This window comes from Pseudomonas sp. GW823-FHT02F05, assembly GCF_058797315.1.
Genome location: NZ_JBXAJM010000004.1, coordinates 87915 through 203257 on the forward strand (window position 1 = coordinate 87915; position 115343 = coordinate 203257).

102 protein-coding genes and 2 tRNA genes (1 of these 104 only partly in view) are annotated in these 115343 nt (G+C 60.2%); 39 read left to right on the forward strand and 65 right to left on the reverse strand.

What is annotated here, in order from left to right; translation table 11 throughout:
- The first annotated feature begins 204 nt into the window (after nt 1-204).
- The 3 genes from AC1RAC_RS07135 to AC1RAC_RS07145 all read left to right on the forward strand — a co-directional run bounded on the left by AC1RAC_RS07135 (nt 205) and on the right by AC1RAC_RS07145 (nt 4484).
- A tRNA-Met gene (locus tag AC1RAC_RS07135) sits at nt 205-281 on the forward strand.
- Between the two features lie 280 nt (nt 282-561).
- A complete protein-coding gene (gene mprF, locus AC1RAC_RS07140) occupies nt 562-3204 on the forward strand; it encodes a bifunctional lysylphosphatidylglycerol flippase/synthetase MprF (protein WP_014719775.1) in 2643 nt (880 codons plus the stop codon).
- Nucleotides 3204-4484 (forward strand): virulence factor family protein, encoded by a 1281-nt coding sequence (locus AC1RAC_RS07145; RefSeq protein WP_034128631.1) that lies wholly within the window; start codon nt 3204-3206, stop codon nt 4482-4484. Before mprF ends, AC1RAC_RS07145 begins: the two co-directional genes overlap by 1 nt.
- A gap of 135 nt (nt 4485-4619) precedes the next feature.
- Here the strand turns inward: AC1RAC_RS07145 and recJ are convergent, their stop codons facing one another.
- Together recJ and AC1RAC_RS07155 are read right to left on the reverse strand one after the other, a co-directional pair.
- Nucleotides 4620-6329, reverse strand: a complete 1710-nt coding sequence (recJ, locus tag AC1RAC_RS07150) for a single-stranded-DNA-specific exonuclease RecJ (RefSeq protein WP_054897673.1) — start codon at nt 6327-6329, stop codon at nt 4620-4622.
- Nucleotides 6330-6485: 156 nt separating this feature from the next.
- Nucleotides 6486-7028, reverse strand: coding sequence for a YaeQ family protein (locus AC1RAC_RS07155; protein ID WP_003193952.1), 543 nt, complete (start codon nt 7026-7028; stop codon nt 6486-6488).
- 137 nt (nt 7029-7165) lie between these two features.
- On the opposite strand from AC1RAC_RS07155, the gene AC1RAC_RS07160 reads away from it, so the two are divergent.
- Nucleotides 7166-8365: a CaiB/BaiF CoA transferase family protein gene (locus tag AC1RAC_RS07160; RefSeq protein WP_492616460.1), complete on the forward strand. Its 1200-nt coding sequence runs from the start codon at nt 7166-7168 to the stop codon at nt 8363-8365.
- 172 nt (nt 8366-8537) lie between these two features.
- On the opposite strand, the gene AC1RAC_RS07165 is transcribed toward AC1RAC_RS07160, so the two are convergent.
- Complete coding sequence (locus AC1RAC_RS07165; RefSeq protein WP_020301357.1) at nt 8538-8822, reverse strand: DUF3509 domain-containing protein; 285 nt, start codon at nt 8820-8822, stop codon at nt 8538-8540.
- 207 nt (nt 8823-9029) lie between these two features.
- Here AC1RAC_RS07165 and AC1RAC_RS07170 point away from each other — a divergent pair, with 207 nt between their 5' ends.
- Complete coding sequence (locus tag AC1RAC_RS07170; RefSeq protein ID WP_034128635.1) at nt 9030-9692, forward strand: response regulator; 663 nt, start codon at nt 9030-9032, stop codon at nt 9690-9692.
- Here the strand turns inward: AC1RAC_RS07170 and AC1RAC_RS07175 are convergent.
- The 6 genes from AC1RAC_RS07175 to xerD form a co-directional block, all read right to left on the reverse strand.
- Nucleotides 9661-10905 (reverse strand): EAL domain-containing response regulator, encoded by a 1245-nt coding sequence (locus AC1RAC_RS07175; RefSeq protein ID WP_054897674.1) that lies wholly within the window; start codon nt 10903-10905, stop codon nt 9661-9663. The two genes, AC1RAC_RS07170 and AC1RAC_RS07175, sit on opposite strands and share 32 nt — an antisense overlap.
- 268 nt (nt 10906-11173) lie before the next feature.
- Complete coding sequence (locus tag AC1RAC_RS07180) at nt 11174-14746, reverse strand: transporter substrate-binding domain-containing protein (RefSeq protein WP_492616484.1); 3573 nt, start codon at nt 14744-14746, stop codon at nt 11174-11176.
- Nucleotides 14747-15011: 265 nt separating this feature from the next.
- On the reverse strand, nt 15012-16421 hold the full coding sequence (gene thrC, locus AC1RAC_RS07185; RefSeq protein WP_072447188.1) for a threonine synthase: 1410 nt from the start codon (nt 16419-16421) through the stop codon (nt 15012-15014).
- A gap of 67 nt (nt 16422-16488) precedes the next feature.
- The gene (locus AC1RAC_RS07190; protein ID WP_003193959.1) at nt 16489-17793 is read right to left on the reverse strand and encodes a homoserine dehydrogenase; all 1305 of its coding nucleotides are present in this window, start codon (nt 17791-17793) and stop codon (nt 16489-16491) included.
- 128 nt (nt 17794-17921) lie between these two features.
- A complete protein-coding gene (locus AC1RAC_RS07195; RefSeq protein WP_005791088.1) occupies nt 17922-18653 on the reverse strand; it encodes a thioredoxin fold domain-containing protein in 732 nt (243 codons plus the stop codon).
- A gap of 148 nt (nt 18654-18801) precedes the next feature.
- Nucleotides 18802-19698, reverse strand: coding sequence for a site-specific tyrosine recombinase XerD (gene xerD, locus AC1RAC_RS07200; protein ID WP_020301360.1), 897 nt, complete (start codon nt 19696-19698; stop codon nt 18802-18804).
- A 107-nt stretch (nt 19699-19805) separates the two neighbouring features.
- Here xerD and AC1RAC_RS07205 point away from each other — a divergent pair, with 107 nt between their 5' ends.
- Nucleotides 19806-21614: a cation:proton antiporter gene (locus tag AC1RAC_RS07205; protein ID WP_014719784.1), complete on the forward strand. Its 1809-nt coding sequence runs from the start codon at nt 19806-19808 to the stop codon at nt 21612-21614.
- Here the strand turns inward: AC1RAC_RS07205 and AC1RAC_RS07210 are convergent, their stop codons facing one another.
- The 6 genes from AC1RAC_RS07210 to ffh all read right to left on the reverse strand — a co-directional run bounded on the left by AC1RAC_RS07210 (nt 21615) and on the right by ffh (nt 25683).
- Nucleotides 21615-22028, reverse strand: coding sequence for an acyl-CoA thioesterase (locus AC1RAC_RS07210; RefSeq protein WP_003193963.1), 414 nt, complete (start codon nt 22026-22028; stop codon nt 21615-21617).
- A gap of 82 nt (nt 22029-22110) precedes the next feature.
- Nucleotides 22111-22461 carry a 50S ribosomal protein L19 gene (rplS, locus tag AC1RAC_RS07215; protein WP_003175895.1) on the reverse strand — a complete coding sequence of 117 codons (351 nt, stop codon included), beginning with the start codon at nt 22459-22461 and terminating at the stop codon, nt 22111-22113.
- A 45-nt stretch (nt 22462-22506) separates the two neighbouring features.
- Nucleotides 22507-23280, reverse strand: coding sequence for a tRNA (guanosine(37)-N1)-methyltransferase TrmD (trmD, locus tag AC1RAC_RS07220; RefSeq protein ID WP_153475158.1), 774 nt, complete (start codon nt 23278-23280; stop codon nt 22507-22509).
- Nucleotides 23262-23798 carry a ribosome maturation factor RimM gene (gene rimM, locus AC1RAC_RS07225; protein ID WP_003175898.1) on the reverse strand — a complete coding sequence of 179 codons (537 nt, stop codon included), beginning with the start codon at nt 23796-23798 and terminating at the stop codon, nt 23262-23264. The genes trmD and rimM overlap by 19 nt, the downstream gene beginning before the upstream one ends.
- Nucleotides 23799-23803: 5 nt before the next feature.
- On the reverse strand, nt 23804-24055 hold the full coding sequence (gene rpsP, locus AC1RAC_RS07230) for a 30S ribosomal protein S16 (RefSeq protein ID WP_003175899.1): 252 nt from the start codon (nt 24053-24055) through the stop codon (nt 23804-23806).
- A 251-nt stretch (nt 24056-24306) separates the two neighbouring features.
- On the reverse strand, nt 24307-25683 hold the full coding sequence (gene ffh, locus AC1RAC_RS07235; protein WP_003193965.1) for a signal recognition particle protein: 1377 nt from the start codon (nt 25681-25683) through the stop codon (nt 24307-24309).
- 232 nt (nt 25684-25915) lie between these two features.
- Between ffh and AC1RAC_RS07240 the strand changes: the two genes are divergently transcribed.
- The 3 genes from AC1RAC_RS07240 (at nt 25916) to AC1RAC_RS07250 (ending at nt 29655) form a co-directional block, all read left to right on the forward strand.
- On the forward strand, nt 25916-26728 hold the full coding sequence (locus AC1RAC_RS07240) for a cytochrome C assembly family protein (protein ID WP_034115853.1): 813 nt from the start codon (nt 25916-25918) through the stop codon (nt 26726-26728).
- Between the two features lie 12 nt (nt 26729-26740).
- Nucleotides 26741-27979, forward strand: coding sequence for a transporter associated domain-containing protein (locus AC1RAC_RS07245; protein WP_089042376.1), 1239 nt, complete (start codon nt 26741-26743; stop codon nt 27977-27979).
- Between the two features lie 365 nt (nt 27980-28344).
- The gene (locus tag AC1RAC_RS07250) at nt 28345-29655 is read left to right on the forward strand and encodes an MFS transporter (RefSeq protein ID WP_003193968.1); all 1311 of its coding nucleotides are present in this window, start codon (nt 28345-28347) and stop codon (nt 29653-29655) included.
- A gap of 121 nt (nt 29656-29776) precedes the next feature.
- Here the strand turns inward: AC1RAC_RS07250 and purT are convergent, their stop codons facing one another.
- The 5 genes from purT to AC1RAC_RS07275 form a co-directional block, all read right to left on the reverse strand.
- Complete coding sequence (gene purT, locus AC1RAC_RS07255) at nt 29777-30958, reverse strand: formate-dependent phosphoribosylglycinamide formyltransferase (RefSeq protein WP_259284659.1); 1182 nt, start codon at nt 30956-30958, stop codon at nt 29777-29779.
- A gap of 70 nt (nt 30959-31028) precedes the next feature.
- The gene (locus tag AC1RAC_RS07260; RefSeq protein WP_003193971.1) at nt 31029-31496 is read right to left on the reverse strand and encodes a preQ0 transporter; all 468 of its coding nucleotides are present in this window, start codon (nt 31494-31496) and stop codon (nt 31029-31031) included.
- Nucleotides 31497-31644: 148 nt separating this feature from the next.
- Complete coding sequence (locus AC1RAC_RS07265; RefSeq protein WP_072447199.1) at nt 31645-31860, reverse strand: DUF1289 domain-containing protein; 216 nt, start codon at nt 31858-31860, stop codon at nt 31645-31647.
- Nucleotides 31857-32381: a gamma carbonic anhydrase family protein gene (locus tag AC1RAC_RS07270; protein WP_034115859.1), complete on the reverse strand. Its 525-nt coding sequence runs from the start codon at nt 32379-32381 to the stop codon at nt 31857-31859. The genes AC1RAC_RS07265 and AC1RAC_RS07270 overlap by 4 nt, the downstream gene beginning before the upstream one ends.
- 35 nt (nt 32382-32416) lie before the next feature.
- Nucleotides 32417-33019: a CoA pyrophosphatase gene (locus AC1RAC_RS07275; RefSeq protein ID WP_492616461.1), complete on the reverse strand. Its 603-nt coding sequence runs from the start codon at nt 33017-33019 to the stop codon at nt 32417-32419.
- A gap of 147 nt (nt 33020-33166) precedes the next feature.
- On the opposite strand from AC1RAC_RS07275, the gene AC1RAC_RS07280 reads away from it, so the two are divergent.
- The 7 genes from AC1RAC_RS07280 to nagE all read left to right on the forward strand — a co-directional run bounded on the left by AC1RAC_RS07280 (nt 33167) and on the right by nagE (nt 41664).
- Nucleotides 33167-33715 carry an NUDIX hydrolase gene (locus tag AC1RAC_RS07280; RefSeq protein ID WP_034128643.1) on the forward strand — a complete coding sequence of 183 codons (549 nt, stop codon included), beginning with the start codon at nt 33167-33169 and terminating at the stop codon, nt 33713-33715.
- A gap of 36 nt (nt 33716-33751) precedes the next feature.
- Nucleotides 33752-34255: a L,D-transpeptidase family protein gene (locus AC1RAC_RS07285; RefSeq protein WP_014719790.1), complete on the forward strand. Its 504-nt coding sequence runs from the start codon at nt 33752-33754 to the stop codon at nt 34253-34255.
- A gap of 262 nt (nt 34256-34517) precedes the next feature.
- The gene (locus AC1RAC_RS07290) at nt 34518-35264 is read left to right on the forward strand and encodes a GntR family transcriptional regulator (RefSeq protein ID WP_034128644.1); all 747 of its coding nucleotides are present in this window, start codon (nt 34518-34520) and stop codon (nt 35262-35264) included.
- 22 nt (nt 35265-35286) lie between these two features.
- Nucleotides 35287-36393 (forward strand): N-acetylglucosamine-6-phosphate deacetylase, encoded by a 1107-nt coding sequence (gene nagA, locus AC1RAC_RS07295; RefSeq protein WP_181123962.1) that lies wholly within the window; start codon nt 35287-35289, stop codon nt 36391-36393.
- Nucleotides 36374-37396, forward strand: coding sequence for an SIS domain-containing protein (locus AC1RAC_RS07300; protein ID WP_087149524.1), 1023 nt, complete (start codon nt 36374-36376; stop codon nt 37394-37396). Before nagA ends, AC1RAC_RS07300 begins: the two co-directional genes overlap by 20 nt.
- 30 nt (nt 37397-37426) lie before the next feature.
- Nucleotides 37427-39940 (forward strand): phosphoenolpyruvate--protein phosphotransferase, encoded by a 2514-nt coding sequence (ptsP, locus tag AC1RAC_RS07305; protein ID WP_492616485.1) that lies wholly within the window; start codon nt 37427-37429, stop codon nt 39938-39940.
- A gap of 26 nt (nt 39941-39966) precedes the next feature.
- Nucleotides 39967-41664, forward strand: coding sequence for an N-acetylglucosamine-specific PTS transporter subunit IIBC (gene nagE, locus AC1RAC_RS07310; protein WP_259037996.1), 1698 nt, complete (start codon nt 39967-39969; stop codon nt 41662-41664).
- A gap of 305 nt (nt 41665-41969) precedes the next feature.
- Here the strand turns inward: nagE and AC1RAC_RS07315 are convergent, their stop codons facing one another.
- The 3 genes from AC1RAC_RS07315 to purL all read right to left on the reverse strand — a co-directional run bounded on the left by AC1RAC_RS07315 (nt 41970) and on the right by purL (nt 46785).
- On the reverse strand, nt 41970-42263 hold the full coding sequence (locus tag AC1RAC_RS07315; protein WP_229999976.1) for a DUF6124 family protein: 294 nt from the start codon (nt 42261-42263) through the stop codon (nt 41970-41972).
- 309 nt (nt 42264-42572) lie between these two features.
- On the reverse strand, nt 42573-42884 hold the full coding sequence (locus AC1RAC_RS07320; RefSeq protein ID WP_492616462.1) for an NGG1p interacting factor NIF3: 312 nt from the start codon (nt 42882-42884) through the stop codon (nt 42573-42575).
- 4 nt (nt 42885-42888) lie between these two features.
- Nucleotides 42889-46785 (reverse strand): phosphoribosylformylglycinamidine synthase, encoded by a 3897-nt coding sequence (gene purL / locus AC1RAC_RS07325; RefSeq protein WP_054897796.1) that lies wholly within the window; start codon nt 46783-46785, stop codon nt 42889-42891.
- 286 nt (nt 46786-47071) lie between these two features.
- Here purL and mltF point away from each other — a divergent pair, with 286 nt between their 5' ends.
- Nucleotides 47072-48532: a membrane-bound lytic murein transglycosylase MltF gene (mltF, locus tag AC1RAC_RS07330; protein WP_054897797.1), complete on the forward strand. Its 1461-nt coding sequence runs from the start codon at nt 47072-47074 to the stop codon at nt 48530-48532.
- A 136-nt stretch (nt 48533-48668) separates the two neighbouring features.
- On the opposite strand, the gene AC1RAC_RS07335 is transcribed toward mltF, so the two are convergent.
- From AC1RAC_RS07335 to treP, 5 genes are all read right to left on the reverse strand, one after another.
- Nucleotides 48669-48947 (reverse strand): PTS sugar transporter subunit IIB, encoded by a 279-nt coding sequence (locus tag AC1RAC_RS07335; protein ID WP_089042370.1) that lies wholly within the window; start codon nt 48945-48947, stop codon nt 48669-48671.
- 2 nt (nt 48948-48949) lie between these two features.
- Nucleotides 48950-51484 (reverse strand): phosphoenolpyruvate--protein phosphotransferase, encoded by a 2535-nt coding sequence (gene ptsP / locus AC1RAC_RS07340; protein ID WP_492616463.1) that lies wholly within the window; start codon nt 51482-51484, stop codon nt 48950-48952.
- 209 nt (nt 51485-51693) lie between these two features.
- Entirely contained in the window at nt 51694-52914 is a 1221-nt protein-coding gene (locus tag AC1RAC_RS07345) for a maltoporin (protein WP_054897800.1), read from the reverse strand.
- Nucleotides 52915-53080: 166 nt separating this feature from the next.
- The gene (gene treC / locus AC1RAC_RS07350; protein WP_054897801.1) at nt 53081-54727 is read right to left on the reverse strand and encodes an alpha,alpha-phosphotrehalase; all 1647 of its coding nucleotides are present in this window, start codon (nt 54725-54727) and stop codon (nt 53081-53083) included.
- Nucleotides 54728-54849: 122 nt separating this feature from the next.
- Entirely contained in the window at nt 54850-56292 is a 1443-nt protein-coding gene (gene treP / locus AC1RAC_RS07355) for a PTS system trehalose-specific EIIBC component (RefSeq protein WP_034128010.1), read from the reverse strand.
- Nucleotides 56293-56546: 254 nt separating this feature from the next.
- Between treP and treR the strand changes: the two genes are divergently transcribed.
- The 3 genes from treR (at nt 56547) to AC1RAC_RS07370 (ending at nt 60436) form a co-directional block, all read left to right on the forward strand.
- The gene (treR, locus tag AC1RAC_RS07360; protein WP_034128011.1) at nt 56547-57251 is read left to right on the forward strand and encodes a trehalose operon repressor; all 705 of its coding nucleotides are present in this window, start codon (nt 56547-56549) and stop codon (nt 57249-57251) included.
- 14 nt (nt 57252-57265) lie between these two features.
- Nucleotides 57266-58036 (forward strand): APH(3')-II family aminoglycoside O-phosphotransferase, encoded by a 771-nt coding sequence (locus AC1RAC_RS07365; RefSeq protein WP_089042367.1) that lies wholly within the window; start codon nt 57266-57268, stop codon nt 58034-58036.
- A 327-nt stretch (nt 58037-58363) separates the two neighbouring features.
- Nucleotides 58364-60436: a TerD family protein gene (locus AC1RAC_RS07370; protein WP_313042855.1), complete on the forward strand. Its 2073-nt coding sequence runs from the start codon at nt 58364-58366 to the stop codon at nt 60434-60436.
- A 101-nt stretch (nt 60437-60537) separates the two neighbouring features.
- Here AC1RAC_RS07370 and guaA read toward each other — a convergent pair whose 3' ends face one another.
- The 4 genes from guaA to AC1RAC_RS07390 form a co-directional block, all read right to left on the reverse strand.
- Nucleotides 60538-62115 carry a glutamine-hydrolyzing GMP synthase gene (gene guaA / locus AC1RAC_RS07375; RefSeq protein ID WP_014719806.1) on the reverse strand — a complete coding sequence of 526 codons (1578 nt, stop codon included), beginning with the start codon at nt 62113-62115 and terminating at the stop codon, nt 60538-60540.
- A gap of 80 nt (nt 62116-62195) precedes the next feature.
- Nucleotides 62196-63665 (reverse strand): IMP dehydrogenase, encoded by a 1470-nt coding sequence (gene guaB, locus AC1RAC_RS07380; protein WP_034128014.1) that lies wholly within the window; start codon nt 63663-63665, stop codon nt 62196-62198.
- 271 nt (nt 63666-63936) lie between these two features.
- Nucleotides 63937-64485, reverse strand: a complete 549-nt coding sequence (locus tag AC1RAC_RS07385) for a hypothetical protein (protein WP_005791157.1) — start codon at nt 64483-64485, stop codon at nt 63937-63939.
- Nucleotides 64486-64622: 137 nt separating this feature from the next.
- Complete coding sequence (locus tag AC1RAC_RS07390; protein WP_054897804.1) at nt 64623-65390, reverse strand: sulfite exporter TauE/SafE family protein; 768 nt, start codon at nt 65388-65390, stop codon at nt 64623-64625.
- A gap of 100 nt (nt 65391-65490) precedes the next feature.
- Between AC1RAC_RS07390 and AC1RAC_RS07395 the strand changes: the two genes are divergently transcribed.
- The 4 genes from AC1RAC_RS07395 (at nt 65491) to AC1RAC_RS07410 (ending at nt 72940) form a co-directional block, all read left to right on the forward strand.
- Nucleotides 65491-66381 (forward strand): LysR family transcriptional regulator, encoded by an 891-nt coding sequence (locus AC1RAC_RS07395; protein WP_200584141.1) that lies wholly within the window; start codon nt 65491-65493, stop codon nt 66379-66381.
- A gap of 10 nt (nt 66382-66391) precedes the next feature.
- A complete protein-coding gene (gene xseA / locus AC1RAC_RS07400) occupies nt 66392-67771 on the forward strand; it encodes an exodeoxyribonuclease VII large subunit (protein ID WP_236280323.1) in 1380 nt (459 codons plus the stop codon).
- 3 nt (nt 67772-67774) lie between these two features.
- Nucleotides 67775-68596, forward strand: coding sequence for a M23 family metallopeptidase (locus AC1RAC_RS07405; protein ID WP_089042364.1), 822 nt, complete (start codon nt 67775-67777; stop codon nt 68594-68596).
- Between the two features lie 330 nt (nt 68597-68926).
- Nucleotides 68927-72940 carry a dermonecrotic toxin domain-containing protein gene (locus tag AC1RAC_RS07410; RefSeq protein WP_492616464.1) on the forward strand — a complete coding sequence of 1338 codons (4014 nt, stop codon included), beginning with the start codon at nt 68927-68929 and terminating at the stop codon, nt 72938-72940.
- Nucleotides 72941-73073: 133 nt separating this feature from the next.
- Here the strand turns inward: AC1RAC_RS07410 and AC1RAC_RS07415 are convergent, their stop codons facing one another.
- Nucleotides 73074-73295, reverse strand: coding sequence for a hypothetical protein (locus tag AC1RAC_RS07415; RefSeq protein ID WP_325168307.1), 222 nt, complete (start codon nt 73293-73295; stop codon nt 73074-73076).
- A gap of 43 nt (nt 73296-73338) precedes the next feature.
- Here AC1RAC_RS07415 and leuA point away from each other — a divergent pair, with 43 nt between their 5' ends.
- Nucleotides 73339-75018, forward strand: a complete 1680-nt coding sequence (gene leuA / locus AC1RAC_RS07420) for a 2-isopropylmalate synthase (protein ID WP_014719812.1) — start codon at nt 73339-73341, stop codon at nt 75016-75018.
- A gap of 168 nt (nt 75019-75186) precedes the next feature.
- On the opposite strand, the gene AC1RAC_RS07425 is transcribed toward leuA, so the two are convergent.
- The 21 genes from AC1RAC_RS07425 to trmJ all read right to left on the reverse strand — a co-directional run bounded on the left by AC1RAC_RS07425 (nt 75187) and on the right by trmJ (nt 94133).
- Entirely contained in the window at nt 75187-75978 is a 792-nt protein-coding gene (locus AC1RAC_RS07425; protein ID WP_054897810.1) for an amidohydrolase, read from the reverse strand.
- Nucleotides 75966-77114 carry a pyridoxal phosphate-dependent aminotransferase gene (locus tag AC1RAC_RS07430; protein WP_492616465.1) on the reverse strand — a complete coding sequence of 383 codons (1149 nt, stop codon included), beginning with the start codon at nt 77112-77114 and terminating at the stop codon, nt 75966-75968. Before AC1RAC_RS07430 ends, AC1RAC_RS07425 begins: the two co-directional genes overlap by 13 nt.
- 135 nt (nt 77115-77249) lie before the next feature.
- Nucleotides 77250-78719, reverse strand: coding sequence for a ribosome biogenesis GTPase Der (gene der / locus AC1RAC_RS07435; RefSeq protein WP_016977675.1), 1470 nt, complete (start codon nt 78717-78719; stop codon nt 77250-77252).
- Between the two features lie 264 nt (nt 78720-78983).
- On the reverse strand, nt 78984-80135 hold the full coding sequence (gene bamB / locus AC1RAC_RS07440) for an outer membrane protein assembly factor BamB (protein WP_032903676.1): 1152 nt from the start codon (nt 80133-80135) through the stop codon (nt 78984-78986).
- Nucleotides 80128-80769 (reverse strand): YfgM family protein, encoded by a 642-nt coding sequence (locus AC1RAC_RS07445; RefSeq protein WP_003194010.1) that lies wholly within the window; start codon nt 80767-80769, stop codon nt 80128-80130. Before AC1RAC_RS07445 ends, bamB begins: the two co-directional genes overlap by 8 nt.
- Before the next feature lie 41 nt (nt 80770-80810).
- Nucleotides 80811-82100 carry a histidine--tRNA ligase gene (gene hisS / locus AC1RAC_RS07450; RefSeq protein ID WP_034128022.1) on the reverse strand — a complete coding sequence of 430 codons (1290 nt, stop codon included), beginning with the start codon at nt 82098-82100 and terminating at the stop codon, nt 80811-80813.
- A 23-nt stretch (nt 82101-82123) separates the two neighbouring features.
- Entirely contained in the window at nt 82124-83233 is a 1110-nt protein-coding gene (ispG, locus tag AC1RAC_RS07455) for a flavodoxin-dependent (E)-4-hydroxy-3-methylbut-2-enyl-diphosphate synthase (RefSeq protein ID WP_003175952.1), read from the reverse strand.
- A 2-nt stretch (nt 83234-83235) separates the two neighbouring features.
- Nucleotides 83236-84222 carry a RodZ domain-containing protein gene (locus tag AC1RAC_RS07460; RefSeq protein ID WP_198791541.1) on the reverse strand — a complete coding sequence of 329 codons (987 nt, stop codon included), beginning with the start codon at nt 84220-84222 and terminating at the stop codon, nt 83236-83238.
- Complete coding sequence (gene pilW / locus AC1RAC_RS07465) at nt 84222-84980, reverse strand: type IV pilus biogenesis/stability protein PilW (RefSeq protein WP_034128024.1); 759 nt, start codon at nt 84978-84980, stop codon at nt 84222-84224. Before pilW ends, AC1RAC_RS07460 begins: the two co-directional genes overlap by 1 nt.
- A gap of 12 nt (nt 84981-84992) precedes the next feature.
- On the reverse strand, nt 84993-86141 hold the full coding sequence (rlmN, locus tag AC1RAC_RS07470; RefSeq protein ID WP_003194014.1) for a dual-specificity RNA methyltransferase RlmN: 1149 nt from the start codon (nt 86139-86141) through the stop codon (nt 84993-84995).
- Between the two features lie 29 nt (nt 86142-86170).
- Nucleotides 86171-86596: a nucleoside-diphosphate kinase gene (ndk, locus tag AC1RAC_RS07475; protein ID WP_003175956.1), complete on the reverse strand. Its 426-nt coding sequence runs from the start codon at nt 86594-86596 to the stop codon at nt 86171-86173.
- 92 nt (nt 86597-86688) lie between these two features.
- Complete coding sequence (iscX, locus tag AC1RAC_RS07480; protein WP_034128025.1) at nt 86689-86889, reverse strand: Fe-S cluster assembly protein IscX; 201 nt, start codon at nt 86887-86889, stop codon at nt 86689-86691.
- A gap of 14 nt (nt 86890-86903) precedes the next feature.
- Complete coding sequence (gene fdx, locus AC1RAC_RS07485) at nt 86904-87245, reverse strand: ISC system 2Fe-2S type ferredoxin (RefSeq protein WP_200584136.1); 342 nt, start codon at nt 87243-87245, stop codon at nt 86904-86906.
- Nucleotides 87246-87248: 3 nt separating this feature from the next.
- On the reverse strand, nt 87249-89111 hold the full coding sequence (gene hscA / locus AC1RAC_RS07490) for a Fe-S protein assembly chaperone HscA (protein ID WP_492616466.1): 1863 nt from the start codon (nt 89109-89111) through the stop codon (nt 87249-87251).
- A 51-nt stretch (nt 89112-89162) separates the two neighbouring features.
- On the reverse strand, nt 89163-89684 hold the full coding sequence (gene hscB / locus AC1RAC_RS07495) for a co-chaperone HscB (protein ID WP_034128027.1): 522 nt from the start codon (nt 89682-89684) through the stop codon (nt 89163-89165).
- 8 nt (nt 89685-89692) lie between these two features.
- On the reverse strand, nt 89693-90016 hold the full coding sequence (gene iscA / locus AC1RAC_RS07500; RefSeq protein WP_003209680.1) for an iron-sulfur cluster assembly protein IscA: 324 nt from the start codon (nt 90014-90016) through the stop codon (nt 89693-89695).
- Between the two features lie 28 nt (nt 90017-90044).
- Nucleotides 90045-90431 (reverse strand): Fe-S cluster assembly scaffold IscU, encoded by a 387-nt coding sequence (gene iscU / locus AC1RAC_RS07505; protein ID WP_003175965.1) that lies wholly within the window; start codon nt 90429-90431, stop codon nt 90045-90047.
- Between the two features lie 99 nt (nt 90432-90530).
- Complete coding sequence (locus AC1RAC_RS07510) at nt 90531-91745, reverse strand: IscS subfamily cysteine desulfurase (RefSeq protein ID WP_003194019.1); 1215 nt, start codon at nt 91743-91745, stop codon at nt 90531-90533.
- Nucleotides 91746-91795: 50 nt separating this feature from the next.
- Nucleotides 91796-92287, reverse strand: coding sequence for a Fe-S cluster assembly transcriptional regulator IscR (gene iscR, locus AC1RAC_RS07515; RefSeq protein WP_003194020.1), 492 nt, complete (start codon nt 92285-92287; stop codon nt 91796-91798).
- A 287-nt stretch (nt 92288-92574) separates the two neighbouring features.
- A complete protein-coding gene (gene cysE / locus AC1RAC_RS07520) occupies nt 92575-93360 on the reverse strand; it encodes a serine O-acetyltransferase (RefSeq protein ID WP_034128028.1) in 786 nt (261 codons plus the stop codon).
- A 2-nt stretch (nt 93361-93362) separates the two neighbouring features.
- On the reverse strand, nt 93363-94133 hold the full coding sequence (gene trmJ / locus AC1RAC_RS07525) for a tRNA (cytosine(32)/uridine(32)-2'-O)-methyltransferase TrmJ (protein ID WP_034128029.1): 771 nt from the start codon (nt 94131-94133) through the stop codon (nt 93363-93365).
- A gap of 145 nt (nt 94134-94278) precedes the next feature.
- Here trmJ and suhB point away from each other — a divergent pair, with 145 nt between their 5' ends.
- Nucleotides 94279-95094 carry a type III secretion system regulator SuhB gene (suhB, locus tag AC1RAC_RS07530; RefSeq protein ID WP_005791195.1) on the forward strand — a complete coding sequence of 272 codons (816 nt, stop codon included), beginning with the start codon at nt 94279-94281 and terminating at the stop codon, nt 95092-95094.
- A gap of 207 nt (nt 95095-95301) precedes the next feature.
- Here suhB and AC1RAC_RS07535 read toward each other — a convergent pair whose 3' ends face one another.
- From AC1RAC_RS07535 to queA, 6 genes are all read right to left on the reverse strand, one after another.
- Nucleotides 95302-95844 carry a glycine zipper 2TM domain-containing protein gene (locus tag AC1RAC_RS07535; RefSeq protein WP_003194023.1) on the reverse strand — a complete coding sequence of 181 codons (543 nt, stop codon included), beginning with the start codon at nt 95842-95844 and terminating at the stop codon, nt 95302-95304.
- 123 nt (nt 95845-95967) lie between these two features.
- Complete coding sequence (gene secF, locus AC1RAC_RS07540) at nt 95968-96882, reverse strand: protein translocase subunit SecF (RefSeq protein WP_003194024.1); 915 nt, start codon at nt 96880-96882, stop codon at nt 95968-95970.
- Between the two features lie 9 nt (nt 96883-96891).
- Nucleotides 96892-98760 carry a protein translocase subunit SecD gene (secD, locus tag AC1RAC_RS07545; protein ID WP_003194025.1) on the reverse strand — a complete coding sequence of 623 codons (1869 nt, stop codon included), beginning with the start codon at nt 98758-98760 and terminating at the stop codon, nt 96892-96894.
- Between the two features lie 62 nt (nt 98761-98822).
- A complete protein-coding gene (gene yajC / locus AC1RAC_RS07550) occupies nt 98823-99161 on the reverse strand; it encodes a preprotein translocase subunit YajC (protein ID WP_003175975.1) in 339 nt (112 codons plus the stop codon).
- 43 nt (nt 99162-99204) lie between these two features.
- Nucleotides 99205-100320, reverse strand: a complete 1116-nt coding sequence (tgt, locus tag AC1RAC_RS07555; protein WP_032803964.1) for a tRNA guanosine(34) transglycosylase Tgt — start codon at nt 100318-100320, stop codon at nt 99205-99207.
- Nucleotides 100321-100325: 5 nt separating this feature from the next.
- Nucleotides 100326-101375 carry a tRNA preQ1(34) S-adenosylmethionine ribosyltransferase-isomerase QueA gene (gene queA, locus AC1RAC_RS07560; RefSeq protein ID WP_034128030.1) on the reverse strand — a complete coding sequence of 350 codons (1050 nt, stop codon included), beginning with the start codon at nt 101373-101375 and terminating at the stop codon, nt 100326-100328.
- 108 nt (nt 101376-101483) lie between these two features.
- On the opposite strand from queA, the gene AC1RAC_RS07565 reads away from it, so the two are divergent.
- A tRNA-Leu gene (locus AC1RAC_RS07565) sits at nt 101484-101568 on the forward strand.
- Nucleotides 101569-101651: 83 nt separating this feature from the next.
- Nucleotides 101652-101981: a hypothetical protein gene (locus tag AC1RAC_RS07570; protein ID WP_054897815.1), complete on the forward strand. Its 330-nt coding sequence runs from the start codon at nt 101652-101654 to the stop codon at nt 101979-101981.
- Nucleotides 101982-101988: 7 nt separating this feature from the next.
- Here AC1RAC_RS07570 and AC1RAC_RS07575 read toward each other — a convergent pair whose 3' ends face one another.
- Complete coding sequence (locus tag AC1RAC_RS07575; RefSeq protein WP_054897816.1) at nt 101989-102624, reverse strand: LysE family translocator; 636 nt, start codon at nt 102622-102624, stop codon at nt 101989-101991.
- 156 nt (nt 102625-102780) lie between these two features.
- On the opposite strand from AC1RAC_RS07575, the gene AC1RAC_RS07580 reads away from it, so the two are divergent.
- Nucleotides 102781-103152 (forward strand): PH domain-containing protein, encoded by a 372-nt coding sequence (locus AC1RAC_RS07580; protein ID WP_014719840.1) that lies wholly within the window; start codon nt 102781-102783, stop codon nt 103150-103152.
- Nucleotides 103153-103232: 80 nt separating this feature from the next.
- Here AC1RAC_RS07580 and AC1RAC_RS07585 read toward each other — a convergent pair whose 3' ends face one another.
- Both AC1RAC_RS07585 and AC1RAC_RS07590 read right to left on the reverse strand, forming a co-directional pair.
- Nucleotides 103233-103808 (reverse strand): PIN domain-containing protein, encoded by a 576-nt coding sequence (locus AC1RAC_RS07585; RefSeq protein WP_054922014.1) that lies wholly within the window; start codon nt 103806-103808, stop codon nt 103233-103235.
- Nucleotides 103805-104275: a helix-turn-helix domain-containing protein gene (locus AC1RAC_RS07590; RefSeq protein WP_054922011.1), complete on the reverse strand. Its 471-nt coding sequence runs from the start codon at nt 104273-104275 to the stop codon at nt 103805-103807. Before AC1RAC_RS07590 ends, AC1RAC_RS07585 begins: the two co-directional genes overlap by 4 nt.
- A gap of 193 nt (nt 104276-104468) precedes the next feature.
- Here AC1RAC_RS07590 and AC1RAC_RS07595 point away from each other — a divergent pair, with 193 nt between their 5' ends.
- From AC1RAC_RS07595 to AC1RAC_RS07605, 3 genes are read left to right on the forward strand one after another with little or no spacing between them, the layout of a single operon-like run.
- The gene (locus AC1RAC_RS07595) at nt 104469-105623 is read left to right on the forward strand and encodes an S-type pyocin domain-containing protein (protein ID WP_072447235.1); all 1155 of its coding nucleotides are present in this window, start codon (nt 104469-104471) and stop codon (nt 105621-105623) included.
- Between the two features lie 7 nt (nt 105624-105630).
- On the forward strand, nt 105631-105888 hold the full coding sequence (locus AC1RAC_RS07600; protein ID WP_082430498.1) for a colicin E3-like toxin immunity protein: 258 nt from the start codon (nt 105631-105633) through the stop codon (nt 105886-105888).
- A 55-nt stretch (nt 105889-105943) separates the two neighbouring features.
- The gene (locus AC1RAC_RS07605) at nt 105944-106351 is read left to right on the forward strand and encodes a barstar family protein (protein WP_345769710.1); all 408 of its coding nucleotides are present in this window, start codon (nt 105944-105946) and stop codon (nt 106349-106351) included.
- A gap of 20 nt (nt 106352-106371) precedes the next feature.
- Here the strand turns inward: AC1RAC_RS07605 and AC1RAC_RS07610 are convergent, their stop codons facing one another.
- Nucleotides 106372-106746 (reverse strand): c-type cytochrome, encoded by a 375-nt coding sequence (locus AC1RAC_RS07610; protein ID WP_034128041.1) that lies wholly within the window; start codon nt 106744-106746, stop codon nt 106372-106374.
- 30 nt (nt 106747-106776) lie between these two features.
- Entirely contained in the window at nt 106777-107208 is a 432-nt protein-coding gene (locus AC1RAC_RS07615) for a bleomycin resistance protein (protein WP_072435022.1), read from the reverse strand.
- 162 nt (nt 107209-107370) lie between these two features.
- On the opposite strand from AC1RAC_RS07615, the gene AC1RAC_RS07620 reads away from it, so the two are divergent.
- The 7 genes from AC1RAC_RS07620 to AC1RAC_RS07650 form a co-directional block, all read left to right on the forward strand.
- Complete coding sequence (locus AC1RAC_RS07620) at nt 107371-107733, forward strand: response regulator (RefSeq protein WP_003194033.1); 363 nt, start codon at nt 107371-107373, stop codon at nt 107731-107733.
- A 212-nt stretch (nt 107734-107945) separates the two neighbouring features.
- Nucleotides 107946-108560 (forward strand): biliverdin-producing heme oxygenase, encoded by a 615-nt coding sequence (locus AC1RAC_RS07625; protein ID WP_054922006.1) that lies wholly within the window; start codon nt 107946-107948, stop codon nt 108558-108560.
- A complete protein-coding gene (locus tag AC1RAC_RS07630) occupies nt 108557-110800 on the forward strand; it encodes an ATP-binding protein (RefSeq protein ID WP_057975057.1) in 2244 nt (747 codons plus the stop codon). Before AC1RAC_RS07625 ends, AC1RAC_RS07630 begins: the two co-directional genes overlap by 4 nt.
- Nucleotides 110801-111067: 267 nt before the next feature.
- The gene (locus AC1RAC_RS07635) at nt 111068-111289 is read left to right on the forward strand and encodes a hypothetical protein (RefSeq protein ID WP_492616467.1); all 222 of its coding nucleotides are present in this window, start codon (nt 111068-111070) and stop codon (nt 111287-111289) included.
- Between the two features lie 157 nt (nt 111290-111446).
- Entirely contained in the window at nt 111447-113345 is a 1899-nt protein-coding gene (locus tag AC1RAC_RS07640; protein WP_492616468.1) for an alkaline phosphatase D family protein, read from the forward strand.
- Between the two features lie 137 nt (nt 113346-113482).
- Complete coding sequence (locus tag AC1RAC_RS07645) at nt 113483-114496, forward strand: sensor domain-containing diguanylate cyclase (protein ID WP_054922000.1); 1014 nt, start codon at nt 113483-113485, stop codon at nt 114494-114496.
- Nucleotides 114497-114605: 109 nt separating this feature from the next.
- Nucleotides 114606-115343, forward strand: partial view of a 2-aminoadipate transaminase gene (locus tag AC1RAC_RS07650; RefSeq protein ID WP_200584113.1) — the 5' portion only. The gene runs 516 nt beyond the window's last position; only the first 738 of its 1254 coding nucleotides appear in the window; the start codon lies at nt 114606-114608; its stop codon lies beyond the right edge, outside the window.

Here is a 115343-nt window from a genome sequence, read left to right on the forward strand (position 1 = left end):
CCCGAAGGTCGTCGGTTCAAATCCGGCTCCCGCAACCAAACATCAAAAAAGGCTACTCGAAAGAGTGGCCTTTTTTGTGCGCGCTTGTTTTCCCTTGCAGAATGCGCCCAACACCTTGATTTCAGAATAATTAGCGCTTATTTCAGTGATCGGCTCATTAACGGTTGACACCCCGCCATTGGGCTGTAGAATGCCGCCCACAGACGCGGGATGGAGCAGTCTGGTAGCTCGTCGGGCTCATAACCCGAAGGTCGTCGGTTCAAATCCGGCTCCCGCAACCAAACATCAAAAAAGGCTACTCGAAAGAGTGGCCTTTTTTGTATCTGGCGAAAAAGTTCTTCTGAAACAATGGCATGGCATCTTTCATGAAACCGTAGACGGTTTGCAGAGTCCATCTCATTGCACGCTATGCTCAATGCTCAAGCGCTACCCCTCTACGACCAATGGCCGCAGTCGCCGCGCCCGGTGATCCGCGTTAATATTTGTAATTATTTTGTCCATAGGGATTGGTAACTTGGCTGGATACCTCCATCCTGTCGCGCACAATCCACGAGGTGATTGATGCGCGCCAACTCGTCTGAACCACAAGACACCGTCACAGCAGAACAACCGATCACTCCCACCCGTTTGCGGTGGCTGGACCTGTTGAGCAAGTACCGCCAGCCCATCGGCCTGGCCGTGACGCTCCTGCTGTTTGCAATCGCCCTGATCGCCTGCCGGCACCTGCTGCTAGAGCTGGACCTCTACGCCCTGCACGATTCGATCTTGGAAGTGCCCAAGCCTGCCCTATTGGGGGCCTTTGCGGCGGCAGTCGCCGGTTTTGTGATCCTGCTCGGCTATGAATTCTCCGGCGCGCGTTATGCCGGCGTGCAATTGCCCGCCAAGACCCTGGCCCTGGGTGGCTTCACCGCCTTTGCTATCGGCAACGCCATTGGTTTGTCGATGCTCTCGGGCGGTTCGGTGCGTTACCGTTTATATGCACGCCATGGCATCGGCGCCTCGGAAGTGGCGCACATGACCGTGTTCGCCAGCCTGGCCCTGGGCTGTGCGCTGCCGCCGCTGGCCGCGCTGGCCACGTTGAGCAACTTGCCAGCCGCCTCCACTTACCTGCATTTATCGCAAAGCCTGCTCGGCGGCATTGCCGGCGCCGTGCTGCTGTTGTCGGCCCTGCTGTGCATCGGCATCTATCGCCGCCGCCTGCCGGAACAGCCCTACCCCGACAACCTGCTGGTCAAGGCCGGGCGCCGCACCCTGCGCCTGCCTGGCCGACGCCTGACTTTCCTGCAACTGATCATCACCGCACTGGACGTCGCCGCAGCCGCTACCGTGCTGTATCTGCTGTTGCCCGAAGCGCCGCCCTTCGGCCCGTTCCTGTTGGTGTACCTGCTGGCCCTGGCCGCCGGTGTGCTCAGCCATGTGCCGGGCGGCGTGGGCGTATTCGAAGCGATCCTGCTGGCGGCCTTTGCCGACAAACTCGGTGCCGCGCCCCTGGCTGCTGCCTTGCTGCTGTACCGCATGATCTACGTGGTGCTGCCACTGTTGATCGCTTGTGTATTCCTGCTGGTCAACGAGGCCCAGCGCCTGTTCCAGACCCAGCAAAGCCTGCGGGTAGCATCGGGGCTGGCAGCGCCAGTATTGGCCGTCCTGGTTTTTTTGTCCGGCGTGGTCCTGCTGTTTTCCGGCGCCACGCCAGAGATCGACTCACGCCTGGAAAACATCGGCTTCCTGATTCCCCATCGTCTGATTGACGCGTCGCACTTCGGTGCCAGCCTGATCGGTGTGTTGTGCCTGTTGCTCGCCCAGGGCCTGCGCCGGCGGTTGTCGGCCGCCTGGATGCTGACCATGGTGTTGCTGCTGGTTGGCGCCCTGCTCTCGCTGCTTAAAGGCTTCGACTGGGAAGAAGCCAGCCTGATGACCATGACCGCAGTGCTGCTGGCCATCTTCCGGCGCTCGTTCTACCGCGCCAGTCGCCTGACCGAGTTGCCGTTTTCGCCGCTGTACCTGGTGGCCAGTGTCTGTGTGCTCGGCGCCTCGATCTGGCTGCTGCTGTTTGCCTATCAGGACGTGCCCTACAGTCACCAACTCTGGTGGCAGTTCACCCTCGACGCCAACGCCCCGCGTGGTTTGCGTTCGCTGCTCGGCGCCGCCGTGTTGCTGGTGATCGTGTCGCTGACCTGGCTGCTGCGCACGGCACGCCCGGTCATCCACCTGCCGACCCCGGAAGAACTGGAGCGCGCCAGCAAGATCCTGATGGCCTCGTCCCAACCTGACGGCGGCCTGGCGCTCACCGGCGACAAGGCACTGCTGTTTCACCCCAACGATGAAGCCTTCCTGATGTATGCCCGTCGCGGGCGTAGCCTGGTGGCTTTGTACGACCCGATCGGCCCGACCCAACCCCGCGCCGAGATGATCTGGCAGTTCCGCGACCTGTGCGACATCCACCACGCCCGTCCGGTGTTTTACCAGGTACGCGCCGAGAACCTGCCGTATTACATGGACATCGGCCTCACCGCGATCAAACTGGGTGAAGAAGCCCGCGTCGACCTGAAACGCTTTGACCTGGAAGCCAAGGGCAAAGAAATGAAGGATTTGCGCTACACCTGGAACCGTGGCACCCGGGACGGCCTGTCCCTGGAAATCTGCGAACCGGGCAAGGCGCCGATGGATGAATTAAAAGTCATCTCCGATGCCTGGCTTACAGGTAAGAATGTGCGGGAAAAGGGCTTCTCCCTGGGCCGTTTCAGCGATGACTACCTCAAGCACTTTCGTATCGCGATCATTCGCTTCGAAGGGCGCCCGGTGGCCTTCGCCAATCTGCTCGAAACCTACAATCATGACCTGGCCAGCCTCGACCTGATGCGTGCCCACCCGGACGCGCCCAAGCTGACCATGGAATTCATGATGGTGGGCCTGATTCAACACTATAAGAGCCACGACTACGCGCGCTTCAGCCTAGGCATGGTGCCGTTGTCGGGCTTGCAACCGCGCCGTGGCGCACCGCTGACCCAGCGCCTGGGCTCGATGGTGTTCCGCCGTGGCGAGCAACTGTATAACTTCCAAGGTTTGCGCCGCTTCAAAGACAAGTTCCAGCCCGACTGGGAACCCCGTTACATGGCCGTGCCCGCAGGACTGGATCCGCTGGTGGCATTGGCCGATACCGCCGCCCTGATCGCGGGCGGCTTGACTGGATTGGTGAAACGCTGATGATTCGACGCTCCTGGCGGTATGTATTGGCTTTAGTGGTGCTGCTTGCGCTGATCGCGGCGGGTGGCTTCTGGTACTGGAACCGCCCTGCTCCGCAACCGACCCTGGAGCACTTGCCCCAGGCCGACGGTTCGGTAATGACCCGCGTAACCCCGGCCAGCAACGCAAAAGCCCGCGTGGCCGTGGCGGTGATGGCCGACGAAACCCTGACCGACAGCCAACTGATTGCCCTGAGCCAGGGCGGTTCAGCGCAACTGGTTCAGGTGGTGCTGCCAAAAGATGACTGCGCACTGCAGGAAAAAGCCCTGCAAGGCGCCCTGGCCCAGCTGAAAGGCCCGGCAACCTTGGTCAGCGGCATTGGCCCTGGCGCCGCACTCGCCTGGCGCTGGCTGGCCACCCAGAACGACGACAAGGCCAACGCCATCTCCGTGGGCTTCGCCCTGAAACAGGAAGGCTGCAACGACCCGCTGCCGAAAACCGCCGCCCATGGCAGCTGGCTGGTGGCGTGGAACGATAACCCCGACGATGAAAGCGCCAGTTTCGTACGCGACACACCGCGCGCCACCACCAGCATCAGCGACTACGACATTCATTACCCACAGGTGCTGAATAACGAACTGCGCAAGCAACTGGTCGGTTCGGACAACGGCGGCCTGGCGATTCCGGTAGTGGAAGTACCCGCCGGCCAAGCCAAGGACACCGTGACCCTGTTCCTCTCCGGTGACGGCGGCTGGCGCGACCTGGACCGCGACGTGGCGGGCGAGATGGCCAAGATCGGCTACCCGGTGGTGGGCATCGACACCCTGCGCTACTACTGGCAGCACAAGACGCCAGAGCAAAGTGCCAAGGACCTCACCGAGCTGATGCAACACTACCGGCAAAAGTGGGGCACCAAGCGCTTCGTGCTGACCGGTTACTCGTTCGGCGCCGACGTATTGCCGGCGATCTACAACCGTATGCCAGAGAACGAACAGCAACGGGTGGACGCGATCATCCTGCTGGCCTTCGCCCGCACCGGCAGCTTTGAAATCGAAGTGGAAGGCTGGCTGGGCAACGCCGGCAAAGAAGCCGCCACCGGCCCGGAAATGGCCAAGCTGCCGCCTGAGAAAGTCGTGTGCATCTACGGCGCCGAAGAAGTCGACGAGAGTGGCTGCACCGACAAGACCGCCGTGGGCGAAGCCATGAAGCTGCCGGGCGGGCATCACTTCGATGAGAACTACCCGGCGCTGGCCAAGCGGTTGGTGGATATTATCGTCAAGCATCAGGCCAAAGCCGAATAATTCCAGCTTAATCCAAGACCCAATGTGGGAGCGGGCTTGCCCGCGATAGCGGTGGCTCAGTCACAGTAGCGTTGACTGACACTCCGTCATCGCGGGCAAGCCCGCTCCCACAGTGGTACGTGGTGTTGATGAAAACTAGCGCGGTTCGATGTGCGCAATCATCAGTTGCACCGTCTCATTGCCACGAAATTCATTCACATCCAGCTTGTAGGCCAATTCCACCCAACGCACCGTCGGGTTTGGCCACACTTCGCGGTCCACACCAAAGGCGATGCCATCGAGCTTCACCGACCCGCATTCGCTCTTGAGCACCACTTTCAAATGCCGCTCACCCACCACCCGCTGCTCCACCAACTGGAATACCCCGTGAAACAACGGCTCGGGAAAGTGCTGCCCCCACGGGCCGGCATGGCGCAGGGCGCGGGCCAGTTCCAGGTGAAACTCTTCCACCGCCAGGGTGCCGTCTGAAAGCAGGCGACCGGTGAGGTCTTCTTCGCGCAGTTGCCGGCGCACTTCGGCATCGAAGGCTTGCGCAAACAACGGGAAGTTGGCCTCGGGCAAGGTCAGCCCCGCCGCCATAGCGTGGCCGCCGTACTTGGTGATCAGGTTGGGATGCTGGCTGGCGACGACCGCCAGCGCATCGCGGATATGAAAGCCTTGCACCGAGCGTCCAGAGCCCTTGAGCAGGCCATCACCGGCATCGGCGAAGGCGATGGTCGGGCGGAAATAACGCTCCTTCATACGTGACGCGAGGATCCCGATCACCCCTTGGTGCCACTCCGGATCAAACAGGCACAAGCCGTACGGCATCGACTCCACCGGCAGGTCCTTGAGCTGGGCCAGGGCCTCGCGCTGCATGCCTTGCTCGATGGACTTACGGTCCTGGTTCATGCCGTCCAGTTGCGCGGCCATTTCTCGTGCGGCGGCGAAGTCTGTGGTAAGCAGGCATTCAATGCCCAGGCTCATATCATCCAGGCGTCCGGCAGCATTCAGGCGCGGGCCGAGGATAAAACCCAGGTCGGTGGAGGTGATACGCGCATGATCACGCTTGGCCACTTCCAGGATCGCCTTGATCCCCGGCCGCGCCCGACCGGCCCGAATACGCTCCAGCCCCTGATGCACGAGGATGCGGTTGTTGGCGTCCAGCGGCACCACGTCAGCGACGCTGCCCAGAGCCACGAGGTCGAGCAGTTCACCGATGTTCGGCTGGGGCTTGCTGTCATACCAACCCAGGCTGCGCAAGCGCGCGCGCAGGGCCATCAGCACGTAAAAGATCACGCCGACACCGGCCAGGGCCTTGCTGGGAAACCCGCAGCCCGGCTGGTTCGGATTGACGATGGCGTCGGCGGCCGGCAGTTCATCGCCGGGCAAGTGATGGTCGGTGACCAGCACTTGCAACCCTGCCGCTTTCGCCGCCGCCACGCCTTCGACGCTGGAGATACCGTTGTCCACGGTGATCAGCAACTGCGGCTCTCGCTGCAGCGCCACCGCGACGATTTCCGGGGTCAGGCCGTAGCCGTATTCGAAGCGGTTGGGCACCAGGTAGTCGACATGGGCCGCCCCGAGCAAACGCAGGCCCAGGGTGCCTACGGTGCTCGCTGTGGCGCCATCGGCGTCGAAGTCACCGACGATCAGGATGCGCTGACGCTGCTCCAAGGCCGTCACCAGCAAGTCCACAGCGGCGTCGATGCCCTTGAGCTGCTGATAGGGAATCAACCGCGCCAGGCTCTTGTCCAGCTCGGCCTCCGACTGCACCCCGCGTGCGGCGTAAAGGCGGGTCAACAGCGGTGGCAGTTCACCGAGAAAAGGCAGGACGGCGGGCAATGGGCGGGGATCGATACGCATGGGGTGACGGGAGCTTCTCTTCTAATACATCGGTTAAACACAGATAGTGAACGCAACAAGATCAAATGTGGGCGCTGGCTTGCCTGCGATACATACGACTCGGTACATCAGGCACGCCGAGTGGATGCCATCGCAGGCAAGCCAGCTCCCACCTTTTCAACCGCGTTCGCCGACCAGCCATTGCAGTTGCACTTCATGCTGGCCACGGTCATCGGTCACAAAGATCGTGCCTTCGCTGATCATCACGTCCCACTTGATCACCCGCGGCATGTCCTTGGCCAGGGTCTCCAGCACTTCCTGGGGCACGGCAGCGATATGCACGTTTTTCAGGTTGTTGGCCACCGGCACCACCTTGCCTTCCCACACGCGCAGGCTGCCATAGGCCAGCAGGCTGGTGCGCTCGGTGCGGCGCGAGCACCAGGTGAGGCGGTCGGCATCCGGCTGGCCGACTTCGATCCAGTGCAAAACACGATCATCCAGGCTTTTTTCCCACAGGGCCGGTTCGTCTACATCCGACAGGCCACGCCCGAACGCCAATTGCTCGTTGTACCAAAGGGCGTAGGCCAGCAGGCGCACGGTCATGCGCTCTTCGGTTTCCGAAGGGTGGCGGGCGATGGTCTGTTTGACGCTCTCGTACACCGAGCGGTCGAGGTCGGTGAGGTTGAGTTCGAATTTGTAGGTCGTGGACGGCTGGGCCATGAACGGGCTTCTAAAGACAAGGAAAGGCGGCCAGTCTAACCGATGGCGAGGGCATTGAACGAATACTGCGCTGCATCCGCGCGGCTCGCCTATGTTAAAAAGCAGTACATCATCGTCCCGCGCTTGTAAGGATCCCCATGTCGCTCACTGCCAAACCACTTGCCGGCCTGAAAGTCATCGAACTGGGCACCTTGATCGCCGGCCCGTTTGCCTCGCGCATCTGCGCCGAATTCGGCGCCGAGGTGATCAAGGTCGAATCCCCGGACGGCGGCGACCCGCTGCGCAAATGGCGCAAGCTGTATGAAGGCACTTCGCTGTGGTGGTTCGTGCAGGCGCGCAACAAGCAGTCGCTGACCCTCAACCTCAAGCACCCTGAGGGGCTGGCGATCCTCAAGCAACTGTTGGCCGACGCCGACATCCTGATCGAAAACTTCCGCCCAGGCGTGCTGGAGAAACTCGGCCTGAGCTGGGAAACCCTGCACGCCCTCAACCCCAAGTTGGTGATGGTGCGCCTCTCGGGCTTCGGCCAGACGGGCCCGATGAAGGACCAGCCGGGGTTTGGCGCGGTGGGCGAGTCCATGGGCGGCTTGCGCTATATCACCGGCTTCGAGGACCGCCCGCCCGTGCGCACCGGTATCTCCATCGGCGACTCGATTGCCGCGTTGTGGGCAGTGATCGGCGCGCTGATGGCGCTGCGTCACCGCGAAGTCAACGGCGGCCTGGGCCAAGTGGTGGATGTGGCGCTGTATGAAGCCATCTTCGCCATGATGGAAAGCATGATCCCCGAGTTCGATGTGTTCGGGTTTATCCGTGAGCGCACCGGCAACATCATGCCTGGCATCACCCCGTCCTCGATCCACACCACCGCAGACGGCAAGCATGTGCAGATCGGCGCCAATGGCGATGCGATCTTCAAGCGCTTCATGCGGGTGATCGGCCGTGACGACCTGGCGAACGACCCTGCACTGGCGAGCAATGACGGGCGTGACACTCGCCGCGACGAGCTGTACGGCGTGATTGATCGCTGGGTCAATTCGCTGTCGCTCGACCTGGTGATTGAACATCTGAATAAAGCCGAGGTACCCGCCAGTCGCATCTACAGCGCCGAAGACATGCTGGGCGACCCGCAATTCCTGGCCCGGGAAATGTTCCTCAAGGCGCAGTTGCCGGGCGGCAAGGATTTCAAGATGCCCGGCATCGTGCCCAAGCTCTCGGACACACCGGGCAGTTGCGAATGGGTCGGCCCGCAACTGGGTGAACACAACAGCCAGGTGCTCAATGCCCTGGGCTACGACGCGGCGGCTATCACTCGCCTGCGCGAGGATGGCGCGATCTGACAAATCCCAGGCAAAAAGAAACCCCGAGCAGTGGGGAGACAACTCGGGGTTAAACGTGGTCTACAAAAAGACCCGCACAGCAAGCGACAAACACCGGAGCACAATGCCTGCTCTTGCTGTTACAAACTCTGACTGACCACCTTGTAGGAAGGTTCCGAAGAAAAATAATGTTTCATGCCAGTGCGCCGCCACGGGTTTGGGAGGCGTTGCGCAAGGCAGCGATGACTGAAGGTTCCAGGCGCCCTTCGGCGATTTTCAGGTCGCGGAGCAGGCAATCCACCACATCCACCAGCGCGCGCTTGTCGCTCAATTGCGCACGATCGACTTCACGTTCAACCACGATGGCGCCACCGGGGTTCTTCACGGTTACCAGGCAGTCGTCGCGCATACCGGCAGAGGTCAGCGTAACCTGATAAGGGCTCAGTGCTTGGCTGAGCAATAGGTTGATACTTTCCATCTCGATCACCACTCAATCATTCGAAAAAGGTTCGAAAAACAAAAATGTCACGAAGAGGCTGACATTCAAGTGACCCGTGCTCAAAGCAGAAAGTTCTACCTTTTGTGTAATCCACTGCTTGAGGAAAACGAGCATGCACGGAAAAGATGACAGAGAAAAAACAACGGCGCACAGGCTAGAATCCCTGGATTGTCCCGGGAGCCTGCCTTGAGAGCTGCGTCTGAACCGCCCTTGCGTATCGTGATTGCCGACGATCACCCGATTTTCCTGATTGGCCTGCGCGCCGTGCTCGAACGTGACCCGCACATCAGCATCGTCGGCGAGGCCAATTCCCCCCAGGCCCTCAGTGCGTTGTTGCAACACTGTGCCTGCGATGTGGTGGTGACCGACTTCATGATGCCCGTCGAGCCCCAGGCCGACGGGCTGCGCTTGATCGAGCAACTGCGCCGGCACTATCCGCACCTGCCCATTGTGGTGGTGACCATGCTCAACAATGCCGGGTTGTTTCATTCCATCCTGGCATTGGGTGTGATGGGCCTGCTGAGCAAGGCCAGCCTGGCCGATGAGCTGCCCCAGGCGATCCGCCAGGTGCGCCAACAACGCACCTATGTGGCCCAGACCATCCGCCAGGCGCTGAGCCTGGCCGGGGAAGTCGGCGCTGATCGCCTGCATTCCCAGGAGCACCTGTCACCCCGGGAACTGGAGGTGATTCGCCTGTTGGCCAGTGGCATGACGGTGGGCGAGATCGCCGCGCACCTGCATCGCAGCAAGCAAACCGTCAGCGCGCAAAAAGTCAGCGCCATGCGCAAGCTGGGGCTGGCCAACGATGCAGCCCTGTTTATTTACGTGCAGGAACACGGGCTGGCCTAGCCTGGAACGCGATCCATTGCTTGAGCGCCGCGGCGTCCATCGGCCGGGCGATAAAGCAGCCTTGCAGCCACGCCGCGCCCAGTTCGCCCACAGCGTGATAGTCGGCGGCGGTTTCCACGCCGGTGACCACCACGGCAACGTCCAGGCGCGCTGCCATGCTCATGGCGCCCGCCACCACAGCGGCCTTGCGGTCATCATTGGCCATCCCGCAGGCAAACGCCGGGGGAATTTTCAGCTCGGTAAAAGGCAGTTCCAGCAAATGCTGCAGGCTGGTGCCGCCCGTGCCGAAGTCGCCGATGGACAACTGGCAACCCAACATGCGCAAGCGCAGCAAGCCGGTGACATGGGCGCTGTCGGTTTTCAAGGTCGAGGTTTCCACCAGCTCCAGCGTCAGGCTATGGGCGGGTACACCGTGCAACTGCAGCAGACCTTGCAGCACCTGGGGAAAGTGCTCGCGCTCCAGCATGCGCCCGGGGATGTTCACGGCCACTGGCAGCACCTGGCCGCTTTCGCCCATCACCTGGTTCGCCAGGCCAAGCGCCTGCTCCAGCACGTGCCAGGTAAACGCCTCTTCCATGCCGGCAAACTCCAGTACCGGCAGAAACTCGTCAGGCAGCAACAGCTCACCGTCCGGCAACTGCCAACGCGCCAGCGCCTCCACCCCTTGCAACACACCGGCCTGACTGACGATGGGCTGGTACCAGACCCTGCCACAGGCTGCGATAGTCGCCTGACTGACGTCCGCCGAGGGCGGCAGTTGTTCTCGCTCGCTCAAGCCCAACAGTTGGCGCACGCGCTCCCAGGACAGCACCGGTGGCCCCGGGCGAAAATGAACCTGGCAATCGCTCAGTAGTTGCCCGATCAACTTGGCCGAAGCCGGCTTGGGCAAACACGCCAAGACCTTGAGCCCCAATTGGCAGGCCATGTTCGCCACACCTTCTAGCACGTCGGGCTCGGCGTTGCTGAGCAGAATCAATACTTGGGCCAGGCGGCGTTCCGCCAACTCGCGGATCAATTCCAGGCCATCGCCCTGCTCCAGGTACAAATCGCAGATGGCGATATCCACCGGGCCTTTGCTGTCCAGAGACTGGCGGGCGGTTTCAACCGTTTCCGCGGCCCGTACATTGAACACGCCGTTGGCATTGAGCATCTGGTGCAGAGCCATCAGTTGAAACGGGTTGTCTTCGAGGATCAGGACGTTCAGGGATCGCATGGGTAGGGATGTCGGTACAGGGAAAGTGCTGCACAGTAGCCACATGCTGTGGTGTACCCCATAGGACGTGTCCTAAAAGCTTGCTTAAATGTGGGAGGGGCAAGCCTTGTCGGTCAAGCGCAGATCTCCTGTGGGGCTTGCCTGCGAAGGCGGTGTGTCAGTCACTACATCTGTTACTGCACTACCGCTATCGCAGGCAAGCCAGCTCCCACATTTGATCGTCGTTGCCTTGAGCATTGCGTTCGCTTAGCTGATCGGCATTAAGGTGTCAGGCATCCAGATAGGGTTGCAGGTCGCGACGAAACGCCTTGAGCACCTCGGACAAGCGCAACCAGGGTTCTTCAAGCTCGGCGCCGCGCTGCTCTCGGGCGCATTGCTCAAGGGCGACACAGGCCTTGGCCAGTGGCAGTGCGTCCACCAGCGAGCAAATGCCCTTGAGCCGGTGCAGCGATGCATTCAAGCGTGCCACGTCGCGCTCGGCCAGGGCTCCCGCCAATACCTCGTGTTCGTGGTCCAGGCTCTTGGCCAGTTCCTGCAACATGCTTTGCAGCACCGGGCCATCGGCCTGGGTCATGGTGCGCAGGGCCTGGATATCGAACGAACGCTGGGGCGCCACGCGGGCCAGCACTTGGGTCCAGTGTTCCAGGGTCACCGGCTTGACCAGCAGCTCATCCATACCGGCGTCCTCGCAGCGGCGTTGTTCATCTTTCATGGCGTTCGCGGTGCAACCCACCAGCGCGCTACGAGGCCGTTGCTCCTCGGCTTCGAGGCGCCGTATCGCCGCACTCAAGGCATAACCGGACATGCCGGGCATCTGGCAATCGGTGACCAGCACGTCAAAACGCTGCTCACGCCAACGTTGCAACGCGGCCTCGGCCGACTCCAGAGCGACAACCTGGTGACCGAGGAACTGCAACTGCTGCGCCAGCACCAGGCGGTTGGCCGCCAAATCATCCACCACCAGTACCGACAGGCTACGCCCCGTCGGTGACAACGTCGCGGTGGGCGTTGCCGGCACATCATCGGTGCTGACCCGGTCCAGGCGCAGGTCAATGCACACCGCCGTCCCCTCACCCACCACGCTGTCGAGGTGAATGCTCCCGCCCATCAATTCCACCAGTTGCTTGCAGATACTCAGGCCCAGACCGGTGCCGCCGTGTTGCGCAGCGGTCAGGGCGCTCACTTGGGTAAACGGTTTGAACACCCGCGGCTGTTGCTCGGCGCTGATGCCTGGGCCGCTGTCCTTGACGCACAGGTGCAGGTATTCGCTATCGGTCTCATCCCGTTGGCAGGTCACGCTGAGGTGAACCCCGCCCCGCTCGGTAAATTTGAGCGCATTGCCCAACAGGTTGTGCATCACCTGGCGTAACCGCAGCGGGTCGAACCAGTAATAACCCTGAGCAGCCGGATCAAACGCCAGGGTCAGATGCAGGCCCTTCTTTTGCGCCGTGGCTTCGAACAGGCTCTGGATACCCTCGAAAAAGCGCTTCAACTCAGTGGTCTGTGGCGCCAGTTGCAGGTGGCCGGCTTCGATCTTGGCCAAGTCCAGGCTGTCGCCCATCAGCGCAATCAGCTCGCGCGCCGAACGATGGGCCACCTGCAGCGCCTCGGAAACCGGCTGGCCGCTTGCCAGACAACGCTCTTGCTCCAGTTCGAGCAAGCCAATGATGGCAGTCATGGGGGTGCGAATCTCGTGGCTCAAGGCCGAGAGAAATGCACTTTTGGCGTAGTTCGCTTCGTCGGCGGCCTGGCGAGCGTCCATCAACTGGCGCTCCAGGTCTTTGCGTTCGTTGATATCGATCCAACCGCCCAACAATCCCTGCAGACGGCCCTGGGCATCAAAAAAAGGCACGGTCCACTGGTAGACGTGATAACTGCCGCCGTTGAGCTCCAATTGCCGGTCGACAAACAACGGCTGCTGCGTGGCCAATTGCTCCATGTGGCCTTCGTGCAGCCGCGCCGCTGTGGCGTCGGGCACGACCTTGCTCTCCATCAGCGTCAGGCCCTGGATCAGCTCCAGCCGGGTCGCCAATTGCTGTTCATAACTTTTATTGCAGGTCACCAGGCGCCCGTCCAGGTCGCGGACGAACAGCGGGTTGGGCATGCCGTCGAGCAGTGCGCGCTTGAACGCCAACTGGTCATTGAGCCGTTGCTCGGCCTCCAGCCGTTGGTGAATCTGGCGCTTGAGCCGGCTGTTCCACACCAGCGACACCAACACAAACAGCAGCGCCGTGGCCACCGTCCAATAGGCCCATGGCGGTACCCGTTGCCAGGCCGGCAGCGGAATCGCCACGGCACCGATCCAACGCAAGCGCAAGGCACTCAACTCAGCCACCGGCAGCGCCTCCAGGGCCTTGTTCAGAATGCTCAGCAGCTCAGGCTGGTCCTTGCGCACCGACAGGCAGTTGGACGACCACTTGCCATCGACACTGCGGCCGATACGCAGGCCATCTTCCGGGTAACTCTGCACTTCCACTTCAGTTTGAATGGTAGCGGCCGCCTCGCCCCGTCGTACCAGCTCACGGGCCTGGTTGTAATTGTCCACCAGGCGCAACGTGATGTTCGGATGCGCATGGCGAATATCATTTTCCAATACATGACGTGCCGGCAGCGCCAGCACCTTGCCGTCCAACTGCTTCAAGCCGGTGAGCGGCGCGGCATCGGCACGCTCGACAAACACCCAGCCGGACCCACCATACCCATGGCTGAAGTTGAGCACTGTGCTGCGCTCGCGGTTAACGGCCAGGGTCGTGTTCATCTGCGCCCTGCCTGTTTCCAGCCATTCCAGGGTTTGCGCGGTGGAGTGCACCTCTTCAAAGATAAATTGCAAACCGGTCATGCGCGTGATGCGATGCAACAAATCCACATTCAAGCCAACCCAGTGGCCATCCTTATCCTTGAATATGTACGGAGACATCTGCTGGGCCACCACCACGACATGGGGATGCTCGCGCACCCAGGCCTGTTGCGACGCCGACAACGCAATGCGCTCACCACTGATACCGACGCCGAGCCCGGTGGTCCAGCGCGCGAGAATTTCGCGCTGCACCGACTCGTCGAGGCTTGCCAGCGCGCGATTCATCATGGCCCCCAACAACGGATCTGCCTGGCGGGTGGCGAAGGCAAAACCGATGGGCGCCAGCCGGCTCTGCTCCTTGATCTGCAACCCCAGGTAAGGCCGCAGCGATTTATAGGCGCGCACAATCACTTCGTTGCCGATAAACGCATCGACGTCACCTTGCTTCAAGGCTTCGAGGCCGCTGTAGAGGTTAGGGGCGAGCATGATGTGGCTGTCGGGATACGCCGCGTGAACCTTCTGCACGTTGGCGTAGCCGTCGAGCAACACCAGCTTCTTGCCGGCCAGATCGTCGCCTTGGGTATCGTCGCGACGCAGCACCACCACCGAGCGGTCGGGCATGTAGTCCGGGGTGAATTGCAGGCCGGGTACGTCACGCTCGTAACCATTGGCACTGGTGAGTATGTCGATGGTGCCGTTGCGCAGCGCTTCGACCGCCTGGGCGCGCTCGGAAAAGCCCAGCACTTGCATGGGCACACCCAGCCGTGCGCCAACCAGGCTCAAATAATCGGCGCTGACGCCCTGGTAGCGATTGCGGTCACGGGTGATATCGATCGGCTGGTAGTCATCTATCGAGATGCCCACTTTGAGTGTCCGATGCGCCGCCAACCACTGCTGCTCCGTCGGCGCCAGCGGCATAGGTTCAAGCGGGATAAACGCCGGCACCAGTTTGAACGGCAGGCTGACGGCGGCCAGGCTCATGGGCACCTGGATGAGCCACAACAGGCACACCAGCTTCAACGTCCATTGGATCAAAACCTGCACCGGTTGGGTTTCCTTGATTGGGCGACTGGGCAAGTATGGCTCGCCAGAATGAAAAAGCCCGTCACGAGGACGGGCTTGGCCGACTGCAAAAAAGCTGAATGCATACCTGTAGCAGCCTGATATCCGCCTCATGGTCAGCGGGTGAGTTAGCTGAATGTGGGAGCCGGGCTTGCCCGCGATGCAGACGCCTCGGTATTCAGTCGTACCGAGGCGCCTGCATCGCAGGCAAGCCAGCTCCCACACAAACCCGCTACCCCATTCTTGATTAGAGCGGCTTGCCCCGATTGCCATGCTGGCTGACGAACGCCTGCACCGCCTTCAGGTCATTGGCCAACACGGTGCAGCGCTCTTCGCGCTCGAACAGGTCGGTCAAATGTTCCGGCAGATCCAGCGCCTTGCCAATGCCGGCTTTCTCGACCGCTTCCGGGAACTTGACCGGGTGTGCGGTACCGAGGATCACCATTGGAATATCCAGGCTGCGGCGGCATTCGCGGGCGGCTTTCACGCCGATAGCCGTGTGCGGGTCGAGCACTTCGCCGGTCTCGGCATAGACCTGCGCGATGGTTTCGCAGGTCTGCGCATCGTCCACGGCCAGGGAATCGAACAGCTTGCGGGTTTCGGTCCAGCGCTCTTGCTCGACGCTGAAACCGCCACCTTGCTTGAAGCTGTTCATCAACTCGGCCAGGGCTGCGCCGTTACGACCGTGCATGTCGAACAGCAGGCGCTCGAAGTTCGACGACACCATGATGTCCATGGACGGCGACAGCGTGGCGTGCAGGGTTTCCTTCACATACTGGTTGCCGCTCATGAAGCGATGCAGGATGTCGTTGCGGTTGGTGGCGACGATCAACTGGTTGATCGGCAGGCCCATGTTGCGCGCCAGGTAACCGGCAAAAATGTCGCCGAAGTTGCCGGTCGGCACCGAGAACGACACCGAACGCGCCGGGCCGCCCAACTGCAGCGAAGCGTGGAAGTAGTAGACGATCTGGGCCATGATCCGCGCCCAGTTGATCGAGTTCACCGCCACCAGGCGTGTGCCCTTGAGGAAGCTCTGGTCAGCGAAGCTGTTCTTGACCATTTCCTGGCAGTCATCGAAGTTGCCTTCGATGGCGATGTTGTGGATGTTCTCACCGAAGATGGTGGTCATCTGCCGACGTTGCACTTCCGACACGCGCTTGTGCGGGTGCAGGATGAAGATGTCGACGTTTTCGCAGTGCTTGCACCCTTCGATGGCCGCCGAGCCGGTATCGCCGGAGGTAGCACCGATGATCACCACGCGCTCGCCACGTTTTTCCAGCACGTAGTCGAGCAGGCGACCGAGCAGTTGCAGGGCGAAGTCCTTGAACGCCAGGGTCGGGCCGTGGAACAGCTCCAGTACCCACTCATTGCCGTTCAGTTGGCGCAGGGGCGCGATGGCGTTGTGGGAAAACACGCCATAGGTTTCTTCCAGAATCTTCTTGAAGTCCGCATCCGGAATGCTGCCGGTCACGAACGGGCGCATCACTCGGAAAGCCAGCTCGTGATACGGCAGGCCGGCCCAGGAGGCGATTTCTTCCTGGGTGAAGCGTGGCAGGTTTTCCGGCACATACAGGCCGCCGTCGGTGGCAAGGCCTGCCAGCAGAACGTCTTCGAAATTCAGGGCCGGTGCCTGGCCGCGGGTGCTGATGTAACGCATGACTGGCTCCTCTAAAACATTCTCGAACAGGGGCCGCCGAATGGACGGGGCCCCTGGAACAAATCGGTTAGTTCAAGTGCTCGACGCGAATGCGCACCACCGGGCCGACCACGCCTTGCAGGGCTTCGAGGGCATGGATGGCATCGTTGATGTGCTGTTCGAGCACGCGGTGGGTCAGCAGGATCATCGGCACCTGGCCGTTTTGCTCCTCGACTTCCTTCTGCATGATCGACTCGATGTTGATACCGCGCTCCGACAGGATGCTGGCTACCTGGGCCAACACGCCTGGATGGTCCTGGGCCTGGATGCGCAGGTAGTAGGCACTTTCGCAGGCTTCGATCGGCAGGATCGGGTGGGCCGACAGCGAGTCCGGCTGAAAGGCCAGGTGCGGCACGCGATTTTCCGGGTCGCTGGTCATGGCGCGAACCACGTCCACCAAGTCGGCGATCACCGACGACGCGGTCGGCTCCATGCCGGCACCGGCGCCGTAGAACAAGGTAGAACCGGCGGCGTCGCCGTTGACCATCACCGCGTTCATCACACCATTGACGTTGGCGATCAGGCGGTCGGCCGGGATCAGCGTCGGGTGAACCCGCAACTCGATGCCCGCCGGGGTGCTGCGCGCCACGCCCAGGTGCTTGATACGGTAGCCCAGGGCTTCGGCATAGTTGACGTCGGCGGTGGTCAGCTTGGTGATGCCTTCGGTGTAGGCCTTGTCGAACTGCAGCGGGATACCAAAGGCGATGGAGGCCAGGATGGTCAGCTTGTGGGCGGCGTCGATACCTTCCACGTCGAAGGTCGGGTCGGCTTCGGCGTAACCCAGGGCCTGGGCTTCGGCCAGCACGTCTTCGAAGGTACGGCCCTTCTCGCGCATTTCGGTGAGGATGAAGTTACCGGTGCCGTTGATGATGCCGGCTACCCAGTTGATGCGGTTGGCGGACAGGCCTTCACGGATCGCCTTGATCACCGGGATACCACCGGCCACCGCGGCTTCAAACGCCACGATCACGCCCTTCTCGCGAGCCTTGGCGAAGATCTCGTTGCCGTGCACGGCGATCAGCGCCTTGTTGGCGGTGACCACGTGCTTGCCGTTCTCGATGGCCTTGAGCACCAGCTCGCGGGCCACGGTGTAGCCGCCTACCAGCTCGATAACGATATCGATCTCAGGGTTGGTGGCCACGGCGAACACATCGTTGGTAATCGCAATACCGGTCGTTTCGAACTGAGGCTTTGGCGAACGCGTGGCAATCTGCGCCACTTCAATCCCGCGACCTGCGCGGCGGGAAATTTCTTCAGCGTTACGCTGAAGTACGTTGAAGGTACCGCCACCGACGGTCCCTAACCCACAGATGCCTACTTTGACCGGTTTCACTGAAGAACTCCCCATGAAACGGCCGACGCTAGGTCGGCCGTGAAAACAGCCGCACAACTGCGGCTCTCAATTAATGACTCGCCGACGGTTCGGCGGGCCATGATCGTCAAAGGCTCAACGATAAATGCTTACTTGGCACCCAGTGCCAGTTTGGCAACTTGCGGCGCCGGCTGGTAGCCCGGAATCACCTGGCCGTCGGCCAAAACGATGGCCGGTGTACCGTTCACACCAATGGACTGGCCCAGGGCGAACTGCTTGGAAACCGGGTTGGCGCATTTGGCCGATTTGATTTCCTTGCCGTCGACCATCTTGTCCATGGCCGCTTTCTTGTCGGCCGAGCACCACACCGCCTGCAACTGCTCGTCACCCGGCGAACCCAGGCCCTGGCGCGGGAAGGCGACGTAGCGCACTTCCACGCCCAGCTTGTTCAGTGCCGGGATTTCAGCGTGCAGCTTGTGGCAGTACGGGCAAGTGGTGTCGGTGAACACGGTGATATGGGTCTTGGTTTCGCCAATGGCGGGGTAAACCACGGTTTCAGCCACCGGGATGCCGTTGATCAGCTTCGACACGCCCAGGCGCTCGGCCTTCTCGGTCAGGTTGACCGGCTTGCCATCCTTGAGCTGGAACAGGTAGCCCTGCACGATGTACTGGCCATCGGCGCTGGCGTACAGCACACGGCTGCCCTTGAGCTTGACTTCATACAGGCCGGCCATGGGGCTGGCGCTGATGCTTTCGATCGGGGTGTCGAGCGCCAGGTTGGCCAGGCTCTTGCGAATGGTTTGCTCGGCCGCATCATCGGCGACCGCAAAGGTGGAAACCAACGCAATGGCTGCGGCGGCAATAATCTGGGTCAAGCGCATGGGAACTCCTGAAGGCAGAGGCAGGGACGGGAGCAGAATACTGATCTGGAACACAACGGGTGCCGTCCCCTTTGCGAACCGGCAAAGCCTACCACAGTTGGGCGGGAGGGCAGACCGCGACAGCTAAAATGGGCCATTTCTGACGGTTTTATCCGCGCGGGTGGTGCTTGGCGTGCATGTCCTGCAAACGTGCGCGTGCCACATGGGTGTAGATCTGGGTTGTGGATAAGTCGCTGTGCCCAAGCAGCATTTGCACCACGCGCAAATCCGCACCGTGGTTGAGCAAATGGGTGGCGAACGCATGGCGCAAGGTGTGGGGCGACAGCGCCTTGCCGATCCCGGCCACTTTGGCCTGGTGCTTGATGCGGTGCCAGAAGGTCTGGCGGGTCATCTGCTCGCCGCGCTGGCTGGGGAACAGCACGTCGCTGGGGCGCCCACCCAGCAGTTCGTGGCGCGCATCGCGCATGTAGCGCTCGACCCACACAATCGCCTCCTCGCCCATCGGCACCAGCCGCTCCTTGCTGCCCTTGCCCATCACGCGCAACACGCCCTGGCGCAGGTTGACCTGCTCCAGGGTCAGGCTGATCAATTCGGTGACGCGCAGGCCGCAGGCATACAGCACCTCCAGCATGGCACGGTCGCGCTGGCCGATGGCCTCGCTCAGGTCCGGGGCCGCGAGCAAGGCATCGACGTCGGCTTCCGACAAGGACTTGGGTAACGGCCTGCCGAGCTGCGGCATGTCGATTTGCAGGGTCGGGTCGACGGCAATGAGTTTTTCCCGCAGCAGGTAGCGATAAAAGCCACGCACGCCGGAGAGGAATCGCGCAGTGGAGCGCGGTTTGTAGTTCTGCTCCAGGCGCCAGGCCAGGTGATCGAGGATCAACTCGCGCCCGGCATTGATCAGTTCGAGGTTTTTCTCCTGCAGCCAGCCGTTGAACAGCGCCAGGTCGCTGCGGTAGGCCTGGCGTGTGTTGTCCGACAGGCCTTTTTCCAACCAGAGGGCGTCGAGGAAGCGGTCGATCAGGGGATGGTCAATGGCAGGCATGGGCACTCAAGCGACTTAGCACAAGGCAATACGCGTATTATTTAAGGAACTGTGACAAGAGCCATTAGTCTTTCATAGCCCGCTATTTCAAGGAACAGGAAGCTTTAATGAACGAACAACAGATTTTGTTGGCTTTTGGCGGCATTGGCGTGGCCGCACTCGGCTGCCAGTGGCTGGCCTGGCGCCTGAAACTGCCGGCGATTCTGTTTCTTCTGCTGAGCGGGATTCTGGCAGGGCCGATACTCGGATGGCTCGACCCGCAAGAAATGTTCGGCCCTCTGTTGATGCCGTTGGTGTCGTTGGCAGTGGCGCTGATCCTGTTTGAAGGCAGCCTGACCCTGCACCTGTCGGAATGGAAGGAAATCGGCAGCGTTGTCCACCGGCTGGTCACCGTCGGCGCACTCTCGACCTGGGCGGTGATCACCCTGGCCACCCACTGGCTGCTGGGCTTCGACTGGATGCTGGCGCTGCTGTTCGGCACCCTGACACTGGTCACCGGCCCGACGGTGATCGTGCCCATGTTGCGTGTGGTGCGCCCCAAAGCCTCCATCGCCAATATCCTGCGCTGGGAAGGCATCGTCATCGACCCGATTGGCGCACTGCTGGCGGTAGTGGTGTATAGCTTCATCATCGCCAGTGCGTCGGGCGATGGTTTGAGCCACAGCCTGCTGACCTTCGGCGGCGTCATCCTCTGCGGCAGCCTGTTCGGCATCGCCGGTGGCTGGGTACTGGGGCAGATCATGCGCCGCCAGTGGCTACCGGAATACCTGCATAACCTGGCGACACTGGCGGGCGTGCTGGGCATCTTCATCGCCTCCAACCAGGTGATGCATGAGTCCGGCCTGCTGGCGGTCACGCTGATGGGTATGTGGATGGCGAACATGAAAGGCGTGGATGTACGGCACATCCTGCACTTCAAGGAAAACCTCAGTGTGTTGCTGATTTCCGGGCTGTTCATCCTGCTGGCGGCACGCCTGGACCTGAACGCCATGATCGCCCTGGGCCCGTTCGTGTTGATCCTGCTGTTGATCATCCAATTCATTGCACGCCCGCTGAACGTGGCGCTTTCGACCTTTGGCTCCGGGCTGAACTGGCGCGAGCGCGCGCTGCTGGCCTGGATCGCCCCAAGGGGAATCGTGGCGGCGGCGGTGTCAGCGATCTTTGCGATCCGCCTGGATGAGGCCGGCCACGAAGGTGCGTTGTTGCTGGTGCCGCTGACCTTCGCGGTGATCATCGGCACCGTGGTGCTGCAAAGCGCCACGGCACGCCCCTTGGCCCGCCTGCTGAAAGTCGCCGAGCCGGCGCCCAGCGGCTTCCTGATCGTGGGTGCGAACGGCCCGGCGCGGGCGCTCGGCAAGGCGTTGCAGCAGTTGGGCAGCCGCGTACTGCTGACCGACTCAAGCTGGGAAAACATCCGCGCCAGTCGTATGGAAGGCTTGCCCACCTACTTCGGTAACCCGGCCTCCCAGCATGCCGAGTCCCATCTGGACCTGGTCGGCCTGGGGCATCTGCTTGCGCTCTCGCCTTCTGGCGAACTGAATGCCTTGGCCACCATGCGTTTTCGCCATGACTTCGGCCATCGCCTGTTCGCCCTGGCCAGCAGCCAGGAAAACCGTCGCACCGACAAGCACAAGGCCAGCCATGAACACCGTGGCCACTTGCTGGGCAGCCAACCCTTGAGCTACACCAAATTGGCCAGCCTACTGGGCCAAGGCGCCGAGTTGTACAGCACTAGCCTCACCGACGGCTTTGGCTGGGAGCAGTACCAGGCGTTGCACGGGGAGCGCGCCACCTTGCTGTTTGCCCGGGACACCAGCGGCTGGGTGCATGTGGTCTCGCCCGAGAGTAACTTGAAGCCTGTAGCGGGCTGGACCTTGCTGGCAGTGATTCAACCGCAGGCCAGCACCGCCGAGTAATCAGTCAACAAAGCCAGGCAGTACCGGGACAGGGCGTTTATCTGCGTCAATCGCGACGAAACTGAACACGCCCTGGATCGCCTTTTCACGGCCATCAGCGCTCATGCTCTCAACGAACACCTCCACCTCGACCTTGAGGCTGGTGTTGCCGACTTTGATCACCCGACCGATCAGCTCAACGATAGAGCCGGCCGGGATCGCGTGATTGAAGTCGATACGGTCGGTGGAGACCGTCACCAAAGGCAAGCGACAGAAACGCGTGGCGGTGATGAACGACACTTCGTCCATCCATGCCAGGGCGGTGCCGCCGAACAGGGTGTTGTGGTGGTTGGTGGTGGGCGGGAACACGGCCTTGGTCACGTGGGTAACGGACAGGTCGGTGCGACGCTGGATTTCTTCGAGGCGGGTGGTCATGGGTCAATACCAACAGATAGGCAAATTTCAGGCACAAAAAAGCAGCCCGTAGGCTGCTTTTTTCTGCATCGGGGAGCTGGACTTAAGCCAGTTTTTCCTTGATGCGAGCTGCTTTACCGGACAGGTCACGCAGGTAGTACAGCTTGGCTTTACGTACGTCACCGCGACGCTTGACGGCCATGCTGTCGATTTGCGGGCTGTAGGTCTGGAAAGTACGCTCTACGCCAACACCGTTGGAGATTTTACGAACAGTGAAAGCACTGTTCACACCACGGTTACGCTTGGCGATTACCACGCCTTCGAACGCTTGCAGACGCGAACGGTCGCCTTCCTTCACTTTCACCTGAACGACAATGGTGTCGCCCGGGGCAAAGGTAGGGATCTCTTTGGTCATCTGCTCTGCTTCGAGTGCAAGGATGATTTTGTTAGTCATGCTGTGCTCCTAAGGTAAGTCAATGGACCTACCATCGATACGTTGTTAACTATCGTCCCGCGCGAGGATGTATTCCTCGAGCAGCTTCTTCTCTTCTCCAGAAAGCGAGCGGCTTTCCAGAAGATCGGCGCGTCGTTCATAGGTCCGACCAAGGGACTGCTGTAAACGCCAACGCCGGATGTGTGCGTGATTGCCACTTAGCAATACGTCGGGAACACGCTGATCCACATACACCTCCGGACGGGTGTAGTGCGGGCAATCCAGCAAACCATCCGTGAAGGAATCTTCCTCCGCGGAGTCCGCATGCCCTAAAGCTCCGGGCAGCAGTCGTGTAACCGCATCTATCAGGACCATCGCCGGCAGCTCGCCGCCAGACAGGACATAGTCCCCAATCGACCACTCTTCATCGACATGAGCTTCAATAAAACGCTCGTCAATGCCTTCATAGCGACCGGCAATCAGGATCAAACTTTCCTCATTCGCCAGTTCGCGTACCGCCGCCTGTTTCAGCTGACGGCCTTGAGGGGACAGGTAAATTACCTTCGCCTTCTCCCCGGCGGCTGCCTTGGCCTGAACCAACGCATCTTCCAGGGGTTTGATCTTCATCACCATGCCCGGGCCACCGCCAAATGGGCGATCGTCCACAGTGTGATGTCGATCCGTCGTGTAGTCTCGCGGGTTCCAACAGGTGAGCTGCAACAGCCCCTGTTTCACCGCCCGACTGGTGATGCCGTACTCGCTGATGGCGGAAAACATCTCGGGAAACAAACTGATCACTTCAATGCGCAAATTAGCCACGCTTAGAAGTCCGCGTCCCATTCCACCTTCATCTCGCCCGCGGCCAGGTCGACGGCCAACACGCATTGCTCGGTATAGGGCAACAGGCGTTCACGGTCATCCAGGCTGCCAGCGCAAGGCTTGACCACCATTACATCATTGGCGCCGGTTTCCAGAAGATGATCGATTTTCCCCAGCAATTGCCCGAGTTGATCAATAACCTTCAGACCTTCCAGCTGGTACCAGTAGTACTCGCCGTCGGTCAATTCAGGGAACAGGTTGCGCGGCACGCAGATCTCATAACCGGCCAGAAGACGAGCTTCTTCACGATCATCAAGACCCTTGAGCTTTGCGACCAGGAACTTGTCGCTCCCGCGTCCACTGACCAGCTCAACCTGCTTCACACTACCCTCGCGCTTGAGCGTCCAGGTTTTGTACTGCAACAGGTTTTCAGTCGGATCCGTAAAGGAATACACCTTCACTTCGCCGCGAACGCCATGAACAGAGTAAATCTTGCCGATAACGATCAAATCATCAGCAACAGCTGGCGTCGCGTTCATATTGCTCAGGCTGCGGCCTTAGCCGAGTCCTTCAACAGTTTTGCAACGCGCTCGGATGGCTGTGCGCCAACGCTCAGCCAGTAGGCTACGCGCTCTTGGTTCACGGACAGACGAACTTCTTGACCACGAGCAACAGGGTTGAAGAAACCAACCTGTTCCTTGTGCGAACCGTCACGCGGGTTGCGGCTGTCGGTTACGGTCAAGTGGTAAAACGGGCGCTTTTTGGAGCCGCCAAGGGCAAGACGGATTGTTAGCATGTGAACATCGTTCCTGTAGTCGGTGCTGCAAATCTAAATGCACAGCGGGCATAGGTGCCCGAAAGGCCGCATATTCTAAGGAATATCCGGACTTTTGCAAATGTCTTTTTCTGGCGCCTATCAGCGTGCCATTCAGATCTGCTATAGAGCCGTCGGTTAAAACGGCGAGTCAGCGCCCGCCAACGGCGGGTTTGCTGGAGATCCCACATCCTTGTGGGTCGGAGCGGGAGCTGGGCTCCCACTCGAATACTTTACATTTTAGGCATGCCGCCGCCGGGCAACATACCGCCCATGCCGCGCATCATCTTGGCCATACCGCCCTTGGCGGAGAATTTCTTCATCATCTTCTGCATCTGCTTGTGCTGCTTGATCAAGCGACCGATGTCCTGCACCTGGGTACCGGAACCCATGGCGATCCGGCGCTTGCGCGAACCGCTGATCAGCTCAGGGTCGCGGCGCTCGGCCGGGGTCATAGAGTTGATGATGGCTTCCATCTGCTTGAACTGTTTCTCTGCCGCGCCCTGGGCGTTGCCCATTTGCGCCAGGTTCACACCGCCGATGTTGGGCAGCTTGTCCATCAGACCGCCGAGGCCGCCCATGTTCTTCATCTGTTGCAGCTGGTCGCGGAAGTCTTCGAGATCGAAGCCCTTGCCCTTCTTCAGCTTCTTGGCCAGTTTGTCGGCCTTGTCCTTGTCCAGCGTGGCTTCGGCCTGCTCGATCAGGCTGAGCACGTCACCCATGCCAAGGATGCGCGAGGCGATACGCTCAGGGTGGAACGGCTCGAGCGCTTCGCTCTTCTCGCCCATGCCGATGAACTTGATCGGCTTGCCAGTAATGGCACGTACCGACAGCGCGGCACCGCCACGGGCGTCGCCGTCGACCTTGGTGAGGATCACGCCGGTCAGCGGCAGTGCGTCACCAAAAGCCTTGGCGGTGTTGGCCGCATCCTGGCCGGTCATGGCGTCGACCACGAACAGGGTCTCGACCGGGTTGATCGCGGCATGCAGCGCCTTGATCTCGCCCATCATCTCTTCGTCGATGTGCAGGCGACCGGCGGTATCGACGATAACCACGTCGATGAACTTGAGCTTGGCTTCTTTAATAGCCGCGTTGGCGATGTCGACCGGCTTCTGGCTCAGGTCGGACGGGAAGAAGGTCACGCCCACTTCGCCCGCGAGCATTTCCAACTGCTTGATGGCCGCCGGACGGTACACGTCGGCCGATACCACCATCACGGATTTCTTCTTGCGCTCTTTGAGGAAGCGCGCCAGTTTGCCGGCGGTGGTGGTTTTACCCGCACCTTGCAGGCCCGCCATCAGCACGACGGCTGGCGGCACGGCACTGAGGTTCAGGTCTTCGTTGGCCGCGCCCATCAGGCTTTCGAGTTCGGCCTGGACGATCTTCACAAAGGCCTGGCCCGGGGTCAGGCTGCGGGACACTTCGGTGCCGACCGCACGCTCCTTGACCGAGTTGACGAAGTCCTTCACCACCGGCAAAGCCACGTCGGCTTCCAGCAACGCCATGCGCACTTCACGCAGGGTGTCTTTAATATTGTCCTCGGTCAGCTTGGCCTTGCCGGTAACGTGGCGCAGCGTCTGCGAGAGACGGTCAGTCAAGTTTTCAAACATGCGCGATCCTTTCAGGCCCTATTCATCGAAATGCAGGTAGACCGAGGTAATGGCGGCCCAGGCTGGGGGAAATCGCTATTAAAAACAGCGTTCGCCGAGCCTGCGGCGTGGGCAGGTCGCGGATTATAGCGAAGACTGCGCCCATGCACACCCGCTGTCTGGCCCGGGAGTCTTTCGTGCAACGCAGGTGTGTGCCAAACTCAACGCCTTTCGGGCTTGCCTACCAGGATTTATGCTCCCCTTGTCACCCAGTTTGCTACCCAGCCTCGCCGCCGCCATTTTGTATGCCGCTGCGACCCTCTATCAGGGCACTCGTCTGGCCCAAGGCACCAAAGCGGACAAACGTCTGCTCGTCGGCCTTGGCGTGCTGGCCCTGCTGGCCCATGCCGCCAGCCTGTTCACCCACCTGATGACCCCGGTCGGCCTGGGCCTGGACTTTTTCAGCGCCGCCAGCCTGATCGCCGCGGCCGTCATCGCGCTGACGCTGCTGGCCTGCTACCGGATTCCGGTGGAGAACCTGCTGGTGCTGCTATTCCCCCTGGGAATGCTGACGGTGCTGCTGGCGCAGTTCACCCCTACTGGCACCGTACAGGTGATCGACGAGGAGCCGGGCATCCTTGCCCACATCCTGTTGTCGATCCTCGCCTACGGCATGTTCACCATCGCGGTGTTCCAGGCCCTGCTCCTGCTGCTGCAGGATCACCAGCTCAAGCACAAGCACCCGTCCGGGTTGATCAAGAACTTCCCGCCGCTGCAAACCATGGAAAGCCTGCTGTTCGGGTTCCTGTGGGCCGGCTGGACCCTGTTGTCGCTGTCGCTGATCTCCGGCTGGCTGTTCGTCGAAAACCTGTTTGCCCAGCACCTGGTGCATAAAACCTTGCTGGCGTGCCTGGCCTGGGTCGTGTTCAGCGTGCTGCTGTGGGGGCGCAACCGCCTCGGCTGGCGTGGGCACAAGGCCATCCGCTGGACCCTGGCTGGTTTCTGCCTGTTGATGCTGGCCTATTTCGGCAGCAAGCTGGTTCGCGAATACATCCTGCATATCTGACGGGCAGTGATCATGGACAACTTGCCCTTAGGGCCGATGCTCGCTGTAATTGCCCTGCTGATTCTATGGGCAGCACTGTTTACCGCCATTGAAGCCGCGCAACAACACCTGCTGGCCCTACGCCCTGGCACACGCCAGGGCGACAAGGCGGCCGCACGCCTGAGCTTCCCGCGCCATAGCCTGATCCTGTGCAACAGCCTGTGCCGCGCCGCCGTGGTGATTCTCTGCACCCTGCTGGCGATCTATGCCTGGGCAGAGAACGGGCCCTGGCTAGGCTGGCTGATTTCCTGCGCAGGGCTGCTGGTGCTGGCCGACTACCTGCCCCGCACCCTGGCTACCCGTCACCCCCAAGCAGTGCTGGGCTTTGGCAATACCTTGCTGGGCGTGCCGCTGAAAATCCTTTACCCGCTGGCCTGGCTGCTCAATGGCATCAGCCAGCTGTTATTGCGCCCGTTTGCGCGCAAAGCCGGCATGGTGAAAAACAGCGACGAGCCCCTGCCCGACCATGATGACGACCCAGAGCCCGACACCGACGCCGACCGCACTCCCGGCCTGCCCGGTATCCATGCCCTGGACAACATCACGGTCAACGACATCCTGGTGCCGCGCAGCGAAGTGGACGGCATCAACCTTGATGAGTCGATAGAAGACATCATCGAACAGTTGCGCACCTCGCCGCGCACCCGCCTGCCCGTGTTCCACAGCGACATCAACCAGGTGCAGGCCGTGCTCAATACCCGGCAGGTCCAACACCTGCTGCCCGACGCCAGCCTGACCAAAGAGGCCCTGCTCGCCGCCTGCCACGAGCCTTACTTCGTGCCGGAAAGCACGCCGTTGCAGCTGCAACTGCTGAATTTCCACAAACAGCAGCGGCGCCTGGGCATGGTGGTGGACGAGTACGGTGAAGTGCTGGGCATCGTCACCCTGGAAGATATTCTGGAAGAGATCGTCGGCGAATTCGAAAGCGATCAGGCGGTGGATAACCCGCATATCGAAGCCCAGCCCGATGGCCGCTACATCATCGACGGCGCCGCTTCGATCCGCGAACTGAACAAAAGCCTGGGCTGGCACCTGCCCAGCGACGGTCCCAAGACCCTCAACGGCCTGGTGACCGAAGCGCTGGAAACCATTCCCGATTGCGCGGTCTGCCTGAAAGTCGGCCGCTATCGCCTGGAAATCCTCGAGACCGAAGACAACCGGGTGAGCAAAGTATTGATCTGGCATACCAGCCACGTGCCAGTCGCTGCCTGACCTCAGCAGGCTCAACCCGGTCAATGTGGGAGCTGGCTTGCCTGCGATGCAGGCGACTCGGTCCTTCAGTTGAACCGAGGTGATGCTATCGCAGGCAAGCCAGCTCCCACATTGATCCAGTTCCAGGCCATAGATCCTCACCAGCCCCTTGTTGGATCCTTAGCCCCCTTCCTATAATCCCTGCGGCTTACCCAAGCCCCGCCAGACCGCGTGCTATCCGCACCCAGCGTGTCCTGGCACCGCCTTACCATGTCCGACCGGTGTTTGCTCCCATCCCGAGCCGCCCCGCGCACAGCCCTGATCCATGGGTGTTCGACCAATAATAATCCGCGTCCAAACGCGCAATAACCGTCAGGGATAACGTCATGAGCACCACCTACCAAGAGGCTGCGAGCGCCGCACCTGCCAACTCGACCGCCCGCGTCGCCACCGCGAGCATCGTCGGCACCGCCATTGAGTTCTACGATTTCTACATCTACGCCACGGCTGCCGCCCTGGTGATCGGCCCGGTGTTCTTCCCACAGACCTCCGGCACCGCGCAGATGCTGGCATCGTTCCTGACTTTCGGTATCGCTTTTATCGCCCGCCCTCTGGGGTCGGCGTTGTTCGGTCACTTCGGTGACCGTATCGGCCGTAAATCAACCCTCGTGGCTTCACTGCTACTGATGGGTGTATGTACTACCCTGATCGGCTTGCTGCCGGGCTACGACAGCATCGGTGCCTGGGCACCGATTCTCTTGTGTGTCTTGCGTTTCGGCCAAGGCCTCGGCCTGGGTGGAGAATGGGGCGGCGCGGCCTTGCTGGCGACCGAGAATGCCCCCAAGGGCAAGCGCGCCTGGTTCGGCATGTTCCCGCAACTGGGCCCGTCGATAGGTTTCCTGGCGGCCAACGGCTTGTTCCTGATTTTGGCCATGAGCCTGAATGACGAGCAATTTCGCAGCTGGGGCTGGCGCATTCCGTTCATCCTCAGCGCCGCACTGGTGATGGTGGGCCTGTATGCACGCCTCAAATTGCATGAGACGCCGGTATTCGCCAATGCCGTGGCCAAGGAAAAACCAGTGAAAGTGCCGCTGGTGGAACTGTTCAGCCAGCATTGGCTGCCGGTACTGCTGGGCGCCGCGTCGATGGTGGTGTGCTATGCGCTGTTCTATATCACCACGGCGTTTTCGTTGAGCTACGGCGTTTCCACCTTGGGCTACAGCCGTGAAACCTTCCTCGGCCTGCTGTGTTTCGCGGTGCTGTTCATGGGGCTGGCGACACCGCTGGCCGCCCTGGCCAGTGATCGCTACGGGCGCAAGCCGGTGCTGATTGTCGGCGCGGTCCTGGCGATTCTGTCGGGCTTTACCATGGAGCCGCTGCTGACCCATGGCTCGACCTGGGCCGTAGCGCTGTTTCTGGCGTTGGAGCTGTTTTTGATGGGCGTGACCTTCGCACCGATGGGCGCGCTGCTGCCAGAACTGTTCCCGACCCGCGTGCGTTATACCGGCGCATCGGCGGCGTATAACCTGGGTGGGATCGTGGGAGCGTCGGCGGCGCCGTTCTTTGCGACCAAGCTGGTGGCGATGGGTGGTTTGAGTTATGTCGGGGGATATGTATCGGCGGCAGCGTTGCTGAGCTTGATTGCGGTGCTGTGCCTGAAAGAGACGCGGGATAACGACTTGAACAAGGTCGCCTGACCCCATGCTCGTTCCCACGCTCTGCGTGGGAATGCAGTTAGGGACGCTCTGCGTCCCCAAGCGCGACGCAGAGCGTCACAAGAGGCATTCCCACGCAAAGCGTGGGGACGAGCGTGGCGGCTTAGAGCTCTACAACAACTGCTTGGGAAGCACGGGTCGCCTTGGCCCGAGCTGCTTCAATCGACTCATCCCGCGCCAGTGCCACGCCCATGCGGCGCTGGCCGTTCACTTCAGGTTTGCCAAACAGACGCAACGCTGTATCCGGCTCGCTCAGCGCGGCGCCGAGGTTGGCGAATGCAGTCTGGGTGGATTGCCCTTCCACCAGGATCACCGCCGACGCCGAAGGCCCGAATTGACGGATCAACGGGATCGGCAGGCCGAGGATGGCGCGTGCGTGCAAGGCAAACTGCGACAGGTCTTGGGAAATCAGGGTCACCAGGCCGGTGTCATGGGGGCGCGGCGACACTTCGCTGAACCACACCTGATCGCCCTTGATGAACAATTCCACGCCAAACAAGCCACGGCCGCCCAAGGCTTCGGTCACGGCTTTGGCAACGCGCTCGGACTCTGCCAGGGCAATCGGGCTCATGGCCTGCGGCTGCCAGGACTCCTGATAGTCGCCCTTCTCCTGGCGATGGCCCACCGGCGCGCAGAAAGTGGTACCGCCGATGTGACGCACGGTCAGCAGGGTGATTTCGTAGTCGAAGTCGATAAAGCCTTCGATGATCACCCGACCCTTGCCGGCACGCCCGCCTTCTTGGGCGTAGTCCCAGGCTTTCTGCACGTCGTCGGCGCTGCGCAACAGGCTCTGGCCCTTGCCCGACGAACTCATCACCGGCTTGACCACGCACGGAAAGCCCAGGTCCTGGACGGCCTTGCTGTAATCTTCGAAGGTATCGGCGAAGTGGTACGGCGAGGTCGGCAGGTCCAGCTCTTCGGCGGCCAGGCGACGGATGCCTTCACGGTTCATGGTCAGCGACGTGGCGCGGGCGGTGGGGATCACGGTGAAACCTTCGGCCTCCAGCTCAACCAGGGTCGCGGTGGCGATGGCTTCGATTTCCGGCACGATGAAATGCGGCTTCTCCGCCTCGATCACCGCACGCAATGCGGCGCCGTCGAGCATGTTGATCACATGGCTACGGTGCGCCATCTGCATGGCCGGCGCATTGGCGTAGCGATCCACGGCAATCACTTCAACGCCCAGGCGCTGCAGTTCGATTACCACTTCCTTGCCCAGCTCACCGCAGCCACACAGCAAAACGCGGGTCGCGGTTGGCGACAATGGAGTTCCGATTCGGGTCATCTCAGGTCCTCAGGGGAGCGGATCATGGGGGAGAAAGGCGGGCATTTTACATGAACTGTAAAAATTGGCCTCAGTTGGCGACAGCCCGCCGGCGGATACGCCAGGCCATGATCAGCCAGACCACGGTGACACCGGCGAACTTGGATACCAACGCCGTGCCCGCCACCGCCGGCGTCAATGCGCCGATCAGGCCGAAAAAGATAAAGGTATCGAGGGGAATGCTCAGCGCCGAACTTATCCACAGGCGGTCATGCAGCGGGCGCTTGGTGATGCTGAACACCAGCCAGTCGATGCACTCGGACACCGCAAACGCCGTGGCACTGGCCAGGGCAATGGACGGGTCGGAGGTGATATAGGAGAGCACCAGCGCCGCGAGCATGGCGATGATTGCGCCGTGGCCGAAGCGGGTTTGCACCATGTCGCGCAGGATAAATACCAGGCCACCCCAGGCGGACCAGATGACGTCCAGGTGTGGGGCGGTGGAGAAGGCGAAGTTGATCAGCACGACGCTGCTGATATAGGCGATCAGGAAAAACATGGAGGATGGACCTGTGGGCAATGCCGCACAGGGTACACAATTACAAGGATGTCGTCTGGCAGGGCCTCATCGCAGGCAAGCCAGCTCCCACATTTGAAGGTATTCACACATCAAGGGTGGGAGCTGGCTTGCCTGCGATGGCGGCCTGTCAGGCGCCAGATTTCCCAGGGGTCATCCACACCATCCCACTCGCCACCGCCCGCTCATGGCACAACCCCAGCACCAGCCGGCGCTCGGCGTTGTCCATGCGGCTCCAGCGCGTAATCTCATCCACATTGCGCTGACAGCCGGTGCAGATATCGTCGTCGTCCAGTGCGCAAATACTCACGCACGGCGAGGCAACAGGCCGTTCAACCGTACTCATTCTTCCTGCTCAACCAGATCCCGCGCATAACGCTGCGAGTTATGCACATAGTGCGCAGCGCTGGCTTCGAGCATGCGCTTTTGCGCCTCGGTCAGCTCACGCACCACTTTGCCTGGCGAGCCCATGACCAGCGAGCCATCGGGAATTTCCTTGCCCTCACCGATCAGCGAGTTGGCGCCGATGATGCAGTGCTTGCCAATCTTGGCGCCATTGAGGATCACAGCGTTGATGCCGATCAGGCTGTAGTCGTCAACGGTGCAGCCGTGCAGCATCGCGTTATGACCAATGGTCACGCCGGTGCCGAGGGTCAGCGGGTAGCCCATGTCGGTGTGCATCACGCTGCCGTCCTGCACGTTGCTGTTCTTGCCGATCAGGATCAGCTCGTTATCTCCACGCAACACCGCGTTGAACCAGACGTTGGCGCCCTCCTCCAGTTTGACCTTGCCCACCAGCGTGGCATTCGGTGCAACCCAACTGTCGGGATGGGTCTCGACGCGGGCGTCGCCCAGGCGGTATTTCATGGTTTTTCCTCACGGCATGCCATTTGAACGATGGCTTATAGATTGATGAAGCTCTTGGGCGGCTGGTGCAGGCTGATTTTGGCATCGTCATAGAGCAGGTTGATCAGCTCGACGATCATGATCGCTGTCAGCCCCCAGATTTTGTATTCGCCGAACCTGTAGCTTGGCACGTACCAACTACGGCCCTGGTAATCAATGCGGTGGGTATGTTCGCGTGGGTCCTGTCGGAAAAAATTCAAAGGCACGCTGAAAACGGCGGCAATCTCGGCGTCGTTGGCCAGGTATTCGACGTAATCGGGGATCACACCTACATAGGGCGTTACGCGGATGCCGTGCAGGGAAATCAGCGGGCTCAACGGGCCTATGACCTCAACCAGCCCCGGCGGCAGGCCGATTTCTTCTTCGGCTTCGCGCAAGGCGGTAAAGATCAGGTCCGGGTCTTCGGGGTCGCGGCGCCCGCCGGGAAAGGCCACTTCGCCACCGTGGGTCGACAGGCCGCTGGCGCGCAGGGTCAGGATCAGCTCGGGTTCGTCACTGCGGGTAATCGGCACCAGCACCGCAGCCTCGGGGAAACGCCCGTCGGTTTCCAGGGTGTGGGGGGTGTGGTTGCTTACCCGGCGAAGTAGCTCGTCCAGCATGAGTCATCTCGGTCTGTTGGCTACCTTGCATCATGCACCAAAGCGTGCGAGCGCCCAACCCCAAAACCGCAGCGCTGTCGCGAAACGACAACTTGCAGGAACGCCCGGCACCGAGCCAAGATGTGCCCATTGTCCAGGAACCCCAGCATGAATTTCTGCAGCCAGTGCGGCAAACCGGTGACCCAACGCATTCCCGAAGGCGACGCACGCCTGCGCTATGTATGCGACCACTGCTCGACCATTCATTACCAGAACCCCAATATTGTCGCCGGTACCCTGCCGGTATGGGGCGACCAAGTGCTGTTGTGCCGCCGCGCCATCGAGCCACGCCTGGGTTACTGGACCCTGCCCGCAGGCTTTATGGAAAACGGCGAAACCGTCGAGCAGGCGGCCATGCGTGAAACCCTGGAAGAAGCCTGCGCCCGGGTGCGCAACCTGAGCCTCTATACCCTGATCAATGTGCCGCACATCAGCCAGGTGCATATCTTCTACCGCGCCGAACTGATCGACCTGGACTTTGCCGCTGGCCAGGAAAGCCTGGAAGTGAGATTGTTCGACGAAGCCGATATCCCTTGGTCCGAGCTGGCTTTCCGCACGGTCGGGCGTACCTTAGAATGCTTCTTCGCTGACCGTCGCCAACAGGCATACCCGGTACGTAGCGAATCTGTGCCACCGCTGTCCAAGCCCGCCCAATAACAAGCCGGCCAATGTCGCCAAAGGGATACCGTTTCAATGCGTTGGTTGCTTGCTCTGATCTGCCTGTCGTTCGCCACGCTGTCCCCGGCCTCCACGGTGCAAACCCTTGGCGGTAAAACGGTCGAGAAAGTCCTGGTGCTCAAGTCCGCCCACCAGCTGCAGCTGATCAACGACGGCAAGCCGTTCAAGACCTATCGCATCTCCCTGGGCAAGAACCCCAAGGGCCACAAGCTGATCGAAGGTGACCGCCGCACGCCCGAAGGCCTCTACTGGATCGACTGGCGCAAGACAAGCGACCGCTTCAACCTGGCCATGCACATTTCCTACCCGAACATCAGCGACGCCGCTCGCGCCCGCCGCGAAGGCGTAAAGCCGGGCAGCATGATCATGATCCACGGCACCCCCGACACCGAAGACTACCCGGAACAGTGGTTCCACACCCTGGACTGGACCGACGGCTGCATCGGCATGCGCAATGTGGATATGCGCGAAGTGTGGAACCTGGTCAAAGACGGCACCCTCATCGAGATTCGGCCGTAATCGCGTGCCGTTCGTAAAATAATTCGAAAATAATTCCTGTCCCAGGCAGCACCCGCCGGTGAATACCAGTTCACCGCGCGGGACCCTGCACTTGTGCGCGCAATAAAGACCTCTCTAATACCACTTGATACCAAGCCCCATTAAAGCGCCCTGAAACCGGGATTTTCACCGTTTTGGTAGCATTGACATGGTATTTAAGTGGTATTAGTTTTCGGCCATTATCGGGCGACAACATTCCAATAACGCATCGGAAACCTGACAGATGAATCCCATCCTGGCCCTGCGCCCCGACGACAAGCAATCCACGCCGCTGTACCTGCAACTGGCCCGCAGCCTTGAAGCAGCGATCCATGCCGGCCAGTGGAAATCCGAACAGGCCCTGCCTTCGGAACGCGCCCTCAGCGAGCAATTGAGCATCTCGCGGGTCACCGCCCGTAAAGCGCTGGAAGTGTTGATGGCTCAAGGGCTGATCCGTCGCAGCCAAGGCTCCGGCACTTTCATCACGCCGCGCCTGGAACAACCCTTGTCGCGCCTGTCGGGGTTCAGCGAGATGCTGCGGCTCAAGGGGTTTGTGCCGACGTCGCAGTGGCTGGAGCGCGACATCACCCCGCCAACCCACGAAGAGCTGATTCGCCTGGGCCTGTCGCCCACCGACAAAGTGGCGCGCCTCAAGCGCCTGCGCAAAGCCGATGACACGGTGATGGCGATTGAAATGACCGCCATGCCGGCCTCGGTGTTGCCTCATCCCCAGGCCATCGGCAATTCGTTGTACGAATATCTGGAGAGCATCGGCAAGCCCATCGTGCGCGCCTTGCAGCATATCCAGGCGATCAATGCCTCGGACGAGTTCGCCGCGCTGGTCGGCATCGCCCCCGGCACCGCCATGCTGCTGATGACCCGCGTGGGCTACACCGCCGACAACACGCCGATTGAGATCACCGACACCTACTGCCGCAACGACTACTACGACTTTGTCGCAGAGCTGCGCCGCCATGACTACTCCGCCTGAATGCGAACTTAGAGAACTGCCCATGACTGAAGACAATATCCTCACGCCCAGCGGCTGGATGCGTGGTCGCCTGGTGCATGAGCACGGCAAGGTTGTCGCCATTGACGGCACGCCGTGCGACCCGGCCGACAACGACCTGCCCTACCTGTTGCCGGGCTTTATCGACCTGCATGTGCATGGCGGTGGCGGCGCCGACATCATGGAAGGTGCGAGCGCCTTCGAGACCATTACCCGTACCCACGTGCGTTTTGGCACCACCTCGCTGCTGGCCACCACCATGACGGCGCCGGTGGAAGAAATTTCCCGCGTGCTCGGTGAGCTCGGCACGTTCTGCGAACAGCGGCCAGCCGGCAGCGCCCGCGTACTCGGCGTGCACCTGGAAGGCCCCTACATCAATCCGGGAAAACTCGGCGCCCAACCCAACTTCGCCCACACCGCGTTGATGCAAGAAGTGGAAGCCTACCTGCGCCTGGCGCCAATCCGGGTGATCACCATCGCCCCGGAAATCGCCGGCCACGACGGCCTGATTCGCGCCCTCAGCCAACGCGGCGTGCGCATGCAGATCGGCCACACCCTGGGCAGCTATGAAGAAGGCGTTGCCGCCCTGGCCGCTGGCGCCACCAGTTTCACCCATTTGTACAACGCCATGAGCCCGCTGCATCACCGCGAACCCGGCATCGTCGGCGCCGCGCTGGCCCACGCCCAGTACGCCGAGCTGATCCCGGACTTGCTGCACGTGCACCCCGGCGCCATGCGCGTGGCCCTGCGCTCGATCCCGTGCCTGTATTGCGTCACCGACTCCACCGCCGCCGCCGGCATGCCCGACGGAGAGTACAAGCTGGGCAGCCACACCGTGACCAAATGCCTGGGCGGCGTGCGCCTGGCCGACGGCACCCTGGCCGGCAGCACGCTGACCATGGATCAGGCGCTGCGCAACCTGGTGAAAATCGGCCTGCCCATCAGCGAAGCCTCACAACGCCTCTCGCAATTTCCTGCGGACTACCTGGGCCTGGAAGAACGCGGCCGCCTGCAACCGGGCAGCTTTGCCGACTGCGTGCGTCTGGACCGCTCCCTGACACTCACCGACGTAATGGTCGAAGGAGAAACCATTGACTTCAAAAATGCTTGAAGAGGCCCTGGCCTCCTGCGACGCCGTCGCGGCCCAACTGCAGCGCCTGGACCCGATGCTGGAAGAAGTCGCCGGCCGCCTGCGCCGCCAGCCGCCGCAAGTGGCGATGACCATCGCCCGCGGCAGCTCCGACCACGCCGCCAGTTACTTCGCCTACCTGGCCATGCAACACGTGGGCATTCCGGTGGCGTCGCTGCCGATGTCGGTGGTGACCCTGTTGCAGGCGCCGATGAAAGTCAGCGGCCAGGTAGCGTTTGGTTTCTCCCAATCGGGGCAGAGCCCGGACCTGGTCAACAGTCTGCGCTTGTTGCGCAAGCGTGGTGCCTTGAGCATCTCCCTGGTCAATGCCGAAGACTCACCGCTGGAAGCCGCCTGCGAGTTCCACGTGCCGCTGTGCGCCGGGCCGGAACTCAGCGTGGCCGCCACCAAGAGCTTTATCGCCACCCTCAGCGCCAGTGCACAGTTGATCGGCCACTGGAATCAAGAAGCCGACTTGCTGCAAGCCTGTCAGGCCTTGCCCGAGGGCCTGCGTGACGCCGCCAGACAGGATTGGCGCCTGGCCGTCGACGCCCTCAAAGGCAGCCAGCGCTTGATGGTGATCGGCCGTGGCGCCGGGTTTGCCATCGCCCAGGAAGCCGCGCTCAAGCTCAAGGAAACCTCGGCGATCCAGGCCGAAGCCTTCAGCAGCGCCGAAGTGCGCCACGGGCCGATGGCCTTGATCGACGAGAACTACCCCCTACTGGTGTTCGCCCCCCGCGGCGCCGAGCAGGCCGGCCTGCTGAGCCTGGCCGCCGATATGCGCCAACGCGGTGCTCGCGTGTTGCTGGCTGCGCCGGACGATATCGCCGAACGCGACCTGACGCTGAGCCGCGCCGAACACCCGAGCCTGGACCCGATCCTGGCTATCCAGAGCTTCTACGTGATGGCCGCAGGCCTTGCTGAGGCACGGGGCATGGACCCGGACCAGCCGCGCCACCTGAGCAAAGTCACCCGCACGCACTAAAGCGGCGTTTTCCTGATGAGTACCGTGCCCATGCCCAACAACAATAATCCATTGACCCTTAGCGCCCCCTTGAGTGGGCCGGTGCTGGCCCTGAACCGCGTCCCCGACGAAGTGTTCGCCAGCGGCGCCATGGGCGACGGTATCGCTATCGACCCGTTGAACGATTGCCTGCACGCGCCCTGTGACGGCGTGATCATCCACGTCGCGCGCACCGGGCACGCCCTGACCATCCGCGCTGATAACGGTGCCGAAGTACTGATGCATGTGGGCATCGACACCGTGGAGCTCAATGGCGAAGGCTTTGCCTTGCTGGTGAAGGACGGCGCACGGGTGAGCGAGGGTCAGCCGTTAGTGCAGTTTGATCTGGACCGCATCGCACGCCAGTGCAAGAGCCTGGTGAGCCTGATCATCCTGACCAACAGTGACCGCTTTGAGCTGACGCCCGTGACGCTGAAGACGGTCAAGATCGGTGAGCCGTTGTTGCAGATTGCTGCGCGCACCACCGCCACCGCCCAAGCAGCTGTGGATAACTCCAGCTTCGAGGCCAGCGCCAGCGTGCGCATCACCCATCGAGGCGGTTTGCATGCACGCCCTGCCGCCCTGATCCGCAAGACCGCCCAGGGTTTCAGCAGCCAGTCGCACCTGCACTTCGCTGATAAATCGGCGTCGTGCGACAGCCTGATTGGCTTGATGGGACTGGGCATCGGCGAAGGCGACGAAGTGCGGGTGAGTTGCCGTGGCCAAGACGCAGAGGCGGCGTTGCAAGGGCTGGTCGCGGCGCTATCCGTGACGGTCAGCGAAGCCCATCACGCCCCGGTAGCCACTGCTGCGCCACGTCGCGCCAGTGTGGAAGCCGATGTGCTGCAAGGCGTGTGTGCAGCACCCGGCCTGGTGTGCGGGCCACTGTTCCGCCTGTCCGGCATCGAGCTGCCCGAAGACACCGGTAACCATAGCGCCGACGAACAACAGCAGCGCCTCGACACGGCACTGGAGCAGGTGCGTGACGAAATCCGCAGCACCCTCGAGCATGCCCGCCAACGCAAGAATGTCGAGGAAGAAGACATCTTCGCCGCTCACCTTGCACTGCTCGAAGACCCGGCGCTGCTGGAAGCGGCCACCGACGCCATCGCCCACGGCAGCGCTGCCACCCACGCCTGGCGTGATGCGATCCAGGCCCAGTGCGCCGTGCTGTTGGCGTTGGGCAAGCCGTTGTTTGCCGAGCGCGCCAACGATCTTCGCGACCTGCAACAACGCGTATTGCGGGCCTTGCTGGGTGAGGCCTGGCACTTTGAGTTACCCGCCGGGTCGATTGTCAGCGCCCATGAACTGACCCCGTCAGACTTGCTGCAACTGAGTGAACAGCAGGCCGCCGGTATCTGCATGGCCGAAGGCGGCGCCACCTCCCACGTCGCGATACTTGCTCGGGGGAAAGGCTTACCCTGCGTGGTCGCCCTCGGTGCCGAGGTATTGGATGTGCCTCAGGGCCAGCGCGTGGTGCTGGACGCCATCAATGGCCGCCTGGAACTGGCCCCTACCGATGCGCGCCATGCTGAAGTGCACCAGATACGCGACGCGCAAAAACTGCGTCGCCAGCAGCAACAGGCCCAGGCGCAACAACCGGCACGCACCCGCGACGGTGTGAACATTGAAATCGCCGCCAATGTTGCCTCCAGCAGCGAGGCCCAAGTGGCGTTTGAAAACGGTGCCGATGGCGTCGGCCTTCTACGCACCGAATTCCTCTTCGTCGACCGCCGTACCGCGCCGGATGAGCAGGAACAGCGTCAGGCTTATCAGGCCGTATTGGATGCCATGGGCGACAAGTCGGTGATCATCCGCACCATCGACGTGGGCGGCGACAAGCAGCTCGACTATTTGCCGCTGCCGATCGAGGCCAACCCGGTGTTGGGCCTGCGCGGCATTCGCATGGCCCAAGTGCGTCCGGAATTGCTCGACCAGCAACTGCGTGCCCTGCTGCAAGTCTCGCCGCTGGCGCGTTGTCGCATCCTGTTGCCGATGGTCAGCGAGGTGGATGAACTGCTGCAGATTCGCCAGCGCCTGGATGAACTGTGCGCCGAGTTGGGTTTGAGCCAGCGCCCCGAACTGGGGGTGATGATCGAAGTGCCCGCCGCTGCGCTGATGGCTGAACAGCTGGCCGAACATGCGGACTTTTTGTCCATCGGCACCAATGACCTGTCCCAGTACACCCTGGCCATGGACCGCGACCACGCAGGCTTGGCCGCGCGCGTCGATGCGCTGCACCCGGCCTTGCTGCGACTGATCGCGCACACCTGCGCCGGTGCGGCGAAGCACGGGCGTTGGGTCGGCGTGTGCGGTGCCCTGGCGTCGGACCCGCTGGCCACGCCGGTACTGGTCGGCCTGGGCGTCACCGAGCTGTCGGTAAGCCCGCCGCAGATCGGAGAGATCAAAGACCGCGTTCGCCATCTGGACGCGGCGCAATGCCGGCAACTGAGCCAGGAACTGCTCAACCTGAGCAGCGCCAAGGCCGTTCGCCAAGCCTGTCAACACCACTGGCCGCTGAGCTGAAAACAACAAGAATAGGGAGACACGCCATGTACCAACACTTTATCGAAGGCCTGCAACGCCTGGGCCGCGCCTTGATGCTGCCGATCGCGATCCTGCCGATCGCCGGCCTGCTGCTGCGCCTGGGCGACACCGACTTGCTCAACATCGCGGTGATGCACGACGCCGGCCAGGCGATCTTCGCCAACCTGGCGCTGATCTTCGCCATCGGCATCGCCGTGGGTTTTGCCCGTGACAACAACGGCACTGCGGGCCTGGCCGGGGCGATTGGTTACCTGGTGATGATCTCCACGCTCAAGGTGATGGACACCACCATCAACATGGGCATGCTCGCCGGTATCGCCAGCGGCTTGATGGCCGGTGGGCTGTACAACCGCTTCAAGGACATCAAGTTGCCGGAATACCTGGCGTTCTTCGGTGGGCGGCGGTTTGTGCCGATTGTCACCGGGTTCAGCGCGGTGGGCCTGGGCGTGATTTTCGGCCTGATCTGGCCCCCGATCCAGCACGGCATCAACAGCTTCGGCGTGCTGTTGATGGAAAGCGGCAGCCTCGGTGCGTTCGTGTTTGGCGTGTTCAACCGCCTGCTGATCGTCACTGGCTTGCATCACATCCTCAACAATATGGCGTGGTTCGTGTTCGGCAGCTTCACCGACCCGGTAACCGGCGCGGTGGTCACGGGCGACCTGACCCGCTACTTTGCCGGCGACCCCAAAGGCGGCCAGTTCATGACCGGCATGTTCCCGGTGATGCTGTTCGGCCTGCCCGCGGCGTGTCTGGCGATGTACCGCAATGCTTTGCCTGAGCGGCGCAAAGTGATGGGCGGGATCTTCCTGTCGATGGCGCTGACCTCGTTCCTCACCGGGGTGACCGAGCCGATTGAATTTGCCTTCATGTTCCTGGCGCCCTTCCTGTACCTGATTCACGCGCTGCTCACCGGCCTGTCGATGGCGGTCACCGACCTGCTGAATATCCACCTGGGCTTTACCTTCTCCGGTGGGTTTATCGACATGGTGCTGGGCTGGGGCAAGTCCACCAATGGCTGGTTGGTGGTACCGGTAGGCCTGGCCTACTCGGTGATCTACTACACGGTGTTCAGCTACTGCATCCGCCGCTTCAACCTGAAGACGCCGGGCCGTGAAGACATCCAGGTGGTGCAGGCTGAAGCGATGAGCGATAACCAGCGTGCGACGGCTTATATCCAGGCGTTGGGAGGCGCCGAGAACTTGCTGAGTGTGGGTGCTTGTACCACGCGGCTGCGCTTGGACATGGTGGATCGCAACAAGGCGGTGGATGCAGAGTTGAAAGCGCTGGGTGCCATGGCTGTGGTGCGGCCGGGGAATGGTGGGAGTTTGCAGGTGGTGGTCGGGCCGATGGCCGATAGCATTGCTGATGAAATCCGCTTGGCGATGCCGGGGTTTGTTGCCGCAAAGCCTGCAGCGGTTGCGCCTGTGGATAAGCCGGTGGCGGTGAATGTACACGAGGCCGAAAAGTGGCTGAATGCCCTGGGTGGCCGAGAGAATGTGCGCCAACTGGAAGCGGTAGCGATGACCCGGTTGCGGGTGGAGTTGGGGGATGATTCGGTGCTGTCTGAAGCGGACCTCACTGCGCTGGGTTGCAAGGGTGTGAGCCAGCTGGATAGCGGGGTTTGGCACTTGTTGATTGGTGACAAGGCTTTAGGTTTGGGTGAGGCTTTGGAGCGGTTGGTTACCCGCCCTATCAACGCCTGACCGATCGTTCCCACGCTCTGCGTGGGAATGCCGCCCCGGACGCTCTGCGTCCCGCCCTGCGCAAGGGTGACGCTGAGCGTCACAGGATGCGTTCCCACGCGGAGCGTGGGAACGATCAGTTATGGGTGACAAGGCGTCCGGGTTGGGTGAAGCGTTGGAGCGGTTGGTGACTCGCCGGATCAACGCCTGATTTCCCCTGTGGCGAGGGAGCTTGCTCCCGCTGGGCTGCGCAGCGGTCCCAAAAATCCTGGGAGCGCTTCGCACTCCAGCGGGAGCAAGCTCCCTCGCCACAGAGTGTGGTGTATTCAGTTACTGGTGGGTACTTCGTGTAGATCCAGTACTCGATCCACCATCAACTGAATACCCTCTACCATCCGATGAATCCCCAGCACCGCATCACGGTGCGGGCCGTCGATTTCAAAAGCCAGATTACCCGCCAGTGCCTGTACGGATGCCAGGTCTTGGGAGGCATTGGCGAGCAGGGTTTCGGTGTTCAGACTGGGTAGTACGGTGAAGATCTGGTCGGACGGTGAATCACCAGCTTGGCGGGACTCGGCTTGAGATGAGATTGAACCAGTTAGCAAGTTGTCGCTGATCATCATTAAACTCCATATGGAATAGGCTCCTAGTGACTTTTCAGGCTTGCAGTCCCGGTCACTGAATTGGCAGCGACTCGAGAAGGTTAGTTGTGCGAGTTCCGACGGACAACCTGAAAGGCTTGTCGGAAAGTTCTGAGGCGCTTGCGCCGACGCCATCGCAGGCAAGCCAGCTCCCACATGGGATTGATGTACGGTCTGACAACGGGGTCAAATGTGGGAGCTGGCTTGCCTGCGATTGGCACTTAAAACCAACAAAAAACCCGCTGACCAAACGGGCCCAGCGGGTTTCTTGTTTATACAGCCCACGAATCAAAAATCCGCCAACTGCCACACCTCATACGCCGGAGTCTCATACGGGTGACTGAGTTTCAAAGCAGCCACAGCGGCCACGATCAATTCATCTGCCACCACCAACTCAACCTTCCACTCTTCAACCACTTCAACCTGGCCCACCTGCCCGATAAACGGCTGACTGCCGTCCAACGCGCGGAATTGGCCCTGGCCCAGCACTTGCCAGGCGCAGTTGTCGTAGTCGCCGATGCGCCCGCCGCCGGCTGCGAAGACGGCGGTTTTTACCGTCTCCACATGGCTGTCGGGCACGAAGAAGGCGAGCTTGTACACGGCCTTAGTTCACCCACACGCGAGCGTTGCGGAACATGCGCATCCAGGCGCCGTCTTCGCTCCACTCTTCCGGGCGCCACGAGTTTTGCACGGCGCGGAATACGCGTTCCGGGTGCGGCATCATGATGGTCACGCGACCGTCGCGGCTGGTAAGGCCGGTGATCCCGCGTGGCGAGCCGTTCGGGTTGGCCGGGTAGCTTTCGGTGACCTTGCCGTGGTTGTCGACGAAACGCAGGGCTACAGTGCCGGACAGGTCGGCTTCAAGCAGCGCTTCTTCGCTGCTGAATTCGGCGTGGCCTTCACCGTGGGCGATGGCGATTGGCATGCGCGAACCGGCCATGCCCTGCAGGAAGATCGAGTTGGACTCCTGCACCTGCACCATGGCGACACGGGCTTCGAACTGCTCGGAACGGTTACGCACAAAGTGCGGCCAGAACTCGCTGCCCGGGATCAGTTCGCTGAGGTTGGACATCATCTGGCAACCGTTGCACACACCCAGGGTGAAGCTGTCGTTGCGTTCGAAGAAGCCCTGGAACGCGTCGCGGGCACGGCTGTTGAACAGGGCCGACTTGGCCCAGCCTTCACCGGCACCCAGCACGTCGCCGTAGGAGAAACCACCGCAGGCAACCAGGCCTTTGAACTCGTTGAGGTCAACGCGACCGGCGAGGATGTCGCTCATGTGCACGTCGATCGCATTGAAGCCGGCGCGGTCGAACGCTGCTGCCATTTCCACCTGGCCGTTGACGCCCTGCTCACGCAGTACGGCAACCTGTGGGCGAATGCCCTTCTTGATGTAAGGCGCGGCGATGTCCTGGTTGACGTCGAAGCTGAGCATGGTGCTCAGGCCCGGGTTGTCTTCTTCCAGGATCACGTCGAATTCCTGCTCGGCGCAGTCGGCGTTGTCGCGCAGACGCTGGATCTGGTAGCTGGTCTCGGCCCACTGGCGTTGCAGCAAGCGGCGCTGACCGGTAAAGACCGTGTCGCCGTTGAAGGAGATATTGACTTCGCCGTTGTTGATCGGCTGGCCAATCACCGCCACGCACTCGGCCAGGCCAGCGGCGCTGAACTGCGCGAGCACGTCTGGGGTAGCGTCCTGACGCACCTGAATCACAGCACCCAACTCTTCGTTGAACAGGATGCCGTTGATTTCGGCAGCATCCTCGGCAACGCTGTCGAGCACGATGTTCAGGCCGCAGTGACCGGCGAAGGCCATTTCGACAACACTGGTCAGCAAACCACCGTCGGAACGGTCGTGGTAAGCCAACAGGTGGCCGTCGGCGTTCAGGCCCTGGATCACGGCGAAGAAGGCTTTGAGGTCTTCGGCGTCATCGACGTCCGGGGCCTGCTTGCCGAGCTTGCCGTGGGTTTGCGCCAGGATCGAAGCGCCCATGCGGTTCTGACCACGGCCCAGGTCGATCAGGATCAGGTCGGTGGTGCCCTTGTCCATGCGCAGTTGCGGGGTCAGGGTCTGGCGGATGTCAGTGACCGGCGCAAAACCGGTGACGATCAGCGACAGCGGCGAAGTGACGCTCTTGTCGGTGCCGTCTTCGTTCCAGCGGGTGGCCATGGACATGGAGTCCTTGCCCACCGGAATGGTGATACCCAGTTCCGGGCACAGCTCCATGCCGACAGCTTTGACCGTGTCGTACAGGCGCGCATCTTCACCTGGGTGGCCGGCAGCGGACATCCAGTTGGCCGACAACTTGATGTCGGACAGCTTGCCGATACGCGAGGCCGCAATGTTGGTGAGGGTTTCACCAATGGCCATGCGGCCCGACGCCGGAGCGTCCAGCAGGGCCAGCGGTGTGCGCTCGCCCATGGCCATGGCTTCACCGGTGTACACGTCGAAGCTGGTGGCGGTGACGGCAACGTCGGCCACCGGCACCTGCCATGGACCGACCATTTGGTCACGGGCAACCAGGCCGGTGATGGTGCGGTCGCCGATGGTGATCAAAAAGCTTTTGCTCGCCACGGCCGGGTGGTGCAGCACGCGTTCGATGCTGTTGGCCAGGTCCAGCGTGCTTGGGTCGAAATCATCGCCCAGCTCGCTTTCACGTACCGCCGAACGGTGCATGCGCGGGGCTTTGCCCAGCAGCACTTCCAACGGCATGTCCACCGGGCTGTTGCCGAAGTGGCTATCTGTAACCGTCAACTGCGGCTCGGCAGTGGCTTCGCCGACCACGGCAAACGGGCAACGCTCGCGTTCGCAGATGGCCTGGAAGCGTGCGAAGTCTTCAGGGCCAACAGCCAGTACGTAGCGTTCCTGGGATTCGTTGCTCCAGATTTCGTGCGGGGCCATGCCCGGCTCGTCGTTTGGAATGTTGCGCAGTTCGAAACGGCCACCACGGTCGCCATCGTTGACCAGTTCCGGGAAGGCGTTGGACAAACCACCGGCGCCGACGTCGTGGATGAAGCTGATCGGGTTCTTGTCACCCAACTGCCAGCAACGGTCGATGACTTCCTGGCAGCGGCGCTCCATCTCAGGGTTTTCGCGCTGTACGGAAGCGAAGTCCAGGTCGGCCGAGCTGGTGCCGGTGGCCATGGAAGAGGCCGCACCGCCGCCCAGGCCGATCAGCATCGCCGGGCCGCCGAGCACGATCAGCTTGGAGCCGACCAGAATCTCGCCTTTCTTGACGTGTTCTTCACGGATGTTGCCCATACCGCCAGCCAACATGATCGGCTTGTGGTAGCCGCGCACTTCATCGCCACGCGGGGTGGTGATGGACTGCTCGAAGGTCCGGAAGTAACCGGTGAGCGCCGGGCGCCCGAATTCGTTGTTGAACGCGGCGCCGCCCAGCGGGCCTTCGATCATGATGTCCAGCGCGGTGACGATGCGCTCAGGCTTGCCGTACGGCACTTCCCACGGCTGTTCGAAGCCCGGGATCTGCAGGTTGGACACGGTGAAACCGGTAAGGCCCGCCTTGGGCTTGGCACCACGGCCGGTGGCGCCTTCGTCACGGATTTCGCCGCCCGAACCGGTGGCTGCGCCCGGGAACGGGGCAATCGCGGTCGGGTGGTTGTGGGTTTCAACCTTCATCAGGATGTGCACCGGCTCCTGCACCGCGCCGTACTGGCGGGTTTCCGGGTCCGGGAAGAAGCGACCGGCGACGGAGCCGACGATCACCGAGGCGTTGTCCTTATAAGCCGACAAAACGCCTTCGCTGTGCATCACGTAGGTGTTCTTGATCATGCCGAACAGGCTTTTTTCCTGGCTTTGGCCGTCGATGTCCCAACTGGCGTTGAAGATCTTGTGACGGCAGTGCTCGGAGTTGGCCTGGGCGAACATCATCAGTTCGATGTCGTGGGGGTTGCGCTTCAAGCCGGTGAAGGCGTTGACCAGATAGTCGATCTCGTCTTCGGCCAGGGCTAGACCCAGCTCGGTGTTGGCCTTCTCGAGGGCGGCGCGGCCACCGCCCAGCACGTCAATCGCGGTGAGCGGCTTGGGTTCGGCGTGGCTGAACAGGCCGGCAGCCTGTTCCAGCTGGCTGACGATGATCTGGGTCATGCGGTCGTGCAGGCTGCTGGCGATCAGCTCGGCCTCGGCGTCGCTGAACTGCCCGGCGACGTAGAAGGCGATCCCACGCTCCAGGCGCTGGATTTTATCCAGGCCGCAGTTGCGGGCGATGTCGCTGGCCTTGCTCGACCAGGGCGAGATGGTGCCGAACCGTGGCAGAACCAGGAACAAGCGGCCAGTCGGCTCTTGAACGGGAACGCTTGGGCCGTACTTCAGAAGGCGTGCCAGCACTTGCTGTTCGTCGGCGGTCAAGACGCCGGTTACGTCGGCGAAGTGAGCAAATTCAGCGTACAGGCCTGTAACAGCTGGAACCTTCTGGCTCAGTTGCTCAAGGAGTTTGCTGTGGCGAAAGGCAGAAAGGGCAGGAGCGCCGCGCAGGATCAACATCTTCGGGACAGCCTCGGGAAGGGGTGTGCTTTGAGGCCGTGCATTCTAGCGTAAACCTTCGCCAACGGCACCCGAAACGCTACCGGTGGCCGCCGCCGAACGTCAGTTGGCACGCTTTGCCTGCAGTTACGGCGTTATCCAGGGTATTGGGCGCAGTTATTTTAACCGTCACAATCGCTCGCCAAGCCCCGTTTCTGCGGGCTGCAGCACAGTTTTACGCTGGCTAGCAGACAAGTGCGCCGCTGTCGAGATATGGCGCCGTGAGCCGTTTGCGTATACTGCGCAGATGTTCTTCCCAACTGTTTCGCGCCTGCGATGCGCCAAATGGCTCATCGCCACCTTGCTCTTCCTGATGCTCAGTGCCTGTGTTGATAAACCCAGCACACTGGAGCGAATCAAGGAGGATGGCGTATTGCGGGTGGTCACTCGCAACAGTCCCGCTACGTATTTCCAGGATCGCAACGGTGAAACCGGCTTCGAATACGAACTGGTCAAGCGCTTTGCCGACGACCTGGGGGTGAAGCTGGAAATCGAGACGGCCGACAACCTCGACGACCTGTTCAGCCGGCTGGGCAAACCCAACGGCCCGGTACTCGCCGCCGCCGGCCTGGTGAGCAGCGACCAGCGCCAGCAGCAGGTGCGCTTCTCTCACCCGTACCTTGAAGTCACCCCACAGATTATCTACCGCAACGGCCAATCGCGCCCCACCAACGCCGCCGACCTGGTGGGCAAGAAGATCATGGTGCTCAAGGGCAGCACCCACGCCGAGCAACTGGCGGCGCTGAAAAAACAGAACCCGGCCATCGAGTACGAAGAATCCGACGCCGTTGAAGTGGTGGATTTGCTGCGCATGGTCGACGAAGGGCAAATCGACCTGACCCTGGTGGACTCCAACGAAGTGGCCATGAACCAGGTGTACTTCCCGAACGTGCGCGTGGCCTTCGACCTCGGCAATGCCAGCAATCAAAGCTGGGCCGTGGCAGCAGGCGACGACAACAGCCTGCTAAACGAGATCAACAGTTACCTGGACAAGGTCGAGAAGAATGGCACCTTGCAACGCCTGAAGGACCGCTACTACGGGCACGTCGATGTCCTCGGCTATGTCGGCGCCTACACCTTTGCCCAGCACTTGCAACAACGCCTGCCCAAGTACGAGAAACACTTTCGCGCCTATGCCAAGGCCGAGAAAGTCGATTGGCGTTTACTGGCAGCCATTGGTTATCAGGAATCGCTGTGGCAACCCACGGTCACGTCCAAGACCGGCGTGCGCGGCCTGATGATGCTGACCCAGAACACCGCGCAAGCCATGGGCGTGTCCAACCGCCTTGACCCCAAGCAGAGCATCATGGGCGGCGCCAAGTACCTGGCCCGGATCAAGGATGAGCTGGACGACAAGATCGCCGAACCCGACCGCACCTGGTTCGCCCTCGCCGCCTACAACGTAGGCACCGGCCACCTGGACGACGCGCGCCTCCTGGCGAAGAAAGAAGGCCTGAACCCGAACAAGTGGCTGGACGTGAAGAAGATGCTGCCACGCCTGTCGCAGAAGCAGTGGTACAGCAAGACCCGCTACGGCTACGCCCGCGGCGGCGAGCCGGTGCATTTTGTGGCGAACATTCGACGTTACTACGACATTCTTACCTGGGTGACCCAGCCGCAGCTGGAGGGCAACCAGGTGGTGGAAGGCAACCTGCATGTGCCGGGCGTGGACAAGACCAAGCCGCCACAAGACACCCCACAACTCTGATCACGGCAGCCCGCACACTGCAAATCCCTGTGGGAGCCGGGCTTGCCCGCGATAGCGGCCTGACAGTCAAGGTAGTCGGCGCCTGACACACCGCTATCGCGGGCAAGCCCGGCTCCCACATGTGATCATCGTCGCCTTATAGGCCGGTGAGCAGATGGACTACCCCACCCGTCAACACCATCACTGCCGGTATACCCGCTGCCTTTAACGCCGACTCATCCAAACGCCCCGCCTCCCGCAACTGCACCCGCACCCGCGTGAGTGCCACGCGCTGCTGTGACGTGACGTTCCCCTCCCCGCCCAATGCACTCACCACATCGGCCGACAACAGGCTCGGCGTCGTCGGTGCGACCGTCTCGGCCACCAAATCAGGCGTCAGGGCTTTCCAGAACGCCCGCTGCAATTTCTCGAACATGCTCAGTGCTCCACGACAGGTGAGGTTTCAACGGTGGCCGCGTGGTACAGGCGCAGGGCCTCGCGCACTTGGTCGGCTTCTTCCAGGCCCAGCACTTGGCGGGCAATGATCTGGCAGTCGTGCAGGTCCAGTTCGCGCACGGTGGCCTTGATGGTGGGGATCAGCGGCACGCTGACCGACAGCTCATCCACACCCAGGCCGATCAACGCCGGCACCGCCAGGGTTTCGGACGCCAGCGCACCACATACGCCCACCCACTTGCCATGGGCATGGGCCGCCTTGACGGTGATGTCGATCAGGCGCAGGACGGCCGGGTGAAAACTGTCGGCCTGGCTGGCCAGGCGCGGGTGGTCGCGGTCCATGGCCAGGGTGTACTGGGTCAGGTCGTTGGTGCCGATGGAGAAGAAATCCACATAAGGCGCAAACACATCCGCCATCAGCGCTGCGCTGGGGACTTCGATCATGATGCCCAGCTTCGGTAACTCGGCCAGCCCGAGGGCCAGCGCCTCTTCTTCGAGCATCTTGCGCGCCAGATGCAGCTCCGACAGCAGGCTGACCATCGGCAACATGATATGCAGCCGCGCCAAGCCTGCACTGGCAAGAATCGCACGCAACTGTTCACGCAGCAGTTCGGGGCGTTCCAGGCACAGGCGGATACCGCGCAGGCCAAGGAATGGGTTGGTCTCGCTTTCCATCGGCACATAGGCCAAGGGTTTATCGCCGCCCACATCCAGGGTACGTACCACCAGATTACGCTCGGGGCCGAGGGCGCGGGCGATGGCGCTGTAGGTGTCGGCCTGCTCCTCTGCGCTCGGGGCACGGTTGCGTTCCAGGTAGAGGAACTCCGAACGCAGCAGACCCACGCCTTCAGCGCCCAGGGTCAGTGACTGTTCCACTTCCTGCAATGAGGCGACGTTGGCTGTGACCTCGATGTGGTGACCGTCGCGGGTGACCGCCGCCTGTGAGGCCTGTGCCACTTCACGCTGCAGCCGTAGCTTTTGCTGTTGACGAACCGCCTGCAGTTGCTCGATTTCAGCCAGGTTCGGCTCCAGCTGCAGCTCGCCTTTGTCGGCGTTGAGCAGTACCCGCTTGCCGTTGGCCAAGGCCAATACTTGACTGGGTACACCGCAAAGGGATGGCAGGCCGAGGGCCCGGGCGAGGATGGCCACGTGGCTGGTAGCGCCACCGGCGACCGTGACGAAGCCCAGCACTTTGCTGGTATCCAGGCCGGCGGTTTGTGAGGGGGTCAATTGTTCGGCGACCAGAATGGCGCACTCCGGCAGCTCCATGGAACGCTCCGGCACCCCCAGGATCAACTTGAGCACGCGCTGGCCGACGTCGGCCAAATCCGCCGCACGCTCAGCCAGCAGCGTTTTACCCAAGCCTTCGAAGAGCCTGGCGGTCGCCACCGTGGCCGTATTCCAGGCAAAGGCCGCGCTCTTGCCTTCGGCCAGCAGGCTATGGGCTTGTTCAAGCAGGGTCGGGTCTTCGAGCAGTTCCTGGTGGGCGCGGAAGATCTCGGCCTGGGCACTGCCGGCCGCCTTGGCCTGCAACGCTTGCAGCGCCTCGTTTGCCGCCCGCAGACCACGGGCCAATGCGGTACGTTCGAAGGTTTCTCCGGCACCGGCTTCGGGAATCTCAAGCGCCGGTTCAGCCACTTGGACAACCTGGCCAAACGCCGAGCCCGGCGACGCGCAGACGCCTCGCAACACGGACGCAGAAGACGCAGGCGTGGCGGGCTCGTTGATCGCCTCGACCGCTACCGGCAGCGTCTCGCCACAGCCGTCGAGCAGCAACGCCACCAGCGCCTGGATTGCCGCCTCGGCATCTTCCCCCGCCGCGCTCACTTGCACGCTGTCGCCCTGGGAGGTCTGCAGCGCCATGATCGCCACAAGCGACTTGGCATTGGCGCTCAGGGTTTGCTTGTGCAGGAAAATGCTGGAACTGAACCCCTTCGCCGCCTGGGCAAACACCGCCGCAGGGCGGGCGTGCAGGCCGCTGGCATTGGGCAATGTCACTGGCTTGGAAAACAGCGCATTGCCCTCTTCCTCGTCCACCTCAGCGGGCATCGGCCCCGGTGAGACCTGCACCAGAGGCTGGCCGGACTCCACCAGCGCCTGACCGGCCACCAATGGCACAAACGGCTCGCCGCTCACAATGAGCATCAAGGTCAGCAGGCTGCGTGCATTGAGCGCCACGTAATCGGCATCGAACTCGATCAGCGGCTGCCCGGCCTCCACCCGCTGGCTCTCCTCGACCAGCCGGGTGAAGCCCTGGCCCGCCAGGTTCACGGTGTCCAGGCCAATATGCAGCAGCACCTGCACTCCGTTATCGGCGGTGACACTGACGGCGTGTCCGCTGTCCTGAATATTGCTGATCACCCCGGCCAACGGCGCGCAGAGGGTGTGCGAGGTAGGGTCGATGCACAGGCCATCGCCAATCACGCGGCCGGAAAATACCGGGTCGGGGACCTGATCCAGCGCCAGCAAAACCCCGGACAAGGGTGCCAGCAGTTCCAGGGGTTGAGATGTGGTCATGACTTCACCTGTTTGTGTTGTTCTTTAAAAATCATTGAGCCGATGCAAGGTTGAGGATGACGAAGATCAAAGGTGGGAGCGGGCTTGCTGTGGCGAGCAAGCTTGCTTGCGCTGGGGTGCGAAGCGCCCCCAAAAGCCTGCGACTGCTGCGCAGTCGAGCGGGAGCAAGCTCCCTCGCCACAGCAAGCCCGCTCCCACACGAGCCCGGCTTACTTCCACCAATATTCGACCTGCACACCGACGTTTGACCCATGCCGCGCCGTGCCATAGGCGCCGGTGTCGGACAACGCCGAGCCCGCCGCCAGCTCATTGGCCGCACGCTTGGCCGCTTTGTTCCAGGACGCATAGGTGTAATACAACCGCACTTCCGGCCGCGCCCAGAACTCAGGACCTTTGGGCGACCAGGTCGGGGCGAAGGTAAATTTGCTCAATTTGCGCGTACCGCCGGTGGCCTCGACCTGATCGTGCCCCAGCTCAGTGACCAGTTTGAATTGCTCGCTGAGCGCATACGCAGGACGCACACCGAGCGACATCCAGTTCTGGTCCTGACGCCCTGGGCGCACATCTTTCTGGTACACCGCCTCGACTTGCCCGCCGAAACGCGGGGTCACTTGCCAATCAAAGAACTCCACGGCGCGGTAACTTTTGCTGCTTTTGTCCAACGTGGTATTGCCGGTGTAACCCAGACCGGTGCCGGGGCCTTCGCCGTACTGCAGGGCAAACTTGTTCTTGCCACCCAGGAAGGCCGCTTGTACATGCTGCGCCGTCAGCGCCCAGCCACTGTTGGTGTCACGCCCACCGGCCTTGGCGATGTAGCTCAAGCCAAGTTCCAGTTCGCCACCGGGGTTGGTCTTGAAACCTGCGACGTTGAAGTCGTGACGGGTGGCGTACTCCTTCTGGTACAGGTTGTCCTTGCGCGACAGGGCGTAGCTGTATTTCAAGCCGCCGATCAACACGTCCTCGATCCCGCCACCGGTGGCGCTCTGGTTCCAGTAGTAGAAGTCGGAAATATGGATGTCGTTACGTTTGTAGTAACGCCGCCCGGCCCACAGCGAACCGCCATTGAGACTGGGCAGGTTGGACCATTGCGCATACATCTGCGGCATGCGCGCCGAGCCATTGTTTTCACCCTGGAACTTCAGGGCACGGTCGTACTTGTTATAGAGGGAAGCCATGGCATCGACGCTGAACACCGAACCGTCATCGAGGGTCAGCAAATCCTGACGCAGTTCCAGCTCGGCGTACTGCTCGCATTCGTTGCCCAAGCGGTACTTGGTTTGCGCACCCGGCAGTTGGAAACATTGCTGCTTGCCGCTGCCCGTTGACGTGCCCGCGCCGCTGCGCAAATACCCGGCAAATTCCAGGGCTTGGGCGCCGAAAGGCACCGTGAGGCAGGAAGCAATAAGGCCCAGTTTTATTGTTGTTTTCATGAAGTGCTCCTTTTATTTTTATTGTTTTTTCTTGCTGTCTTGCGTGACGCGATCACCTGTAGGAGCGAGCTTGCTCGCGAAGAATTTGCAACCTCCACGCAACACCTGGAGGGGCGCGTTAGCGTTGGCGATCTTCGCGAGCAAGCTCGCTCCTACAGGGGGCATTTCAACCAGTCAGGTGCAGCACGAAGGATTCATAAGGGCGTAGCACCATCGTGCTCGTGCGCAGCGGGCAATCGGGGTAGTTGCTGATCAGAAGGCGTTGCTCGTTTGCGGCGTTGATCACGCCTTCGGGCAGTTGGATCTCGCACGACGATCCATAGAAGTTGTTGAGTACCAACAGGCGCTCGCCATGACCTTCACGCAGGTACGCCCAGACCTGGAGATGGTCTTGCAGCAACGCACGGTAAACGCCTTGCTGTATCAGCGGCTCGCGACGGCGCAGGTCGATCAGCCTGCGGTAGTGATGCAGCACCGAATCCGGGTCATCCATCTGGCTGTTGACATTGATCTGCGCAGCATTCGCGGGAATGCCGATCCAGGGTTCACCGCGGCTGAACCCGGCGTTCGCTTCGGTGCTCCACTGCATGGGCGTACGCCCGTTATCGCGGGACTTCTGCATGATCGCCGCCATGCTCGAAGCTTCGGACTCTCCCGCGTCGCGCTTGAGGCGGAAGATGTTCAGGGTTTCCACATCGCGGTATTGCGAAATGCTGTCGAAGCCGGGGTTGGTCATGCCCAGCTCTTCGCCCTGATACACATATGGCGTGCCCTGCAGGAAGTGCAGCGCCGTGGCGAGCATCTTGGCCGAGACCACGCGGTATTCGCCGTCGTCACCAAAGCGCGAGACCACCCGTGGCTGGTCGTGGTTACACCAGAACAACGCGTTCCAGCCGCCACCGGCCTGCATGCCCACCTGCCAGTCGGAGAAGATCTGCTTGAGTTGCAGGAAATCGAAATCGGCCTTCACCCACTTCTGCAGGTTCGGATAATCGACTTTCAGGTGATGGAAATTGAAGGTCATCGACAGCTCTTTCGACGCTGGATTCGAGTAGCGAATGCAGTGTTCCAGGCGGGTGGATGACATCTCGCCCACGTTGATCAGGTCATGGCCTTCAAAGACCTCGCGGTGCATTTGCTGCAGGTATTGGTGCACGTTCGGGCCGTCGGTGTAGAAACGGCGACCGTCGCTGTTGTCTTCGGGGAAATCGGCGGGCTTGGAGATCAGGTTGATCACATCCAGGCGGAAGCCGCCCACGCCTTTGTCGCGCCAGAAGCGCATCATCTTGAACACTTCGGCGCGTACCTTGGGGTTATCCCAATTGAGGTCGGCCTGGGTATGGTCGAACAGATGCAGGTAGTACTGGCCAGTCTGCGCTTCGTATTCCCAGGCCGAGCCGCCGAACTTGGATTCCCAGTTGTTCGGCTGGTCACGCCAGATGTAGAAGTCACGATAGGGATTGTCGAGGCTGCTGCGCGCCTGCTGGAACCATTCGTGTTCGATGGAGGTGTGGTTGACCACGATGTCGAGCATCAGCTTGATACCACGCTTGGCGGCTTCGCTGATCAGCAGGTCGCAGTCGGCCATGGTGCCGTAGCTGGGGTCGATGGCGTAGTAGTCGCTGATGTCGTAGCCGTTGTCGCGCTGGGGCGAGCGCAGGAACGGAGTAACCCACAGGCAGTCCACGCCCAGCCACTTGAGGTAGTCGAGTTTGTCCACGATGCCCAGCAGGTCACCGGTGGCGTTACCCGCGTGGCTGTGGAAGCTTTTGGGGTAGATCTGGTAGATCACCGAGTGTTGCCAGGTTTGCATGGTGGATTCCTTCAGTAGAGTTGGGTGTTGGCCCTTCCGGCCTCATCGCAGGCAAGCCAGCTCCCACATTTGAATGTGTTCACACATCACTGTGGGAGCTGGCTTGCCTGCGATAGCGATCTTCAGGCGACCCGGTAACCAGGCCGAACGATCTTCATGCTCAACATGCACGTCAGCGCAAACGGCACGACCATCGCCACGACCATGCCAATCACGAACATCGGAATGGCGCTCGGTACGATCGAGATAAACCCGGGTAGCCCACCGACGCCGATGGCCGAGGCCTGCACCTTGTTCAACGACAGGAAAATGCTGCCCAGCGCCGAGCCCAGCAGAGCGGCATAGAACGGGAATTTGAAACGCAGGTTCACCCCGAACATCGCCGGCTCAGTGATGCCGAAGTAAGCTGAAATGGCCGAGGTCGAGGCCATGCTTTTGTCCCGCGCATTGCGAGTCATGTAGAACACCCCGAGCGCGGCGCTGCCCTGGGCCAGGTTGGACATGACGATCATCGGCCAGATAAAGGTGCCGCCCTGGGTGGAAATAAGCTGCAGGTCGACGGCCAGGAACATGTGGTGCATACCGGTGATCACCAGCGGCGCATAGAGCAGGCCGAAAATCGCGCCGCCGATCATAGGTGCGATTTCAAACAGGGTGACCAGGCCTTCGGTAATCAGGATGCCGAGGTGACGCGTCACCGGGCCGATGATTGCCAGGGCCAGCACACCAGTGACCACGATGGTGGTGATCGGCACCACCAGCAGTTGAATGGCATTCGGCACCCGCGCCCTCAGCCACTTCTCGATCACGCTCATGACAAAGGCCGCCATCAGGATTGGCAGGATCTGCCCCTGGTAACCCACCTTCTCGATCTGGAACCAGCCGAAGATATCGAAGTACGGCAGGCTCTGGCCGTCGAGGCCGGCTACCGCCTTGCCGTAGTTCCAGGCGTTGAGCAGGTCCGGGTGCACCAGCATCAGGCCCAGCACGATGCCGAGGATTTCACTACCGCCGAACCGCTTGGCCGCCGACCAGCCCACCAGTGCCGGCAGGAACACGAAGGAGGTGTTGGCCATCAGGTTGATCAGGCTCCACAGGCCATCCAGATTCGGGTAGGCCTCCAGCAGCGTCTGGCCTTCGATGAACATGCCCTTGGCGCCCATCAGGTTGTTCACGCCCATCAACAGGCCGGCAATGATCAGCGCGGGCAGGATCGGCATGAACACATCGGAGAACACCCGCACCAGGCGCTGCATGGGGTTGGCCTTGTCGCCGCCGGCTTTCTTGACGTCGGCAATGGTCGAAGCGGCAAGGCCGGTCAGTTCGCGCAGGGCGGCGTAGACCTTCTCCACTTCGCCGGGACCGATCACCACCTGGAACAGGCCGCCGGTAAAGAACGAACCCTTGACCAGATCGACCTGGTTCAGGGCACTGCTGTTGACCAGGCTGGGGTCCTTGAGCGCCAGGCGCAGGCGGGTCACGCAATGGGCAGCCTGCTCAAGGTTTTCGCGGCCTCCGAGGTTGTCGAGGATCTCGCGGGCAATCGTTGAATAGTCGTGGCTCATGCTCGTTTTCCACTGTGATTGTTTTTATGGGTGGCAGTCGTTGGCAGCACGCCGAGGAGGGAAAAGTACTCGTCTGTACGAGTTAAATCAACAACTCGTCTGTACGAGTTACACTTTTGTTTATTCATACGATCTTTCCGTCAGGTTTTTCACCTACGGGCACGGGTGTCCAATGGACAAACCCAACCTCTGCCACTAAGGTTCCTGCCTTGAACGCGCAGTCCACCTTCATAACGCCGGGCAAGAGCCATCCCATGAGCAAATACAACCAGATCTATACGGATCTGCTTGCCAGCATCACCACCGAGCGCCTGCAACGCGGTACGCGCCTTCCCTCCGAAACCGAACTGATGGACGCCTACCAGGCCAGCCGTGGCACCGTGCGGCGCGCCATCGAGCAGTTGCAGGAACGTGGCTTTGCGCAAAAGATCCACGGCAAGGGCACCTTTGTGTTGTCGCCCAACCCGATCGAGTTCCAACTGGGCGGCATCGTCAGCTTCCACGAAACCCACGCTGACCTGGGCGATGATGTACGTACCGACGTGGTCGAGTTCACCCAGATCCCGTTGGAAGGCTCACTGCTGCAACACATCGAGGCCGAACCCGGCACCCTGATCACGCGCATCAAACGGGTGCGCCGCATCGGCGGCAAACGCGTGATTCTGGACATCAACCACTTCATCAGCGACCTGATTCCCGGCCTGGACCGCGACATCGCCGAGCAGTCGATCTACGCGTTTATCGAGCAAACGCTGCAGCTGCAGATCAGCTACGCGCAACGCACCATCGAAGCCCTGCCACGCAGCAAGGACGACCAGGCGCATCTGGATCTGGAGGGGCAAAGCCATGTGATTGTGGTGAGTAACCAGACGTTTTTGCAGGATGGAAGGCAGTTCGAGTACACCGAGTCGCGGCATACGTTGGATAAGTTTTATTTTTCTGATGTGGCGCGGCGCTGACGCCGGAGACAACGATGAATATTCCCCACAAATGGCGGGAACAATTTCCCCATGCACTGATTGAACAACAGGCCATTGGTGAATCGCGCGCTGACGTCTTTCGCCTGCGCCATGACGGCGGCACGGATCTGTTCCTGAAATCCGAGCTCCTGGAGGAACACAGTGAGTTGGCAGACGAAATTGATCGACTCAGATGGCTGCAGCAAATGGGTCTGCCTGCGCCTGTGGTCCTGGATGAAGTTACAGCGGCCCACCGCCATTGGTTGCTGATGACCACCGTACCGGGACAGGACCTGGCCAGCGCCAGCGAGCTTTCAGCCGAGCAAATTATCAACATCCTGGCGACCGCGCTGCGTACTTTGCACCAGTTACCCGTGGCACTGTGCCCCTTCGATCACTCCCTCCAGCTGCGCATCGCACGCGCACAGCAGCACGTCAGTGCCGGCCTCGTGGACGAGACAGACTTCGACGACGAGCGACTGGGGCAAAGCGCTGAGGATGTGTTTGCTGAACTGGTGGCGACTCAGCCAAAGACTCATGATCTGGTAGTGACCCATGGCGACGCTTGCCTGCCGAATTTCATGGCGGCAGAGGGTTGTTTCAGCGGCTTCATCGACTGTGGACGGCTGGGGGTCAGCGATCGGTTCCAAGACCTTGCCTTGGCAGCACGAAGTATTGAAAGCAATCTGGGGCTGGCATGGGTGAGGCCATTTTTTGAGGCTTATGGCGTTGAGCCCGATGAGCAGCGCATGAAGTTCTATTGTCTGCTGGATGAGTTTTTCTGACGCTGAGCGTACCGCCGTCCCCCCTGTTCAAGCCTGTAATGCCACCACCTAAGGACACAATGTAACCCTGTGGCGAGGGAGCTTGCTCCCGCTGGGGCGCAAAGCGGCCCCTCTTCTGCTGGCGAAGCAGCTTGTTACCGTTGAATTACGCAGCGACCTGACAAACAGATTCAACCTTTCGTAGAATGCCGCCGTGGCTATGGAACACCTTCCTTCTAACCTCCTATGACCTAGGGGTTTCGCTCTCCACACTGCGCCTGCTTCTAGCAGGCGTTTTTACTTCAACTGCAACGCGAGCACGACGGTGGCCAAGGGAGAAAATCTAGTATGAATCAGGGGTTGTTCCTGCGTCGCCGTAGCAAAGTTCACGTCCCCATCGGCACTGGCGGTGCCACGCGTGCGCAGGTCGCATCGGCGGTCCGGGAAGTCGCGGCGTTCCGATGTGTACTGTCAGAATCCCTGATTGAGCAAATTGCCAAGTTGTCAGCAACAGAACTCAAGTATTGGCTGCGCGAAATTATCGGCGTTCTTCGGCGGGAAACTGGCGCTCATGTACATCACAAACCCTTCTACCCTGACTTTCCAGAGCAGGTCCTGACGGCCTCAGAGGCGGAGTTGTACCTTAATGCCGTCATTCACTGCTTAACGCTATTACGTTTACCACCCACCGAACACGCTCGACCTGCGATGCTTGAAGGCAACTTCATATCCCGCGTTATCGAACCGGGAAGCGTCTCCGAGTTCGAGTCACTCCTCGAACCGCTGATTTCATCACGCACCTCGCTCTCCGAACAGGAAACTGCCGACGTCATCTGGTTTATTCGAAAGTATCAAAGCGATGTGTTTCGACTGCTGCCTGAGTCCGTGCCGTTTCGGGAGATCCGTGCACTAGTTGGCGGTGCACTTATCCTGCACGTAGCCGGCGATGCGCGGGTAGATACATTCCTGGAACGAAACGCCGAAACGGCGACAGACGTGCTACGGCTCGCTGTTGCGCTAAGTGGAGGAGACGTGTCACTGACGACAGCTTCGACACGTTTTAAAGCGATGAAGCGCTCAATGCGTCGCCTGCTGTTGCGCCTGCTCGACAAAACACTCAACGTTGCAGAAGACGTGATGCGGCATGCAGAGCGATGGAAACGCCTGGCTGAAGTACTGCATCCGGGCGACTATGCCGATAAGTACCCACGAGCGCTGGCCGCCATCACGGCAGCACGTCGCAACGAAACGCCAGACTCATTTGGATCACGAGTCGAAACATTGCTTGCCCAGCGTGACATCGCCGCGCTTACGCCCATACTACAAAACCGCCCAGGCGAGTTCGCAAGACGGCTGGACGTGACCCTTCGGCGTGCAACGGCACCAGAATCGGTCCTCGACGCGTTCGAGGCGGTTGCGGCACAAGTGTCCTCACCTGTTCTGCTGCAGTTGCTGGCTCAGGTACGCGCTCCTCGCCCACTCCCCCTGCGAGCATTCACACCCAAAGGCGCACTCGCCAAAGTCTACGCAATCAAGGATCGACGCGAACCTCTAGCCCCCAACGTGTTGGCTCGTGCAGCCACAATCTGTGAGAACGCTCTCGTAACGCGTTTTGCGTCACTACCGCCGCTAGGTCGCTGCTTTATCGATCCAGTACTACGCGAGTACAGGGTACCGCTGGCGCAGCGTGCCTCATCGAAAGCCCTGCGCACATTGGTGCGGGGCAGTCGGCTGCCTATACCTGACACCCGCTTCATTCGCCTGTTCCTCTGGTGGAAGAACGGCCATGGGCGTACAGATATCGACTTGTCCGCTGCATTTTTCGACGCCAACTTCGTGTTCATAGAAACAGTCGCTTACTACAACCTGAAGAGTTTCGGCGGCTACCACAGCGGCGACATCGTCGACGCGCCCGATGGAGCTTCAGAGTTCATCGACCTCGACCTTGATGTTCTCGTAGAGAAGGGTATTCGCTACGTTGTTACCTCTATCAACTCATACACCGAGCAGCCTTACTGCGACCTTCCAGAATGCTTCGCTGGCTGGATGGCTCGCGTCGATACGGCGTCAGGTGAAGTATTCGAGCCAAGCTCCGTGTTCGACCGTATCGATATCGCATCCAACACAGGGATCTGCCTGCCATTCGTAATGGACTTGCAAGAGCGACGCATAATTTGGGCCGATCTGGGGCTCACATCATCTCCGAGGTGGAACAACGTCGAGAACAACCTCAGCGGGGTGTCCTTGATGCTGCGAGCTTTAATACATACACCAAGGCCGGATTTGGAGACGCTATTCGACTTACATGCTCGAGCGCGGGGAGAAGGCGTAGCCTCATCGCAGTTGGCACAGACGGTGTTTGCGCCTGATCAAGGGATAACACCGTTCGATACGGATTTGATTCGATCACAGTTTCTCTAATATCTACGCCAGAATTTGCCAACGCCAAAAAGCCAAAAGCCCGCAATTACGCGGGCTCTAGGGCATTTCTTAGATCGTGCCGGACAATGCCGGACGTCCCATCATTCCCACTCAATCGTCGCCGGCGGCTTGCTCGACACGTCATACGTCACGCGCGAGATACCTTCGATCTCGTTGATAATCCGGCCGCTGACCGTCTCCAGCAGTTCGTAAGGCAGGTGTGCCCAACGCGCTGTCATGAAGTCGATCGTCTCTACGGCACGCAGTGCAACAACCCACGCGTAACGGCGGCCATCGCCTACGACGCCAACCGATTTCACCGGCTGGAACACCACGAACGCCTGGCTGACCTTGTGGTACCAGTCGGCCTTGCGCAGTTCTTCGATGAAGATGTGGTCGGCGCGACGCAGCAGGTCGGCGTACTCCTTCTTCACTTCACCCAGGATACGCACGCCCAGGCCCGGGCCTGGGAATGGGTGGCGGTAGACCATGTCGTACGGCAGGCCCAGTTCCAGGCCCAGACGGCGGACTTCGTCCTTGAACAGTTCGCGCAGCGGTTCTACCAGCTTGAGGTTCATCTCCTCAGGCAGGCCGCCCACGTTGTGGTGGGACTTGATCACGTGGGCCTTGCCGCTCTTGGCGCCGGCCGACTCGATCACGTCGGGGTAGATGGTGCCCTGGGCGAGGTATTTGATGTTGTCCAGTTTGTTGGACTCGGCATCGAACACGTCGATGAAGGTGCGGCCGATGATCTTGCGCTTCTTCTCCGGGTCGGACTCGCCGGCCAGGTTGTTGAGGAACTGGTCCTCAGCGTTGGCGCGGATCACCTTGACGCCCATGTTCTCGGCGAACATGGCCATCACTTGCTCACCTTCGTGCAGGCGCAGCAGGCCGTTGTCGACGAATACGCAGGTCAGCTGGTCGCCAATGGCCTTGTGCAGCAAGGCGGCCACAACCGAGGAGTCAACGCCGCCGGACAGGCCAAGCAATACGTTGTCAGTGCCGACCTGGGCGCGCACTTGAGCGATGGCGTCTTCAGCAATTTTCGACGGGGTCCACAGGGCTTCACACTCGCAGATGTCGAGGATGAAACGCGACAGGATGCGCCCGCCTTGCTTGGTGTGGGTCACTTCCGGGTGGAACTGCACCCCGTAGTAGCGACGCTCATCGCTGAACATGCCGGCAATCGGGCAGCTCGGGGTGCTGGCCAGGATGTGGAAGTCTTCCGGCATTTTGGTGACCTTGTCACCGTGGCTCATCCAGACGTCGAGGCCGAACAGGCCGTCGGCGTCGATGTGGTCTTCGATGCCGTCCAGCAGGCGGCTCTTGCCGACCACGTCCACACGGGCATAACCGAATTCACGCAGCTCGGAGCCTTCTACCTTGCCGCCCAGTTGCTCGGCCATGGTCTGCATGCCGTAGCAGATGCCGAATACCGGCACACCCAGGTCGAATACCGCTTGCGGGCAGCGCGGGCTATTGGCTTCGTGAACGGACTCGGGGCCACCGGCGAGAATGACGCCTTTGGGTGCGAATTCGCGGATCGCTTCATCGTCCATGTCGAACGGATGCAGTTCGCAGTACACGCCGATTTCACGCACGCGGCGGGCGATCAGCTGGGTGTACTGGGAACCGAAGTCGAGGATCAGGATGCGGTGGGCGTGAATGTCGAGGGCCATGAAGTCAGTCTCGTCTAATGAATCAGAAACAACTCGGGGCTGAAGAACAGCCCCGGTTACTTAACGTTTTGCTGGAAGCCTCAACCTACACGGTAGTTTGGCGCTTCCTTGGTGATCTGCACGTCGTGGACATGGGATTCAGCCATGCCGGCGCCGGTGATCCGTACGAACTCTGGCTTGGTGCGCATTTCTTCGATGTTGGCGCTGCCGGTGTAGCCCATCGAGGAACGCAGGCCGCCCATCAGTTGATGGATGATCGCGCTCAGGGTGCCTTTGTACGGCACACGGCCTTCGATGCCTTCCGGTACGAGCTTCTCGGCGCCTGCCGAAGAGTCCTGGAAGTAACGGTCGGAAGAGCCTTGCGCCTGGGACATGGCGCCCAGCGAACCCATGCCACGGTAAGCCTTGTACGAACGGCCCTGGAACAGTTCGATCTCGCCCGGTGCTTCTTCGGTACCGGCGAACATCGAGCCCATCATCACGCAGGAGGCACCGGCTACGATGGCCTTGGACAGGTCACCAGAGAAACGGATGCCACCGTCGGCGATCAAGGGTACGCCAGTGCCTTCAAGGGCAGCGGCGACGTTGGCGATGGCGCTGATCTGCGGCACGCCCACACCGGCGACGATACGCGTGGTGCAGATGGAGCCTGGGCCGATACCGACCTTGACTGCATCGGCGCCAGCTTCGGCCAGGGCCTTGGCGGCAGCGCCGGTGGCGATGTTGCCGCCGATCACCTGCACTTCAGGGAAGTTCTGCTTGACCCAACGCACGCGGTCGATCACGCCTTTGGAGTGGCCGTGGGCGGTGTCGACCACTACCACGTCAACACCGGCAGCGACCAGCGCCGAGACGCGATCACCGGTGTCTTTACCGGTACCGACAGCAGCGCCAACGCGCAGACGACCTTGGTCATCCTTGCTGGCCAGTGGGTAAGCCTTGGCTTTTTCGATGTCGTTGACGGTCATCATGCCTTTGAGGGCGAATTTGTCGTCGACGATCAGCACGCGCTCGATGCGGTGCTTGTGCAGCAGTTCGCGCACATCGTTCTTGTCGGCGCCTTCCTTGACGGTGACGAGGCGCTCTTTAGGCGTCATCACTTCGCGGACGGTGACTTCAAGGCGGTTCTCGAAACGCACGTCACGGGAAGTGACGATGCCGACCAGGTCGCCATCGTGCAGCACCGGGACGCCGGAGATGTTGTGCATACGCGTGAGTTCGAACAGGTCACGCACGGTGGCGTCAGCTTCGATGGTGATCGGATCTTTCACCACACCGGCTTCGTAACGCTTGACCTTGCGCACTTCGGCAGCTTGCTGCTCGATGGTCATGTTCTTGTGGATGATGCCGATGCCGCCTTCCTGAGCCATGGCAATGGCCAGACGGGCTTCGGTGACGGTGTCCATGGCAGCGGAAACCAGGGGAATATTCAGCTCGATGCCACGGGTTAGGCGGGTCTTGAGACTGACTTCGTTAGGAAGCACCTCGGAATAACCGGGCACTAGGAGAATGTCGTCGAATGTCAGAGCTTCTTGGCTGATACGCAGCATCGCGGGGGCTCCCGAGCGGGAAAATGGAAGCGCGCCATTATATACATGCACCCTGCCGGGCTCAATGTAAAACTCTGACAAACTTGGTAATACTGATAGATGGGTAATTTCATCGCCCCGATCATTCCCATGCTCCGCGTGGGAATGCCTCTGGTGACGCTCCGCGTCGCCTTGGGGCAGGATTCAAAATCTCCGACAACAACGGGACGCGGAGCGTCCCATGCGGCGTTGCCCACGCGGGAGCGTGGGAACGATCGTGTTCGGCAAAAAGTTACAGTTCGACTTTGACCCAGCTCATTTTTTGATCGAGCCAATCGGCAAACTCGTCGATAAAGCTCTGTTTGAAGCCCGCCTCCGCCCAGTTGTTGAAAATGAATCCCAGGTTGGAAAACCCGCATTCCTGCAGGAACAGAAAGCCATTGATGTCGTCTTCATGCCCACATAGCGGGCAGGTGAAGTTATCGGTGTGGCCAGGCATCCAGTCTTCCAGGCTTTCAAACAGCGCCTCGCCGACTTCCTTGAGGCACTCCGGGCAGCCCGCTTCTTCGAGGAACCCCTTGGCCGGCGTGTAGATGCAACGCTTGTAGATGATCTCCAGGCCATTGACCGGCTCGTTGAACGGCAGCGCTTCGGGGTGCAGCACCACCGCGCGGGCACCATCGGCCAGGGCGTAGCCCATGCGGTTGCCGGTACGCCCGCAAGTGGTGAGCTCTTCCTTGATGATGTTCTTGCGCACCAGCCAGCGCACAATCGCCCGGGCGCGGGGTTCGTGGACCGGCAAGGTGGAGATTTTCGGGACAAGGATGCTTTGGGAGTTCATGGGAGTCCTGCGGTGTGGCTATTGGCGCCATCGCGGGCAAGCCCGGCTCCCACAGGTGATCGCATTCCAATGTGGGAGCCGGGCTTGCCCGCGATGACGCCCGGGAGGACGGCAGCTTAATCCCTGAAAAAATCAGGTCAAGTACTCAAATACCGTCCGATCAACGCAATACCGCTGGCCAATACCAGCCAGGTCACCAACCGCACGAACGCCTCACGGGACAGCCGCATCGTCAGCCTGCGCCCACACCACAACCCCAGGGCCATCGCCGGCAACAGGCAAACCGCCAACATCAATAACGGCAAATCTGCATACACCCCGGCAATCAGGAACAGACTCAAACGCACGACCGTGCTGCAACTGATCAGCGCGCTTTGCGTAGCCCGCGCAGCGTCCTTGGGCAAACGGCTGTTCAGGTAAATCGCATATAAGAAGCCGCCACTGCCGAATAGCGCCCCAAACAGGCCGCCAACGGTGCCCATGGGAATCGACCAGCCCGCCGCCAGCTGAGTCGGCCTTGCTTTCACCGCCAGGCTGTAAATCGCGTAGGCGCTGATAAACAGCCCCATCAATAACAGCAACAGGTCCGAATGCAGGTTGAGCAAAAACACCACGCCCAGGGTGCAGCCGATGGCCATGCAGGGCAGCAACCGCAACAGTTCCGGCTTGTTCACATCGCGCCGCGTTTGCAGCAGGCCGCCAAACGCCGCGACAAAGTCCAGAAGCACCAGCAACGGGATGATCTTCGACAGCGGCATGAATAAAATCAGGATCGGCCCCGCCACCAGCGCCGTGCCGAACCCGGCAATGCCGAACACGATATAAGCCACCGTCACGCCCAGGCCGATCACCAGCCAATCAATACCGCCGAAAGTCCACTGGCTCATCAGCTCAACCGGGCTCATGACTTATTCCTTCTATTGAGATGCCGTTCACTTTAGCCATCGGCAAGGGTTGCGACTAATATCTTCCAGGCTCGCTACTCATCTCAAAAAGGCATGACTCTTGATCTCCACCCGGCAACTGCGTTATTTCGTCGAAATCGCCGACAGCGGTAGCTTCAGTGCTGCCGCCGAGCGCCTGTTCGTGGCGCAATCAGCCTTGAGCCGGCAGATCAAGGAGCTTGAATCTCAACTGCAAACCCCACTGTTCGAACGCACTGCACGCCAGCCAAGGCTGACGGCCGCCGGCGAAGCCTTCTACCCACGGGCGCGCAACCTGCTGAGTGAGTTGCTCAAGGCCAGCGACCTGGCGACACAAGTGGGCCAGGGCCAACTCGGCACCTTGCGCCTGAGCCATTCGAGCACCGTGCCGATGAGCGGCGCGTTACTGCAAGGCATCAGCACGTGGCTGGAGCGCTGCCCGGGTGTGTCGATGGATATCGTCAAACTCTCCTCCGAAGCCCAACTGGAGGAAATCGTCGAGGGCCGCCTGGACGTCGGCCTGCTGCGGTTGCCGGTGTTGCGCCAGCGCGAAGGCGTGCGCGTGGTGCCTTGGTACACCGAGCCGTTGGCGCTGGCAGTGCCTGCGGGTCATCCCTTGGCACGCGGCAACGCAGCGGTCGAGTTAATGCAACTCAAGGATGAGGCGTTTATTTCAATCCCCCACCCTCAGCGCGGCGGGCTGAGCTATCTGTCGGCTGAATTGTGCATGCGTGCAGGTTTTTTCCCCAAGGCGGCGCGGGTAATGTCGCGCAAGACCACGCAGTTGCAATTGATCCAGGCCGGTTTCGGGATTGCCCTGTTACCAAAATCCATGCAGGACATCGCCCCGCCCAACCTGCAATTTTTGCCCCTGGCCGATCCGGACTGCCACAGCACGGTAGCCCTGGCCTGCGCGCAAGCGCCGAACGCGCTGGTGGAGCAATTCTGTCAAACCCTGCACGAATGCCTATAAACTGCCGCCCATGATTAAAGATCCTTTTGCCCGCTTGGGCCTGGACCGCGAAGTCCTGACTGTCAGCCAGCTCAACGGCCGCGCGCGGGTGTTGCTGGAAGACGTGTTCACCAATATCTGGGTGGAAGGCGAGATCTCCAACCTCGCCCGCCCGGCCTCCGGCCATGTGTATTTCACGCTCAAGGACAGTGGCGCCCAGGTGCGTTGCGCGCTGTTTCGCAATAACGCGGCGCGGGTACGTCAGGCGTTGAAGGATGGCCTGGCGGTGAAGGTGCGCGGTAAGGTCTCGTTGTTCGAGGGCCGCGGCGATTACCAACTGATCCTCGATACCGTGGAGCCGGCCGGTGATGGTGCGCTACGCCTTGCCTTCGATGCACTGAAGGAAAAGCTGAGCGCCGAAGGCCTGTTCAGTGCCGAACGCAAAGTGGCGCTGCCGGTGCATCCTCGGCGCATCGGCATTATCAGCTCGCCCACCGGCGCGGTGATTCGCGACATCATCAGCGTGTTCCGCCGCCGCGCGCCGAATGTTGAACTGACCCTGATCCCTACCGCCGTGCAAGGCCGCGAAGCAATCCCGCAGATCGTGCGGGCGCTGAAACTCGCCGACGCCCGGGGTTTCGACGCGCTGATCCTGGCCCGTGGCGGTGGCTCCCTTGAAGACTTGTGGTGCTTCAACGAAGAGGTGGTGGCCCGCGCAATTGATGCTTGCGTTACCCCTATCGTCAGTGCCGTTGGTCATGAAACCGATGTGTCCATCAGCGACTTCGTGGCGGACGTCCGCGCCCCTACTCCCTCCGCCGCCGCCGAGTTGCTGGCTCCCGACGCCAGCCATCTGGTGCGTCAAGTGGAAAACCTGCAGCGCCGCCTGGTGATGCTGATGCGCAACCGCCTGAGCCACAGCCGCCTGCGCCTGGAAGGCATGGCCCGGCGCCTGCGTCACCCGGGCGAGCGCTTGCGCCAGCAGGCCCAGCGCCTGGATGACCTGGACATGCGCTTGCGCCGCGCCTTTGAGCGTAGCCTCAATACCCGTCGCGAGCGCTTGATCCGCCTGGAAACCCGCCTCGCCGGCCAGCACCCCGGCCGTCAACTGGCACTCTTGCGCCAGCGCCTGGACAGCTTCGCCGAACGCCTGCCCCGCGCCATGCGTGAAGGTCTCAAGGCTCGGCGTCTGCAACTGCAGAGCCAAGTGCAGACATTGCAGGTGGTCAGCCCTCTGGCGACCCTGGGCCGCGGCTACAGCATCCTGTTGGACGAGCGCGGCCAGGCGATTCGCAATGCCGCACAAACCCACACCGGCCAGCGCCTCACCGCGCGCCTGGGTGAAGGCCAATTGCAAGTGCGGGTGGAAGACAACCACCTGACACCCGTCACCCTTTCATTATTGGATTGATCGATGCCACGCCTACTGAGCCTGTTGATGCTGTTGTGCCTCACATTTCACGCCCACGCCGACAGTTACATCATGCGAACCCTGAACAAACCGGTGCCAGGCGGCGTGGCCGTCGTCGAACTAGGCCCTTCGGCCACGGCGCCGAAAGCCACCTATCAGGGCAAGCCGGTGCTGGTGGTCAAGGAGCAGGACAACTGGCTGGCGATTGTCGGTATCCCGTTAACGGTCAAGCCTGGCAACGAGCGCATCAGCAGCGGTGGGCGCAACCTGCCGTTTATCGTCGGTTACAAGAAGTATCCGGAACAGCGCATCACTTTGAAGAACAAGAGCCAGGTCAACCCTGACCCGGCCCAGCTCAAGCGCATCGAAGGCGAACTGGCAGTGCAGCTCAAGGCTTACCGCAGCTTCAGCCCGAACCTGCCTAGCAACCTGGTGCTGGATAAACCGGTGAACGGGCCGCTTTCGAGCAAATTCGGGGTGCGCCGCTTCTTCAACGGTGAGGAACGCAACCCGCATTCGGGCCTGGATTTCGCCGTACCGGCCGGCACACCGATCAAGACACCCGCCAATGGCAAGGTGATTCTGGTCGGCAATTACTTCTTCAACGGCAATACCGTGTTTGTCGACCATGGCCAGGGCTTTATCAGCATGTTCTGCCATATGTCGAAGATCGATGTGAAGGTGGGTCAGCCACTGGTGCGCGGTGCGGTAGTCGGCAAAGTCGGCTCGACAGGCCGGGCCACCGGGCCGCATATGCACTGGAACGTCAGCCTGAATGATGCACGGGTAGATCCGGCGATTTTTATCGGCGCGTTTCAACCCTGAATACCGTGGCCGTGAGGGGCGTCAGTGATTTCCTGCGCTGGCGCCTGATCTGCCGGAGGTTCGCTGCAATGCATTGTGATCTTCTTACACTTTTGCGATGAACCATCCGACACCCGAGACTCACTCAACCAGCGATTTACACGGACGTAATGAGCAGGACCTGAGCATTGGAGATCCAATTCCCATGAGACTCTTTCCATGTCACTTACCCCAGCACTGTCAGAGCGACATTCGCAAAACCTCTTGCCCTCATCTCACGCCTCACCCGGTACCTCCCCGACCAGCCCGCCTACACCACCCGCAACTCTGCAACAACCTGCATCAGTCCCCTTGACCGCCGCCGCCAATTACGCCCCCGATGACCCACCTACTCCCGCCTCGTCAGGTATAACCCCGGCGAAAATGCGATACCCGCAGTTGGTGAAGCATTTCAAACCCAGCAATGAAACACAGTTCACCGCTGAACACGCGTTGCTGACCGAAGACAAGCAACGCCTGCATAGCCAGCAACCCGGCTTCAAGGCCTTTGTACAGTCGCAACTTGAGGAAGCCTTCCCCGCGATCAGGCCGCTGAATCCGGACATGCTCAGTTTCAATCGCTACAGAGTGGGCGATGGACGCGAATCACTGGCCTCTTCAGAGCCCCTGATGGCTGCACTGGCCAGGATGATCCGCGACATCCAGGCCAACCCGAATGCGTTGATGCGCCCGGAGCGAGGCATAAGCACTGAATTCACTTATCGACGAACCATTGCCGACATGGCGGTACCGGCCTTTACCGAAGGCACGCTGCAATCCATTGCTCGCAGCATTGCCACGCAATACCCGCAGGCGCTTGAAGAATACTGGAGCACACCGCGGCCGGTGGAAAATCAGCCGACGCTCCAGATGCCGCCGCAAGAGCAACTGTTGTTCCTGCACAAAAAACAGCTGTCGATCCTCGCCTCACTGCGCCTGAGCGATGGCACCCTGAGCGCGACCGGCAAAGACCTGATCGACTCCGCGTTGCGCTACCCCACCCTGCAAGACCGGGAAAAACGCTTCACCGACGGTGATCGCTTAGGGGTGTACCCCGTTACTGTGGATGACCAAACGGAACATGGCGCGATGCTGCCAGGGGCCTTTCTCATCACCCGAAAAGACGGCTCCTATGCTACGCCGCCCACCTGGCCGAATGGGCGCGCACTTGCGCTCAACGATGACAATGGCCCCGTCGTGATGTACACGCCCAGCGAAGGTTTCGAGGAATTCGCAACGCCGGCCCAGGCGCGCCAGGCTTTGGCCAGCCGCCTGGACCAGGGCGGTGTCGAGGCCAAGTTGCTCCTGCAAGGCCTGCCCCCGGCTCTGCAAAACAGGCCCGACCCTATTACCGGAAAAGATCTGATGTCCAGTGTCGAGCCATCGGCCGGGGATGTGTTGGCGCAATCCATCCCCTGGATGCTCAAACGCCAGCGGGCAGACATTAATACCCACCTGAGCACAGCATTGGCGCCAGGCAAAACCGTCAACCCCCTTCTCGACAGTGCCACATTGGAAGGTATCGATAATGCGGCCGACTGGTCGTACCTCACCGATGGCACCAACGCCATGCTGGCCCGGGACGCCAAACTGACCGACAAACTCCAACCCGAATGGTTGAAGAATCTAAGCCCCTTTCAAGAAGCCTTGTTTTTGCACTTGGACAAGGCGCAGGAACGGAGCCTGGATGCGCTGACGCCCCTGCTTGAAAAAATCCCGGCGCTGAACACCTTCGCCCGTGACCGCCTGAATGCAGCCATAAAACAGCGATACCCGGCAGCAGAAATCGATGCGGATCAACTCATGGTGCAGGTCCACACCCGCACCGCCATCCACGGCGGGAGAGGGACTGGCCAACCCCTCTATTCGAAACAAGACGCGGTGTCCCTGACCGACTTGGCGCTGAAGAATCCCAGTGGCTTCCCTGCCGTCGAAAGAGGTGTATACACCGATGAGAAAATGACCTTGCCTCTGCGCGACAAGCACGGCAAGCCTGTGCGAGACCTGAGCGGCAAGCCGGTTACCCTGGATACCGACGATCTCAAGGCACTGGTCAATACCGCCGATGTCGGGGGCGAATACACCAAACTACTCAAACAGGAAATGGCCCCAGATGCCCAATCGGGGAGTGCTGTGCACTTGCGCACAGCGTGGAAAGCTCATCTGGCAGACGCGATGGACAAAGAGGCGTTTCTGGCAGAACTCAGCCCCGACGCCTATACGGAACTGGCCAGCGACAACATCCATAAACGCGCGGCGCAGTGGGCGGATGCGGTACTGACTCACCCAGACCCGGCCACCCGCCCTCAAGTCGATGGGAAAACCATCGTCGCCAACAGCCTGCTCCACAGGGGGCTAGCGGTGCAGGGCGTGATGGTGATCGGCAACCAGACAGATCCATCGCTGGTGCTGTACACCCCCAAGGCTCCCGACGGCATTACTTATCGCGAAGTCGCGGACCACAAGGCCCTCGACACCCTCCTGGAGAAAAAAGAGTGGGCAACCTATATCGCGCAAAGAAAATCACCCGTCAGTAAAGATGAGGTCGATCAGTTCAGGGGAGCGCTTAAAGAAGCTGCGTACAGCCCAACGAAATTGATGTCCCCCGAGCTGGCGGTCTCGTCGATCAAGCTGCTGGGAGGCGCCACTCGCCTTGAGCCCATAAAAGGTGATTTCCAAGACCATCTGTACAAGCAACACGTACAGATGGCGATCGACCGAGCGGATCACCAGTCCGTAAGCAGTGCGGAGGTCGCACGGCAATCGCTCAAGAATAAAATCGAGTTCGGCATTGAAGTGGCATTGATCTTTACCGACCTGATACCAGTGGCTGGCAAAGGCGTGTCTGCGGGTTTTCGTCTGGGCAAAGCCGGCATCAGCGCACTGCGCGCCAACAGCAGAGTGTTGCCGCACCTGATCAAAAGACCCGGCCTGGGACGGGCGATCTACAGTGATTTCACCCTGTCTGCGGCGGGTATCTCTAATGTTCGCGCGGCCCCCCTACGCCCGGTATTCAAGTCGTCGACGGCGACAGGCGCGATTACCCCGCGCCCAGGGCCAAGAGCACTGCCTGCGCCCGTCAGCCCAGTGCCGGCACGACCCTTAGCCAGCACCGGCAACACTATCGCTGGCTCACGCACGCCCAACGACGCCGTCATTCCCGAGCGCGACTTGAGTGCGTACGCCAGGCCTGGCGATATGATCAACGGCCGGACGCTAAGGAGTGACGGTACCTATAACGTTGGCGACGAGTGGTTCATCCGATTTACCGACAGTACCCGCGTGAGCAGGGTTTATCAGATCGATTCAGCCTTTCACGCTCGCAGTGGCTGGGTCAATATCATCGACCCGAACGTCCCAGCAACTGCGCCCAAAAGCAGCAGAATCGTCGCCTCTGTACAACATGCGGGCAACGGTGAATGGCGCCTGAATCAACTGCCCGGTGGAGCCCCCACGCCGACACCGGGAGCTTCGACGAGAGGCGCCGAGGCCCCTGTCCGACCAGCGTTACCAGACGCCGAGTATTTCAGCCTCAACAGAGGGCGGCTGGTCGAAGCCGACTTCACCGCTAAAACCTTGCCTGTGGCCAGGTATTGGTTCAGGCGGGATTTGTATAACTTCTACAAGAACATGCTCACTCAAGGCCAGATGCCGCCGCGCCCGCCCCGGCTGGAGCTCGCACCCGGCACCTCGCCGGCCGACCTGTTGCGTAAGGCCTACGAAATCACTGATGTGGTGGTACTGGGCGAGCGCCATAACGAAATCGCCAGTTTCCAGATGCTCAAAGAGAATATGCAGGCCCTCAAAGAGTCTGGGGTTACCACACTTTACCTTGAGAATGTCGAAACCAATGCCGCGGGCCAGCTCATGGATGTGGGCATGGGGGCCCACCGTCCTCAAGGCGCGTCTCCCACGCTCTCGGAACTGGTTCAACTTGCCAATGACAATGGAATCACCGTCAAATCCCTAGAGCACCACTACTTGACCCGCCGATCGGATATGCCCGATTTCTATAAGTACGTTGGGGACAACGACGAAGGCATTACGCGCCTGCAGGAATTCAATTACTTCGCGACCCGTATCTTGGAAACACGCAAGCCGGGCGAAAAAGTACTCGCCTTGGTAGGCCGGGCCCATATGAACACGGCCCGAAACGTTCCAGGTCTGGCGGAACTCACTGGAGGGGTGGGCATAGGCGTGTACCCGGACAAAACATTCAACAAGAGTGTTGCCATCAGCGGCCCGTCAATACCAAGGGATCCCGGGGCCAACGTCACGAATAGCCATACGGCAGGGGATTATCAGATCTTCCATAAAGTCATTTGAGTAATCACCGTCGTGCGTTGTTTGCGCGATGGTGAGCCCTTCACTGCCGCATGCGGCGCCACGGGAAAACCTCATCACCAAAATTGCGCCACCACCTACAGCAGCGCAACAATGTGAAGAAAACAAGATAGTATTAGCAATAAATATTCATAAAGTTTGTTTTACACAGAAAATCTATCAATTTTTGCTGACCACCTTGCCATCTCACTTGGCCACGGTTAGGGTTGGGCTTATGAAAACCTCTCACACCCTCATTCAGCTCCGCCAGCACCGCAGCCTGTGCCTTGTCAGCGCACGACTGCCAGGCTGAATCGATCTGCCTCGCCCTCAGTTTTATCCCCAATAACAGTTCCACGGCAGGCCGCCTTTTCTCGGCCCCTACAACCAAGGATTTTCCGATGAGCATGCTCAAAGACCCGTCTTCGAAATACCGCGCGTTCCCCACCATCGACATCCCGGACCGTACCTGGCCGTCGAAGACCATCACCCAAGCGCCTATCTGGTGCAGCTCCGACCTGCGTGATGGCAACCAGTCGCTGATCGAGCCGATGGACGCGGTGAAAAAGCTGCGCTTCTGGAAGACCCTGGTGGCCGTTGGCGTGAAGGAAATCGAAGCCTCGTTCCCGGCCGCGTCGCAAACCGACTTCGACTTCGTGCGCACCCTGATCGAAGACAACCACATCCCCGAGGACACCACCATCCAGGTGCTGACCCAGGGCCGTGAAGACTTGATCGCACGCACCTTCGAATCCCTGCGCGGCGCGAAGAAAGCCATTGTGCACTTGTACAATGCCACCTCGCCGTCGTTCCGCCGCATCGTGTTCAACCAGGACAAGGACGGCATCAAGGCCATCGCGGTCAACGCCGCCAAGCTGTTCGTCAAATACGCCGCCCAGCAGCCGGAAACCCAGTGGACCTTCGAATATTCCCCAGAGACCTTCAGCGCCACTGAGCTGGAGTTCGCCAAGGAAGTCTGCGATGCGGTGATCGAGGTGTGGAACCCGACGCCTGAGCACAAGATGATCCTCAACCTGCCAGCCACCGTCGAGTGCGCCACGCCGAATATCTATGCCGACCAGATCGAGTGGTTCGGTCGCCATATCAACCGTCGCGACAGCGTGATTATCAGCCTGCACACCCACAACGACCGTGGCACTGGCGTGGCGGCCACCGAGTTGGGCCTGATGGCCGGCGCCGACCGTGTGGAAGGCTGCCTGTTTGGCAACGGCGAGCGCACCGGTAACGTCGATTTGGTCACCGTGGCGCTGAACATGTACACCCAGGGCCTGGACCCGCAGTTGGACTTCTCGGACATTGACGGCGTGCGCAAAGTGGTCGAGGAATGCAACCAGATCCAGGTGCACCCACGCCACCCCTATGTGGGCGACCTGGTACACACCGCGTTCTCCGGTTCACACCAGGACGCGATCCGCAAAGGCTTCTCGCAGCAGAAAGACGATGCGCTGTGGGAAGTGCCGTACTTGCCGATCGACCCGGCCGATATTGGCCGCAGCTACGAGGCGGTGATCCGCGTGAACAGCCAGTCGGGCAAAGGCGGTATCGCCTACCTGCTGGAGCAGGAATACGACATCAGCTTGCCGCGTCGCATGCAGATCGAGTTCAGCCAGGTGGTGCAGGCCGAAACCGACCGCGTGGGCCTGGAGATGACCGCGCCACAGATCTACGCCTTGCTGCAGCGTGAATACCTGCAAGCCAACACGCCGTATGCGTTGGTCAGCCATCGCTTGCAGGAAGAAAACGGCAACAGCTTTGTCGAGGTCGAAGTTTCCGGCAAGGGTCAGGGCGAAACCAACCTGCACTGGAAAGGCAAAGGCAACGGCGCGCTGGAAGCCTTGGTGGCTGGCCTGCCGATTGGCGTGGAGATCATGGACTACAACGAACACGCCATCGGCGCGGGCACCAATGCCAAGGCCGCAGCCTACATTGAACTGCGCGTGAACGGCGAGCGCCCGGTGCATGGTGTGGGGATCGATGAAAACATCACTACCGCCAGCTTCAAGGCGCTGTTCAGTGCGCTGAACCGTTCGTTGAGCCAGTTGGAAGCCAAAGCGGCGTAACCGACTGCTGAAATGCAAAAGGCCCCTGGGTGAGAATCCAGGGGCCTGATCGTTCCCACGCTCTGCGTGGGAATGCAGCCCTGGACGCTCTGCGTCCGCCCTTAGAAGCGGTACGCAGAGCGTCCCAAGAGGCGTTCCCACGCAGAGCGTGGGAACAATCTAAGAGCCTTAGACTAACTGAAAGCTATCGGCATCCAGATTCGCCGGGAATCGTGTACGGTAAGCCGCCAGCTCCGCCGCATCCAGGATCACCTGGAACACCCCGTCCGCTTCCCCTGCACTCAGCAAGGTTTCACCCTGGAAATCCAACACCTGGCTATCGCCGGTGTAGGCAAACCCCTTGCCGTCGGTGCCCACCCGGTTCACCGCCGCCACGTAACACAGGTTCTCAATGGCCCGCGCCGGCAACAGCCGATTCCAATGCTGACGCCGAGCGCCCGGCCAGTTGGCGGTGTACAGCAGCAGGTCCGTATCCTGGGCGTCGCGGCTCCACACCGGGAAGCGCAGGTCATAGCAGATCAGCGGGCGAATGCGCCAACCCTTCAACTCGAACTGCACCTGACGTTCACCTGGGGTGTAATGGTCATGTTCACCGGCCATGCGGAACAGGTGGCGCTTGTCGTAATGCAACACCTCACCATCCGGCCGCGCCCACAGCAGACGGTTGCGGTGGCTGCCATCGGCGGCCTGGATGATCACACTGCCGGTAATCACGGCCTGATACTTTGCCGCCTGGGCCTGGAGCCAATGATGGGTGGGGCCGTTTTCCGGCTCGGCGAGAGCTTCTGATTCCATCGAAAAACCGGTGGTGAACATCTCTGGCAGCACGATCAAGTCGGCGCCTTTGGCCTGCTCCAGCAGCAACTCGAAGTGTTCGAAATTGGCATGCCGGTCATGCCAGGCCAGGCTCGTCTGCACCAGGGCAATGTTCAGATTGGGCAGTACACTCAGATCACGCATAGTTTTTCCGCCGCTTGTCGCAACGTCTCCTCGCGTTTGGCAAAGCACAGGCGCACCAGGCGCTGGCCTTGGGGTGGGTGCTGGTAGAACACCGAAACCGGAATGGTCGCCACGCCATGTTCGCGGGTCATCCACAGGGACATGGCGACGTCATCCAGGTCTGGGCGTATCTGCGAGTAATCCACCAGTTGGAAGTAAGTGCCGGTCACCCGGGTAAAGCTCAAGCGCGATGGCGCCAACAGGTCGCAGAAAAGGTCCCGCTTGGCCTGATAGAAGGCCGGCAGTTCTTCGACATGTTCCGGGTGTTCGGCCATGAAGTCCGCCAAAGCGTACTGCAAAGGGGTGACGCCGCAGAAGTTGACATATTGATGCACCTTGCGCAGTTCGGCGCTGAGGGCCGGTGGCGCGACCACGTAGCCGGTCTTCCAGCCTGTGACGTGATAGGTGTTGCCGAATGAGCTGACCACGAATGCGCGCTGATACAGTTCCTGATGGGCCAATAGGCTGACGTGGGGCACACCGTCGAATACCAGGTGCTCGTAGACCTCATCGCTGACCAGGTAGATATCGCGGTCGCGGATCAGTTCGGCCAACTGGTCCAGCTCGACACGGCTGATCAATGCACCGGTGGGGTTGTGCGGGCTATTGAGGATGATCATGCGCGTACGCGGTGAAAGCGCAGCCTTGAGTTTCTCGAAGTCCAGGGCGAAGCCTTGCAGGCTCAGTTGCACATGCACGCAGCGGCCACCGGCCAGTTCAACCGAAGGCTCGTAGCTGTCATAGCTGGGGTCGAACACGATGACTTCATCACCGCTGCGAATCACCGCCTGAATGGCGCAAAAAATCGCCTCGGTGGCGCCTGGCGTGATGGTCACTTCAGTGTCGGCATTCACCGTGACGCCATAGCTGCGGGCGATCTTGGCCGCCACTTGCTGACGCAGCACCGGCAGGCCTGTCATGGGGGCGTACTGGTTATGACCGAGGGCGATGTGCTTACCCACTGCATCGAGCAAACCCTGCGGACCATTGAAATCGGGAAAACCCTGGGACAGATTGAGCGCGCCGGTTTCGGCGGCGAGTTGCGACATGGTGGTGAAAATGGTCGTGCCGACGTTTGGCAGCTTACTGGTGATCATGGGAGCCCCCTTCGGGTGAGCTGCAAGTTTTAAGCTGCAAGCTGCGAGCAGGTCAAGGGGCAAACCGCCAGGCACAAAAAAGGGCTCCAAAGGAGCCCTCTCTTGCAGCTTGTAGCTTACAACTCGAAACTGCCGTTATTTTTTATCACGGCGCTTCTTGTCGGCCTTCTTGTGGTGAGTCATCAAACGACGCTTCTTGTTCACCTGACGGTCAGTCAGTGTGTTCTTGTTGCCTTCGTATGGGTTCTCGCCACCCTTGAACTCGATACGGATCGGCGTACCGACCAGTTTCAAGACACGGCGGTAGGTGTTTTCCAGGTAACGCACATAGGACTTGGGCACCTTCTCGATCTGGTTACCGTGGATCACGATAATCGGCGGGTTGGCACCACCCAAGTGGGCGTAACGCAGTTTGATCCGGCGGTTGTTGACCATCGGCGGCGCGTGCTCGCCGACCGCATCTTCCAGGATCTGGGTCAGGCGGTTGGTCGGCCAGCGGGTAACCGCGGACTTGAACGAGTTCTGTACGGACGCGTAGAGGTTGCCCACGCCAGTGCCGTGCAGTGCCGAGATAAAGTGGATATCGGCGAACTCGACGAAGAACAGCCGACGTTGCAGCTCGATCTTGACGAAATCACGCTCGCTCGGTGTCATGCCGTCCCACTTGTTGATCGCGATGACCAGGGCACGACCGGCTTCCAGGGCAAAGCCCAGCAAGTTGAGGTCGTGGTCCACCACGCCTTCGCGGGCGTCCATCACGAAGATCACCACGTTGGCGTCTTTGATCGCCTGCAGTGTTTTGACCACGGAGAACTTTTCAACTTCTTCGTGGATCTTGCCGCGCTTGCGCACACCGGCGGTGTCGATCAGCGTGTACTTTTCCTCGTTGCGTTCGAACGGGATGTAGATGCTGTCGCGGGTGGTACCGGGTTGGTCGTAGACGATAACGCGGTCTTCACCGAGCATACGGTTGACCAGAGTCGACTTGCCGACGTTCGGGCGGCCGATGATAGCGATCTTGATACCGTCTTTTTCGCTCGGGCCAGGAATGCGCTTGGCTTCCTCGCCTTCAGCGACGATCTCTTCCTCGCCCTCTTCTTCCTCGACATCATCCTTTGGGAAGTCGCGCAGGGCGATTTCCAGCATCTGGGTGATGCCGCGGCCGTGAGCACCGGCGACCGGAATCGCATCGCCCAGGCCCATCGGGCTGAATTCGGCACGGGCGGCCTCAGGATCGATGTTGTCGATCTTGTTGGCGACCAGATAGGAACGCTTGTTGCGCTTGCGCAGGTGCTCGCCAATCATCTGGTCAGCGGCGGTATAGCCCGCACGGGCGTCCACCAGGAACAGCACCACATCGGCTTCTTCGATAGCGAGCAACGACTGCTCGGCCATCTTTTCGTCCATGCCATGCTCGTCACCGGAGATACCACCGGTGTCGACAATAATGTAGGAGCGCCCTTGCCACTTTGCCTCACCGTATTGGCGATCACGGGTCAGACCGGACAAGTCGCCGACAATGGCGTCGCGAGTCCTGGTCAGGCGGTTGAACAAGGTGGACTTGCCGACGTTAGGTCGGCCCACCAGGGCGATTACGGGAACCATGCGGCTCTCCACTTCGTTATTTCAGAAAATACAAAAGCCGCTGCAGGGCAGCGGCTGGTGCTCGGGGCAGCATTTAAAATGCCACATGCCCTACTTCCGCCCCCGCCACTGTAGGAGCGAGCTTGCTCGCGAAAAACCCGAGAACAACGCGTTTATGCAGAAAACCCGCGTTATCGTTGACGTCCTTCGCGAGCAAGCTCGCTCCTACAGCAACCGGTATTGAAGCAGGGCCGCCTGGGGGTTACCCCAAGCATAGTCAAACCTTTACTTGATGGTCAGGGCTTCCAGCTTGCCGCCGTTGCCATACACATAAAGCATGTTACCCACCACCAGCGGACGCGCACGCAGGCCGTCGCTGTCGATACGCTGGCGACCAACAAAACGACCGTCCACCTGGCTCAGCAGGTGCAGGTAGCCTTCAAAGTCACCGACCGCGACGTAGCTGGAGAAGACTTCCGGTGCCGACAGTTGACGGCGAGCCAGGGAGTCATTGCTCCACAGTGCAGTGGTGGAACGCTCATCGACACTTTCAACGGTGCCGGATGCCAGGCTCACATAGACGCTGCCAAACCCTTGGGCGACACCCGCATAGCTGGAGGCATCACGCTGCCAGTTGATGCGACCGCTTTGCAGGTCCAGTGCGGCAACACGACCCTGGTAGGTGGCAACGTAAAGGGTTTCACCCGACAGCAGCAAGCCGCCGTCGATGTCTACAACGCGATCCAGTTCGGAACGACCTTGCGGGATGGCCACACGAGTTTCCCAGGCCGGCACGCCGTTCTGGGTATTCAGGGCAACCACTTTACCGGTCGACAGGCCAGCAACGGCCAGGTTGTTGGTCACAATCGGACCACTGGTACCGCGCAGGGTCAACACCGCAGGGGTGCTGTCGTACAACCAGCGTTGGTCCCCGGTGGAGGCATCCAGGCCGATCACGCGGTCGTCCTGGGTTTGCACCACGACGATATCGCCGTTGGTAGCCGGCGCCGAGAGCACTTCACTGGTCACGCGAGCGCGCCACTTCTCTTCACCGGTGCTGGAGTCCAGCGCGACCACGTCACCCTTGAGGGTACCGATCAGCACCATGCCGTAGCCGACGCCCACACCGCCGGAAACCGGCAGTTCGAGGTCTTTCTTCCACTTGACATCGCCGTTCATGCGATCCATGGCAACCACAACGCCAGTGGAATCAGTAGCCACGATGTTGTCGCCGTCAATCGCCGGCTGCAACAGGTTGTAGAGGTCGCCCTGCCCATCACCAATGGATTGGCTCCATTGTTTTTGCAGGACCACTTCCTCCTTGAAGCTGGTCAGCTCGGCAGGAGGCAGTTCTTTTTTGCTGTTGCTGCTGCAACCCGCGGCCAAAACGGCCAGAGCCAGCAATGCTGCATGTTTCCAACGGATCACGTCACGCATCCCCTTTGGCCAAGTCGTCGAGCTTGATTTGTAAGCCACCGACCGCCGCTTCATCAGACAGCGCCGCCTTGGCTTTTTGGTACGCAGCATGGGCTTCGTCGGTACGACCCAATTGGACCAACAGGTCGCCCTTGAGCTCTTCGCGAGTGGCCACGAATGCCTTGTCAGCATCGCCGTCGAGCAGTTTGAGTGCTTCGTCAGCCTTGTTCTGCGCCGCCAATACCTGTGCCAGGCGCTGACGTGCGATTTCACCCAGGGTCGGGTTGGTCGGCTTGTCGGCAATGGCCTTCAGCTCGGTGGCGGCGTCATCCAGCTTGCCGGTATCGACCGCGACTTTAGCGACGAACAGGCTGCCGTATTGGGCGTAGGTGCTACCGCCGAATTCGTTTTTCAGCTTGCCGGCCAGGTCTGCCACCTGCGCAGGGTCAGGCTTGCCGTCCGGCGTCAGGGTAGTTTCCAGCAATTGCTGATAAACGATCGAAGCGCCCTGGGATTGGTTGGCCTGATACTTGGTCCAGGCTTGCCAGCCGAACACCACCACTAAAGCCAGCAGGCCGCCAGTGACCAGGGGCTTGCCGTTACGCTGCCACCAGTCCTTGAACTCGGCCAGTTGCTCATCATCAGTACTCGACACCCCAATACTCCTTAATCGCTAAATTCGGCTGTTCGACAGCTTCAACCCTGCACGACGCAGGTGGCCAAGTGCGCAGCGAGCGCATCAAAGGCAATGTTCTGTTGTTCACCCTGGCCACGCAGGGGTTTGAAACCTACCACTTGCTGGGCCAGCTCGTCATCGCCGAGGATCAGTGCGTAAAGCGCACCGCTCTTGTCGGCCTTCTTGAACTGGCTCTTGAAGCTACCAGCGCCGGCATTGATCTGCAGGCGCAGGTTGGGCAGTTGGTCACGTACTTTTTCGCTCAAGGCCAGGGCCGCCAGTTCGGCAGCCTCGCCGAAGGCGCACAGGTACACGTCCACCTGACGGGAAATTTCTTCCGGGACCTGCTCCAGGGTTTCCAGCAGCAGGATCAGCCGCTCGATGCCCATGGCAAAGCCTACGCCCGTGGTCGGCTTGCCGCCCATTTGCTCGACCAGGCCGTCGTAGCGACCACCGGCGCACACGGTGCCCTGGGCGCCGAGCTTGTCGGTGACCCACTCGAACACGGTCTTGCTGTAGTAGTCGAGGCCACGCACCAGCTTGGGGTTGATCACGTAGGGAATACCGGCTGCATCCAGACGCGCCTTGAGGCCCTCGAAATGCACCCGGGACTCGTCGTCCAGGTAATCAGCCATTTTCGGCGCATCGACCAGCACGGCCTGGGTGTCGGCGTTCTTGGTATCCAGGACGCGCAACGGGTTGGTTTTCAGACGGCGTTGGCTGTCTTCGTCCAGCTTGTCCAGGTGGGCCGACAGGTACTCGACCAGGGCTTCGCGATAGCGACCCCGGGACTCGCTGGTGCCCAGGCTGTTGAGTTCAAGCTTGACCGCATCGCGGATGCCCAGTTGGCCCCACAGGCGCCAGGTCAGCACGATCAGCTCGGCGTCGATGTCCGGCCCGTCCAGGTTGAACACTTCGCAGCCGATCTGGTGGAACTGGCGGTAACGGCCTTTCTGCGGGCGCTCGTGGCGGAACATCGGGCCGATGTACCACAGCTTCTGGGTCTGGCCACCACCAGTGATGCCATGTTCCAGTACGGCGCGAACGCACGCGGCAGTGCCTTCCGGGCGCAGGGTCAGGGAGTCGCCGTTACGGTCTTCAAAGGTGTACATCTCTTTTTCGACGATGTCGGTCACTTCACCGATGGAGCGCTTGAACAGCTCGGTGAACTCGACGATCGGCATGCGGATCTGCTTGTAACCGTAGTTATCCAGCAGGCGCGCGACAGTGCTTTCGAAGTAGCGCCACAGTGGCGTCTGCTCCGGCAGGATGTCGTTCATGCCACGAATGGCTTGCAGAGACTTGCTCACATCAGATCCTTAAATTCGTTCAATCAGCCGCGAGCGATCAGCGCTGCGTCAGCGGCGACCTTCTCGGCCGCTTTCTCGCGGATCAGCTTTTCCAGCTCATCCACCAGATTGTCATTCGTTAGCTTCTGCGACGGTTTGCCGTCGATGTAAATCAGGTTCGGTGTGCCACCCGTCAGGCCCACGTGGGCCTCTTTGGCCTCACCCGGCCCGTTGACCACACAACCGATCACTGCGACATCCAGCGGCACCAGCAGGTCTTCCAGGCGCAACTCCAGGTCGTTCATGGTTTTCACCACGTCGAAGTTCTGCCGCGAGCAGCTCGGGCAGGCGATGAAGTTGATACCACGGGAACGCAAACGTAGGGACTTGAGAATGTCGTAGCCGACCTTCACTTCCTCTACGGGGTCTGCCGCCAGGGAGATGCGGATAGTATCGCCAATCCCTTCGGCGAGCAGCATACCGAGACCCACAGCAGATTTCACTGTGCCTGAGCGCAAACCGCCCGCTTCAGTGATACCCAGGTGCAGCGGTTGCACGATTTCCTTGGCCAGCAGGCGATAGGCTTCTACGGCCATGAACACGTCCGAGGCCTTTACGCTGACCTTGAAGTCCTGGAAGTTCAGGCGTTCAAGGTGTTCAACGTGGCGCAGTGCCGACTCAACCAGCGCCGCCGGAGTGGGCTCGCCGTATTTCTTTTGCAGGTCTTTTTCCAGGGAGCCGGCGTTGACGCCGATGCGGATCGGAATACCGCGATCACGGGCAGCGTCCACCACGGCACGCACGCGGTCTTCACGCCCGATGTTGCCGGGGTTGATACGCAGGCAGTCCACACCCAGTTCGGCCACGCGCAACGCGATCTTGTAGTCGAAGTGAATATCGGCAACCAGTGGGACCTTGACCAACTGCTTGATACGACCAAAGGCCTCGGCTGCGTCCATGTCCGGAACGGACACCCGTACGATGTCCACGCCAGCCGCTTCCAGACGATTGATCTGGGCAACGGTGGCAGCCACATCGTTGGTGTCACTGTTGGTCATGCTCTGCACTGCAATGGGGGCGTCGCCACCCACCGGCACCGAGCCGACCCAGATCTTGCGCGATACGCGACGTTTGATTGGAGATTCGCCGTGCATGACTATTGTCCCAACTTGAGGCGAGCAGTCTCGCCACTGGTGAACGGCGCCACGTCTACAGGCTGGCCGTTGTAGGCCACTTGCGCGCCACGGGCAAAGCCCAGACGCAGCGTCAAAGGAGGCTTGCCGCCCTGGTCAAGCGTATCTCCCTTACGCTTCAAACCGCTAAACAGCACTTTGCCGTTGCCATCGGTGACCTGCGTCCAGCAGTCAGCGATGAAGGTAATTTGTACGCGCCCATCACCGGCGATCAATGCCGGGGTGGTGGGAGGCGACATCGCCGGCGCTGCGGGTGCGGCTGGCGCAGGGGTCGCAGGTGCAGGCGTCGGAACCGCCGGAGCCTGGGCCACGGGTGCGGCCGGAGCGGTCGGAACAGCCGGAGCCGGTACCGCAGCAGGGGTCGTGCCGGCGTCTGGCGCGGGTTGTTCGGCAGTGGCCGGCGCTTGCGGCGCAGCTTGCCCCTCTACCACGGCCTGGTCTTCCGGCTCGTCCAGGGGGTGAATCTGGGTGGTGCCGTCGGCGCTTTCGACTTCGACATGTTCCATGGCGTTGCTGGTCAGGTCTTTGTTGCGCTGGGAGGTCTGGTCTTGCCACCAGACAAAACCGCCGCCGACCACGGCAATCAGCAACAAGAGGCTGACAATCCGCAAAATGGTATGGGAAACGCGCGTAGGCTCTTCGATGCGCCCCAACCCATGGACATTACTGCCCTGGGCATCGGTGCCGGTGAACTGGTCGAACTCCTGGACCAGCACGGCCTGGTCGATACCCAGCAATTTTGCATAAGCGCGGATATAGCCGCGGGCAAAAGTGTGCCCAGGCAGCTTGTCGAACGCGCCGGCTTCCAGATTGGCCAACGAGGTACTGGTCAAATTGAGCTTGAGGGCCACTTCAGCCAGCGACCAACCATTGCTTTCGCGGGCCTGGCGCAAGGTTTCGCCTGGGTTGACGCGATTAGCTGCTACATCTTCCGGGTGCGCGGCTTTCATCATTGCTCCGACAGGTATTGCTGATATTCCGGCGTACCGGGATAGAGTCGTTCGAGTTGCTGGCCAAAACGTGCGGCCGTGTCGTGTTCTTCATGAACCGTCGCCAGGCGCACACCGAGCAATAGACTACGTGCATTTTGCCCGCTGAGCAGGCTAAAACGCTCGTAATAGTCACGTGCTGGCACATAATGCCTGTCTTCGTAAGACAACTCAGCCATTTCGAGCAATGCCCGTGGCTGGCGACTGTTCAGGTGCAGGGCTTTTTCCAACTGCTGGCGAGCGCTGTCGCGCTGACCGAGGCGCATCGAGGTCACACCGAGGTTCTCGAACACCCGCGAACGCTGCGGGTAGAGGGTATCGGCGGCGGCTTGCTGAAAATAACGTGACGCCAGGTCGTACCGTTGCTGCTCGAACAGGAAACTGCCGTAGTTGTTCAGCAGCCGCGGATCGGCAGGGCGGGAGGCCAGGGCCTTGTGGAAATAGCGGTCGGCCAGCTCGGGCTCGGCCTGAGCCTGAAACACCAAAGCCAGCGCGGCGTTGGCATCGGCATCATCGGCGTCCAGCTCAAGGGCCTTCTTCAACGGCACCTTGGCCTGCTCGCTCATGCCTTGGCGCAGATACCCCAAACCCAGTTGCACATAGGCAACTCGCGCCTCATCACGGCCTTTATCAGTGCGCAACGGGCTGTCATGACCCGATGAAACGCAACCGGCCACGAGGCCGGTAAACAGTAAAAGCAGCGCAAGGCGCAAGGGCATAGAGATCCTCTCTCAGATTCGATTCACAGCGATTTGCGGCAAATCTTCAGCGGCGTTAAGTTCGCGCACGGCGATATAACGTTCACTGCGGCGGGTGCGGTCCATCACCTGCCCTACCAATTGGCCACACGCGGCATCGATGTCTTCACCACGAGTGGTTCGCACAGTGACGTTATAGCCGGCCTGGTGCAGTTGATCCTGAAAACGACGGATGGCGTTGTTGCTCGGCCGCTCGTAGCCAGAATGAGGAAACGGGTTGAACGGGATCAAGTTGATCTTGCACGGGGTGTCCTTGAGCAATTCGATCATCTCGACCGCATGCTCCAGCTTGTCGTTGACGTCCTTGAGCATGGTGTACTCAATGGTCAGCACACGCTTCTCACCCAGGGTCGCCATATAACGCTGGCACGATTCGAGCAGCATCTTAAGCGGATATTTCTTGTTGATCGGCACCAATTGGTTACGCAATGCGTCATTAGGTGCGTGCAGCGACAACGCGAGGGAGACGTCGATGTGCTTGGCCAGCTCATCGATCATCGGTACCACGCCGGAGGTCGACAGGGTCACACGGCGCTTGGAGATGCCGTAGCCCAGGTCGTCCATCATCAGGTGCATGGCCGCAATCACGTTGTCGAAGTTCAGCAGCGGCTCACCCATGCCCATCATCACCACGTTGGTGATGGCACGGTCGACGGTCGCCGGGACGCTGCCAAAGGATTTGTTGGCAATCCACACCTGGCCGATGACTTCGGCGGCGGTGAGGTTGCTATTGAAGCCTTGCTTGCCGGTGGAGCAGAAACTGCAGTCCAGGGCACAGCCTGCCTGGGACGAAACGCACAAAGTGCCACGTTTGCCCTGGGGAATGTACACGGTCTCGACACAGCTACCGGACGCCACGCGCACTACCCACTTGCGGGTACCGTCGCTGGAAATGTCCTCGCTGACCACTTCGGGACCACGCACCTCGGCAATGGCCTTGAGCTTGTCGCGCAGGGCCTTGCTGACGTTCGTCATGGCGTCGAAATCGTCGACGCCAAAGTGGTGAATCCACTTCATTACCTGACCGGCACGGAAACGCTTCTCCCCGATTGAGTCGAAGAATTTCTCCATTTCCGGCTGAGTCAGACCCAGCAGGTTGGTTTTAACAGTCGATGTAGTCATGGATTCACCCTCACTCTTTAAGCCGATGCTTAGCGAGCGGTTACTTCAGTAGCAGCGAAAAAGTACGAGATTTCGCGAGCAGCAGCAGCTTCGGAGTCCGAGCCGTGAACAGCGTTGGCGTCGATGGATTCAGCGAAGTCAGCACGGATGGTGCCAGCAGCAGCTTCTTTAGGGTTGGTAGCGCCCATTAGCTCACGGTTCAGAGCGATAGCGTTTTCGCCTTCCAGAACCTGGACAACAACAGGACCGGAGATCATGAAGGCAACCAGGTCGCCGAAGAAGCCACGAGCGCTGTGCTCAGCGTAGAAGCCTTCAGCTTCAGCCTTGGACAGTTGCTTGAGTTTCGAAGCTACAACCTTCAGGCCGGCTTTTTCGAAACGAGTGGTGATCTCGCCGATGACGTTTTTTGCAACAGCGTCAGGCTTGATGATGGAGAAAGTACGTTGAACAGCCATGGTGTAACTCCAGAAACGGTAATTTACGAAAAATTAAACCCGCGAATTATACGCGGGTTATTGGGTATTGCCTAACTGCGTAAAAAGGCGGCTCAGTCTGCTTCTTCGATCCACAGGCCTTGAATCGCCTCAAGGACCTTTTCGCCACCCCGGTCAGGGATGTCGTCGAAATCCGGCAGTGCCATTACGAGGTCGCGCAGCTTGACGAAGTTCACGGTAAGAGGATTGACCTCAGGATGAGCTTCAGCAAGTTGTATAGCGATTTCTTGTACATCAACCCATTTCAGGCTCATGACATTTCCTTGAATCAATGCGGCGCTTCGGCTGCATGGTTGAGCGAATATTTCGGGATTTCGACGGTGAGGTCTTCAGCCCCCACTTTCGCCTGACAACTCAGGCGCGACGTCGGCTCCAGGCCCCACGCCCGATCAAGATAGTCTTCTTCCAGGTCGTCAGCCTCATTTAGGCTGTCGAAACCTTTACGAATGATGCAGTGACAGGTGGTGCAGGCATTGACGCCGCCACAGGCACTTTCGATCTCGATGTGGTTGTCATGGGCGACGTCGAGCAGGGACTTGCCGGTCTCAGCCTCCACGACCATGCCCTCAGGGCAATGTTCGGCGTGCGGTAGAAAAGTGACCTGCGGCATCAGTTATTCCTCAATTTCATTCAGGTTGCGGCCCGCCAGCGCGGCTTTAACCGTCTGATCCATACGGCGGGCGGCAAAGGCATCAGTCACTTGCGACAGGCGCTTGGTCTGTTGCTCGATGGCGTAACCATCGTTGCCTTTCATCAGTTCGGCCAGTTCCTGCATCTGCAGGTCAATGACCATGCGTTCTTCGGCATCCAGCAAGCGCTCGCCGTCGGCTTCAAGGGCGCCCTGCACCGCTTCGAGAAGGCGCTGGGCATCCACTTGCTGCTCGCGCAATACGCGGGCGACCTTGTCGTCACCGGCATACTGGAACGAATCCTCGAGCATCTTGGCGATTTCGCCATCGGTGAGGCCGTAGGACGGCTTGACCTGGATGCTGGCTTCAACGCCAGACGCCAGTTCGCGCGCAGCGACACTGAGCAGGCCATCGGCATCGACCTGGAAGGTCACGCGAATTTTCGCTGCGCCCGCCACCATCGCCGGAATGCCACGCAACTCAAAACGCGCCAGGGAACGGCAGTCGCTGATCAGCTCGCGCTCGCCTTGCAGCACATGAATCATCATGGCTGTCTGGCCGTCTTTGTAGGTGGTGAAATCTTGGGCACGTGCGACGGGGATGGTGGTGTTGCGCGGAATCACCTTCTCCATCAGGCCGCCCATGGTTTCCAGGCCCAGGGACAACGGGATCACGTCGAGCAAAAGCAATTCGCCGCCATCACGTTTGTTACCAGCCAGGGTATCGGCCTGGATGGCAGCGCCGATGGCGACGACTTGATCCGGGTCGATTTCGGTCAGTGGTTGGCGCCCAAAGGCTTCGGCTACCGCTTCACGCACGCGCGGCACGCGGGTGGAACCGCCTACCATGACCACTGCGCCAACGTCTTCCAACTCGATACCGGAATCACGCACAGCACGACGGCAGGCTTTGAGGCTGCGGGCAACCATCGGCTCGATCAGCGTATCAAAGGCTTCGCGAGTCAGTGGCGCCGACCAGTTACCGTAGCAAACGTCAACAGAAGCAGCGTCAGTCAGCGCCTCTTTGGCCGCACAGGCAGTTTGCAGCAGGTTGCGCTGCGCGCCTGGGTCCAGGTCGGCCGACAAGCCGGCACTGCTGATGATCCAGCCAGCAATGGCGTGATCGAAATCATCGCCACCCAGAGCGCTGTCGCCGCCGGTCGCGAGCACTTCAAACACACCGCCGGTCAGGCGCAAGATCGAAATATCGAAGGTGCCGCCGCCCAGATCATAAATAGCGACCAGGCCTTCAGCGTGCTGATCGAGGCCGTAGGCCACAGCCGCCGCAGTCGGCTCGTTGAGCAAGCGCAGCACGTTCAGGCCGGCAAGTTTCGCCGCATCCTTGGTGGCTTGACGCTGGGCATCATCGAAATACGCCGGAACGGTGATAACCGCCCCTACCAGCTCACCACCCAGGGTGTTTTCCGCACGCTGGCGCAGCACCTTGAGGATATCGGCCGACACTTCCACCGGGCTCTTGGGCCCCTGGACAGTGTCAATGAACGGCATATGGGACTCGCCGCCGACAAAGCGGTACGGCAGTTGGTCACCCAATTGCTTGACGTCGGACAACCCACGACCCATCAAGCGCTTGACCGACAACACCGTGTTCAAGGGGTCTGCGGACGCGGCGAGCTTGGCCGATTCGCCCACTTCAGTGCGGTCGGCGTGATAACGCACGGCAGACGGCAGGATCACCTGCCCATCGGCGTCGGGCAGCGGTTCGGACAGGCCGCTGCGCAAGGCAGCAACCAGGGAATTGGTGGTGCCCAGGTCAATCCCGACCGCCAGGCGACGCTGGTGCGGTTGAGGGCTTTGGCCGGGTTCGGCGATTTGCAGTAGAGCCATGGTAATCAGGTCTTATCTGTCTATCAGGCGTGCATCACGGGCAGCACTGGGTTAATCGTCGAGGCGCTCTTCTAGCTGGCGCACTTCGTAGGTGAGCTTGTCGAGAAACTGCATGCGCCGCATCAGGCGTTCGGCCTGTTCGCGTTGCGCCGCATCATCCCAACAGGCTGCGAAGCTTTCGTTGAGCTCATCCTGGGCGGTTTTCAGACGACGCTTGAAGACCGCAACACCGGCTATATCGGCTTCGTCCTGCAAGTCTTCGAGCTCTTCGCGCCACTGCATCTGCTGCATGAGGAAGTCCGGATCGTGCACCGTAACTTCCAACGGCAACTCGCCACCGTTCAGGGCGAGCAGGTAACGCGCGCGTTTCGCGGGGCTTTTGAGCGTCTGATAGGCTTCGTTGAGGCTGGCCGATTGCTCAAGGGCCAAGCGCTGCTCACGCTCGGAAGCGTCAGCGAAGCGGTCCGGATGCACCCCACGCGCCAATTCACGGTAGCGCGTGGCGAGCTGCTCAAGGTCCAGCCGAAAGCTCGGCTGCAGCTCGAATAAAGCGAAATGACAAGGAGTACCCACGAGTAGCCTCAGATGTTGAAGCTTTCGCCGCAGCCACATTCACCGCGCACGTTAGGGTTGTTGAACTTGAAGCCTTCGTTCAACCCTTCCTTGACGAAATCGAGTTCGGTGCCGTCCAGGTAGGTCAGGCTCTTGGGGTCGATGATCACTTTCTCGCCGTGACTTTCGAACACCTGATCCTCTTCAACCACCTCGTCGACAAACTCCAGCACGTAGGCAAGGCCGGAACAGCCCGTGGTGCGTACACCCAGACGAATCCCCTCACCTTTACCGCGCCCATTCAGGGAGCGGCGAATGTGCTGCGCAGCCGCTTCTGTCATGCTGATAGCCATCGTTGACTCCTTACTCGTCGCCAAATGCTTAGATCAAGCCTTTCTTCTGCTTGTAGTCGCGAACGGCTGCCTTGATGGCATCTTCAGCGAGTACGGAGCAGTGGATTTTCACCGGCGGCAACGCCAGTTCTTCGGCCAGCTGGGTGTTGCTGATAGTGACAGCCTCATCCAGGGTCTTGCCTTTCATCCATTCGGTCGCCAGGGAGCTGGATGCGATGGCCGAACCGCAGCCGTAAGTCTTGAATTTGGCGTCTTCGATAACGCCAGCATCGTTGACCTTGATCTGCAGGCGCATCACATCGCCGCACGCCGGGGCGCCGACCATGCCGGTGCCGACATCTGGATCTTCCGCGTTCATCTTGCCGACGTTGCGCGGGTTTTCGTAGTGGTCGATGACCTTTTCGCTGTAAGCCATGGTACTGAATCCTCACTCATCAGGGCCGCTCTGGAACCCTGTAGAAACGCCTGCGTTTTCCGCCACGTTCCTACAGAGCTTGGGTGGCGGCTTCTATAGTTAGTGTGCCGCCCACTCGATCTTGGAAATATCGACACCGTCTTTGTACATGTCCCACAGTGGCGACAGAACGCGTAGCTTGTTGACGGCTTCGCAGACCTTCTGCGCGGCGTAGTCGACTTGCTCTTCAGTGGTGAAGCGGCCGAACGTAAAGCGGATAGAGCTGTGGGCCAGTTCGTCGTTGCGGCCCAGGGCGCGCAGTACGTACGAAGGCTCAAGGGACGCCGAGGTGCAGGCCGAACCGGACGATACCGCCAGGTCCTTGAGCGCCATGATCAGCGACTCGCCTTCAACGTAGTTGAAGCTCAAATTCAGGTTGTGCGGTACACGGGCGGTCATGCTGCCGTTGATGTACAACTCTTCAAGATTTTCGACCTGCTTGTAGAAGCGATCGCTCAGGGCCTTGATGCGCACGTTTTCGGCAGCCATGTCTTCCTTGGCTACACGGAAAGCTTCGCCCATGCCGACGATCTGGTGGGTCGCCAGGGTGCCCGAACGCATGCCGCGCTCGTGACCGCCGCCGTGCATGGTGGCTTCGATGCGCACGCGAGGCTTGCGGCTCACGTACAGCGCGCCGATGCCTTTAGGGCCGTAAGTCTTGTGGGCCGAGAACGACATCAGGTCGACTTTCAGCTTGGACAGGTCGATATCGACCTTGCCGGTGGACTGAGCAGCGTCGACGTGCAGCAACACACCCTTGGAGCGGGTCAGCTCGCCGATGGCGGCGATGTCGTTAATCGTGCCGATTTCGTTGTTCACGTGGATCACCGAAACCAGGATGGTGTCTTCACGCATCGCAGCTTCGATCATCGCCGGGGTGACGATACCGTCGGTGGTTGGCTCAAGGTAGGTGACCTCGAAACCTTCACGCTCCAGTTGGCGCATGGTGTCCAGGACAGCCTTGTGCTCAATCTTGGTGGTGATCAGGTGTTTGCCTTTGGTCGCGTAGAAATGCGCCGCGCCCTTGATAGCCAGGTTGTCGGACTCGGTGGCACCGGAGGTCCAGACGATTTCGCGCGGGTCGGCATTGACCAGGTCAGCGACCTGGCGACGAGCGTTCTCGACCGCTTCCTCGGCTTTCCAGCCGAATACGTGGGAACGGGAGGCCGGGTTGCCGAAGTTTCCGTCGACCAGCAGGCATTCGCTCATTTTTTGCGCGACACGCGGATCAACCGGGGTGGTCGCTGAGTAATCAAGGTAAATCGGCAATTTCATGGACTTTCTCCTAAATCAGGCTGGCTGGCGTGCCGTTAGCTCTTCGGCTGTCACTCGACGGCGGACGCTTCGATCTTGTCCAGACGCGGCGCCTTGGTGTTGCAACGGCGCTGGTCCTGACGCTGGGCTACTTCTTGCACCTCACGGCGAGTCACAAGATCAGCCAAGCTGATACCACTCAAAAACTCATGGATCTGCAGGCTCAAGTCACACCACAAGTGGTGTGTCAGGCAGGTGTCGCCGGCATGGCAGTCACCCAAACCCTGGCATTTGGTGGCATCGACGGATTCGTTGACCGCGTCGATCACCTGGGCCACCTGAATACCCTGCATGTCGCGGGACAGCTGATAGCCGCCACCCGGACCGCGAACGCTGGAAACCAGATTGCTACGGCGCAATTTGGCGAACAACTGCTCGAGATAGGACAGGGAAATGCCTTGGCGCTCGGAGATATCGGCCAGGGACACCGGCCCAGTTTGCGCGTGCAAGGCCAAGTCGAGCATGGCGGTCACCGCGTATCGGCCTTTTGTAGTCAGTCTCATGGACAAGTACCAAGGTGTTTCAGAATGGGAGCAAGTATGCGATTCCCGAGTATTTAAGTCAACTATAAGACCTAGTACTTTAGTCAGGATTACCCGTAAAAAGGGCGCGCGAATCATAGCAGGATGGGGTGGGATCGAACAGCGCAACCAGGCCTGCTGCAAGATCACCGAGCCAATGGAGATCAAATGTGGAGGCTGGCTTACTTGCGATAGCTGTCTATCAGCTTGCTTATAGGTTGCTGGCCCACCGCAATCGCAGGCAAGCCAGCTCCCACAAGAGGCCGCGTTCAGCCTGCCTTGGTGGTAGCGGCTTCGTCCTTGATTTCAGCAAAATCTTCCTCACGCAGTTCAGGCAAGTCTTTGGCACAGTACGGGCTGCCCAACTCCTTCAGCGCCCCGCACATACCCTCCAGCTTGCCGTCCACCGCCTGCAAATGATCAAGCAATTGACCAATCGCACGAGCCACCGGGTCGGGCATATCTTCACTGACGCCATAGGCATCGAAACCAATCTTCTCCGCCATCGCCTTGCGCTTGGCCTCTTGCTCATCACCGACTTGCGGCTTGACGATGATGCGGCCTGGAATGCCCACAACCGTAGCACCCGGCGGCACAGCCTTGGTCACTACCGCGTTGGAGCCAACCTTGGCGCCGGCACCCACGGTAAACGGCCCGAGCACCTTGGCGCCCGCCCCTACAACCACTCCATCGCCCAGCGTTGGGTGGCGCTTACCCTTGTTCCAGGTGGTGCCGCCGAGCGTCACACCTTGATAGAGGGTGACGTCATCGCCGATCTCGGCCGTCTCGCCAATCACAATACCCATGCCGTGGTCGATAAAGAACCGACGACCTACCTTGGCACCCGGATGGATCTCGATACCGGTCAACCAACGCCCAAAGTTCGATACCAGCCGCGCCAGCCACTTCCAGCCCATGCCCCACAGGGCGCCGGACAAGCGGTGGATCCAGATCGCGTGCATGCCCGGGTAGCAGGTCAGCACTTCAAAGGCGTTGCGCGCCGCCGGGTCACGGTGGAAAACACTTTGGATATCTTCTCGCAAACGCTCGAACATTTTTAATCCTTCCGCTCAAGAAGCTCACCACGGGCCGCTTTCTGGGTTTCCGTGAGGATGCCACGCAATATGTTCATTTCAGCCCGGCTCACCGAGCTGCGGCCGTATAAGCGACGCAGGCGCGCCATCAAGTGCCGTGGCTTTTCAGGGTCGAGGAATTCGATGGCGACCAGGGTTTGCTCCAGGTGCTCATAGAACCGTTCCAGCTCGTCCATGGTGGCCAACTCGCCACTTTTGGTCGAGGCAACCTCTTCCTTTTCCATTTTGCTCGGCTGGCCAGCAGCGGCCAGCCAGGCCATGCGCACTTCATAAGTCAGCACCTGCACCGCAGCCCCGAGGTTCAGCGAGCTGAACTCAGGGTCTGAGGGAATATGCACGTGGTAATGACATCGCTGCAGCTCTTCGTTGGTCAGGCCGGAGTCTTCACGGCCGAATACCAAGGCGATTTCAGCACCGCCAGCAGCCTCTTCCACCACTTTGGTGCCGCATTCACGCGGATCCAGCAGCGGCCAAGGGATACGACGATCACGGGCACTGGTGCCGAGCACCAGATTGCAGCCGACCAAGGCGTCCTCCAAAGTGGCGACCACTTGGGCATTTTCAAGCAAGTCATTGGCGCCGGACGCACGGGCATCAGCCTCGTGGTGCGGGAATACCCGCGGTTCGACCAGCACCAGGCGCGTCAGCCCCATGTTTTTCATGGCTCGCGCCACCCCGCCGATGTTGCCGGGATGACTGGTATTGACCAAGACGACACGAATGTTTTGCAGCAAGGGAGGCGCTCGCGGACACAGGAAAGGGGAGCAAATCTTACAGAACCGCCTAAGGTTATGCCATGAAAGCGAACGTCGTCCTTCACCTTGAGAAAGTTTCTGCTAGAATGCTCGGCTTTCTTTAACAACCTTAGGTGACCTATCCATGCAGCCCATGCTGAATATCGCGCTGCGCGCCGCCCGCAGCGCCAGTGAATTGATCTTCCGCTCCATCGAGCGCCTGGATACCATCAAGGTCGACGAAAAAGACGCCAAGGATTATGTATCCGAGGTGGATCGCGCCGCCGAACAGAAAATCATCGACGCCTTGCGCAAGGCCTACCCTACCCACGGCATCCTCGGTGAAGAAACCGGCCTGCACAAAGGCAGTGGCGAAGGCGAAGACTACCTGTGGATCATCGACCCACTGGATGGCACCACCAACTTCCTGCGCGGCATCCCGCACTTTGCCGTGAGCATCGCCTGCAAATACCGTGGCCGCCTGGAACACGCCGTTGTGCTGGACCCGGTTCGCCAGGAAGAATTCACCGCCAGCCGTGGCCGTGGCGCCCAACTGAACGGCCGCCGCCTGCGTGTCAGCGGCCGCACCAGCCTGGAAGGCGCCCTGCTGGGTACCGGCTTCCCGTTCCGTGACGACCAGATGGACAATCTGGAGAACTACCTGGGCATGTTCCGCGCCCTGGTTGGCCAGACCGCCGGCATCCGCCGTGCCGGTGCAGCCAGCCTGGACCTGGCGTATGTCGCCGCCGGTCGCTTTGATGCGTTCTGGGAGTCAGGCCTGTCCGAGTGGGACATGGCAGCAGGCGCCCTGCTGATTCAGGAAGCGGGCGGCCTGGTGAGCGACTTCACCGGTGGTCATGACTTCCTGGAGAAAGGCCACGTCGTGGCTGGCAACACCAAATGCTTCAAGGCAGTACTGACGGCGATCCAGCCGCACCTGCCGGCTTCGCTGAAGCGCTAAGCGAGCGAGCACAAAAAAAGCACCCCGCGGGGTGCTTTTTTTATGCGTGTGACTTAGCAAAAAACCAATTCCAACTGACTCAATACAATCCAATGTGGGAGCTGGCTTGCCTGCGATGGCGGGCTGCCAGCCAACTGATTAGTTATTGACCCACCGCTATCGCAGACAAGCCAGCTCCCACATTTGGATCGAAACCAGACGTGGGGATTACTGCTGGTTCTGACCGAGGATCAGACGTCCTTCCTTATCCACCGGAATCTGGCTGCCAGGGTCGCGCTCCATACGCACGGTACCTTCCTTGCCATCCAGGTTGTAACGCACGTCATAACCGACCACCTTGTCACTGATGTCGTTAACGGTGTTACAGCGTGTTTGCGTAGTGGTGTAGGTATCGCGGTTCTGCATACCTTCCTGAACCTTGTTACCGGCGTAGCCACCACCGACCGCACCGGCCACGGTGGCCAGCTTCTTACCGTTACCGCCACCAATCTGGTTGCCCAGCAGGCCACCCGCAAGGGCACCCACCACAGTACCGGCGATTTGATGTTGGTCCTGCACCGGACGCTGCCGGGTCACGGTGACGTCCTTGCAGACCTCACGCGGGGTTTTGATCTGGGTTTTAACCGGCTGCACCGCCAGTACTTGCGCATACTCAGGGCCGCTTTTTACCAGGCTGTAGGTGGCAACAGCGCCTCCGGCAGTCACACCGACAGCACCCAATACCGCACCAACCAGCAACGACTTGTTCACATGAACCTCCTGACCATCACAAGCGGACCGAAAGATCCGCGCTATACCCAGCCTTGGAGCAAAAAAAAAGGCGCGAGTTCAATACTCGCACCTTTCTTGTAACAGCGGATCAACAAACGCCCATCAAGGACGGTCGTCGACCTCCTTGTCGGTAGCGGCAGGAGGGATCAAGTCTTCGCTGTTGAGGTTCAGCCAGATCAGCACCACGTTGGCGATGTAGATCGACGAGTAGGTACCCGCCAGCACGCCGATAAACAGCGCCAGGGAGAAGCCCCACAGGTTGTCGCCACCAAAGATCATCAGCGCAGCAATCGCCAGCAAGGTGGAGATCGACGTCGCCATGGTCCGCAGCAGGGTCTGGGTGGTGGAGATGTTGATGTTCTCGATCAACGTCGCCTTGCGCAGCACGCGGAAGTTCTCACGAACCCGGTCGAATACCACGATGGTGTCGTTGAGCGAGTAACCAATGATCGCCAGCACAGCCGCCAGTACGGTCAGGTCGAAGGTGATCTGGAAGTAGGCCAGGATACCCACGGTCACGACCACGTCGTGGATCAGCGACACAATGGCGCCGACACCGAACTTCCACTGAAAGCGGAAAGCCAGGTAGATCATGATGCCAACCAGCGCCATCAGCATGCCGAGGCCGCCCTGGTCGCGCAGCTCTTCACCCACTTGCGGGCCGACGAACTCGACGCGCTTGACCGATGCCGGGTTGTCGCCACCCACCTTTTGCAAGGCCTCGGCTACCTGGTGACCCAGTTGCGGGTCTTCGCCAGGCATGCGCACCAGCAGGTCTGTGGTGGCGCCGAAGCTCTGCACAACGGCTTCGTGATAGCCGGCCTTGACCAGCTCGCTGCGCACCAGGGTAACGTCGGCCGGCTTCTCGTAGGTCAGCTCGATGAGCGTACCGCCGGTGAAGTCCAGGCCGTAGTTCAGGCCCTTATGGAACCAGCTGAACAACGCCAGAACGGTAAGGAGCACGGTGACGCCGAACGCAACGTTGCGAACGCCCATGAAGTTGATTGTACGTAACATGGCAGCCCCTTAAATCCACAACTTCTTGAAGTCACGCCCGCCAAAGATCAGGTTGACCATTGCGCGGGTCACCATGATGGCCGTGAACATCGAGGTAAAGATCCCGAGGGACATGGTCACCGCAAAGCCTTTCACCGGGCCCGTGCCCATGGCGAAGAGAATCCCGCCGACCAACAAGGTGGTCAGGTTGGAGTCGAGGATCGCGGTAAATGCCCGGCCGAAGCCTTCGTTGATTGCACGCTGTACGGTCATGCCGGCGGCGATCTCTTCACGAATCCGCGAGAAGATCAGCACGTTGGCGTCCACCGCCATACCCATGGTGAGTACGATACCGGCGATACCTGGCAGGGTCAGTGTGGCGCCCAGCAACGACATCAAGGCCAGCAGCATCACCATGTTGCCCGCGAGGGCGACAGTGGCGATCACACCAAAGAAGCGGTAGATGGCGATGATGAACAGCGACACGAACAACATACCCCACAGCGCCGCGTCGACACCCTTGGTGATGTTGTCGGCACCCAGGCTCGGGCCGATGGTACGTTCTTCAGCGAAGTACATCGGTGCCGCCAGGCCACCGGCACGCAGCAGCAACGCCAGCTCGGAAGACTCGCCCTGGCCGTTCAGGCCAGTGATACGGAACTGAGCACCCAGCGGCGACTGAATGGTCGCCAGGCTGATGATCTTCTTCTCTTCCTTGAAGGTCTGCACTGGCACGTCTTTCTCGACGCCATTGACCATCTGCTTGGTGTAGGTGGTCACCGGGCGTTGCTCGATGAAGATCACCGCCATGCTGCGACCGACGTTGCTGCGCGTAGCGCGGCTCATCAGTTCGCCGCCGTGGCCATCCAGGCGGATGTTCACTTCAGGTGTGCCGTGCTCGCCGAAACCGGCCTTGGCGTCGGTCACCTGGTCACCGGTGATGATCAAGCCACGCTCGATCAGCGCTGGAGGGCGGTTGCCTTCGCGGAATTCGAATTCTTCGGAAGTGGCACGCGTAGCGCCTGGGTCTGCCGCGAGACGGAACTCCAGGTTGGCGGTCTTGCCGAGGATACGCTTGGCTTCAGCGGTGTCCTGTACGCCTGGCAGCTCAACCACGATGCGGTTGGCGCCCTGGCGCTGCACGATCGGCTCGGCGACACCCAGCTCGTTGACGCGGTTACGGACCGTGGTCAGGTTCTGCTTGATGGAGTATTCGCGGATTTCAGCGATCTTGGCCGGGCTCATCGCCAGACGCAGCACCGCTTGACCATTGAGGTCGGCCGGTACGATGTCGAAGTCATTGAAGTTCTTGCGGATCAGCGCACGGGCCTGTTCGCGGGATGCTTCGTCAGCAAAGCCCAGCTGGATAGCGCCGTTGAGCTGCGGCAGGCTGCGATAACGCAGCTTCTCTTTGCGCAGCAGGCTCTTCACGTCGCCTTCGTAGACCTTCAGACGTGCGTCCAGAGCCTTGTCCATGTCGACTTCCAGCAGGAAGTGCACACCACCGGACAAGTCCAGACCCAGCTTCATCGGGTGCGCGCCAATGCTGCGCAGCCATTGTGGCGTGGTCTGGGCCAGGTTGAGCGCGACAACGTAGTCGTCACCCATGGCCTTGCGTACGACATCCTTGGCCGGCAATTGGTCTTCTTGCTTGGTCAGGCGCAACAAGCCGCCTTTGGAACCAGCCGCCAAGGTTGCCGCTTTAACCTGGATGCCCGCGTCGTTGAGCGCCTTGCTCGCACGGTCCAGATCAGCCTGATTGACCTGCAGCGAAGTGCTGGCGCCAGAGATCTGGATCGCCGGGTCATCAGGATAGAGATTGGGAGCGGAATAAATAAAACCGATCGCCAGCACCGCCAGGATCAGTACGTATTTCCACAGAGGGTATTTGTTCAGCATCACGCCGCCCGCTTATAACGCGGGGCGCCTTGCGCGCCCCGTCGATTGGTAAAGGTTGTTACTTAGATCGCTTTGAGCGTGCCTTTAGGCAGCGTGGCGGCGATGGCGCCCTTCTGGAACTTCATTTCCACGGTGTCGGAGACTTCCAGTACCACGAAAGCATCGGAAACCTTGGTGATCTTGCCGGCGATACCGCCAGTGGTCACGACTTCGTCGCCTTTTTGCAGGCTGCCCAGCAGGTTTTTCTGCTCTTTGGCGCGCTTGGCCTGTGGACGCCAGATCATCAGGTAGAAAATGACCAGGAAGCCGACCAGGAAAATCCACTCGAAACCACCGCCCATAGGGCCGGCAGCAGCAGGCGCAGCGGCGTCAGCCATGGCGTTAGAGATAAAAAAGCTCATTTAGCACTCCAGTTGCAAATAGTGAATCTTAGGGTCGGAAAACTCAGTCCAAGGGCGGCACAGGGAGGCCACGCTTGGCATAGAAGGCATCGACGAAGGCGGCCAATGTACCCTGTTGAATAGCCTCGCGCAAACCAGCCATCAGGACTTGGTAATGACGCAAATTGTGGATGGTATTCAACATGCTACCCAGCATTTCCCCACACTTGTCCAGATGGTGCAGATAAGCACGGGAGAAGTTCTGGCAGGTGTAGCAGTCACAGGTAGGATCCAGCGGCGAATCATCATGGCGATGGAACGCGTTACGGATCTTCAGCACGCCTGTATCGATGAACAGATGCCCATTGCGGGCATTACGGGTTGGCATCACGCAATCGAACATGTCCACACCGCGGCGCACACCCTCTACGAGATCTTCCGGTTTGCCAACGCCCATAAGGTAACGAGGTTTGTCTGCGGGCATCAGGCCTGGCAGGTAATCGAGCACCTTGATCATTTCGTGCTTGGGCTCGCCCACCGACAAACCGCCGATGGCCAGGCCGTCGAAGCCGATCTTGTCGAGGCCTTCCAGCGAGCGTTTGCGCAGGCTTTCATGCATGCCGCCCTGGACAATACCGAACAGCGCCGCCGTGTTATCGCCATGGGCGTTCTTCGAACGCTGGGCCCAACGCAGCGACAGCTCCATGGAGATACGCGCCACGTCTTCATCGGCCGGGTACGGTGTGCACTCGTCGAAAATCATCACGATGTCCGAGCCCAGGTCACGCTGCACCTGCATCGACTCTTCCGGGCCCATGAACACCTTGGCGCCGTCGACCGGCGAGGCGAAGGTCACGCCCTCTTCCTTGATCTTGCGCATGGCGCCCAGGCTGAACACCTGGAAACCACCGGAGTCGGTGAGGATCGGGCCTTGCCACTTCATGAAGTCATGCAGGTCGCCATGCTTCTTGATCACTTCCGTGCCCGGGCGCAGCCACAGGTGGAAGGTATTGCCGAGGATAATCTCGGCACCGGTGGCGACGATGTCGCGGGGCAACATGCCCTTGACGGTGCCGTAGGTGCCGACCGGCATGAAGGCCGGGGTCTCCACAGTGCCGCGCGGGAAGGTCAGGCGGCCGCGACGGGCTTTGCCGTCCGTAGCGAGCAATTCAAACGACATACGACTCATAAGTTGTCCTCAGGGCCGCGTGGCGCCGGGTTACGGGTGATAAACATCGCATCACCGTAGCTGAAAAAACGGTACTCGTTAGCAATGGCGGCCTGGTAGGCAGCCATGGTTTCCGGGTAACCGGCAAATGCCGACACCAGCATCAACAGCGTGGATTCCGGCAAATGGAAGTTGGTGACCAGGCAATCGACCACATGAAAAGGTCGCCCTGGAAAAATGAAGATATCGGTGTCGCCACTGAACGGCTTGAGCACGCCATCACGCGCTGCACTCTCCAGCGAACGCACACTGGTGGTGCCCACGGCAACCACTCGACCGCCACGCGCCTTGCACGCCGCCACCGCATCCACCACGTCCTGGCTGACTTCCAGCCACTCGCTGTGCATATGGTGGTCTTCGATGTTATCCACACGCACCGGCTGAAACGTACCGGCCCCCACGTGCAGGGTCACATAGGCCGTGTCGACGCCCTTGGCGGCAATCGCATCCAGCAATGGCTGGTCGAAATGCAGCCCGGCAGTCGGGGCGGCGACGGCGCCGAGGCGCTGTGAGTACACGGTCTGATAGCGCTCGCGGTCCGCGTCTTCATCGGGGCGGTCTATATAAGGAGGCAACGGCATATGGCCGACGCGCTCCAACAACGGCAACACTTCTTCGGCAAACTTGAGCTCGAACAAGGCATCGTGGCGCGCGACCATCTCGGCTTCACCACCGCCCTCAATCAAGATGCTCGACCCCGGTTTGGGCGATTTGCTGGAGCGCACATGGGCGAGCACGCGGTGGCTGTCCAGCACCCGCTCCACCAGGATTTCCAGCTTGCCGCCGGATGCTTTCTGGCCAAACAGCCGCGCCGGAATCACCCGGGTATTGTTGAAAACCATCAGATCGCCTGGGCGCAAATGCTCAAGCAAATCAGTGAATTGACGGTGTGCGAGGGCACCGCTGACCCCGTCCAGGGTCAGCAGTCGACTGGCGCGACGCTCGGCCAAAGGGTGGCGAGCGATCAGCGAATCAGGGAGCTCAAAAGTAAAGTCAGCAACGCGCATGATGGGGTTCGTCTAGCAGGGCCGGGAAGTCTAGCGGAAATAGTGAAAATAGACCATGAAACGTGATTGACCAACGGTAATCTCATCTCTATACTTCGCCGCCATTGAGCCCTGATGGCGGAATTGGTAGACGCGGCGGATTCAAAATCCGTTTTCGAAAGGAGTGGGAGTTCGAGTCTCCCTCGGGGCACCATCTTAAAGAAAGACCTTGAAATTCAAGGTCTTTTTTTTCGCCTGCAAAAAAGTGCCAGGCGTGGCAGTGGAGGGAGCGGGACCATGGAGTTGACGCTTGAAGCGGTTGCGTTGTTTGCGTTGAAGCTGGTGCATGAGACTGACGACGGCAGCCCGTTGCTGCGCGATGATCCCGTGATGGAGGGCTATGATCGCGAGGTGTTTGGGTTGTTGGTGCGCCAGGGAAACCTGGCCGAGATCCAAGTGAAGCTCGATGAATGCCTGTCTCTGGCACTCGACACCCTGGGTGGCGCCGATACCGTCATGGGTCGCGAGTTGCAGCGGCTCGCAACGAACGTGCGCGAAGCACCGACCCTGGAAATACTCGACGCCCCGCTCCACGCACTCAAGGATTACCTGAAAGCCATCCTGTGACGTGGACTTACTTGCGCCCTTCCACCGCCATCCGCACCGCCAAGCCCATCAATACCGACCCCATCAGCCAGCGCTGCAGCACCTGCCAACCAGGCCGGGTTACGAAGAACACCGCGATGGAACCCGCCATGCAGGCAATCACCGCGTTGACGCTCACGCTGATAAGAATCTGCAGGGAGCCCAGCGCCAGGGATTGCACCAGCACACTGCCATGACCGTTCGGGTCGATGAACTGGGGCAGCAACGACAAATACATCACCGCCACTTTGGGATTGAGCAGGTTGGTGACCAGCCCCATGGTAACCAACTTGCGCGGGCTGTCCTTGGGCAAGTCGCGCACCTGGAATGGCGAACGCCCACCCGGCTTGACCGCCTGCCAGGCCAGGTACATCAGATACAGCGCCCCGCCGAGCCGCAGCGCGTCGTAGGCAAACGGCACCGCCATCACCAACGCCGTGATACCCAGCGCCGCGCACACCATATACACCACAAACCCCAGCGCCACCCCGCCCAGGGAAATCAACCCGGCCGTGCGCCCCTGGCAGATGGAGCGGGAAATGAGGTAGATCATGTTCGGCCCCGGTGTCAGTACCATGCCGAGTGAAATCAGGCCGTAGGCGAGCAAGCTGGACATATCAGGCATGGATTGGCTCCTGGTTTTTTAAGCTGCCAGCGTGAAATCCTTCGCCGACGCGGTCGTGTTGAGCGTCATGCTAGGGGCTTGCAGGCCCAGGCGTTAGATACAGATCCGCAAGCAAAACGTCATACACCGACGGCACCACTTACCCAGGACAGGCACATGATCGACTTCAACAACAAAGGCTTCTTCAAGCTCAAGCAAAACAACGAATACGCCGAACGCGTAGCGGCCCTGCTGCTGGACGGCGAAGAAGTGGTCGACGCGTACAAGGCCATGCGCGACGGCGTCGTGTTCACCACCAAACGCATCATCGCGGTTAACGTGCAGGGAATTACCGGCAGCAAGAAGGACTTCACCTCATTGCCGTACAAGAACATCGTGGCGTACTCGGTGGAAACGTCCGGGACGTTTGATCTTGATTCGGAGTTGGAGATTTACTTTTCGTCGTTGGGGAAGGTGAAGTTCGAATTCACTGGCAAGACCTCGATCGTGGAAATCTCGCGGCTGATTTCCAAGCACCTGCTGAGTTGATCCACAGGCATAAAAAAGACATTGGCGTTTCAAGGTCTTTTTTATTGTGGTTCAACTGACGTACACCGGGCTCATCCTGCTCACAGCATCATTTCATAAGGTCCCATTGCCTTGCTAGTCTGCACCAAGCCCTGCCGCATCAACATTTCGAGATAGCTTCCCGCCTCCATCGCGGGCTTCTTCAACGCCCTCCTCTGCTTCTGCGCTGCTCCCAACACTGCCGCCTGATCCAAATCCCAGAGATCCGAAATAAAGTCATCCGGATGCATCGGTTCAATGTCATAGGCAGCCAATACATGCGGTGGAAAGTCTTTCAAATTGAAGGTCACGATAACCTCAGCTTTACTTCGAATGGCCGCTGCCAACACATGCCGGTCATCCGGATCTGGTAAATCCAAACTCGAACACAGGTCCTCATATCCGGTCACCAGAGCGTCAGGTATCGCAATGTCCATAAGCGCCGACGTGCAGTCCACCTGAGCCGCCGTAAGATCGGGTCGGTTCTTGAGTACGTTGCGCTTCCACTCATCCTGAATCTGGGCAGTCCATCGCGCTCGATACAAACCAGACAAACCAAGCCACATGAGTAAGTCCCTAAGTGCCGCAGGATAGAGAACACAAGCGTCGTATACCGCAGTAAAGGGCGAACACCTCATCCGTCATACCCCATTCCCAACTCCTGGGCCTGTTGAACCAGCGCTTCCATTGCCTCTTGGCTTTGCTCGTCACGCCGTTGCTTGAACGCCATCAAATCCGAAAAGCGGACTCGCCGATGTCGACCCGTTTTTGTAAAAGGGATAGCGCCGTCCTCGAGCATTTTGACCAAATGCGGGCGTGACACATTAAGCAGGTCGGCCGCCTCCTGCGAGGTCAACTCGGCATGAACCGGCACTACCTTGACGGCATTGCCGAGCGCCAATTCGCCCAGAATATCGACCAGCAGGCGCAGTGCGGAGGTTGGGAGTACAAGCCTGTGTGGCTTATCTTCTTTGTCGAAGATGTCGATGCGCTGGGTTTCAAATTTGGTCGACAATAGGGACGCTAATTCACGCTGGCCTTGCACTGCCGCCTCGACTTCTTTTTCCAGCGGAAGGATCGTTTTTGGAAGGTTGTTGATGGTCATGATGCAACTCCGGTCTTGCGCAATTCAGTTGAGGCCAACGCTAAACGAAACAAACGAAAATCGCAATATTCGAAACAATGCCGGCGACTCACGTACCAGTCAACTTTTCCCACATCAACTGAAAATTGAGCTGATATCGGTTCCTGACTCCCCCTCATAGGCTCACTCCCTCGCGCAAGGAAGTGAATCGGTCATGTCAGAACGCTTTTATCCACCCACCGAACAAGCGTTACTCAAGCGACGAATCCTCACCCGGCAACCGTCGCGTATGCCGTATTCGCCTACTGTCGATTTTTTCGAGCCATCCCCTGCCCCGCCACCTACACCAGCCAAACCTCCCAGCTGCGTCTTCATCAAGCCATGCCAACTGCCTGACGGTATCGCCCATTACTCGAGCCCCACCGGTTTTGTTCCACTGGAACTGATCAAGGAGTACAGCCATTTAAGTCTGTTGGGCGGGCGCGAAGTGGACGCCCGAGGCGCGGTTGCCTTGCGCAAGATCAGCGGCAGTGCACTGCCAGCCGGCTTAGGGCAGTTGGCATTGCGTACAGCGTTTTTGGAATCGGCGGCCACAGTCAGCGCATCCGTCGCTGGTAGCCTGTTGACAGGGTTGGTAGCGCTGGCTTGGCCGTCGGATCTAAGTGATAGCGCGCTCTACAACGAGGAACAATTGCGTTCGCTGCAACGAGCGCGTTCGCAGATGCGGCTGCATATCGAGCAACGCGACGACGGCACGCTCAAGGGGTATGGGTTTTACACAGGTAACAATGCCGATTGGCAGATGATTGATGTGGTGCAATTTCAAAACCGCAGTGGCCAGTTAGTAGCAGATTTGAATAATGGCGTAGAGCTGATCTGGACGCCCTCCGTTGATCCAAATGACACCTTAGGTATTCCGGCATTGGAGGCTGCGCCGCAAGCACCGGTGATCTGGATCTACCCACCGACGGGAACGGCGGCGCAGATTCTGGTTAACCCTATTTACCCACCGGACTATCGGGATTTTATTCTGGTGTTTCCGGCGGAGTCGGGGGTTCGGCCGCTGTATGTGGTGGTAGGTGCCAAGGCTGGGGATCACAAGTACCACAAAGCGCCTGACACTGAACAAATAACTGGCTTTGAAAAACTGATAAAAGCAAAACCCAAGACTCCCAGACAAGGAGGCGCCGGGCTGAGAGAACGCTGGATTGAGGAAAAAGGTCGGAAGATCTATGAATGGAACTCTCAGCACGGGAAGCTGGAGGTTTATCTAGCAAGTGATGGGAGCCATATAGGTGCGTTCAACCACATAAGCGGCGAGCAGCTAAAAGGGCCGATCAAAAAACGAAACATCAAAAAATATTTGTGAGGACTACATGGGACTAAAAATAAGGTTGGAATGGTTCGACAGAACCACAGAGAGGCTAAGAGGAACGGAAAGTTCAGCGGACTGCGGAGATGACTATTCGGTGATTTCCACGCTCGGGTTGTTGAGCGCAGCGGAAGTCAATAACGGCATGTTTGAATTGCGCAGGGAATGGCTATCAGTGATACAGCCGCGCTTTTCTCATGAAATTGCTCTTTCAGAAAGTGACTACTTCATCGCATTTGATTACGAAGTTTCAAACGAGTAATGACTCAAAGAATTCAGCCTGAGCTATAGCAGATGAAAAAGCAAATGGTGCACAAGTGACCCGTTCATCCCTCTTCAAAATTGACCTTAGCCGCATCCAGAACCACAAAGAACTTCACGCCACGCTGTGCACTTCACTCAACTTTCCCAACTGGTATCGCCAAAACTGGGATGCTTTTTGGGACGCCATCACCGGCTTGGTAGAAATGCCTGATACGCTTGAGTTTTCTGATTGGGATATTTTTTCAGAGCACCTACCCCGCGATGCCAAGATGCTATGGGAGTGCTTGGCTGAACTCGCGACCCTTTTACCCGGACCTTGCGTCGCGGGTTCAGCAAGGCTTTTTTGTAGGAGCGAGCTTGCTCGCGAAAACGTCAACGATCACGCGTGCTTCCTGAATGAATGCGACGCCTGTGAGCTTTTCGCGAGCAAGCTCGCTCCTACAGAGGACAGAGGACGGTGATGCGTGCCAGCCTGGGCATCTCACTTGGGCTGGAATGTCTCCAAATACGCCAGGATATTTTCAATCTTCTCCTGGTCACTGATCCCCCAGAAGATCATCCGCGTGCCACTGACCACCGATTTCGGGTCTTCAATGTAGGCCGCCAGTTTTTCCCGCGTCCACACCACGCCCGAGTTCTTCATCGCATCCGAATACTGATAGTCCTGAGTGGTACCGGCAGGCCGGCCGATGATGCCGTTCAGTTCCGGGCCAAAACCACCCCGCGCGCCCTCACCAATGCTGTGGCAGCCGCCGCAGGTCTTGGTGAAGAGTTTGCCGCCCGCCTCGGCATCGCCCGCAGCGAACGCGGGTGCGGCGATAACGGTCAGGGCGAGGGTCAATAACACATACTTCATTCACGTCTCCCTATCGGCTGTTGCCTTGGATTATGCCTGTTCGACCGGCCTTTCTCCCAGCCGCTGCACCAGACGCACCAGATACCCGTCCGGGTCTTGCACGATGAACTGGCGCTGCCCGGCCTCCACGTCACCGGCTCGGTACCAGGCGTCCTCTACATCGCGGAACAAGGGCCAGCCGATCTGCGCCAAGCGTTGCAGGATGGGTGCTACGGCGGGCACATCGATTTGCAGGTTGATGCCGCGCCCGAATGGGGGCTGCAACGGTGCGGTAAGCCACTGGCCGGCCTCGGGGTCGTATTGTTCGAGCATGATTTGCGCGCCGTTAAGGTCGAGGTAGGCAAAGCCTTCTTCTGCGCGCTGATAGGCAATAGCGAAACCTAACTGTTCGATCCAGAACGCCAGGCTCGCGCCAAGGCGGGTGACGATCAGTTCAGGCACGAGTGGGTTACGGTTGAACATGGCATTCCTTGGAGGGCAGGGTGGCGTTCACCTTAACGGATTGTCGTGCCCATGGCTCACAAGCAGCCAAATGACCACCCATCGTTTAAAAAACATCCAATCGAACCTATATACCCAACCCCTACTCCACCTTACTGAACCCCTGATGGTGGAGTAAGGATCATGGCTCAGCCATCGATTTTGGTATTGGAAGACGACGAGATCATTCGGGCGTTGATGGTGGATGTGCTGGAAGACTTTGGTGCGGTAGTGACATCGTTTGCATCGGCAGACGAAGGGATGATTTACCTGGAGCGCGGCGATGACCCGGTGGATTTGATTGTCAGTGATATTCAAATGCCCGGCTTGCTCAATGGTTATGACTTGAGCCGTGTCGTCGCCCACCGGTGGCCTGAAGTACAGGTAGTGCTGACCTCAGGTAATACGAAAATCGCCGCCGAGCTGGGCAGTTCCGTGCGGTTTCTGCCCAAGCCCTGGAGTACCGACCACTTGCTTGAGTGCGTGCAGACAGCATTGACGCACTAGGGCCAGTCCCGGGATTGATAGCAGCGCGATATCATTTCAACCGAACTTGAGGGCTAGTTCTGCGGTCATGTAAGGTGCAGGGAGCGACTTTTCTGATCCGCTGGTCAGCCTTTTCGCTTCTGCGTTCAGCTGACGACAATGAGTCGTGTAGAATCGTCGCCCATTTTCACGCGTCATTCATGGCCGACAGGCCCACAGTTCGAGCTCATTGAATGCATTCACAGGCCCATGACGTTAGTGCGCCCTCCTTGTTGGAAACGTTGCGCACGGGCACGGGCCTGCTGCATGTGGCGTTGGAACAGCGCCTGCCGTTTTTTTCCGAGCGCCTGGATGCCCAGTGGTATCGGCGCTTGCTGCAGGCGTACCACGGCTTTTATCAGCCAATGGAAGCGGCGCTGTATGACAGCGGTTTGATTCCCGACGGATATGAGTCTGCGTTGCGTGTGAAAACGCCAACCCTGGTCCATGACCTGCACGCGCTCGGCCTGACTGAGCACGCCATCCATGCCCTGCCTCGCTGTACCCAGCTCCCCGTATTAGACACACCAGCTGCGTGCCTCGGCGCCCTGTATGTGCTGGAAGGCGCCACCCTGGGCGGCCAAGTGCTGCGCCGGGAAATAGCCCTGCGCCTGGATGTGAACGCCGACAACGGCGGTGCCTTTCTCAATGTATACGGCGCCGAGACCGGACGGCGCTGGAAAGATTTCCTCGATTATCTGGGCCGTCAGCCACTGGATACAGATGCCGCCGTGCGCGCGGTGATGGCGGCCCGCTCGACATTCAGCGGCTTTGAGCAATGGCTCGACAGCCAGGAGGTATTGCTATGAAACCCGAAGATTTTGAAGAGCTGCTTGCCAACTGCGCCGACGAACCCATTCGTTTTCCGGGGGCCATCCAGCCCCACGGCGTGCTGCTGACCTTGTCGGAACCTGGCCTGAACATCATTCAGGTAAGTGCCAACGTCGGTACGTTGTTCGGCCACGCCCCCGAGGCGCTGTTGGATCAACCGTTGCACAGATTGATTGGCGAGGAGTACGCCCAGGCCGTGCAAACCATGGCCGAGGACAGCGCATTCCTGGACTCGCCGCCCCTGCTGATAACCTTCAAGGGTGAGCAGTTCGAAGGCCTGTTGCATCGCCATCAGGGCGTGTTAGTGCTGGAATTCGAACCACGGCTCAAGGATTTCAAACCCCGAGCGCACAGTGGCCGCACCAGCGACCTGGGCAAGATGCTGCACCGCCTGCAATCGGCAAAGACCTTGGAGGCGCTCTACGCCATCACCGTCAACGAAATCCAGGCCATGACCGGTTATGACCGGGTGCTCATCTATCGCTTCGAAGAGGAAGGCCATGGTCAGGTGATCGCCGAGGCCTCGGCGCCGTCCATGGAATTGTTCAACGGGCTGTTCTTCCCCGCGTCCGACATCCCCGAGCAGGCTCGCGAACTGTATCGCACCAACTGGCTACGGATCATCCCGAATGCATCCTACGAACCGGTACCGCTGGTGCCCAAATTGCGCCCGGACACCGGGCAGCCTCTGGACCTGAGCTTCGCCACCCTGCGCAGCGTGTCGCCGATTCACTGCCAGTACATGCAGAACATGGGCGTGTTGTCGTCCATGAGTATTTCACTGATGAAGGGCGACAAACTCTGGGGCCTGATCAGTTGCGGCAACCGTGAGCCGCTGCTGGTGCCCAACGACCTGCGCATGGCCTGCCAGACCATCGGCCAGGTGTTGTCATTGCAGATCAGTGCCATGGAGGCCCTGGAGCTGAGCCGCCAGCGCGACGAGAAAGTCGAAGCGCTGGCGCTGCTGGATCGGGCGATGAAAGCCTCTGCCAATAACGTATTCGACGGCTTGGCCCAGCAAGGCCGACTGCTGATGGACCTGACCCTCTCCGGCGGCGTGGCGATCATCGAAGACAAGCAATTACACCGCTACGGCAACTGCCCGGAACCGGCGCAGATACGCGCGCTGCACAAGTGGTTGCAGGGCGACGGCGCACCGGTATTTTCCAGCCATAACCTGGCCTCGGTTTATCCGCCGGCCGCCGAATACCAGAGCGTGGCCAGCGGCGTGCTCGCCATGAGCTTGCCCAAGCCTGTGGATAACGGGGTGCTGTGGTTTCGCCCGGAAGTCAAAGAGAACATCCACTGGAGTGGCGACCCGCAGAAGCCGCTGAATCTGGAAACCTGCGACGCGGGCATGCGCCTTCGCCCACGCACCTCGTTTGAAATCTGGAAAGTGGAAATGGCTGGTATCTCCACCAAGTGGAGCCATGGCGACCTGTTTGCCGCCAACGATTTGCGCCGCTCGGCCCTGGAGAACGACCTGTCCCGCCAAGTGCTGCGCGAGCAACAAGCGGTGCGTGCGCGGGACGAGCTGGTCGCGGTGGTTTCCCACGACCTGCGCAACCCCATGACCGTCATCTCCATGCTCTGCGGCATGATGCAAAAAGCCTTCAGCTCCGATGGCCCCCACACTTCACGGCGCATTTCTTCCGCCATTGACACCATGCAACAGGCTGCCGGGCGCATGAACGTGTTGCTGGAAGACTTGCTCGACACCTCGAAAATCGAAGCCGGGCGCTATGTGGTCAAGCCGGTGGCGCTGGACGTCAGCCAGATTTTTGAAGAGGCGTATTCGCTGCTGGCGCCCCTGGCCTCGGAAAAGGGCATCGACCTGTCGTTCAATGTCGAGCCTGGCCTGCAAATCAAGGCCGACCCGGAGCGCTTGTTCCAGGTGCTGTCGAACCTGATCGGCAATGCGATCAAGTTCACTCCGCGCCAGGGCAACATCGGCATCAGCGCCATGAGCGCCGGCGAGGAGATTGTATTTTCGGTGCGCGACTCCGGTGAGGGCATTGCGCCGGACGATTTGCCCCATGTGTTCGATCGCTATTGGACCCAGACTGAAAACAACCCCACCGGCAGCGGGCTGGGGCTGTATATCACCCAAGGCATCGTTAAGGCGCATGGCGGCAGGATCGAAGCCGAGAGCAAGCAGGGTCAGGGCAGCGAGTTTCGATTTACCGTACCGAAGGTGACGATTGAGGCAAACAACTGAGCCATTTGCCGGCAGGGGCAACCATATTGCCCCTGCTGCCCCATAACCGAGAACGGAAAACCAAACATATACTCATACAACATTGCATTTCTTTAACAAAGTTTCAAAATAAAACAACCAAAATTCAACAATAAAACCAACTCACCCATCACAAACAGAAACATAGAACACCTCGCAAAAAACACCGAACCCCACTAACTTACGCCGAGCACTGTTACAGGGAAGAACATGCCATGTAAACCATGCAATTAATAGTGAGGCGTTACCGTGTTCAATTCTATCGGCTTTAATCCCGTCAATACTTACATTTCCCAATCCGCCCCCGACCAAGACACCCAAGCCAGCGAGAAGATCAACTCACGCTCGAAACGAAGCCTCGATCAAATCGCTCCCGATAATTCGATTAATGACAATGGGGTCACCGCAGACAGAGGCGGCAGACGTAATGGTGGTGGCTTGGACAGTCTCGGCAAAGGCCATGTTCTTTGAGTAAACTTACTTAAGCGCAACTACTAAATAAGTAGCGCCCAGGGCGCTGCTTATTCATTAATAGCCACAACATATTACTGTCTGACGTTCGTTGACGAAATGCCGACATTTTCAGCGTTATACTGAGTGCTTGTCTTGTTAGTGAGCCGATCGCGTCATGCCTGAACTGCAGTCACTTCCCCCCGTACTTGCCGGCCCGTTGCTGCGCCGCCTGGAACCAAAGCGTGTGGTGCTATGGCTGGTGGCGAGCCGGGAACTGAAGCTGGTTATGAGGCTGCAGCACGCTCAGGGATCAACGCTGGATATTCACCTTCATGCACATTGTCAGATCGTTCCCGTCGGGCGCCATTCGTTTATCCACTTGATCGATGTGCCCCTGACTGACGCCCTGCCTCTGGATGTAAACATCCACTATGACCTGTTTATTGACGGCTGCGGAATAGCCCAGTGGGCACCCCATCTGCTGTACGCAGGCGCCACGCTGCCCGATTTCGTCGTGCATGGGCGCATCCACCAACTGGTCCACGGCTCCTGCCGCAAGCCTCACCATCGCGCTGATGACGGGTTGCTGTGCATTGATCGTCTGCTGGCGCAAGCTCCCACCGTGGCACAACGCCCCGCCTTGCTGATGATGAGCGGCGACCAGGTCTACGCCGACGACGTCGCGGGGCCCATGCTGCGGGCAATTCATGAATTAATCGCGCGCCTGGGCCTGTTCGACGAATACCTGGAAGGGGCCGTGGTTGACGACAGTGCCGCCCTCTACGGGCATCGCGCCAGCTATTACCATCGCGCCGACCTGCTCCCCGCGCTGGACAGTAACGAGACCTTGCGTGAGCGCTTTTTCGGCGGCGTGAAGAAACCGATTTTCACCAGCAGCACCGCCGATAATCACCTGGTGACCTTTGCCGAAGTGATCGCCATGTACCTGCTGGCCTGGTCGCCCACACCGTGGACACTGATCTCCCCCCAACCGCCGCAACTGAGCGCGCAAGAACAGCAGCGTTATGCCCGCGAACAGATACAGATCGATCAATTTCGCAGTGGCCTTCCAGGGGTCGCCCGGGTATTCGCCCACCTCTCGACCCTGATGATCTTTGATGATCACGACATCACCGACGACTGGAACCTCAGCGCCCAATGGGAAGAAACTGCCTACGGCCATCCCTTCTCCAAACGCATCATCGGTAATGCGTTGATGGCCTATCTTTTATGCCAGGGCTGGGGCAACCAGCCCACGGTGTTTGGCGAACTGGTGAGCCAAACCCAGGCACTTGCCAACCAGGCGCAAGACAACCACCTGGACGCCACACAGCAGGATGAGCTAGTCACCACGCTGCTGAAATTCCAGCAGTGGCACTACGTATTGCCCACCACCCCGGCGCTGGTGGTACTCGACACCCGCACCCGACGCTGGCGCAGCGAGTTCACCCTCAAGCAACCTTCCGGCCTGCTGGACTGGGAAGCCTTGAGCGAACTGCAACAAGCGCTACTGGACCACCCGTCAGCCATCATTGTCTCGCCCGCGCCGGTCTTTGGCGTCAAGCTGATCGAGACGGTGCAGAAGGTTTTCAGCTGGTGTGGCTTCCCACTGCTGGTGGACGCCGAGAACTGGATGGCCCACCGCGGCGCTGCCCAAGTGATTTTGAATATCTTCCGCCACTCGCGCACACCGGGTAACTACGTGATCCTTTCCGGTGATGTGCATTACTCGTTTGTCTACCAAGTGCTGATCCGCCACCGCAACGGCGGCCCCAATATCTGGCAAATCACCAGCAGCGGCATCAAGAACGAGTTCCCGCCGCGCCTGCTGGAATGGTTCGACCGCCTCAACCGCTGGCTCTACTCCCCGCGTTCGCCGCTTAACTGGTTTACCCGCCGCCGCACCATGCAGGTGGTGCCCTATATTCCAGAGCACGCCGAAGCGGGTGAGCGGTTGTGGAACTCGGCGGGCATTGGCCAGGTGTTTTTCAATGAGCAGGGCCAACCGCAAGCCATTTACCAGCACAACGCTGATGGGAAGCCTCGCACAAAGATGATGGCGCCAGAAAAATAGCGTTTCGCCACTCGTCAAAAGCAGCACACCTGCCCTATTCAAAGCGCGCAAGCGCCGATGTACAGTAGCGCCAGCCACGGAGTATCGGCGTCAACCATGACTGGCCTTGGGCGCCAGCCCCCGCAGGAAGCGTGCAGATGGACGATACATCCGGCAAAGAACCGCTACGCCATGAGGTTTCCGACCTTAACGTAGACCTGTTGCACGCCATCATGGAACTGGTCAGTGACGGCATCTGGGACTGGAACGCCAATACCGGCTTCGTCTACCGCAATCCCGGCTGGTACGAAATGCTTGGATACTCCCACCACTCCCTGGAAAACAGCGTCTTCACCTGGGAGAACGTGATCCACCCCGAGGATTACCCTCGCGTGATGACGGTGTTCGATGACTACATCAGCCAACGCGCCGCTCATTACCGGGCCGAATACCGTTGCCGAAAAGAAGACGGTACGTACCTCTGGATCGAGGACCGCGGCTACGTCATTGCCCGCAACCCCGACGGTTCCGTGGCGCGCATGGTCGGCGCACACCGCGATATCCATACGCGCAAATGCTCCATCGAACAGTTGCAAAAGCGCAACCAATCCCTGGAAGCGCTGGTCGCGGAGCGCACGCTTGAGTTGTCGCGCGTCAACCAGCAACTGCAATTGCAACTGGACGAAAACCGCTCTTTGGCCGAGCGGGACGCCCTGACGCGCATCGCCAACCGGTACCGCCTGGAAAAAGTGCTGCTGGAGGAATGCGACCGCGCCGAACGCTTCCGCCTGCCCCTGGCACTGGTGGCCATGGATGTCGATGACTTCAAGCCGATCAATGACCAATACGGCCATGGCGTCGGCGACCAGACCCTGATACGGGTAGTGGAACATCTGGAAGCCTGCGTACGTAAAAGCGACTTGCTGGCGCGCTGGGGCGGCGATGAGTTTATGGTGGTGCTGCCCAAAAGCAGCCTGGACGAGGCCAAAGAGTTGGCCGAAAGGATTCGCCATAAAATCAAGGAGGCGGCCCCCTTGGGCGCCTTGAACGTTACCCTGAGCCTGGGCGTGGTGGAGCGGCGCATGGGCGAGTCCCCGGCTGCGCTGATGGCGCGGGCCGATCAAGCCTTGTACCGATCCAAGGCGGCGGGCAAGGATGGGGTGTCGGAATAGTCGCAGCTCCTTCCAAGGTGGAATGACACGGCGACTTTATTTCGTTTGCGGCAAGGCCGGGCGCGCGGCTTAGATAGCGCTGCGCCCACCACTGCCGAGTCCCAGAGCCATGAGTCACGCTAGCATCAGCCAGTCGATTTCCATCGTTCACCCCATCAGCCTCAGTCACGGTAAAAACGCCGAGGTCTGGGACACTGCAGGCAAGCGTTACATCGACTTTGTCGGGGGTATCGGCGTGCTCAACCTGGGCCATTGCCACCCGGCCGTGGTGGCGGCCATTTGCGAGCAAGCGGCCCGGCTCACCCATTACGCGTTCAACGCCGCACCGCATACGCCCTACATCGAGTTGATGCAACGCCTCAGCGCCTTTATCCCGGTGGGTTACCCCGTCAGCGGCATGCTCACCAACAGCGGTGCAGAAGCGGCAGAGAACGCTTTGAAGATCGCCCGTGGTGCCACTGGTCGCACGGCGGTGATCGCCTTCGACGGTGCCTTCCATGGGCGCACCCTGGCGACCCTCAACCTCAATGGCAAGGTCGCGCCCTACAAGCAGAAGGTCGGCGTACTGCCCGGCCCTGTGTATCACCTGCCCTACCCCAGTACCGATAACGGCATGACCTGCGCCGACGCGCTGAAGGCGATGGAGCGTCTGTTCAGCGTGGAAATCGACATAAACGATGTGGCCTGCTTCATCATCGAGCCGGTGCAGGGCGAAGGCGGTTTTCTAGCCTTGGACACTGAGTTTGCCCAAGTCTTGCGACGCTTCTGCGACCAGCACAACATCCTGCTGATCATTGATGAAATCCAGTCGGGTTTTGGTCGCACCGGCCAGCGTTTCGCCTTCTCG

Bases quoted from the DNA above. Each gene is read 5' to 3' on its own strand.
- mprF (WP_014719775.1), top strand. From the start codon at position 562: ATGCGCGCCAACTCGTCTGAACCACAAGACACCGTCACAGCAGAACAA.
- AC1RAC_RS07145 (WP_034128631.1), top strand. From the start codon at position 3,204: ATGATTCGACGCTCCTGGCGGTATGTATTGGCTTTAGTGGTGCTGCTT.
- recJ (WP_054897673.1), bottom strand. From the start codon at position 6,329: ATGCGTATCGATCCCCGCCCATTGCCCGCCGTCCTGCCTTTTCTCGGT.
- AC1RAC_RS07155 (WP_003193952.1), bottom strand. From the start codon at position 7,028: ATGGCCCAGCCGTCCACGACCTACAAATTCGAACTCAACCTCACCGAC.
- AC1RAC_RS07160 (WP_492616460.1), top strand. From the start codon at position 7,166: ATGTCGCTCACTGCCAAACCACTTGCCGGCCTGAAAGTCATCGAACTG.
- AC1RAC_RS07165 (WP_020301357.1), bottom strand. From the start codon at position 8,822: ATGGAAAGTATCAACCTATTGCTCAGCCAAGCACTGAGCCCTTATCAG.
- AC1RAC_RS07175 (WP_054897674.1), bottom strand. From the start codon at position 10,905: ATGCGATCCCTGAACGTCCTGATCCTCGAAGACAACCCGTTTCAACTG.
- thrC (WP_072447188.1), bottom strand. From the start codon at position 16,421: ATGCGTTACATCAGCACCCGCGGCCAGGCACCGGCCCTGAATTTCGAA.
- AC1RAC_RS07195 (WP_005791088.1), bottom strand. From the start codon at position 18,653: ATGCGCTTGACCCAGATTATTGCCGCCGCAGCCATTGCGTTGGTTTCC.
- xerD (WP_020301360.1), bottom strand. From the start codon at position 19,698: ATGCCTGCCATTGACCATCCCCTGATCGACCGCTTCCTCGACGCCCTC.
- AC1RAC_RS07205 (WP_014719784.1), top strand. From the start codon at position 19,806: ATGAACGAACAACAGATTTTGTTGGCTTTTGGCGGCATTGGCGTGGCC.
- AC1RAC_RS07210 (WP_003193963.1), bottom strand. From the start codon at position 22,028: ATGACCACCCGCCTCGAAGAAATCCAGCGTCGCACCGACCTGTCCGTT.
- rplS (WP_003175895.1), bottom strand. From the start codon at position 22,461: ATGACTAACAAAATCATCCTTGCACTCGAAGCAGAGCAGATGACCAAA.
- trmD (WP_153475158.1), bottom strand. From the start codon at position 23,280: ATGGGACGCGGACTTCTAAGCGTGGCTAATTTGCGCATTGAAGTGATC.
- rimM (WP_003175898.1), bottom strand. From the start codon at position 23,798: ATGAACGCGACGCCAGCTGTTGCTGATGATTTGATCGTTATCGGCAAG.
- rpsP (WP_003175899.1), bottom strand. From the start codon at position 24,055: ATGCTAACAATCCGTCTTGCCCTTGGCGGCTCCAAAAAGCGCCCGTTT.
- ffh (WP_003193965.1), bottom strand. From the start codon at position 25,683: ATGTTTGAAAACTTGACTGACCGTCTCTCGCAGACGCTGCGCCACGTT.
- AC1RAC_RS07240 (WP_034115853.1), top strand. From the start codon at position 25,916: ATGCTCCCCTTGTCACCCAGTTTGCTACCCAGCCTCGCCGCCGCCATT.
- AC1RAC_RS07245 (WP_089042376.1), top strand. From the start codon at position 26,741: ATGGACAACTTGCCCTTAGGGCCGATGCTCGCTGTAATTGCCCTGCTG.
- AC1RAC_RS07250 (WP_003193968.1), top strand. From the start codon at position 28,345: ATGAGCACCACCTACCAAGAGGCTGCGAGCGCCGCACCTGCCAACTCG.
- purT (WP_259284659.1), bottom strand. From the start codon at position 30,958: ATGACCCGAATCGGAACTCCATTGTCGCCAACCGCGACCCGCGTTTTG.
- AC1RAC_RS07260 (WP_003193971.1), bottom strand. From the start codon at position 31,496: ATGTTTTTCCTGATCGCCTATATCAGCAGCGTCGTGCTGATCAACTTC.
- AC1RAC_RS07265 (WP_072447199.1), bottom strand. From the start codon at position 31,860: ATGAGTACGGTTGAACGGCCTGTTGCCTCGCCGTGCGTGAGTATTTGC.
- AC1RAC_RS07270 (WP_034115859.1), bottom strand. From the start codon at position 32,381: ATGAAATACCGCCTGGGCGACGCCCGCGTCGAGACCCATCCCGACAGT.
- AC1RAC_RS07275 (WP_492616461.1), bottom strand. From the start codon at position 33,019: ATGCTGGACGAGCTACTTCGCCGGGTAAGCAACCACACCCCCCACACC.
- AC1RAC_RS07280 (WP_034128643.1), top strand. From the start codon at position 33,167: ATGAATTTCTGCAGCCAGTGCGGCAAACCGGTGACCCAACGCATTCCC.
- AC1RAC_RS07285 (WP_014719790.1), top strand. From the start codon at position 33,752: ATGCGTTGGTTGCTTGCTCTGATCTGCCTGTCGTTCGCCACGCTGTCC.
- AC1RAC_RS07290 (WP_034128644.1), top strand. From the start codon at position 34,518: ATGAATCCCATCCTGGCCCTGCGCCCCGACGACAAGCAATCCACGCCG.
- nagA (WP_181123962.1), top strand. From the start codon at position 35,287: ATGACTGAAGACAATATCCTCACGCCCAGCGGCTGGATGCGTGGTCGC.
- ptsP (WP_492616485.1), top strand. From the start codon at position 37,427: ATGCCCAACAACAATAATCCATTGACCCTTAGCGCCCCCTTGAGTGGG.
- nagE (WP_259037996.1), top strand. From the start codon at position 39,967: ATGTACCAACACTTTATCGAAGGCCTGCAACGCCTGGGCCGCGCCTTG.
- AC1RAC_RS07315 (WP_229999976.1), bottom strand. From the start codon at position 42,263: ATGATCAGCGACAACTTGCTAACTGGTTCAATCTCATCTCAAGCCGAG.
- purL (WP_054897796.1), bottom strand. From the start codon at position 46,785: ATGTTGATCCTGCGCGGCGCTCCTGCCCTTTCTGCCTTTCGCCACAGC.
- mltF (WP_054897797.1), top strand. From the start codon at position 47,072: ATGTTCTTCCCAACTGTTTCGCGCCTGCGATGCGCCAAATGGCTCATC.
- AC1RAC_RS07335 (WP_089042370.1), bottom strand. From the start codon at position 48,947: ATGTTCGAGAAATTGCAGCGGGCGTTCTGGAAAGCCCTGACGCCTGAT.
- ptsP (WP_492616463.1), bottom strand. From the start codon at position 51,484: ATGACCACATCTCAACCCCTGGAACTGCTGGCACCCTTGTCCGGGGTT.
- AC1RAC_RS07345 (WP_054897800.1), bottom strand. From the start codon at position 52,914: ATGAAAACAACAATAAAACTGGGCCTTATTGCTTCCTGCCTCACGGTG.
- treC (WP_054897801.1), bottom strand. From the start codon at position 54,727: ATGCAAACCTGGCAACACTCGGTGATCTACCAGATCTACCCCAAAAGC.
- treP (WP_034128010.1), bottom strand. From the start codon at position 56,292: ATGAGCCACGACTATTCAACGATTGCCCGCGAGATCCTCGACAACCTC.
- treR (WP_034128011.1), top strand. From the start codon at position 56,547: ATGAGCAAATACAACCAGATCTATACGGATCTGCTTGCCAGCATCACC.
- AC1RAC_RS07365 (WP_089042367.1), top strand. From the start codon at position 57,266: ATGAATATTCCCCACAAATGGCGGGAACAATTTCCCCATGCACTGATT.
- AC1RAC_RS07370 (WP_313042855.1), top strand. From the start codon at position 58,364: ATGAATCAGGGGTTGTTCCTGCGTCGCCGTAGCAAAGTTCACGTCCCC.
- guaA (WP_014719806.1), bottom strand. From the start codon at position 62,115: ATGGCCCTCGACATTCACGCCCACCGCATCCTGATCCTCGACTTCGGT.
- guaB (WP_034128014.1), bottom strand. From the start codon at position 63,665: ATGCTGCGTATCAGCCAAGAAGCTCTGACATTCGACGACATTCTCCTA.
- AC1RAC_RS07385 (WP_005791157.1), bottom strand. From the start codon at position 64,485: ATGAACTCCCAAAGCATCCTTGTCCCGAAAATCTCCACCTTGCCGGTC.
- AC1RAC_RS07390 (WP_054897804.1), bottom strand. From the start codon at position 65,390: ATGAGCCCGGTTGAGCTGATGAGCCAGTGGACTTTCGGCGGTATTGAT.
- xseA (WP_236280323.1), top strand. From the start codon at position 66,392: ATGATTAAAGATCCTTTTGCCCGCTTGGGCCTGGACCGCGAAGTCCTG.
- AC1RAC_RS07405 (WP_089042364.1), top strand. From the start codon at position 67,775: ATGCCACGCCTACTGAGCCTGTTGATGCTGTTGTGCCTCACATTTCAC.
- leuA (WP_014719812.1), top strand. From the start codon at position 73,339: ATGAGCATGCTCAAAGACCCGTCTTCGAAATACCGCGCGTTCCCCACC.
- AC1RAC_RS07425 (WP_054897810.1), bottom strand. From the start codon at position 75,978: ATGCGTGATCTGAGTGTACTGCCCAATCTGAACATTGCCCTGGTGCAG.
- AC1RAC_RS07430 (WP_492616465.1), bottom strand. From the start codon at position 77,114: ATGATCACCAGTAAGCTGCCAAACGTCGGCACGACCATTTTCACCACC.
- der (WP_016977675.1), bottom strand. From the start codon at position 78,719: ATGGTTCCCGTAATCGCCCTGGTGGGCCGACCTAACGTCGGCAAGTCC.
- bamB (WP_032903676.1), bottom strand. From the start codon at position 80,135: ATGCGTGACGTGATCCGTTGGAAACATGCAGCATTGCTGGCTCTGGCC.
- ispG (WP_003175952.1), bottom strand. From the start codon at position 83,233: ATGCACGGCGAATCTCCAATCAAACGTCGCGTATCGCGCAAGATCTGG.
- AC1RAC_RS07460 (WP_198791541.1), bottom strand. From the start codon at position 84,222: ATGAAAGCCGCGCACCCGGAAGATGTAGCAGCTAATCGCGTCAACCCA.
- pilW (WP_034128024.1), bottom strand. From the start codon at position 84,980: ATGCCCTTGCGCCTTGCGCTGCTTTTACTGTTTACCGGCCTCGTGGCC.
- rlmN (WP_003194014.1), bottom strand. From the start codon at position 86,141: ATGACTACATCGACTGTTAAAACCAACCTGCTGGGTCTGACTCAGCCG.
- ndk (WP_003175956.1), bottom strand. From the start codon at position 86,596: ATGGCTGTTCAACGTACTTTCTCCATCATCAAGCCTGACGCTGTTGCA.
- iscX (WP_034128025.1), bottom strand. From the start codon at position 86,889: ATGAGCCTGAAATGGGTTGATGTACAAGAAATCGCTATACAACTTGCT.
- fdx (WP_200584136.1), bottom strand. From the start codon at position 87,245: ATGCCGCAGGTCACTTTTCTACCGCACGCCGAACATTGCCCTGAGGGC.
- hscA (WP_492616466.1), bottom strand. From the start codon at position 89,111: ATGGCTCTACTGCAAATCGCCGAACCCGGCCAAAGCCCTCAACCGCAC.
- iscA (WP_003209680.1), bottom strand. From the start codon at position 90,016: ATGGCTATCAGCATGACAGAAGCGGCTGCGCAGCACATTCGCCGCTCC.
- iscU (WP_003175965.1), bottom strand. From the start codon at position 90,431: ATGGCTTACAGCGAAAAGGTCATCGACCACTACGAAAACCCGCGCAAC.
- AC1RAC_RS07510 (WP_003194019.1), bottom strand. From the start codon at position 91,745: ATGAAATTGCCGATTTACCTTGATTACTCAGCGACCACCCCGGTTGAT.
- iscR (WP_003194020.1), bottom strand. From the start codon at position 92,287: ATGAGACTGACTACAAAAGGCCGATACGCGGTGACCGCCATGCTCGAC.
- cysE (WP_034128028.1), bottom strand. From the start codon at position 93,360: ATGTTCGAGCGTTTGCGAGAAGATATCCAAAGTGTTTTCCACCGTGAC.
- suhB (WP_005791195.1), top strand. From the start codon at position 94,279: ATGCAGCCCATGCTGAATATCGCGCTGCGCGCCGCCCGCAGCGCCAGT.
- secF (WP_003194024.1), bottom strand. From the start codon at position 96,882: ATGTTACGTACAATCAACTTCATGGGCGTTCGCAACGTTGCGTTCGGC.
- secD (WP_003194025.1), bottom strand. From the start codon at position 98,760: ATGCTGAACAAATACCCTCTGTGGAAATACGTACTGATCCTGGCGGTG.
- yajC (WP_003175975.1), bottom strand. From the start codon at position 99,161: ATGAGCTTTTTTATCTCTAACGCCATGGCTGACGCCGCTGCGCCTGCT.
- tgt (WP_032803964.1), bottom strand. From the start codon at position 100,320: ATGTCGTTTGAATTGCTCGCTACGGACGGCAAAGCCCGTCGCGGCCGC.
- queA (WP_034128030.1), bottom strand. From the start codon at position 101,375: ATGCGCGTTGCTGACTTTACTTTTGAGCTCCCTGATTCGCTGATCGCT.
- AC1RAC_RS07570 (WP_054897815.1), top strand. From the start codon at position 101,652: ATGGAGTTGACGCTTGAAGCGGTTGCGTTGTTTGCGTTGAAGCTGGTG.
- AC1RAC_RS07575 (WP_054897816.1), bottom strand. From the start codon at position 102,624: ATGCCTGATATGTCCAGCTTGCTCGCCTACGGCCTGATTTCACTCGGC.
- AC1RAC_RS07580 (WP_014719840.1), top strand. From the start codon at position 102,781: ATGATCGACTTCAACAACAAAGGCTTCTTCAAGCTCAAGCAAAACAAC.
- AC1RAC_RS07585 (WP_054922014.1), bottom strand. From the start codon at position 103,808: ATGAGGTGTTCGCCCTTTACTGCGGTATACGACGCTTGTGTTCTCTAT.
- AC1RAC_RS07590 (WP_054922011.1), bottom strand. From the start codon at position 104,275: ATGACCATCAACAACCTTCCAAAAACGATCCTTCCGCTGGAAAAAGAA.
- AC1RAC_RS07595 (WP_072447235.1), top strand. From the start codon at position 104,469: ATGTCAGAACGCTTTTATCCACCCACCGAACAAGCGTTACTCAAGCGA.
- AC1RAC_RS07600 (WP_082430498.1), top strand. From the start codon at position 105,631: ATGGGACTAAAAATAAGGTTGGAATGGTTCGACAGAACCACAGAGAGG.
- AC1RAC_RS07610 (WP_034128041.1), bottom strand. From the start codon at position 106,746: ATGAAGTATGTGTTATTGACCCTCGCCCTGACCGTTATCGCCGCACCC.
- AC1RAC_RS07615 (WP_072435022.1), bottom strand. From the start codon at position 107,208: ATGTTCAACCGTAACCCACTCGTGCCTGAACTGATCGTCACCCGCCTT.
- AC1RAC_RS07620 (WP_003194033.1), top strand. From the start codon at position 107,371: ATGGCTCAGCCATCGATTTTGGTATTGGAAGACGACGAGATCATTCGG.
- AC1RAC_RS07625 (WP_054922006.1), top strand. From the start codon at position 107,946: ATGCATTCACAGGCCCATGACGTTAGTGCGCCCTCCTTGTTGGAAACG.
- AC1RAC_RS07630 (WP_057975057.1), top strand. From the start codon at position 108,557: ATGAAACCCGAAGATTTTGAAGAGCTGCTTGCCAACTGCGCCGACGAA.
- AC1RAC_RS07640 (WP_492616468.1), top strand. From the start codon at position 111,447: ATGCCTGAACTGCAGTCACTTCCCCCCGTACTTGCCGGCCCGTTGCTG.
- AC1RAC_RS07645 (WP_054922000.1), top strand. From the start codon at position 113,483: ATGGACGATACATCCGGCAAAGAACCGCTACGCCATGAGGTTTCCGAC.